The following is a 115,343-nucleotide window of genomic DNA, read 5'->3' on the forward strand; positions in this document are numbered from 1 at the left end:
AAAAGGCGCACGAGCGCCGCGCGAAGAGCCTGTTCCGGTACGGGTTAGATGGGTTGCAACAGATACTGACGACCCCCGAGCGGCAAGACGCCGCCCTCTTCCGCTGTTTGAGCCTGCTTCAACGACCAACGGCTCATCTGCCCTATGGATAATATCCTATGGGTAGGCAATCATTCGCGTTTGAAGAGACACTCAACTTTTGTCATGTACCATGCAGCACACCACCCGCAAGCGCTTTCCGTTGCACACTCTTAACACAAAAAGCCCTTTCAAATAATTGGGCGAATTATGTCTCTGCCCTGGAAGCGCTCACATTGGGCGCGGGACGTTCCTCACCCTGTAGAGACGGGCCAGTGGCACGTCTCTACAGGGTCAAAACATATCTTAGGGCGGGCCTCCATCCCCAACGGAGCATGCGAAGTGGGTATCACCCCCGCGCCTCCCACGCGGGCAAGCCGCACGCCTCGCGCACCTGATCAAGCGTGCGCATCACCGCAACCGTATCGTCCAGCGGGAGCACCGGACTCTCGGCGTGCCCGGCCCGCAGGCATTCGTGCACATGGGCCGCCTCGAAATGATAGCCATGCCCCTCAAACGGATGCGTCTCCGTCACTGGCGGCACCGCACGGCCCGTGAGCGCTACTGCTGGACTGTGCCACCACGGCGCATCCAGGCGTAGCGTGCCCTCCGGCCCGGTAGCGTGGGCCAGGCGCGTGCCCTGCTCCCGAAACGAGGTCGTCAGCACCGCCTGGCGGTTATCCGCGTAATGCAGCGTTGCCGTCACGCTCTCCTCCACGCCGGTCGTGCCGCGAATGGCGGTAGCGGCACACGATTTAGGTTCGCCCAGCACCCGATGCGCCCACCACACCGCATATACGCCCAGATCCAGCAGCACGCCGCCGCCCAAGTCCGGGTCAAAGAGCCGATGTGATGCATCAAACGCCCGAAAGGCACTCAAGTCAGCGCGCACGGTCTTAACGTCGCCAATGCGCCCGTCGGCAATGAGACGCAGGGTACGCTGCACCGCCGGAATGAATGCGGTCCACATCGCCTCCATCACGAACACGCCGGCACGGCGAGCAGCACGGCGCACGGTTTCGGCTTCGGCAGCATTCATTGTAAAGGGCTTCTCCACCAGCACCGGCACGCCCGCGTCAATGCACCGAAGCGCCTGCTCCGCATGAAACGGATGCGGTGTGGCAATATAGACGGCATCCACCGCATCCGACCGAATGAGCGCGTCGTAATCCCCAAACGCATGCGATGCGCCATGCTCGCGGGCAAACGCGTTGGCACGTGCTTCCGACCGCGATCCGACCGCGGCGCAGATCGCATCGGGGCAGTGGGTCAGGTCCTCGGCAAACAGAGTGGCAATGGAGCCAGTGCCCAGCAGGCCCCAGCGCAGTGGAGTGGGCATAGCAGTGGCGGCATGTTTAGGGGAAACATAAAGCAGCGGCGGCTTACGTGGCCATTTCGGTGCGGAGCCGCTCAGCAGTAGCGTCGGTGCGGGCCTGCAGCGCACCCGAAATGGTAACGGGGTAGGCGGGTGTCTCCTCCAAGGCGTGCAGGCGCGGCGGCAGCGCAGCGAGGGCGTCCTGGGTGCGGCTGCGGAGTGCATCGAGCGAGGGGGCGTCGTCGGTGCGGGTGCCGTTGTGCATGACGCGCTCAAGGAGTGGGGTGCCGGTGTCGGGCAGATCGTCGGCGGGCGCAATCACATCGCCCGTGGCGGTGCCCTGATCGTCGAACGTGCGCACGACCTGCTTGCGACCCACGAGATTCTTCTTGTTGGGCGCCAGCTTCATGCGGGGCGTGCCATCGTAGGCGCTGAGCTTGTACGCCGTATCCAGGTACGGCTGATCGGCGATGGTGCCCAGCTTGGTGCCCACGCCAAACCCGTCGATAGGTGCACCCTGATCAACAAGGTCGGCAATAGCATGCTCCTCCAGCCCGCCACTCACCAGAATATCCACGTCGTGCAGCCCAGCATCGTCAAGGATCGACCGCGCCTTGTGAGCCAGCGCGCCCAGATCGCCTGAATCCAGGCGGATGCCGCGCACCTGAAAGTCCTTGCCCCGCGCCTCGGCCATTTCAACCACGCGGTGCACCCCATCGAGCGTGTCGTAGGTGTCCACCAGCAGCACCGTGTCGGGGTAGCAGTCGGCAAACGCGGTGAACGCATCCATCTCAGTCGCGTGCGCCTCGATATAGCTGTGCGCCATGGTGCCGGTGACGGGCAGGCCGTAGGCTTTTCCGGCAGCCACATTCGAGGTCGCATCGATCCCAGCAATGTAGCCCGAGCGAGCGGCTTTGAGCGGGGCATCGGTGCCGTGCATGCGTCGCATCCCGAAATCGGCCACCAGGCGCTCGGTGCCATCGTGCGTGGCGGCGTGCTTTACGCGGGCTGCCTTTGAGGCGTAGGCGGTCTGGTACGAGATCTGGTTCAGCAGGAACGTCTCCACCAGCTGCGCCTCGCCGATGGGCGCAACCACTTCCAGGATCGGCTCGTCTGGAAAGACGGGCGTGCCTTCGGGCATGGCGTACACATCACCGGTGAAGCGAAAGTCCGCGAGTCCGTCTACAAAATCGTCGTCGAAGTCGTCGAGCGAGCGCAAGTAGGCGCGGTCGGATTCGCTGAAGTGCAGCTCTTCCAGATACGACAGCACCGTATCCAGTCCGCACGCCAGCAGGTAATTGCGATCGCGCAGGCGGCGGCAGAACAGCGAGAAGACCGCCGGAGCGTGCATGCCTTCGCGCTCATAGGCCTGCAGCATGGTGAGCTGGTACAGGTCGGTGTGCAGCGCAAGCGAGTTGGATGCAGAGTCGGGCATAGCGACAGAGCGATGAACAAGATTGTAACGGATAATGCTGTACCGCACGCCCGAGTACAGGTTTACACGTTCACCCGTTCGTTGCGAAGCCTGTGTGGCATTGGCCCCAGCAGAGCGTCCACGGGGAACGCAATGACCACAGATCGTTGAACTGCATCTGCCTCTTTGTCTTCGATTTACGGATGTACCCCGCTCATGCTTGTCGCTATTGTCGGACGCCCCAACGTGGGCAAGTCCACGCTCTTCAACCGCCTTACCGGACGCAAACGCGCCATTGTTGACGACCAGCCCGGCGTCACGCGCGACCGCGTGTATGGCGAAATTGAGTGGGGCGGGCGCACCATCCCCGTCGTGGATACCGGCGGCTACGTGCCGCACTCCGCCGAGCGCTTCGAATCTGCCATTCGCGAACAGGTCGATATTGCGCTGTCGGATGCGGACGTGGTGCTCTTCGTAACGGATGTAACTACCGGCATCACCGACATCGACGAGGAGATGACGCAGCGCTTTCGCCGGTCGGATACGCCGGTGCTGCTCGTAGCCAACAAGGCCGACAACGACGAGCGCCGCTGGGCCGCCAACGAGATGTACGGCCTGGGCTTCGACGAAATCTACCCGGTCAGCGCATCGAACGGCATCGGCACCGGCGAACTGCTCGACGCGCTCCTGGAGAAGCTCCCCGAGACGGAGGAGACCGCGCTCGACGAACGCACCGGCATCGCCGTCATCGGACGCCCCAACGTGGGCAAGTCCTCATTTATCAACGCGCTGCTGGGCTTCGACCGCTCCATCGTCACCGAAATCAGCGGCACCACCCGCGATGCGGTCCACTCGCAGGTCGAGTACGAGGGGCGCGAGCTCACCCTCATCGACACCGCCGGACTGCGTAAAAAGGCCAAGGTAAAAGAGAACATCGAGTTCTACAGCGCCCTGCGTAGCGAACGGGCCGTGCGCGAAGCGGATGTGTGCATCTTAATGGTGGATGCCACCGTAGGACTTGAAAACCAGGATGTGCGCGTCTTCCGACAGGCCGAGAAGCACAAAAAGGGCATGGTTCTCGCGGTAAACAAGTGGGACCTGGTCGAGAAGGATACGAAGACGGCGAAGCGGTACGAAGAGTACTTCCACCGCATTCTGGATCGGCAGTCGCACGTGCCCATCGTGTTTACCTCGGCCGTCACGCGGCAGCGCGTGTACAAGGTGCTGGATACGGCGCTGGAGGTAGCCGACGAGCGCGCCAAGCGCGTCTCGACCAGCACGCTCAACGACATGGTGCAGGCCGCTGTGGAGGCGCATCATCCGCCCACATACCGGGGCAATTACGTACGCATCAAATACGCGACCCAGGTGCGCGCCGACCCGCCGGTGTTTGCGTTCTTTTGCAACCACCCCGACGGCGTGAAGGAGTCGTACCGCCGCTACCTCGAAGGCAAGCTACGCAAGTCGTTTGGATTCGACGGCGTCCCACTTACCCTTGTGTTCAAGCAGAAGTAATGTTGTTCTATATCGCGCCTGCGTCTCAGCAGGCTGTTGCCGATGTCCACTGATTCCTCCCCACGTCTCGTTGCTCGGCGCCTCCGCGCGTACGGTGTGCATCTGCTCACCGCCAGCGGCGTGGTGCTGGCGCTGCTTAGCATCGGCGAACTGTTCAGCAGCCATCCCGATCTGCGCTGGGTGTTCGGCTACCTGGGCGCGGCCATCATCATCGACGCGGTCGACGGCTCGCTGGCGCGCGAATGGGATGTGCTCACCTACGCCGCGAGCACCGAGGGCCACACGCTCGACGACCTGGTCGACTACCTCACGTTCACGTTCATCCCGCTCGTGGTGGTGTGGCAGATGGACTGGCTCGTGGGCCCCACCACGCTCTGGATTGCCGCGGCGCTCATGGCCAGTCTGTTCGGCTTCTCGCACGCTGATGCCAAGCAAACCGAAACCGGCTTCTTCCGCGGCTTCCCGTCGTACTGGAATCTGGTCGCCTACCACATCGGACTCATCGTCACGGCGTTCCCCGAGCACGGTCCGCTACTCATGACTGGGCTGGTCATCACGCTGGCCATTCTCACGGTGGTGCCCATCCAGGTGCTCTACCCCACGCGCACGCCTCGACCGTGGCGCAGGCCCGTGCTGTGGGGCGCGGTGGTCTGGGCCCTTCTCCTGGCCGCCATGCTTCCCACCTATCCTTACATGCCCGCCTGGGGCGATCCGTGGCTGCTGCCCCTGTCGCTGCTCTACCCGCTCTTCTACGCCGTGCTGTCGTATGTGGCGGCGTATCGATAAGAGGAGGGGTTACGCTCCGCAGATCCGTTTAGTCGCGGAAGTCCTCATAGTAGAGTTTGAATTCGCCATCGGTGACATGCACCGTATCCGGGAGACGGTACAGGTGCTCAAACTCATCGCGCTCATAGTCGCGCCGGGCAAAGCTACCTTGCCAAGTGCCCTCAATTACTCCACGCTCTTCGTCGTAGCGCGTGATGGTGACTTGATTCGTGGAGTCGGGAATAGGATCGTGAAAAGAGATCGTCACATCGTGGTCGGAGCCATAGATCCGTCCTCCATATTCGCGGGAACGACCATTAGACGTTTCCCGCTCATGAGGGTTGAGCGAGTAGGTCCCCTCGCCGTCGAAGGGAATTGTGAGAGTAAACTTCTGAATATAGTGTATTTCCTCCAATACGCTTTGTGTAAACACTATGGAGAGGACATCTTCAGCCTGTCCTGATTCCACTTTTTTCTCCGCTTCAGGCGATACTGTAGGCCATTCCTCGCCGTCGATCTTAAAAGTATACTCGTTTTCGGGTTCATCTTCTTCTTTTGGTTCGTCATTTGATGAGTCAAGGAAGTTGCATCCGCCCAAAACGACCAAAAGGCATACGCCCCAAATAAGTATTGAGAGATAAAAATTTATATTCTTAATGCTAAACATATTTACTGAGCCTATTTCAATATAAATATCAAAGCAGAAAAGAGAAGGCACCTTACTCACAGTCCGAGTAAGGTGCCTCTCGTGATGTTCGATTACTTCACCACCGTTATCGTCATAGTGTCAGAGTGCTCTTTAGTACTGAGACAGGCGGCGTCAATTTCACTGACCGTTACCAAAAACATGGCAAAACGTGCTTCATGCAAAGAGTATTTGTGACAATTGAGTTAAGATGCATTATGACTTGTCGTAAGATGAATATGTAAAGCTGTGTGCTCTTTCTTGACCGTCAGCTTGTGTGCCGGATGCGGATGATCCCAATGTAGAAGATGAGCCATGCATCCTCAAACGAAACGCCCCGTCCTCACACCATGTGGGAACGGGGCTTTTTTGATGGCTGCACGAGGCCGTTCTGCTTTATGTGGTGACGCGACTCACTCGGTCTGATATTTCATCGTCAAGGTGCCACGCAAGGCGTTGCATATCTGTAGGCGTCCCTGTTGTGGCGAGGGCACACAGCGCAGGAAGTGTGCGGCCCCGCCCTGTCGTTTTACGCAGATTCTGTGTATTCTTTTATAGCAATGTAGTGTTCATCCCGAAACCGCGTTTAAATACAATAGGGCCAGGTGTGGGTGGATACGTATCTCGGAACAACATACCAGCGGATTATATATACCGGACTGCAAACTTGTAATAACAACAGGCTAACCGCCAACGACTCATGATAGAGATGCTCTCACAGACCTGGCCTTGGTACGTAGCGGGGCCGCTTATTGGACTCATTGTACCCGCGCTGCTCATTGCAGGCGGACGCATGTTTGGCATCTCGGCGAACCTCCGCCATGCCTGTGCCGCCACGATTCCGGGGCGCGTTGCGTTCTTTCAGTACGACTGGAAGAAATCCGGTCTCTGGAATATCGTATTCGCGGTTGGGATTGTACTTGGCGGGGTCATTGCCACCACGGTACTCGCGCACCCGGATCCGGAAATCGGGATCTCGGCTGGGGCCCGCGCGCAGCTTGAAGGCGTAGGCATTACCGACTTCACGGGACTGCTGCCCAGTGATCTCTTCTCGTGGAGCGGACTCGCGTCGCTGCCGGGGTTTCTTATGATTGTCGTGGGCGGCTTTCTCGTCGGCTTTGGCGCGCGCTATGCGGGCGGATGCACCTCGGGTCACGCCATCAGCGGGCTCGCTGACTTGCAGGGGCCGTCCCTCATTGCGGTGATTGGCTTTTTCATCGGCGGTCTGTTCGTGACGCACCTGATTCTGCCGCTCATTCTGTAGCCCCTGCTGTAGCTGCACTGCGCCTTTTCGCCCTTGTGTACCAACGGTCTGTGATTCATTATGTCTACTACCACCCAACAACCCGAACACGCCGAAGCTAATCTCACCGTCGGCGGCCTCTTTGGCTACATGACGCTGGGCATGCTCTTCGGTATCATTTTCGTGCAGAGCGAAGTGGTGTCCTGGTTTCGCATTCAGGAGATGTTTCGCTTTGAGTCGTTCCACATGTACGGCATCATCGGGAGCGCGGTCGTCGTGGCCATGATCGGCGTGCAAGCCATCAAGTACTTCGACATTCGCACGCTCGATGGCGAGCCCATCCGCATCAACCCGAAGCAGTGGTCGAGCTACCGCTATTGGGTCGGCGGCATCATGTTTGGACTTGGATGGGCGCTTCTGGGCGCGTGCCCGGGCCCCATCTTCGCCCTCATTGGCGGCGGTTACTCGGTGATGCTCGTGGCTCTGCTAAGCGCCATTGCCGGAACCTGGGTGTACGGCGCGCTGCGTCCGCACCTGCCGCACTAACACCCGTGCTTCCGCGACCGGCACACCGTCCCCTGTTTCAAGAGGGATGCGATGTTGCATCCTTCGTCCCATTGTTTTTCGCGAACTAACCTACGCATCCTACCATGCTATTCCGACAAGTATTCGACCCGAAACTCGCGCAGTACGCCTACCTCATTGGCTGTCAGCAGACCGGCGAGGCGCTCCTGATTGATCCGGAACGCGACATCGACCAGTACCTGGAGCTGGCCGAAGAGGAGGGCGTCGAGATTGTGGCCGTGGCCGAAACCCACATCCACGCCGACTTCCTGTCGGGGGCCCGCGAGTTCGCCGAGCGCTTCGACACCACGCTCTACCTCTCCGACGAAGGCACCGCGGACTGGAAGTACGAGTGGGTCAAGGAGCCGAAGCAGAGCGGCGGATCTTACGATGCGCAGCTCCTGAAGGATGGCGACACCTTCACCATCGGTAACATTGAGGTGGAGGCGGTGCACACGCCCGGCCATACACCCGAGCACATGTCGTTCATGGTTACCGACAAGGGCGGCGGTGCCACCGAGCCCATGGGCATTGTTACCGGCGACTTCGCCTTTGTGAACGACCTGGGCCGTCCCGACTTGCTCGAATCTGCTGCCAAAGTCGAGGGCGTGATGGAGCCCTCAGCGCGCGAACTGTACCGTTCGGTGCAGCGCTTCCTCGACATGCCCGACTATCTGCAAGTGTGGCCCGCCCACGGCGCCGGATCCACCTGCGGCAAAGCCCTGGGCGCTGTCCCACAAACCACGATTGGCTACGAGCGCAAGTACAACCCGATGGTGGGCGCTGCCCTCGACGGCGAAGACCGCTTCGTGGAGGCGATCCTCGACGGACAGCCTGAGCCGCAGCTCTACTTTGCCCGCATGAAGCGCGACAACAAGCTCGGCGCGCCCGTGCTCGGCCAGTTGCCGCAGCCGAGGAAGCTGACGGTGCAAGAACTGAAGGCCCACGCCGAAAACGACGAGTCGCTCCTTGTGGATACACGGATCGACCGCTCTGCCTTCATGGAGACCCACATTCCCGGAGCGCTCTACGCGCCGATGAACAAGTCCTTCAACACGGTCATCGGCTCACTCGTCGAAGACGAAACCACGCCGATCGTGCTGCTCATCGACGAAGATGATGTCGACGAAGCGGTGCGCGATCTGGTGCGCATCGGATACGACAACCCGGTGGCCTTCGCCTCGCTCGAAACGCTGCAGCGGTATCTGGCGGATGCAGAGACGGCCTCCATCGAAGAAATTGACTTCGCAGAATTGGAGCAGCGCCGCCACGCCGACAACACGGCGGTGGTGGACGTACGCTTCCGCTCGGAGTACGACGCGGGGCACGTTGACGGTGCGCACAACGCCTCGTACACGCGTCTGCCGGAGTACGAAGCCGACCTGCCGACCGATGAAACGCTGATTGTGCACTGCGGCAGTGGTGCGCGGGCAGCGGCGGCCTCGGCCTACCTGCAGCGCAGCGGACGCTCGGTGGTCTACGTGAATGACAACTTCTCGGACTACGAGGCGCCTGTTACCTCGGGCGATGCCGTCGCTGCGTAACCCACGCGTTTTGTGTCTTCGCCTCCGAGAGCGGTCCGCCAGTACGCGGGCCGCTCTCGCAGTATATACCCTGTTTTCCACCCGTAGGCTCTTCGTACTATGCTCGCTCGCCTTCGCGATGCCCTTCCATTGCTGGACCAGCTCACGCAATACTCTGCCGACCACCTGAAGAGCGACCTGTCGGCGGGGCTCACGGTGGGCGTCATGCTCATTCCACAGGGCATGGCGTATGCGCTCATTGCCGGGTTGCCTCCCATTTATGGGTTGTACGCCTCGCTCATTCCGCTCCTCGGATACGCGATCTTCGGCACATCGCGGCAACTGGCCGTGGGGCCGGTGGCCATTGTGTCGCTGCTGGTGGCGGCGAGCGTGGCCCCGATGGCCGAGGGCGACCCCAACCGCTACATCATGCTGGCGCTTACGCTGACCCTTATGGTCGGTGTACTGCAACTGGCCATGGGGCTGCTCCGATTTGGCTTTCTGGTCAACTTCCTGTCGCATCCCGTACTGAGCGGATTCACCTCGGCAGCGGCCCTGGTGATTGGCTTTAGCCAGCTCAAGCACCTGTTGGGCGTCGATATTGAGCGCTCCAACTACATCCACGAGATTCTGTGGGCGGCGGCGCAGCAGTGGGAGGCAATCCACCTGCCCACGGTGATGCTTGGCGTGGTGGGCATTATCATTTTGCTGATGCTAAAGCGCTGGTCGAAGGCCATTCCCGGGGCCCTCGTGGTCGTCGTGCTGGGAACCGGCGCCATCTGGCTGTTCGGCGGCAACCAGGCAGGCGTCTCCATTGTGGGCGAGGTGCCGGGCGGGCTGCCCCGCTTCGTCATCCCTGCGTTTTCGTGGGCGGATGTGCAGGCCCTGATTCCTGGTGCACTGACCATCTCGCTGATCGGATTTATGGAGTCCATTGCCGTGGCCAAGGTGTACGCCCGCCGCAATGGCTACAGCCTCGATGCCAACAAAGAGCTCGTGGGGCTGGGTGTGGCAAACATGGCCGGAGCCTTCTTCCAGTCGTATCCCACCACCGGCGGCTTTTCGCGTACGGCCGTCAATGCCGACGCCGGGGCAAAGACCAACGTGGCGGGCATCATCAGCGCCGTGGTCATCGCCCTCACACTGCTCTTCCTGACACCGCTCTTCTACTACATGCCCAATGCCATCCTGGCGTCGATTGTGATGGTGGCGGTCGCCGGGCTTGTGGACTGGGAAGAGGCGATGTACCTGTGGCGCGTAGACCGCCGCGATCTGGCGCTGATGGCGCTTACCTTCGTGGCTACGCTCACGCTGGGCATCGAAGAAGGCATCCTGGCTGGCGTCATCGTGTCGCTTGTCGCCATCATTTATCAGAGCGCCACGCCGCACACCGCCATCATGGGGCGCTTGCCGGATTCGACAACCTACCGCAATCTAAAGCGCAGCCCCAACGCCATCACCCGCGCCGATGTGATGATTGTGCGGATGGACGCGGCGCTCTACTTCGCCAACGTGTCCACGTTCAAGGATCTGGTGAGCGAGATCGACATGAACAACGATGCGCTGCGAGCTATCGTCATTGACATGTACCCGGTAAACCGCGTCGATTCGACCGCGGCCCATGCGCTGCACGAAATCATTGCGGTGTGCCACGAAAACGGCATCGACCTGTACCTGGCCGGACTCAAGGGGCCGGTGCACGATGTGCTAAGCCGTGCGGGGGTGATTCATGAACTTGGCCCGCAGCACCTCTTCCATGAGGTGCACGCGGCGGTACAAGCTGCCGAAGCAGCGCATCGCTCTGATGCCAGCGGCAATGGCACGGCGTCAGACACGGAGAGGTCAGAGACCGAACGCCCGGCGGAGGTATCGTCGTAGCTACAAAATACAGTAGGGACACGGCGCGCCGTGTCCCTACGTTAGGTGCAATTGGCAACAACCGTCACTCAACCGGTTCGAGACGGAAGATCCCGCCGCTGGCATCATCGGTGAGCAGGTAGATAAAGCCGTCGGGGCCGGTGCGCACGTCGCGGATGCGCCCCAACTCGTTAGCGAGGAGCGTTTCCTGATGCGTGACCTCGTTGCCGTCGAGCACCACGCGGCGCACCTGCTGGTACGCGAGTGCGCCCACGAACAGATTGCCCTGCCACTCGGGGAACGCGTCGCCGTCGTACACTGCCAGGCCCGAGGGCGCAATCGAAGGCGTCCACTGGATTACTGGCTCCACGAAGCGATCCGTCTGGTCCGGATCGACGCCTACCGGTTCATCTGCATCGTACTCGCGTCCATAAGTGGCTTCGGGCCAGCCGTAGTTGTTGCCTGCCTCAATCAGGTTGAGCTCATCGCCGCCGCGCGGGCCGTGCTCGTGGGCCCAGATGGTGCCGGTTTCGGGATGGCGTATTATGCCCTGTGGATTGCGGTGCCCGTACGAAAAGTGGGCATCGTTGACCGAGTCGTCATCCACAAACGGATTGTCGCTGGGGACGCTGCCGTCGGCATTCAGGCGAAGCAGCACACCGGCGTCGTCTTGTGTGTCCTGGGCCGGATCGCGCAGCCCACGGTCGCCGATGCTGGCGAGGAAGGTGCCATCCTCCAGAAAGACAATGCGCGAGCCGTAATGGCGTCCGGGCTCCTTAGGCGGATCCTGCACGTAGAGCGTCTCCATGTTGGTAAGCGCATCGCCCTCAAGCTGAGCGCGGGCAATGGTGGTGGTGGTCACCTCCTCGCCCTGCGGGTTAGAGTATGTGAAGTAGATCCAGCCCGTGTTTTCGTAGTCTGGGTGCAGCACCACATCAAGCAGCCCGCCCTGGTTCACCGAGCGGATCTCAGGCAGCCCGCTCAACGGCGTCACGCTGCCGTCGGGCGATACGCGGTTCAAGCGTCCGGGGCGCTCGGTTACAAGCATGTCGCCATCGGGCAAAAACGCGATCCCCCACGGATTCTCCAGATTATCCGCCAGTTGCACCACCTGAAAGTCGAGCTCCTCACTCTCCACAAGATCCACAACGATCTCGCCCTGGCTGGCGCTCGTATCCGAGTCCGCACTGTTATCCGCAGCCGACACATCCGACGATGCGTTGCCGCCGCATCCGGCCAGCAGCGCCGCGCCTAAAATCACCAAAACACTATGGAAACCAATGGTACGCATAAAAAGCCAAGAACCTGTAGGAAGACAAGACGAACAACTACACCGCAACGGCACGCACAGCCGGGGCATCCGTTTCCACACCCGTAGGTAATTGTGCGCACAACGTTACGGTTTCCGGTATGTAGCGTATCAATGGCTGTGTTCATTCGCAAGAGTTCATTCTATGGCTGCTCCATCTGTGTCCCCCAACCGGTTGTTGATGCATGTTGGCCCGGCGTATCCGTACCGAGGGGGCATTGCGCATTTTACTGAGCTCACCGCCCGCGCGCTGCGCAATGCCGGGCATCCGCCCCGACTTTGCACATTCACACGGCAGTATCCAGCATGGCTTTTCCCCGGACGCACGCAGACGGTGGAGCCCGGCACGCCGCCGCCCGCTGGTCTCCCCAAACCCGACCGGCGCATTGACACGCTCAATCCGCTCACCTGGCATCGAACGGCCCGGTGGATGCAGCAAGAGGCCGCTGGGGCTGTCATGCAGTACTGGATGCCTTTCATGGCACTGCCCTTTGCATACATGGCCTGGCAGATGCGCCGGGCAGGCCGCCCTGTCGTCGGAATTATTCACAACGCGCTGCCGCACGAACGGCACTGGGGGGATGCGCAGCTCAGTCGCCTCTTCCTGCATCAGCTCAGTGGTGCAGTGGCGCTCTCAGAGTCGGTGGCCGCCGATGTCCGCGCGCTGACCCCTGCGCTTCCCACCGAGCAGGTCGACCACCCCGCGTATACGCGCTTCGGAACCCGGCCCGACCAAACTGACGCACGCGCTCGCCTGGATCTGCCGACCGAGGGGCTGCTTGTGCTCTTTTTCGGGTTTGTGCGCCGCTACAAAGGACTCGATGTGCTGCTCGACGCGTGGCCCGCCGTGCAGGAGCATCGGCCCAACCCGTTTCTCTGCATTGCGGGCGAGGCCTACGACGACCCTGCGCCCTACCGCGCTCAGATGGAGGCGCTGCCCCATCCCGATCGCGTGCGGTGGGACGACCGCTACATCCCCGAAGACCAGGTGGCCGACTACTTCGCCGCTGCCGACCTCGTGGTGCAGCCGTACCGCCATGCCACGCAGAGCGGCGTGGTGCAGATTGCCGCGCATATGAACCGCCCCGTTATCGTGACCGATGTGGGCGGCCTGCCCGAAACGATCGACTCCGGACGCACCGGCTTTGTGGTGCCGCCCGAGGATCCAGATGCGTTGGCTGAGGCCATCATTCACGCATGTCAGCCCGAACAGCAACGCATATTGACGGGGCCGCAGGCCACGGGCGGATCGGCAGAGGCCCTGGCACAGGCGGTCGATCGGATGCTGAAGCACTGAACCTGTGCCTCCCACAAGCCGTACCGAAGCCGCCGCATACGTCCGTTGTTCGTCTGGTAACCTGGTAGCTATGAGCAGTACCCGTATTTCGCATGACTCGGTCGCTGGCCTGCGCGTGGGGCGCTGGCCCTTGGGGCCTACAACGCGCAGCATCTGCTACCGGGCGGGGCATACACTTATTGACACCGGGCCGCCGAACCAGTGGAAACAGGTCCGCCACTTTGTCGAAGAAGAGCATGAGGCGCACGGCATTGAGCGCGTGGTGTGCACGCATCACCACGAAGACCACGCCGGTAACGCCGCCCGCATTCAGAAATTGTTGGATGTGCCGGTGTATGCCCCGGAATCGAGTCTGGAGCGGTTGCAGGAGGGGTTTGCCATGGAGTGGTATCGCCGCGTGGTGTGGGGCACGCCGCCCGAAACCGAAGCCGAGCCGCTCCCCGAGGCGCTTCCACTTGGTCCCGGCGCCACGCTACAGGCGCACGCCGCTCCCGGCCATGCCGACGACATGGTATGCCTGCACGTACCCGAACGCCGATGGCTCTTTACCGCCGACCTGTTTCTGGCGCCGCGCATCGAGTACCTTCGTTTTGATGAGGATGTGCATGCGCTGGCCGAGTCGCTGCATGCCATGGCACAGCTCCCGGCGGATGTGTTGTTCTGCGGACATCAAGGCGTGGTCGAGACAGGGTCCGCCGCCCTTCAGGAAAAAGCGCGCTATCTCGAAGCGCTCTGCGGACAGGTGCAGCGCCGGTACTACCGCGAGCAGCAGCCGCTGCCCGACATCCAGGATGACCTGCTGGGCCGTGAGGGCACACTGCGCTGGCTCACAGGCGGCGACTTCTCCAAAAAGAATCTGATTGCGGCCTGTGTCCGCCGTACCGATGACTCGGACGACCTCCCTGACATGATCAGCGCCCCTACCCCGATGCGGTAGGACTCGAATGCGGTAGCAACGGATTGGGGAGTTGGGTGTCGTTAGTCGCTGAGCACCTCACGAAAGGCAACCGGCTCGGCCGCCAAGGTGTAGATCGTAGCGGGCAAATCTCGGGTTCGGCTGTGAAGCTCCCTGTAGTACGACGTGAAGTCGTCTACCTCGTCTGGAGCGGCCATGCCCAGGAAAATGAGATCAGCATCCTGCGACGATTCGTGGAGAATGTCGTCGAACGAGCGTCCGTTGCCGACGATGACATTGAGCTCGGCACCGATGCGGATGCGTTTGACGATGGGTTCGACGTTCTGGTGCATCTGCTCAGCTGCTTCTTCGGTGGGGGCCACCATTTTCAGCACAACCTGCGCATCCTGCCACAAGAAACTGGTGTTGAGCAGGTACGCCATCACTTTCATGAGGCCGCCATTGCCTTCAAGGCCGCCCCACCACACGTCAATGCGCTCGCGCCGATCGAAGTCGGTGTCGTTGTCATGCTGCACAATGAGCACATTCCGCTGCGAGTGGTAGAAGTTGCGGATCATGGTGCAGTAGCGTTCGGCATGGTCGGGGTTCTCCGTATCTCCCAGCACGACGGTGTTGGGCGTGAGGCGGCCCAGGCCGTAGGCTTCAACAAGGTGCTCACCCCCATCGAACGGGTTCGACGCCGATACCGAGCGCACAAGCGCTTGCACGCCACGCTCGGCCAGGTGATCTCGGATATTGGTCTCCATCTTCTGCTGGCGCTCAACGGGAAAGCCCTCTTCAGGAAAGACCGTGGCTACAGTCATGAGGGCCCGGTCGTGGGTCCACGACGAAGCCAGCTCAACCAGATGCCAGCGGCTGGTGGGAGCCCCGGTGAGCACAAGCAGGTGCGGACGCCAGTTTTTGGGAGCGGGGTTATTTTGGTGGCGCAGCAGTCCTGAGCGCACCGCGGCCATCCAGAGGCCCTGCCGCACGTCGCCCCAGGCGGCTTTCATGCCTTTGCGTTTCAACCATGCGAAAATGGCGATGATGCATGCAATAGCAATTACAGTGGCGGTCGTGTTAATCAAGAACATGACCGAGATACACCCAACGGCCCCCAGCAACGACAGCATCCAGTGCACCTTGAACGTAGGGCGAAAGGACGGACTGTCCAGCGCGGTTTCGATGCCTGCGGCTACGTTCAGTACGCAATACGTAGCCAGAAAGAACATAGTGAGGACAGGCGCAATCGCGTTCAGGTCGCCCAGCGCTACAGCGGTTAGCGCAATAACCATCGTCAACACAGTGCCGTAGCGGGGGGTATCTTCTTCACCCGAGCCGTGGCCCAGCCACCGAAGCCAGCGCGGCAGCACGCCATCACGAGCCAGCGCCTGCAGCACCCGAGGCGCGCCAAGAATGCTTCCCACCGCGCTCGACAGCGTAGCACCCCATACGCCGAGCAGAATGGCATCGCCCCAGAACGAGATGCGCCGCATCACAAGCGGGTCTTCAATCAGCGTTGCCGCATCGGCGCGGGTGGCCAGCACCATGGGGAGCGTCATGTAGATGAGGTAGCCGACGCCAATAGCCGCGAAGGTGCCCCACGGAATAGACTTGCCCGGATCCTCAAGATCGCCGGACAGGTTGACCCCGGCCATGATGCCTGTTACCGCCGGAAAGAACACGGCGAAGACAACCCAGAAGGGCTCCGAGAGCCGATCGCTGGCACCCCACATCTCGATATCGCTCTCCTCGATTGGCTTCCCAAAGTAGAGCGAGATCAGCGACACCGCGATGGCAGCCATGATCACGTATTGCGATCGGATGGCCGCTTTGGCTGATACAATGGCCAGCGCTGTAACGCCTACTGTCGTGATCAACCCCACGACCCGCTGGTTCAGCGACGGAAACACATTAACCACGCTTTCTGCAAATCCGACCGTGTATAGCGCCACCGAAAGCGCAAGAGCAAAGAACAGTGGAATCCCCACTGCTCCCCCGGTTTCAAGCCCGAGCGACCGGCTGATCATGTAGTATGCTCCGCCGATGCGTACCCGCTGGTCGGTTGCAATGGCCGAGATGGAGAATGCTGTGAGCAGCGTAATACCCGTAGACAGCGTAACGATGAGAAATGCTCCAAATAGGCCCACATTTCCAACGACCCACCCGTACCGCAGGTACATGATGACCCCGAGGATTGTCAGGATGGAGGGCGTAAAAACGCCGCCGAACGTTCCCAGCCCGCCTTCCTTTCCAGGAACGGCGGTTTGGGTTTCGCCCGGTTCGGATTTAAAGCGTTGCCAGACTGATTTAACCGAAGAAAGCATGTGATATGTATCAGGGAGAGAAAGCTTGCCCACGGAGCAAAGCTAAGAAAGAGGCGCTGCGCCGTTCGCGCACTGTAGCAGGCCATGAAAGCCTACTGGCATGAAATCTTATACCACCTGCGCCGAATCATAGTGCAGGTCATTGAAATCTGTGGATGGTGTGTTCCATTCCGTATCGCCGGGGACGCAAGCGGGCCCCGGCTATGGATCTCCGTAGCCCGGGATCAGGACTGCTGCACAACATCCGGTTTCCCGCACTGGGATTCAGTAGACACGGTGAGGGAATCCAGATACACGCTACGCGTTATGCGTTACGCAACAATGTAGCACACACCGTATCCAAAAGCACCCTGCAACTGCATGGCCATCGCTGTGTATCCAATCCCTGCAGCTTATTACAGCCCCTTCACCGCCTCGGTCGTCTCGCTGACGGCTTCTTTGGCATCCGCAAAGAGCATGCGGGTGTTATCCTGATAGAACAGGCTGTTGGGCACCCCCGAGTAACCCGGGCTCAGGCTGCGTTTGATGACGACGACCGTCTCGGCGTCGTCTACATCCAAGATAGGCATGCCCGCAATGGGACTGCCCGAAGCTTCGCGCGCAGCCGGATTCACGACATCATTCGCGCCGATGACCAGCGCCACATCGGTCGAAGAGAACGCGCTGTTGATCTCGTCCATCTCGAAGAGCTGCTCGTAGGGCACGTCGGCCTCGGCCAAAAGCACGTTCATGTGGCCCGGCATGCGTCCCGCCACGGGGTGGATGGCGTAGCGCACATCCACGCCCTTCGACTGCAGGCGGTCGGCCAGTTCGCGTACGGCGTGCTGCGCCTGCGCCACGGCGAGTCCGTAGCCCGGTACGATAATGACGCGCTCGGCATAGGTGGCCAGAATCGCCAGGTCTTGCGGGCTGGTCTCCTGCACGCTCTTGCCTTCGGGGATGTCGAGTGCGCTGCTTGTTGCGCCATCGCCCCCGAATCCGCCCAGCATAACGTTGGCGAGCGAGCGGTTCATGGCCTCGCACATCTGCATGGTGAGCATGAACCCGGCGGCGCCTACCAGCGTGCCGCTTACGATGAGCGCCGTGTTGTCGAGGATAAAACCCGTGGCCGCGGCGGCCAGTCCAGAGTAGGAGTTGAGCAGTGCCACCACCACCGGCATATCGGCACCGCCGATGGGAAACACGAGGAAGAGCCCGACGAGCGCCGCACTCGCAGCAATGCCGATACCCGCATACAGCGTGATGTCAGGGTCGGTGGTCAGTTCGGGAGCGCCCAAGGCCATCAGCACAATGCCAACCACGCCTGCAAGCAGCAGCAGACCGGTGACAAACGCCACGCCCGGAAACGTGATCGGGTTGCCCGAAAGCAATCCCTGCAGTTTGCCGAACGCCACCAGGCTGCCGGTAAATGTGATCATGCCGACCAGCAGACTTACGCCAATGACCACGGCGAGCGTAGGCGAATACGTGCTCGCATCCACCAGCCGACTGCCCTGCAGGTACTGGGCAATTTCGGCGCTGGCCACAAACGCCGAGGCGGCGCCCCCGAATCCATTAAATACCGCCACCAGCTCCGGCATCGACGTCATGGGCGTGCGCACGGCTAGAACGGTGCCAATGGCCCCACCGGTGAGCACGCCCGCAAGCAGCAGTGGCCATGACAGCACATCGTGCACAAAGAGCGTAGCCACCACGGCGGTGAACATGCCGAGCGAGGCCAACGCATTGCCGCTGCGGGCCGTGGGCGGCGTTTGCATCCGCTTTAGACCCAGCACAAACAGTACAGCCGACAGCAGGTACGCGAGTTCGATTGAGGGCGTCATGAGGAAGAGGAGTCAGAAGCAGAAGCAGAGCGTTTGCGGCCAAACATGCGCAGCATGCGGTCGGTGACGAGGAAGCCGCCCACCACGTTGATTGTGGCTACGACCAGTGCTCCAAACCCGAGCGCCTGCGCCCACCACGCATCGCTCATTCCGGCGGCAATGACGGCCCCGACCAGCGTGATGCCACTGATGGCGTTGGCCCCCGACATCAGCGGCGTGTGCAAGGTTTGCGGCACCTTGGTAAGCACTTCCGTCCCCAGAAGTGCGGCGAGCACAAAGATAATCACATTCTCAATCATGGCAGACGGAAGCCGTAGGCAGGCGGTTATGCGGACAGGTACAGGCGGACAGAACAGGCGAAGGCGCTAAGCGGCCGATGTATCGAGCAGGCTGCGCACACGCTCGTTGCGAATGGTGCCGTTGTGGACAGCGCACATCGCATCGGCCACCTCGTCGTCGAGGTCAAGGGCGAGCGTGCCGTCATCGTTGAGCAGGTAGTCGAGCAGCGCGCGTACAGTGTTGGCAAACAACTCACTCGCATGCACGGGCATCGTGGCCGGCAGATTCGTGGGGCCCATGATGTGCACGTCGTGGCGCGTGACGGTTTCGCCGGGTTCGGTGAGCGCGCAGTTGCCGCCGTTGGGCGCGGCCAGATCCACAACGACCGAGCCGGGCGCCATATCTTTGACTGCCGCCTCATTAATAACCAGCGGCGCGGGTCGTCCTGGAATGAGCGCGGTCGTAATCACCACGTCCGATTTGGCGATGTGCGGGCGCAGTAGTTCGGGCTGCCGCTCTTGCTTGGCCTGCTCCAGTTCCTTCGCATAGCCATCGTCGCCTTCCGAAAGCGAGGTGTCCAGTTCCAGCTCCACAAACGACGCGCCCAGGCTCTCGATCTCTTCGCGCGTGGCGTCGCGGATGTCATAGCCCCGCACCTTGGCGCCCAGGCGCTTGGCCGTAGCAATGGCCTGCAGCCCCGCCACGCCTGCGCCCACCACAAGCACGCTCGCTGGACGAATGGTACCGGCGGCGGTGCTCATGAGTGGGAAAAACTTGGGGAGGCGGAGGGCAGCCTCCAGCGCAGCACGGTACCCGGCCAGCGAACTCATGGCTGAGAGCACATCCATCGACTGCGCCCGCGAGATGCGCGGGACCAACTCCATAGGCAGGGCGGTGGCGCCCTGCTTGGCGATGTCGGCAAGCACCTGCGGCGCGTCAAGCGGCTGCAGAAGACCCAGCACCGCCTGCTCGTCCGAGAGCGCAGTGCGGCGCTCAGGTGGAGGCGGTGCCAGCGTAAGTACAATGTCGGCGCCCCATGCGTCGTCGTCACTGACAACCGTGGCCCCTGCCGCCTCGTAATCGTCGTCGGTATGATACGCATCAGTGCCCACGCCCGATGCTACACGGATCTCCACGCCATGCGTATCCTGCAGGCGCTCCACCACATCAGGGGTGAGGGCAGCGCGGGTTTCGTCGGTAGCAGCAGCGCGAGGAACGCCAAGCGAAGCGGGCATAGGCAGGGCACGGGCCGGGTCGAAAAGACTACGTGTCTTAAAGTGGACGAGTCACCGTGGCCATCGTTGCGCGTCATCAACATCGTTACGGACGAGGTCGACAGCGAGGCTGCGGTTGAATCTCCGAGATGTGCACCCGGCTTGTGGAGTAATTGTTGGATTCACTGTACGATCCCACCCAGATGTTGTACTGACCGCTCTGCGGACGATTGAACGCGATCATTGCGTCGAGCCCTTCGCCACCGTCATCGTTACAGAACCACTCGCCGCTGGGAGCGCGCACAGTAAGGGTCACATCCACATCCGTCTCCGTGTAGATGTACAGCGATGTGCTGCCCGCGCTATAGCTCAAGTTTAGATCAGGAGCGTTCGCCGCCACGCGTCCGCGGCAACCGGTGCCCTGAATGGGATTTTCGATGGATCCGCCTGCAACCACCTGGGTCGTGTGCGGATCGGGCATGAAGCCAGCCGAGAGCTGTGCGGTGCCATAGGTTGGCGTGGCCTGCCAGTTCAGGGTGCCCGAGGAGCGGGTGCTCGACGAGGAGCCAACGTTGCGCGTGGTGCTGGCCGAGGACGTAGAACGGCTCTGCGATCCACTAAGCTCGCTAAACACCACCGAGGCGTTGGGCGTGCCTCCGCTGCTGCTGTAGGTGCCTACCCAGATGTTGTAATTGCCGGATTGCGGCGTGTTGAACTCCAGGCGCGCGTTCGTGCCTGCGCCGCCGTCGTCATCGCAGACCCACTCGCCGTTCGGCGTGTACACCAAAAGCGTGACATCCGTGCTTGCATCGGTTTCAATGCTTAGCGGATAGCTACCGCTCTGGTAGTTGAGGTCCAGGTCCGGCGCATCCATGTGAATATAGCCGCTGCATCCCTGAAGCGGTACTTCCGTACTGCCTCCGGCGCGCACCGAGCGGCGCTGCGGATCAGGGGTAAAGCCACTGGAGAGCGAGATCGTGCCGTACGTAGGCGTGGCACGCCAGTTAGGCTGCTGCGCCTGGGCGGGAAGGGCGCTCAGTGCAAATAAAACGAGCCCCACGAGGATGAAAGAAACAGAGCGGAACGAGACAACGGGTTTTGTAAAGCAGGTAACAGTAGCCATGATGTTCTGTGGTGTTAAGTGCAACAGGTGGGCGTGTGCATTGAAGATTTAAATAAGTACATCAATGCAAAAATAAAGTTCAACCAAACACCGGCAAATCTATGCACTGCATAGTGCTCTACGTGCATGCTTTTGGCGTCGGGCGTATGCGCTTTGGGCGTATGCACGTCCAAGGCTATGCAACTTTCCATTCTGCGTGTGTCTTTTGCGTGTGCCGCCTCCTGACGTGGAAGGGCTTTCTTCAGAGCGACCTTCACACGAAGATCGCACCCATTCCGAACTTCGCGTCGTATGTTAACGCGTTACGCTATTTCTCCACCGCACTCGACTCCAGACTCATGGCTGAGGCCGACCGCTCTGCACTCATTACTACCGACACGCACGGGGTGCGCACCCATACCTGTGGCGAATTGCGCGCCGAGCACAAAGGCGAATCTGTCGTCTTAAAGGGCTGGGTGGATACACGGCGCGATCTCGGGGGCCTCGTGTTTATCGACCTGCGCGACCGCTACGGCCTTACGCAGATCGTTTTTAGCCCCCAGGCGAACGAAGACGCGTACGAAACGGCCCAGCAGCTCCGAAGCGAAGACGTCATCTCGGTGCGCGGAACGGTTGCTGCCCGTAAAGACCAAGCTGTGAATCCCGCCATGCCCACTGGCACCATCGAGGTACAGGGGGATGCGTGTGCCGTGCTCAACGTGAGCGACACACCGCCGTTTGTGGTGTCGACCCAAGACGAGAGCCGGGTGGATGCGAATGAAGACCTCCGTCTGAAATATCGGTACCTGGATCTGCGACGCCCTGCCTTGCAGCGCAACCTGGAACTGCGCCATCGCTTCTACCAGACGACGCGGCGCTTCTTCGACCAGCACGACTTTCTGGAGGTCGAAACGCCCGTGCTCATGAAATCGACGCCTGAGGGCGCGCGCGACTTCCTCGTGCCCAGCCGCCTGCATCCGGGCCATTTCTACGCGCTGCCGCAGAGTCCGCAGACGTACAAGCAGATCCTGATGGTGTCGGGGCTCGACCGCTACGTGCAGATCGTGAAGTGCTTCCGCGATGAAGACCTGCGCGCCGACCGCCAGCCCGAGTTCACGCAGGTGGATGTGGAGATGACCTTCGCCACCGAAGAGCAGGTCTACGATCTGATGGAGGGCTTGATGGCTGATCTGTGGGCCGACCTAAAGGACACCGAAATCGACACGCCCTTTCCGCGCATGACCTACGACGAGGCGATGCGCACCTACGGCTCCGACAAACCCGATGTCCGCTTCGACCTAAAACTGCAGGATGTGAGCGATGCGTTCGACGGCTGCGGATTCCGCGTCTTCCAGTCGATTATTGACGACGATGGACGCATCATGGCGCTGCCGGTGCCTGGCGAGGGCGACCGCGGACGCAGCGCGATGGACCGCCTCACCGACTACGTAACCGATACCATTGGCGCGGCGGGGCTCATCTACATCCAGCAGGGCGAAGACGATGAGGTGCCCTCGTGTAACGTGAGCACCAACGCCATTCCGCAAGAACACGTAGAGGCCGCCTTCGAACAGGCAGGCGCCGAACCCGGCGACCTGGTGCTGCTCGTGGCTGGGCCCACGCCTACGGTGTATGAGCAGGCCGGGCAGTTGCGTTTGCACATGGCTGACGACCTGGGGCTGCGTCCCGAACCCGGCGAAGGGCCTGATCGCTTTCTGTGGGTCACGGACTTCCCGCTGTTGGAGTGGGACGACGAGCACGAACGTTATGCGCCGATGCATCACCCCTTCACGGCGCCGAAGGACGAGCATCTCGACCGCCTCGACGACGATCCGGGCGCGGTGGAGGCGCGGGCGTACGACCTGGTGCTGAACGGCCACGAGATTGGCGGCGGCTCCATTCGTATCCACAACCGCGAGATGCAGGCGCGCATGTTTGATGTGCTCGGTATCGATGCCGAAGAGGCGGAGCAGCGCTTTGGATTCCTGCTGGATGCCTTCCGCTATGGCGCGCCGCCGCACGGAGGTATTGCGCTCGGCCTGGATCGCCTCATCATGCTGATTGCGGGGGCCTCGTCGCTGCGCGAAGTGATTGCCTTCCCCAAAACGCAGAGCGCCAAGGAGCCGATGGTCAACTCCCCCGACACCGTCGACGCTGAGCAGCTGGAGACGCTGCATATCGACACGGTGAGCGATGAGGAGGACGCGTAGGAGGGATTCGGACATCATTCGCCGCGAGACGCAGGAGCGTCTGGGGTCTCCATGCCCAACCGGGGACGGTTGGGCGCAGAGCATGCTATCTGTTCGTGGATCTGTCGCCGACGGTCCCCCGTCGGCACGTCCAGAGGGACGCTCCTGCGTCCCAGGGCCAAACAGCAGACGTTACGAATGAGCAGTCCGCCGGGTCTACGCAATCCGCACTGTGCAATTGGACGCACTCTCGGCTATGGCACTGCCCTTCTGCATCCACGACGAACAGGCGCCGCACTTTCTGACGTGCACCATCCTCAACGGCTGGCCCGTGCTGGCGCGTCCCGCAGCCGCTCAGGTTGTGCTGGACGCCTTGCAGCATATGCAAGAAACGGAGCGGATCCACCTGTATGCATATGTGCTGATGGCAAACCATATTCACCTGATTGCATCTGCCGATACGCTCTCGCGTGAGGTGCATGCGCTGAAGTCGTTTACGGCCCACCGTATTGTGGATGTGCTTAGCGAGCAGAAGGCTACGCACGTGCTCCACCTGTTGCAGTGGAGCCGCCGTGCGCGGCGACCGGATCGTACGTATCAGGTGTGGACGGCGGGAAGCTATCCCAAACAGCTGCAAACGGCAACGATGACGCGCCAGAAAATCGCGTACATCCATGACAATCCGGTGCGGCGCGGCTATGTGGATGAGGCCACGCACTGGCGGTACTCCAGTGCGCGCAATTATGCGGGGCAACCGGGACTGATTGATGTGACGGTGGCTGATCTTTTTTGATCAACGAGGGGACGCAGAAGCGTCTGGGGTCTCCACGCCCAACCGGGGGTACGTGTTTAGCGACCTGTAGCCCGGAACTGGGAGCGGAGCGGACGTTCTGGGCAGTGTCTAAACCAAATTAGCGGGGCAGAGAGGGGCCCGAAGGGTCATGCCGGTTGTGCTCCTGAACAGCCCGCGTCGCACGGCAGAGCCATGCGACGAGGAGGCTAAACATATCAACCAGGGACGGTTGGGCGCAGATCATTCGTTCTCTCTAAACTGCCGCCGACGGGCCCCCGTCGGCACGTCCGAGAGGGACGCTCCCGCGTCTCCCAGTTGCAGGCGCGGGTTGCGCCTTCGGGGCCGAGCGTCGTATGTTGCGCAGCGGATGCTCGCTGCCTGTCCACTACCACCTGACTGCCCGTGCCCACTGAAGAACCCGCCCTCGACCGCCGTGTGATTGGCGCGTGGTCGCTCTATGACTTTGCCAATCAGGCGTTTACGACGCTGGTCGTTACGTTTGTCTACGCGACCTTCTTTACCGAGGTCATTGCCACCGACTCAGTGACGGGCACCACGCAGTGGTCGTGGGCGGTGGCCGTTGCCGCGATCATCGTAGCTATGAGCTCGCCCTACCTGGGGGCCATGGCCGACCGCAGCGGACGTCGTAAGCTCTTTCTGGCACTGGCCACGGTGGTCTGCATTGTAGCCTCGACGGTGCTGTATCTGCCCACCAAGGGCCAGGTGCTCTTTGCGCTCGGCACGTTTGTCGTGGCCAATGTGGCGTTTGAGCTGTCGTACGTCTTCTACAACGCGTTCCTCCCCGAAATCGCCACGCCCAAAACCATGGGGCGCGTGTCGGGCATTGGGTGGTTTGTGGGATACGTGGGCGGACTGCTCAGCCTCATCATTGCACTGTTCGTATTCATCTGGCCCGAGCCGCCGCTGTTTGGACTCAACGCCGACACCGGTGCCAACATCCGCGCGACCAATCTGCTCGTGGCGGCCTGGTACGCCGTGTTCGCGCTCCCACTCTTTTGGATGGTGCCCGAGCCCCCGCGCCGCGCCATCGGGGCGGGCGACAACCGCGGACTCATCGCCGCCACCAACCAGCAACTCGCCTCTACCTTCGCGTCCATTCGGCGCTACCGGCACGCCTTCTGGCTGCTGCTGGCGCGCTTTTTCTACAACGATGGCATCGTGACGATCTTTGCATTCGGCGGCATCTACGCGGCGGGCACATTTGGTTTCGACACCGAAGGCATTATCATCTTTGGCATTGTGCTAAACGTGGCGGCGGGCCTGGGCGCGTTTGCATTCGGGTGGATCGACGACTGGATTGGTGCCAAGCCCACGATTCTGATCAGCATTGTGGGGATTTCGGTGGCGGTGCTTGGGGCGGCGCTGGCCCCCAGCGAGCCGTGGTTCTGGGCGTCGGGCATTCTGCTGGGGCTGCTCGTGGGGCCGAACCAGGCCTCCAGCCGCTCGCTCCTCGGACGCTTCACGCCCCGCGGCAAGGAAAACGAGTTCTTCGGCTTCTTTGCGTTCTCGGGTAAGCTGACCGCGTTTATGGGACCGCTCCTGCTGGGCTGGATGACCAGTCTCTTTGAGAGCCAGCGCATTGGCATTACCACCGTGCTTATCTTCTTTGTGATTGGCGGCCTCCTGCTCCTGCGCGTCGACGAAGACGAGGGTATGCGGATGGCAGAAGCCGCAAACGAAGCGGATTCGTGATGCTTACGAGATCGACGGTCGGTGCAGGCAGTGTCAGGCGGATGCTGGGCGCCTATCACTGGGAACGAAGCCCTTCGCATCCCCTTAACACCACTGTTTTATTGCATCACAGAACCGCCACGCCATATGTCGCCGTCGCTACCTCGAAGTGTTCGCAACGCGCTGGGCGAGGAGCCCGCTGAGGATTTTACGCACTGGCTCGATCTTCTTCTGAGCGAGCGCGCTGTGCCGCGTGATGAGTACCGTGCGGTGCAGTCGCGCCTCGATGGGCTTGAAAAGGAAGTGCGCCACCTGGGCACTGACATGGAAGACGGATTCGAGCAGGTGGATCGGCGCTTTGAGGAAGTTGATCGACGATTCGAACAGGTGGAACGGCGCTTTGTGCAGATCCAAGAGCAATTCGAAGTTCGCTTCGATCAACTGAACGAACGCTTTGATCGGCGTGCGGAGCAGGTTGATGAACGTTTTGAAACGATAGAACGACGTTTTGAGGCCATAGAGCGGCGCTTTGATAGCGTTGACCATCGTTTCGATAAGATAGATGAGCAATTTGCGCGGCGCGACCAGCGTTTTGATGCGATGAACGCCAACATGATGCGCATGATGCGGTGGACCGTTGGCACCATCGCGCTGTTTGGCACGTTGATTACGGTGCTCATTACTGTTGCCGAATTCTTCTGACGCCTGTATGCCTGCTCCTGTCGATGCGCTTCGCGATGCTCTGGCCCCCATCGAAGACCTCAAATCTGCCGCCGCTGTGCTGTCGTGGGATCAGGAGACGTTCATGCCCGACGGGGCCGCCGAGGCGCGGGCGCAGCAACTTTCTACGCTCAAGACCATGGCGCACGAGCGCTTCGTGACCGACGAGATCGGCGCGCTCCTCGACAAGGCCGAAACCGCTGTGGAGCAGGGCGAGGCCACAGACATGCAGGCCGACCTCGTCCGCGTGGTGCGCCGCGACTACGACCGCGCCCGCAAGCTGCCCTCCGATCTGGTGAGCGCGCTCTCGCAGGCGGCCTCGCGGGGGCAGACGGCCTGGAAGCAGGCCCGCGCAAACGATGACTTCGACCACTTTGCGCCGCACCTGGAGGAGCTGGTGGACCTCACCATCCAGAAGGCCGAGGCGCTGGGCTACGAGAACGAGCGCTACGATGCGCTGCTCGATGAGTACGAACCGGGCCTGCCCACATCGGCTGTCGTGGATACCTTTGCCGATCTGCGCGAGCAACTCGTGCCGCTCGTGGATGCGATTGCCGAGCAGCCCGCCCCGGACGACGCGATGCTGCACGGTGCGTTTCCGGTCGATAAGCAGAAAGCCTTTGGCGAGGCAGTCATCACAGACTTCGGGTATGACTTTGACTGCGGACGCCAGGATATTTCGGCGCATCCGTTTACCACCTCGTTCGATGTGACCGACGTGCGCCTCACCACGCGCTTTGATGCGCAGTTCTTGCCGTCGGGCCTCTTCTCGACGCTGCACGAGGCGGGGCATGGGCTCTACGAGCAGGGCGTTGCTCCGGACCTCGCCCGCACGCCCTTGGCCGAAGGCGCGTCGCTTGGCATCCACGAATCGCAGTCCCGCTTCTACGAGAACGTCATTGGGCGCAGCCGTCCGTTCTGGCAGCACTACTACCCGGCGCTGCAAGACACCTTTCCGGATGCGCTGCGCAACGTGGCGCTGGACGACTTCTACCGCGCCATCAACCGGTCCGAGCCGTCGCTTATTCGGGTGGAGGCAGATGAGGTGACGTACAATCTGCATGTTATGCTGCGGTTTGAGCTGGAGCGCGCGCTGGTGCAAGAAGACCTCGCCGTGCAGGATCTGCCCGCGGCGTGGAATGATCGCATGGACACATACCTCGGCATCACGCCCGATTCCGATGCCAACGGCGTGCTGCAAGATGTGCACTGGTCGTTTGGCGCCATCGGCTACTTCCCCACCTACGCGCTCGGCACGCTCATGTCGGCCCAGATCGCCAATGCCATGCGCAAAGATCTGCCTGACCTCGACGCACAGATTGCCGCAGGTGAGTTCGCCCCCGTGCTCGACTGGCTACGCACGCACATCCACCGGTACGGACGCCGCCTCGACGCGCCTGATCTCCTGGAGCAGGCCACCGGCCAATCGCTTCAGGCGGATGCATGGCTTGGGGCGATGCGCACAAAGTACGGCGCCATCTATCCAGGGCTGTAGCCCGCTGCAGCATCGGGGCTCGTAGGTGAAGCTCGTGCAGAACCCGTGCACGGGGAAACGCTACGCACGGCCCCTCGTTTTCGCATCCTTCACTTGTTGTCTACGCTTCATCCTCGTTCTATGCCCACCGATACCGCATCCTCCTGGAGTCCCTCGTCCTGGCGCACCCGCACCGCCCGCCAGCAGCCCACGTATCCCGACCCCGACGCGCTCGACGCTGCGCTCCGAAAGGTCGACCGGATGCCGCCGCTCGTGACGTCGTGGGAGGTCGACAACCTGAAGGAGGATCTGGCCCGGGCCGAAGCGGGCGAACGCTTCCTGCTGCAGGGCGGCGACTGCGCCGAGTCGTTCGACGACTGCACGGCGGATGTCATTACGAGCCGCCTCAAGATCATGCTGCAGATGAGCCTGGTGCTCACTTACGGCCTGGATGCGAAGATCGTGCGCGTAGGGCGCTTTGCCGGACAGTACGCCAAGCCGCGCTCCTCCGACACTGAAACGCGGGATGGGACCACGCTGCCCAGCTATCGCGGCGAAATTATTAACAGTCCAGAGTTTACCGAGGCATCCCGCACGCCCGATCCGCAGCGCCTCTTGAAGGCGTACACGCACTCGGGGCTCACGCTGAACCTGGTGCGGGCGCTTTCGGAAGGTGGATTCGCGGATCTGCGCCACCCTGAATACTGGAATGTGGACTTCATGGCGCACTCGCCGCTCGCAAACGAGTACCAGCGCCTGGTGGACGACATCGGCACAGCTATGCGGTTCATCGACACGGTAGCCGAGCAGGCCCTGGATGCAATGGAGCGCGTCACGTTCTACACGAGTCACGAAGCGCTCCTCTTGCCGTACGAGGAAGCCCTCACGCGCACGGTGCCACACAAGCAGGGCGTCTACAACCTGGGCACGCACCTGCCGTGGATTGGCAAGCGCACCAACGACCCCGAGGAGGCGCACATGGAGTACATGCGCGGCATCAAGAACCCGATTGGGCTGAAGGTGGGCCCCGACATGACGCCCTCGCAGCTCCGTACACTGGTACGTCACCTGGACCCCGACGACGAGCCGGGCCGCCTGACGCTTATTACGCGCTTTGGCGCCGACAAAATCGCTGACCGCCTGCCGCCGCTTATCAATACGCTGGACAACATGGGCCATTCGGTGCTCTGGTGCTGCGACCCGATGCATGGCAACACCGAGCGCACCGACGGCGGCATCAAGACGCGGCGCTTTGCGAACATCCTGGGCGAGCTGGAGCAGGCCTTTGAGATCCACGCCGCCGAAGGGTCGCGCCTGGGCGGCGTCCACTTTGAGCTCACGGGCGAAAACGTGACCGAATGCATCGGCGGCGCACGCGGGCTGGAGGCCACCGACCTGGAGCGCGCCTACAAATCGCTCGTGGACCCGCGCCTAAACTACGAGCAGTCGCTTGAGATTGCGTTCAGCGTAGTGCGCAAGTACCGTAATCTGCACGGGTGAGCGATTTTGGATTTCGGATTGGAGATTTGCGATTTTGGATTGGGGATTGGATGCGTTGGACAGATGGTAGCGATGCGTATGCGTTTCAGGCCATGCGCAGGTGCATAGCCCTGCCCTCTGGCATGTCATTCCGAGCGAAGTCGAGGAATCTCCAACGGGGATTCTTTCCTTGCATGCACTGCTTCGGGCTGGAACCGGACCCAAGAACGGAGCAGAGGAGCCCAGAGGATCATGTTTGCAGTGCTTCTGAAGAGCACCCGCCGCACGGCGGAGGGGCCGAAGGTCATGCTTTTGTGCCATGCGACGAGAGGTTTATTTTCTGCTCATGCACAACTCCGACCTTTCTCCTCCATGCTCGTCGCGAGGCTCTGCCTCGTGACGCCCATCCAGGAGGCTCTGCCTCCGCAAGCAGCCATGACGGTGGGTAAACTCATCAAAAGCCTGTGCCCGTGCGGACTGGAGCCTGCAAGCATGATTGAAGATCTAAGGTCTCTTCTGTATACTTATTTCAAGTCACTTCATAAAAACTCGTCTCAAAAATACAGAATCAGATTATGAAGAAAGCAGTGTTCGTTCTCTTGCTTGTGTTAGTCGTACCCAATGCCTTGGGGCAAGATGTATCCCACTTGCGAGATCAGATAGAATCATTGAATCAGGAGACGGAAGATTTGAGGGAAGAACGAATCGGGTTGAGAAGTGAAGTCGACAGCTTAGAATCTCTTCTTATAGAAGTTAAAGCGTCTGACTTGGTCCCCGTAGACAGTTTAGTGAGAGGTGTAAAAGTTAGAATTCGCAGAACCAGTAGTCTTACTGAATCAACAGGATTGAGATCTGAGGAAATACGACAGGTTGAGGAGGGGGAAGAAGTGAAAATCATTTCTTATGGGGAAAATAGTCATATGCGAGTTGAGATAGACGGAGAGCGTGGTTGGTTAAGAGTGCTACAAGCTTTTCGCACTACCCAGACCAGAGATCGTCTTATCGCTGACGCTATTGGAGTCGAAGAGAGTCAACTGGAGGAAGCAAAGGAAGCTGAAGACTCCCCTAACTCAGAAGCAATGCGTGTCCGAAATGAGATGAGAAGCAAGGAAAATGAGATAGAAACCATCTCAAGCCAGATTAGAAGTAATCAAAGAGAAGTGTCCAGGATTGAGTGCAGAATCAGATTTAATGATACGACGCTTGCAATTTCGGCTTGTAGAGGATCAGTTGCTATAGGAATGCGGAAAGCAATGGTGCGAGAAGCATGGGGAAGTCCACAAGACGTAAACCGAACACGCACTGCAAGCGGGACACGCGAACAATGGGTTTACGGAAGTATCAGGAATCGGAGATACGTTTACTTTGATGATGGTGTAGTAACAGGCATACAAGATTAACTTACTCTATCCTCAACCCACCACCGCTTTACTCCTGCACAATCCAAAATCACATATCGGAACGTCCGAAAGTCGATGTCCAGGCGAACGCCCCCACCTGCCGTTGTGCAGATGAGGGCGTGCAATCGGTTTGCCGATAGTTGCAAATTCGGACAGGCAGAGACCGATCATAAACGGTTCGCTTCACAAGACCGGCTCGCATCTAAAAGTCATTCCAGATGAAGACCGGTGAGCCGCTGTCTCCGCCCTGCGAGAGATAGGACGCCTCGTACTGGCACTTCATGAGCACGCGGTCGCCGTCGACGGTGATAGGGTTGCCGTTGTTGTCAACGGGACGCCCCGTCGTGCAGGTACGGTTGACGAAGCCATAGGTCCACCCGCTTGTCCGCCCGACCTTGTCGACCATATCTCCACTAACGGGATGGGCGCTGACTTCATCGAGGGACATCGCCGCGTCATGGTCGATCTGGATCGAGCCGGTACCGTTACCGGGTGCTGCCCAGTTCTGGGTGCGCATCACATCGGTGGAGACCCCAACGTCGCTGTCGAAGTCAACAAACGCAGCGTCGCTATCGCGGCACGACCGCAGTCCGAGGAATCCGCACGAGCGATAGCTGGGATCGGCACTCTCTACACCGATCTGTGATCCGCCCGCGGACTGGTTAAACGTCGTGCCCGTGACGTTCCCGCGCTGGGCCGTGCAGTGCGAGTTCGTGATGAATCCCCAGTCGCCCTGGTAGCGCCCCACGAACCCGAGCGTACAGGTCCCCGATATCTCGGCGCCCCCGCGCGGCGGCGACACATTGTTGCGTAGGCTGTGGTTGTTGGTCTGAGGCGGCTCTCGCACAGTAATCTGGACGGCTTCGCGAGGCACCTCGATTTCGGCGAGCCGTTCTTCCACCTGCGGGGCCACCTCCTCCGTCGTCACGCCGACAGTCAGCCGGTTCGCCCGTTCGTAGAGATCGATCATGACGACTTCTTCGATAGAGAAGACCTCGGGCAGGCGCTCGTACCAGGCAAGCAGATCGTCTATTGCGTATGTGCCCTCCCGAAGCTGTAGCGTCGGGTCTTCGACAGACCGCCGTGGGCTGTCGCCACGCGCCAGGATGCCGTCTCCGAACACGTCTTCAAGGGCAGCGCGCACCTCAGAGCGACGCCCCTCGGCTGGCTCAAGCACGTAGGCCACCGGCTGCCCGTCTGCGTTGAGGTAAAACCCACCAAAGTCCGCCACACGCTCCGACATCATGGAAAGCTTCCTGTGCAGGCCCGGAGGCGCGTCCTCCTCAAGGTTGATTGTGGGTCCGTCAGGATCGGGCGGAGGGTCCCCATCTCCGTTCCCGTCTCCGTTGTCCTCGACAGACGTGAGATCGCAGGCCTGGATCGCAACGAGAACAAAGAGCGCGAGTGCAATGCGCGTCCAGCGAACGACGGTGCGAAATGAATCCGTGAGCGTAGTCATGGCAGTCGATCGTGCTCTCTGAAAAGAGATAGACGAATGATTGCCTTCTATGTGTATTTGCTATGAACGAATATTGTGACGACAATTTAAAATCAATATGGAGATAGAGGGTTACGATCCTGTAATATACACAATCTTGTAATGTCTTCACAAACCTACGGCGGTGTACCTTCCCTCTACGCCCCCCCAAATCCAAAATCGCACATCCACAATCACAAATCGGGAAAATCGTCCAGCCAGCCGAGACTGAGGACGCTCCACAGCCCGATGCAGATGGCTTCGGCGGCGTCGTGGCGGAGCGAGGTGGGACGCGGAGCACCTGACCATTCGATGACGCGCCGCGCCAGGTCATCGGCGGCGGACTTGGCGTCGCCCCCCGAGCGGCGCTGACTGGGTGTGAGCAACTTGGTGCGCCACGTTTCGGCGGAGATGCACTGCGAATGCGCCCGCTGCTTTTTGGCGTGCCGCATCCATGCCTCGGCCAGATTAGAATCGCCTTCGAGCACGACCCACGACAGCTCTGGGTGCTCCTGCATCATGCGGTAGGCCCCTTGCTTTAGGCGGGCGTTCGATCCGAAGTTGGTGGAGCGATACGATTGCAGGCGCCCGGTCTCGTTGTACCACGCAAATCCAGCGCGCAGGCCCAGGTCAACGGCGAGGAGCATAGGAGGGAGGGCCGTGGGAAAAGCAAAGAGAAGGCATAGAAGACGCTGGAGCCCGACGGGGGACCGTCGGACACAGAGGTGTCTTTTATGAAAGAGCGCATCAGTTGCGGGTACGGCGTATGCCCATGACGGTGACCACGCCGCCGATGACGATCAGTGCGCCCGAGGCGACGGGTGTGATGGGCAGTGAACGCTCTTTTTCGCGCTCTACCTCTAACGGACCGATGTCGGCGACTTCTTCGGTCGTGCTGAACGACACATCGCTAATGAGAAAGCCTGCAATGCCGGCGATAATCAGAATAATGCCTATGGTGCGCATGGGTATAGAGGCGTACAATGAGAGGTCAGCGAGATACAGCGGGAAAGCGTTGCGAGAGGTTATGTTGCCGGTTCGGACTGGAGACGGCGCTCCAGTATGGGCTCCAGGTACTGCCACACGTTCTGCGCAACGATGCGTTGGCCTTCGGCGGTCGGGTGGATGCCGTCGGGCTGGTTCAGTTCGGGATTGCCCGCGACGCCTTCCAGCACAAACGGGATGAGCGTGACGGACTCGCGCTCGTCGGCAATGGTAGGATAGACGGCCCGAAAGCGCTCGGTGTAGTCCGCACCCAGGTTGGGAGGCACCTGCATTCCGGCCAAAAGCACTTCGGCCTCGGGGTTGCGGGCGCGGGTGGTGTCGACCATGGCCGTGAGGTTCTCCTGCGTGGTGCTCGGGTCGATACCGCGCAAGCCGTCGTTACCGCCCAGTTCCAGCACAAGCACATCGACCGGCGTGCGCAAGAGCCACGGCAGACGGCGGAGTCCGCCCGCGGTGGTTTCGCCGCTCAGCCCGGCATTGGTGACGTGCACGTCGTATCCGGCGCTGTCGGCTTTGGCTTGCAGATGCGCAGGGAACGCCTCCTCAGGCGAGAGTCCGTACCCGGCGGCGATGCTGTTGCCTACCACCATGACATGCAGCGCGGCGTCTTCGGCCTCGTCAGCATCCACGGCGGAGGCAGAGTCGGCCTGTGCGCGGGGTGCGGTGCTTTGTGCGGTGGTATCAGATGTTGAGGATGCGTCGGACGCTGGATTGGAACGATCCGGTCCGCATCCCCCCAGCAAAAGAACACTCAAACCGAAGAGCAGGTACAGAAGCCATGATTTCATAGTGCGGGGTCGATTGAAGCAAGATGCTGACCCGGTACGCACCTGCATTCTCCTATGGAAGTTTCATGCTATGGCGGATACACCTGTGCTGCGCGTTGACCATGTAACGCAGCGGTTTGACAGCGGATCGAAAACGTTGACCGTGCTCAACGACGTGTCGTTCGAGATTGAGGAGGGCACGTCGTGTGCCATTGTCGGCCCCTCGGGCAGCGGGAAAACGACGCTCCTGGGCCTGTGTGCGGGCTTGGATCGTCCGACCGAGGGCACGGTGGAGCTGTGTGGCATCGACCTGGGGCCGCTCGACGAGGATGAGCGCGCGGAGGTGCGCAATCAGCACGTGGGCTTTGTCTTTCAGACGTTTCGCCTGCTGCCCACCCTGACGGCGGTCGAAAACGTGATGGTGCCTGCGGAATTGCGCGGCACCTCTGGGGCGCGTCCGCGAGCGCTCGATCTGCTGGAGCGCGTGGGGCTGGCCGACCGCAGCGATCACTATCCGGCCCAGCTTTCGGGCGGCGAGCAGCAGCGGGTGGCGCTGGCGCGGGCGTTCATCAACACGCCGAGTATTTTGTTTGCGGATGAGCCCACGGGCAACCTGGACGAAGAGACCGCCGCAACCATTGAGGATCTGCTCTTCGACCTGAACGCGACCTCGGGCACCACGCTCGTGCTCGTAACCCACGATCTGGAGCTGGCCGCCCGTACGGCGCGTCCGCTGCGCCTGCAACGCGGGCAGATCGTGGAGGCGGAGGCGATGGCGGCGGGGTGAGGAAGGCACTTCTCTTGGCTTCGCACAGCAGTTGATGAGTTGGATCAAACGTCGTATGTTGTGGGGGAAACCCTGCACCAACTCGCCCTGATCTCTGCCCGTCCTCCAATTCTATGCTGCCCGGACAAATTGCAGAGCCTGTCATTCCCGAAGATGTACCCTTTCGGAATGACAAGCTCGATCGCGAACCCACCGCCGACTTCTTAACGGATCTGCTTTGCTCCGCTGAAGGGCCGTACGTCATGAGCCTGAATGCTCCGTGGGGGACGGGCAAGACCACATTTGTCAAGATGTGGAAGCAGAAGCTGATCAACGACGGCTACTCCGCGCTCTATTTCAACGCGTGGGAAAACGATTTCGCCGACGATCCGCTGATCGCCTTTATCGATGCGATTGACGTGCTGGTTGATGAGCAGAGTGGAGGTAGCAAGACTGAAGCCCTGAAAGATGCTGGAGGTAAGATTCTCAAGCAAGTTGCTCCTCTCGGCCTTCATCTTCTCACAGCAGGGGTGTTGTCGGGCAACGAGTTTGATGATGGATTCGGCGAGTTGCTCGCCGACCAGAAAGACAACATCGCAAATGCTCTGATTCAAGGCGGTGGCGACTTGGTCAAAGCCCATCAGCAAAAGAAGGGTGCCATCGAGGCCTTCCGGCACGAACTGCAAACCTTCGTCGAGGAACTGCAGGACAATGCAGGTGAAGACGAACACGCCCCACTTTTCTTCTTCGTAGACGAGTTAGACCGGTGCCGCCCCGACTTTGCAGTCGAGCTTCTGGAACGCATCAAACACCTCTTCAACGTACCGGGCATCATCTTCATCCTCGTCACGAATCCCGACCAGCTTCGCCATTCCGTAAAAGCGATGTACGGGCAGGGCATGAACGCCAAAGGCTACCTTCGTCGCTTTGTGGATTTGGATTATACGCTGCCAGATCCTGAGCCTGGCGCCTTTGCGGGATTTCTTTTTGAGAAGTATGGGTTGGGAGAGTTCTCCATCGCCACACATTGGGGGAGACGCTCAGAGTCAGCAGGTGGAGATGAAGCCAATCTACTTCTGCAGGTTGCAGGATGGTCATGTCACGTTTTCAATCTTAAGCTTCGAGAGCAAAAGCAGTATTTCGCTCGTCTTGCGTTAATCCGTAGCGTTTTGGAAAACCGCCAAAGCATTCCACTACCAGCATGGGCACTCCTTGCATTTCTTGTGGCCTTACGGAAGAAGCGCGAAGATTTGTATATGGACATACACTCCAGTAAAAGTAAACACGAGGAAGTTGATCAGGTCATTGCTAATTTTGAGTCCTGGGTTAATGGATCTGGGTGGGCGTCTTCGGACGTTCTCCCTGCTGCAATAGATATAGTTTATTGCAACGGCTTCAATGAATACAATTCCTACCTCGATACCGTAGAACGTTGGAGGCGAGAGACGCGCTCTAATTCTCAACAAGAAGTAAACTTCTATAGACTCGGTGGAAAGGATAAATCGCTCAACGAACTAAAGTCGAGAAAGGCCTACCTGGAGCATGTAGATGTATTGAAAAGACTGGTTGATAAGATTGACCAAAAGCTGATCAGCCTCATCGAACTGGCAGCACCAGTTCAGCAGTAGCCGTTCGGTCGGACGCAGTATGAGCAATAGCTCTTGCTCTGCGTAACATTGCTGTAGCGCATCTGCCCCACGCATCCGCTAAATCAAATCTCAAAGAGCCCTTTGCAAACAAGTCCCTTGCCTCGGTGGTAGAGGCGCACAAACGGATCCGTCCTTCCGTATCTTGGGGGCGGTACCTGCCCGACATGCTCTTATCTTGCTCCTGCTCCTATGCCAACATCCGATCCGTCGTACAACCTGCTGAGCGCGCGCAGTCAGCCGCTCGATGCCATCTTTTCGCCCACGAATGTGGCCGTGATCGGCGCCAGTGAGCAAGCGGGTAGCGTGGGCCGCACGCTGCTCTGGAACCTGATCAGCAACCCGTTTGGCGGCACCGTCTTTCCAGTCAACCCGAAGCGCGACAGCGTGCTGGGCATCCGCGCCTACGACAGCATTGCGGATGTGCCCGAACAGGTGGACCTGGCCGTCATTGCCACCCCGGCCTTCACCGTGCCGGGCATCATCAAGGAGTGTGGCGAGGCGGGCGTGCCGGGCGCGATTGTGATCTCGGCTGGCTTCCGCGAGGTCGGCGAAGAAGGGGCCGCGCTGGAGCAAGATATCGCGCGCCATGCTGCCGACTACAACATGCGCATCGTAGGGCCGAACTGTCTGGGTGTAATGCGCCCGAAAACCGGGCTCAATGCCACCTTTGCCGGCGCCATGGCCAACGAGGGTAACGTAGCCTTTGTGAGCCAGAGCGGCGCGCTCCTTACGTCCATTCTGGACTGGAGCTTCAGCGAGAACGTCGGCTTTAGCGCGTTCGTGTCCATCGGCTCGATGCTCGATGTGGACTGGGGCGACATCATCTACTACCTGGGCGACGACCCCGCCACCAAGAGCATCGTGCTTTACATGGAGTCCATTGGAAACGCGCGGTCCTTCATCTCTGCCGCGCGCGATGTGGCGCAGAGCAAGCCGATCATCGTCATCAAAGCCGGACGCACAGGCGCCGCAGCCGAGGCGGCGGCCTCCCACACCGGCACCCTCGCAGGCAGCGACGCGGTGCTCGACGCCGCCTTCCGCCGTACGGGCGTGCTACGCGTGAACGACATCAACGACCTGTTCTACATGGCCGAGGTGCTCTCGAAGCAGCCGCGTCCCGAGGGGCCGAACCTCAGCATCGTCACCAACGCCGGCGGACCCGGCGTGCTGGCCACCGATGCGCTCATCGGAGGCGGCGGCACCCTCGCTCCGATCTCCGACGACACAACCAAGGCGCTCGACGAACGCCTGCCCGCGGCCTGGAGCGGCAGCAATCCCATCGACATCCTGGGCGATGCGAGTCCGCAACGCTACGCCGACGCGCTCGAAATTGCTGCCGACGACGAGAACAGCGACGGACTGCTCGTGGTGCTCACGCCGCAAGCGATGACCGAGCCCACGAAGACAGCGGAGCTCTTGCGTCCCTATGCCCGCGACAACGACAAGCCGATCCTGGCCAGTTGGATGGGCGGCGATGCGGTGCGGCGTGGCGTCAACATTCTGAATCAGGCGGGCCTGCCCACCTTTGCCTACCCCGACACCGCCGCGCGCGTTTTTAACAACATGTGGCGCTACAGCTACAACCTGCGCGCCCTCTACGAAACGCCACGCCTGCCCACCGACGACGCCGAGGGGCTTGACCGCGATGCCGCCACCGCGCTCGTTGAAGAGGCCGATGCGCAGCCGGGCACCATCATGACCGAGTATGCCTCCAAGAAGCTGCTGGATGCGTACAACATTCCCACTGTCGAAACCCACGTAGCCACCGATGCCGACGCTGCTGTGGAGGCCGCCGAGGCCATCGGCTACCCCGTCGTGGTGAAGCTGCACTCCACAACCATCACCCACAAGACCGACGTGGGCGGCGTAAAGCTGAATCTGCATTCGGCCGATGCGGTGCGCAGCGCCTTCGCTGACATTGAAGATGCAGTTTCCGAAGACGGATTCGATGGCGTCACTGTGCAAGACATGGTCGATACCGACGGCTACGAGCTTATCATTGGCAGCAGTGTGGATGCGCAGCTCGGCCCGGTCTTGCTCTTCGGCACGGGCGGCTCACTCGTTGAAGTCTTCGAAGACCGCGCACTGGGCCTGCCGCCGCTGAACACGACGCTGGCCCGCCGCATGATGGAGCAGACGCGCATCTACGAAGCGCTCCAGGGCGTGCGCGGACGTGACGCCGTTGATCTGGATGCGCTGGCCTCGCTCATGGTGCGGTTCAGTCAGCTGGTCGCCGAGCAGCCGCGCATCAAAGAGATCGACATCAACCCGCTGCTGGCCGATGGCGATCGGCTGGTGGCCCTGGATGCACGCGTGGTGCTGCATCCCAGCGACACACCGGATGAGGCGCTTCCGCACCCGGCCATCCGCCCGTACCCGCACCAGTACGAAGACACCTGGACCACTGAAGAAGGGCGCGAGGTGCGCATCCGCCCGATTCGTCCGGAAGACGAACCGAATCTGGTCGACTTCCACAAGGCGCTGTCGGAGCGAAGCGTGTACCTGCGCTACGCCAGTCTCATGAAGCTGGATCAGCGTGTGGCGCACGAGCGGCTGTCGCGGCTTTGTTTCATCGACTACGACCGCGAGATGGCACTGGTAGCCGAGCGTCCGTCCGATATGGACGGGGACGACACGCCCAAGATTGTTGGCATTGGCCGCCTCACGCAGCGTCCGGGCCACAACGAAGCCGAGTTCGGGATGCTCGTCATCGATACCGTGCAGCGCGAGGGCATTGGCACGGAGCTGCTGCGCCGCCTGGTGCAGATTGGCGAAGACGAAGGACTCGACCGCATTACCGCCGATATCCTGAAGCAGAACCGCGCCATGCAGCGCGTCTGCGAGAAGCTGGGCTTCGAGATCATCTACCCACAAGACCACGCCGACGAGATGGTGAAAGCGGTGCTTGAGCTGGAGTAGCGCTGCATTTTCGGGCTGGGCATCCCCCTTTGTCGCTGCGCGACATTTCCCCCTTCGCGAAGGGGGAAACGCCCGAACAGCGTGAGGGAATGGGGGATGTCAGGACCGCGCATTCTGCCACAAGGCGGCGGCCAACAAAGGAGGAAGGAAACCTGCACATGCCGTTAGCCTAGGTTAACGGGGCAGAGCCCCCAACCGACTTGCGTCGCACGGCGGAGGGGCCGTAGGTCATGCCTGTTGTGCCATGCGACGAGAGGGCATTGTCTTTCGTAGGGACACGGCGCGCCGTGTCCCTACGTGTGGTTTGGGGCAGGCCGTTGGCGGTGTAAACCGGGAGGGGAAGGCAACCCTTTCAAGTTTAAGATTCCCCTCTCCCGCCGGGAGAGGGGCCAGGGGGGAGGAGATTCGACCTGCGAGAGCGTCTTAGATTGCTGGGTAGTGGGTAGACGCTAAGTGATAAGGCTATCGTAGAATGTAGGTTTGTCTTATTCGAACCCCCTCTCCCTTCGGGTTTCTCCCCCTTTTCCAAGGGGGAGATGTCGATAGACAGAGGGGGTTGTCTGGCTCCGATGATGTCGGCCATATGACAATCACTTACCATTGAACCGCTACCGATTGCTGGGGATGCCATTTTGGACCCTGCACCTCTACGCCGGACTCGGCAACTCCGCCTTCTTGACGTTAACGGGCTTGGCGCGCTGCGATGAACCGGATGATTCGGCGATGGTCTTTGTGGGCAAGGACGCAGCCGGCAACTGAATATCTGAGGCGTCGGGGTTGAAGTTGAGCATTACGTCTAACACGCCGTCCTTCGTATCCTCCTGCATAAGCAGGTGACGCAGCTTGCTGGCGTTCCGGAAGCCTTTGAAGTAGCCGCTGTAGTTTTTGCGCATCTCCAGGACGCCGGTGCGCTCGCCCAGCCACTCGCATTTGAGCGACAGGTGTTCGGCTACGACCTGCACGCGCTCCTCCCACGACGGACGCGGCGGCACCTCGCCGGTCTCCATGTAGACCTTCGCATCCCGAAAAATCCACGGGTTGCCGATCGCACCGCGCCCAATCATGACCGCATCCACGCCGGTTTCGTTGAACATGGCGTCGATGGCTTCGGGGTCGAGTGCATCGCCGTTTCCGATGAGCGGAATGCTGCGCACGCCCTCTTCTTTGATGCGCCGCAGCCACTCCCAGCGGGCCTCACCGCCGTACTGCTGCGAGCGCGTGCGGGCATGCACCGCGAGTCCGGCAATGCCGAGGGCCTCCAGGCGCCGGGCCACTTCGAGAATGCGAATGGAGTTGTCATCCCACCCCAGGCGCGTCTTGACGGTGACCGGGCGCGTACTCGCCTCGATGACGGCCTCGGTGATGCGCTCCATCTTGTCGAGGTCACGCAGAATGCCCGCACCGCCGTCTTTGGACACGATCTTACGCACCGGACACCCGAAGTTGATGTCGATGAGGTCGGGCTCGGCAGCGTCCACGCGCGGGGTGGCGCGGCGCACCTCATCGATCTCGCCGCCCCACACCTGAATCCCAATGGGCCGCTCTTCGGGAAAGATATCGAGCTTCTGCGTGGCGTCGTCCATGTCGCGGTTGAGCCCGGCTGTGGACACAAACTCGCTGTAGAGCATGTCTGCGCCGAGCCGCTTGCAGATCATCCGGAAGGGCGGGTCGCTCACGTCTTCCATTGGAGCCAGAAAGAGCGGGCGGTCGCCAAACGTCAACGAGCCAAGCGTCATGGTAGAACCAGGTGTTGGGGTATAAGGGGATGCGAAGGACGTACGGCGGCGGGCGGCATGCGTTCACGCATCCAGCAGGCGGATGACGGCCTTGGAGAGGGCCTCAGGCGCTTCGGCGTGCACCCAGTGTCCGGCCTCAGGAATGGTAACGAGCGTGGCGTTCGGGAAGCGTTCCTGGATGCCGGGCCAGTCGCCATTGGCAATGTAGTTGGACGCCCCCCCGCGCACAAAGAGCGTGGGCTTGGCATAGCGACCATCGGCTTCGACCGATCCTACGAGTGCGTCGTAATTGGCATCGATGGCGGCCAGGTTGGGCATCCACCGGTACGAATCGTCGGCGTAATCGAGATTCTTCAGTAGAAACTGCCGGATAGGCCACGACGGCACGTCCTCGGCCAGCACATCGTCAATATCGCTGCGGCTGTCGTAGTCCGTCGGATCGATCGACCGCAGCGCGTTGATGAGCGCCTGATGATTTGGCGTATAGGCGCGGGGCGCCATATCGACCACGATGAGCTTGTCGATGAGATCGGGATACCGCAGTGCCGCTTCCATCGCGGTTTTGCCGCCCATCGAATGGCCGAGCACCGTCACATCCGAGAGGCCGTGTGCCTCGATAAAGGCCTTCAGATCGGCAGCCATGTGCGGATAGTCGATCACATCGGCGTGCGGCGAGCGTCCGTGGTTGCGCTGATCCACCGCGTACACGGTTGCGTGGTCGCTGAACGCGTTCCGGCTTAGGGTGTGCCAGTTGCCGTGCGCGCCCAACAGTCCGTGAAGAATGATGAGCGGCGGTCCATCCGACCCATATTGCTTGTAATAAAGCTGCATACGTAGTTGCTTAAGACGAGACAGACTGCGAACATGGCTACTGTATACGACGGGCGATACCGAGCCATATCGCATCTCACCCCACGTAGGGCGCGGTGTTTCGGGCTGCGCGCTGTGCTTTCTTCTGATGACCTGCTTGTGCTTATGCGATCGTTTCTGCTTACCTTTTTAAGCCTCCTGCTTTCCAGTAGTGTGGGCTTTGCGCAGCCGGAGACCGCCCCCGATGATGCACCGACGCCTATTCAGGCCAGCGATCTGTTTCGCATCCAACAGCTCGATAACGTGGCCCTGGCGCCCGACGGACGCCATGCCGTCTACACCGCCAAGCGCATTGTGGAGGCTGACGATGGCTCGCACACCTACCGCACGCAGCTGTATCTAACGCGCCCCGACGGACGCATGACGCCGCAGCCGCTGACGCGCGTAGCCGATGCTTCGCAGCCCGCCTGGCATCCCGATAGCGACATCCTTGCTTTTGTGCGTCCGGTCGACGGCACGCCGCAGGTCTTTGTAATGCGCCTGGGCAGCGGCGAGCCCTACCAGCTTACCGACCACCCGCAGGGCGCGTCGCAGCCGCAGTGGGTCGATCGGGGCGAGCGCCTGCTGTTTGCGGCATCGGTGCCCGGCGACTCGCTCGCCGCCCAGGGCGATAGCATCCCCGACTGGTTCGAGGCCCGTCCCGGCGCATCCGCCCGCACGACCGATTACACGCCGCCGCCTGCTACGCGCATTGTGCTGCGGGATACGGTGGCTTATCGTGCCCTCGACACGCTGGCAACCGACGTGGAGCTGGCCGACCTGAACCTCGACACCGATTACTTGAACACGCTGGAGGCACCCACCCGCGCCGATTCGCTGCGCGCCCACGCCCAGACGCGCCGTGCCATTGCCGACACGATTACGGTAGAGCCGCCCGCACCCAGCCCCTCGCCCGATGGCCCGCTGCCGGTGCAGCGCCAGTGGCTCGACGACCGCGCCGACCGCCGCAACCCCGACGTGATTACGCGCCTGGACTTTCAGGGCGAGTTCGGCCTGCGCGGCCCCATCTCGTTTCAGCACTACTTTGTGGTTAATCTGCCCGAGCAGGTGTGGACCGGCACCCCCGACCGCCCCGAGGCCACCCGCGTTACGGAAGGCTTTCGCAGCTACAGCGGGGCCCAGTGGCTCAACAGCACCGGCCAGATGATTGCCAGCACCCGCCCGCTTGACGGCCGCCACCCCGACGATGTGCGCGCCCGCCACCTCGTGCTCATTGATCCTGGTACGCGGCGGGCCGAGCGCTTCCTGGCGCTGGAGCCGTATGCGCTCTCCAATCCGCGTCTTTCGCAGGATGCGACGCAGCTGGCCTTCACCGCTACCGATACCACCGACACGGGCTATGCCCAGACCGAAATCGGCCTCTTCGCGATGGATGGCCGCACCACGCCCCAGCTTATCACAACCGACTTTGACCGCTCGGTGAGCACGCCGCGCTGGTCGCCCAACGGGTGGTACCTGTACACCACCGCAGCCTCGGAGGGCGGCTTTCCGCTCTATCGCTTTGCCCCGTTCGAGCGCGACACCACCGCCACCGACGACGCCCCCGCTGGTCCACCCGAAGTGTCGGATTCCGAAACCACGTTCGAAGCCGATTCTACGATGATGCGTCCGGTAGAGGCCGAGCGCCTCACCGCCATTGACCGCGGCATCCGCTCGTTTGACGTGACCGACGCGGCTGCGGTCTACGTGGTCACCGAGGTCGAGAACCCGTACGAGGTGTACGCGGCCTCCGCCGACCTCTCGCGCGAGCGGCGGCTTTCGCGGCATAACGCGTCATGGCTGGAGGACCGGCAGATCAGCCAGCCCGAGCCGTTTTCGTTGCCCGTCACAACCGAGGCCGATACCTTCGGCATGGACGCCTGGCTGATGCGTCCGCCCAACGCACCGGATGCACCCGCCGCTAACACGCATCCGCTCATGGTGCAGATGCACGGCGGTCCCTCGGCGATGTGGGGTCCCGGCGAGGCGACCATGTGGCACGAGTTCCAGTTCATGGCGGCGCAGGGCTTTGCCGTGGTCTACAGCAATCCGCGCGGCTCGGGCGGCTACGGATACGACTTCAAGCGCGCCAACTACCGCGACTGGGGCACCGGTCCCATGCAAGACGTGCTGGACGCCGTCGATCAGGCCCTGGAAGAGAACCCCGACCTCGATGCCGACCGTCAGGTGCTTACGGGCGGCTCCTATGCGGGCTACCTTACGGCGTGGATGGTGAGCCAGACCGATCGCTTTCAGGCGGCGGTGGCGCAACGCGGCGTCTACGATCTGAGCACCTTCTTTGGCGAAGGCAATGCGTGGCGCCTGGTGCCGTCGCACTTTGGCGGCTACCCGTGGGAGGGCAATGTGCCGCCGCCCGTCAATGTCGCCAGCGATACGGTCGAAGTGTACAGCGACTCGCTGAATACAGCGCGGCGCACGCTGATCCGCAACTCGCCGCAAACCTATGTGGATCAGATTGATACGCCACTGCTCATCATGCATGCGAGCAACGACCTGCGCACGGGCGTCATTCAGAGCGAGATGCTCTATCGCAGCCTCAAGGTGCTCGGGCGACCCGTGGAGTACGTGCGCTATCCGGATGCGGGGCACGACCTCTCGCGCACCGGCAACCCCGACCAGCGCCTTGACCGCACGCTGCGCATCTACGAGTTCATGACGCGGTTTACGGAGGAAACGACGTCGTCAGAGGAGCCTGACGACGACTGACACAGTCCTCTGCGCTTACAACCCTGCGCCCAACGGTCCCCCGTTGGGCGTAGCTCGCGGACGTCTCCGGTGATGATGGATCCCGGATCAAGTCTGGGATGACGACATGTGGGCCTACCTTGCATCAACGGGCCTCTCTACAAGTATGTCCTCGTCGCGAGGCTCTGCCTCGTGATGCCCCCTGGAGGCTCTGCCTCCAAAAGACTGACGCCCGGCCAATGTGCCAATGTATCAACGCTACCCGTTCGCATCCCCCAAGCCCGCTATGCTCGACGCCATTCGCAATGCCGCCACCCGCTACGAAGCCGACGTCATTGCCTGGCGGCGGGCGCTGCACCAGCAGCCGGAGCTCTCGACCGAGGAGACGCAGACCGCCCAGTTTGTGGCCGATGCGCTGGCTCCCCTTGACCTGCCCACGCGCACCGGACTCTACAACACCGGCCTGATGGCCACCGTGCAGGGCAAGAAGCCGGGTCCCACCGTTTTTCTGCGGGCGGATATGGATGCGCTGCCCATTCAGGAGGAGACGGGACTGGACTTTGCCTCCCAAAACGACGGCGCCATGCACGCCTGCGGTCACGACGCGCACACGGCCATGCTGCTTGGGGCGGTACACATGCTCAGTGGGATGCGCGAGGAGATTCACGGAGCGATCCGGTGTTGCTTCCAGCCGAGCGAGGAGCGCCTCCCCGGCGGAGCCCCATTTCTCATCGAAGAAGGCGTGCTCGATGACGACGACCACAGCCCAGCTCCGGAGGTCGTCTACGGACAGCACGTCGCGCCCGAGATGCCTGCGGGTACGATTGGCGTGCACAGCGGCATGTACATGGCCTCGGCAGACGAGATCTACCTCACGATCCACGGCGAAGGCGGTCACGCAGCGGCGCCGCACGAGCTGTCGAGCGATGCAGTGGTGGCGGCGGCCCACGTGATTACGGCCCTGCAATCCGTGAACAGCCGCCACCGTCCGCCGGACGTACCGAGCGTGCTGTCGCTGGGCCGCGTGCAGGCCGACGGCGCAACCAACGTGCTCCCCGATGCGGTGCAGATTGAGGGCACGTTCCGCGCGATGGGTGAGGCATGGCGGCAAAAGGCGCACGGACTCATCGAGCGTATCGCCACGCAGACCGCCCGGGCCCACGGCGCCACCGCCACGGTGGACGTAAAAACCGGCTACCCGGCGCTCTACAATCACGACGCGCCCACAGCCCTGGCTCGCAACGCGGCGTTGGATTACGTGGGCGAAGACCGCACCATTGACCTGGAGAAGTGGTATGCGGGCGAAGACTTTGCCTACTACCTGCAAGAATGCCCCGGCAGCTTCTACCGGCTGGGCACCGGCAGCGCCTCCGGTCACGACACGCATGGACTCCACACGTCGCGTTTTACGATCAACGAAGACGCGCTCTCGACGGGCGCGGGCTTCATGGCGTACCTGGCGTGGCGATACGGGGCTGAGGCATCGCGTGGATGAGGCGGTGTGCTGCGCATCCCCAAACAAAAAACGCTCACCCGGACGTTATGTCGGGATGAGCGTTTGCATTTCGTACAATAAGAAGCTTGATCAGGCAGGCGAAGGGGCGTTGACGGCTTCCACGCGCTGCACCTGCGGCACGGAGCGCTTGAGCGCCTGTTCGATGCCCGCGCGCAGCGTCATGGTGCTCATGGGACAGGTGCCGCATGCGCCCAGGAGCTCCAACTCGACGACGTTGTCATCGGTCACGTTGAGCAGGCGCACCGAGCCGCCATCGGCCATGAGGTACGGGCGGATGGTGTCGAGCGCCTCCTCGATCTGGTCGCGCAGTTCGGGGTCGATGGAGGCCTCAGCATGCGAGGCAGCAGAGTCAGACATAATCAGCAAGGGGTCACAATGAGCAGTTGGGCCAGACTGTGCAGCAGCCCAGCGTTTCAGCTATACGGTGCGGATCCGGAAAAGATCACTTTGTAGCACGTATTCGGTAATACGTTGTATCCAATGGGCTTAGCGAGATTGCTCTACCGATAGAGGATCTCCACTTTCTCTGTGGGATCTTGGGTGGCGTTGCGAATCTCGACCTGCTCCACCGAGCGCTCGGCGATCTGCCGGAAGGCCTGCGACGAAAGTGAGTCGGGATTGCGAAGCACGACCGGTTCGCCTTCGTCGCCGCCCTCACGCACCGACTGTTCGATGGGAATTTCGCCGAGGAAGGGTACCTCAAGCTCGCGAGCCAGGTCCTGCGCGCCGTGCTCGCCAAACAGGTAGTACTTGCGGTCGGGCAGATCCGGCGGCGTGAAGTAGGCCATATTCTCCACGATACCGAGCACCGGCACATCCACATTGTCGAACATGGCCACGCCCTTGCGGGCATCGTCGAGCGCTACGTTTTGCGGGGTGGATACGATGATCGCGCCCGTCAGCGGAATGGTCTGCACAATGGTAAGCTGGATGTCGCCGGTGCCGGGGGGCAGGTCGAGCACCATGTAGTCGATCTCGCCCCAGTGCACATCGCCGAGGAACTGGCGGATGGCCTTTGTCACCATGGGACCGCGCCAGATGACCGCTTTGTCGGGATCCACCATGAATCCCATCGACAGCAGCTTGATGCCGTGCTTTTCGAGCGGCTCGATCTTGCGCTGGTCGTTCACGCGCGGCTTTTTGCCCTGCATTCCCATCATGGTGGGGATGGACGGGCCGTAGATGTCCGTATCCACCAGCGCGACGTTGTAGTCTTGCTCGGCGAGCGCAATCGCCAGGTTCACCGCTACCGTGCTCTTGCCCACGCCGCCCTTGCCCGAGGCGACGGCGATCGTGTTCTGCACGCCCTTGTTCTCTGGCTCCTTGTCGCCGCTCTGATCGCCGACGGCAATCTCGTCGCCAAGCGAGATCATCTCCGCATCCACCTCAACATCCACCTCCAGCGACGGGTCGACCTCGTCGTGGATGGCCTGGCGGCAGGCGCGCGCTACTTGCTTCTCGAAGGGCGTGCCGGGCTCGGGACACACCACGGTAAACGACACGCGGTTGCCATCCACCTGCAGGTTGCGCACCAGATCCAGCCGCACGATGTTCTTCTCGCGGTCGGGCTCGACCACGTGTTTGAGGGCGTTCAAAACAGCTTGGCGCGACACAGCCATATCAGCAGGAGCTTGGTAAGCGGACGGAAAACGGGCGGAGATGAGTGTGTGGTGTGCACCTTGCCTGCAAGCGCATTGTTCCTCTGGGAGCCCCTACACAGAGCGGATTCAACAGGGTGTCATGCAGCGCGACAGACACGCCTACAGCACGTAGTCCAAGTTGCGGGGTGTAACACCACCCACCACATTCTGTCAGTCTGAGGAGCGCAGCGAGGGCCGGAGGTCATGCCTGTTTGTACGGAAGGGGCCGACAGGTCATCCCTTGTGGGAATCCCCTCCACCGCACAGCCGCTATCGCGAAGCTTAGCTGCGTAGGTCTGCTCATGCAGCGCCCGTCTCGTGACTTGGTGAGTTGTGCGCTATTCGGGCGCCAGAAAAGTCCATCAGAGGAAGAGACGCCCTGAACCTGCATACAGATGTACCCTGCAACCATCTACACATGTATCCGAAATTGGATACAGATGTAGCCGAAAGAGGGAACATCTGTGTATTGTGGGAGGGAAGTGCGCCGTGTAGATTACCTGTGGTTTGTTTCCCGAGAGTGTGGTAAAAGCCGTCCCATAAGGGATCGATCGCATGCATGTATACCGAATGTTAGGTTTGTATGACCATCGGGGGGCGGTTTTACAATGGCTGGATCATTGGATATGATATGCATGCGTCTTGTCAATGTCATCGCCTCTTCATTATGTGCTGCCCTAAACGGCCCTCAACTCTTGTAGATCTTGCACCACTCCTTGCCCTCGTGCTTTTTGCATGTGTGGGGAGCGGATGCGATCTTCTGGCATCGGGAGACGATCCATCGTTACCGAACGGGTCGGTTCTCGCTGCAGCAATGGACGGCAACACCGAGGGCCTTTGGGTCTTCGACTCGGAAACCCTTGAACAGGAGGCGGTCGTCGAGGCCGTTGAGGGCCAAACGATTCAGGGAGTGGTCATGTCGTCGAAGTCGGGGCGATGGTACTTGTCCTGGAGCGAAGGCTCAACCCTGGAGGGAACGCACCGGGACGTGCTCGCAGCCCTCGACCCGTCAACTGGCCGGATTGTCGAGCGCGCGACCTTTTCGGACCGGTCGGTGGCCGGGCCGCTGGTCTATGAGCCGACCCGGAACGAGATTGTCGCCTACGGGTCGGGAAGCTTCGGCGCGCGATTCTTCGACGCCGAGACGCTGGAACTGAACCGCCAGCACCCGATCGGGCCAACCGATAGTGTGGAGGTGCTGGCGGCGGTTGTCGACACCGAAAGAGGGAAGATTTATTTCGGCGTGTCGCGGTTCGGAAAGACGCGGAAGGTACGCGTCTACGACGTTGGCGAGCAGACGGTGGTCCGGTCGTTCCGCCCCACCGCCGATCCGGCCCTTCGCGGGAGCGGCGTCACCGACTTGGCCCTCTCGCCGGGTGGGCGCTTCCTGTACACAACGACCTATTCGCTCGATACCGGCGGGGCGTTTTCGGCGGTTGACCTGGAGGCCGGAGAGGTGGTGGCCGAGCACCCCGCGGGCAGCTACGCCAACCTGGCGGTCCATCCGAACGGGCGATCCGTCTACGTTGACTGTCCGGCCGGCGGATGGCGCGGGTTGATCCCTACGAAGCGGGTCCTCCGGTACAATGTGGAGGCTCGCAAGGTGGAGGTCTTTATCGACGGAGCCGAGGGAAGGGGGGTAAAAGGCCTCGGAAGCGACGCGGCATTAGTTGCCACCCACATCACAGCACTTTCCGACGACCAGGGAATTGTTATGGTCGTGAGTGGCCCAACCCGAGACGGGGAGGACGTGCACATGGTCCGAGTGGACAGAGAGACCGGAAAGGCGCTGAGTACATACTCGCTACCTCGAGACGAACGCGGATATCTCAGGGCTACAATTACGGATCTTCAACTTTCCAGCGGTCCTGGAGGGAAGTAATAGCGAAGAGGTGCCGGCACTTCACACTTCGGATTTACCCAAGTAAAAAATGCATCAAGCTATGAAACGCCTCGTCGTTGCAACCCTCGTTTTCCTTTTCGCACTGCCCTTCACAGTCTATGCCCAGGAGGCATTCTACTACTCGGATAACCGCAAAATTCAGCTCCGTGAGGCTGAATCGTGGCGCACTGTACAGGTCCCAGAGATGGCGGTCTCGGCGCTGACGGCCGCCCTAAATCGCCACCCCGATCTGCGCCTGCGGAAGGCTCTGGACGCGGACCGCGAGCTCTATTGGATAGAGCGGACCGGTAGGCGAGCCTTGAGCGCAGATGTGATCAATCAGCTGTCCCAGCAGATCCCGATTCAGCGCACGTTTCCGGCTTTCTTCCGCGTACAGGATCGCGACACGACGCACTTCGTGATGACCGATGAGTTTCGGGTCCAGTTCAAGCCGGGCGTCTCCCGCGCCGAGATTGACTCTCTCAACGAGAAATACGGCGTCGAGCTCGCTCCGTTAGAGAGCGAAATCGACGAGCGACAGGCCCGCGACTACAACGAGTACGTGCTCCGTGTGACAGAGCAAGCCGAACGCAGTACCCTGGAGGTGGCAAATCAGTACTACCGGAGCTCGCGTACCGTCTGGGCGTTGCCGAACTTCCACGTCAACTTCCGTCGTCCTGGGACGGCTTCTACGCAGAGCGTAAACGATCCACTCTACGACCAGCAGTATCACCTAAACAATACCAGCAGCAACCTCGGTACGGCCGACGTAGATATCGACGCGCCGGAGGCTTGGGAGCTCGAAACGGGATCCCCCAACGTTACAGTGGCCGTGATTGACGATGGAGTAGAGAGCCACGAAGACTTCTACAGTGGGCAACTCGTCAACGGGTACACTGCCGTGGGAAGTGGGAATGGAGCTCCAGGATTTGGTGATAAACACGGTCAGTCTGTTGCTGGGATTGTTGCAGCCAACCACAACGGGACAGGTGTCAGGGGGGTAACCTCGAGTGTTCAGATCATGCCGGTAAAGATTTTCAACCCTGATGCATCTGCCGACGAGATTGAAGATGCTATTGATCATGCTTGGCAGAATGGCGCGGACGTGCTGAACAACAGTTGGGGAGCCAGAACAGAGGGCGTTTACGACGATGGTATTGCCTCGGCCATCTCGCGTGCGCAGAGCAACGGACGGAATGGGCAAGGAAGCGTCGTTGTCGTGTCCGCAGGAAACACCGCCAACGCCGAAAATGGAGTCGATGGATTCGTCTCGTTTCCTGCAACCGTGGACGGCGTTCTGGCGGTCGGAGCCGTCGATAGGAATGGGAATCCCTCCAACTACACCCCACGGAATGACTTGGAGGTCGACCTCGTCGCTCCGTCCAGCCGATACATTCGAGATCAATACGAGGCAGGCGACGTCACCACAATGGATCGGATGGGAAGTTCGGGATACGAGTCTGGAAACTATAATTCTCAGTTTGGTGGCACCTCGGCAGCGGCACCGCAGGTGGCGGGCACCGCAGCTTTGGTCTTATCAAGGAATCCAAATCTTACTGAGCAAGAGGTTCGGACTATTATTGAAGACAGTGCCGACGATTACGGTTCGACCAATTGGAATGGAAACGGACGCCTCAATGCGTACGGGGCTGTCTCCAGCGTGGATCTAAACGTCACCCTCTCCGGCCCAAGCATCGTAAATAGCGGGCAGGAGGGCACCTGGACCGCCGACATCGAAGGAGGTGAAGGGTCTACCAGTTACAGTTGGAGCGTACGCGAGCCCGGTGCTACCTCGTGGACGGGAATCTGCTCCGGCCAAACGTGCTCCTACACGTTCACCAACTTCAGCACCTATGTTCAGGACGTCGAGATACGCGTTACCGTCGACAAAGGCAGTGAGACCGACACCGACAGCCAATGGGTTACGGTGTCGCCGGGAGCTCCCGGCTGCGAACCGTGGATGATCGAGTGTCCATCTACCCAACTCGCGAATCTCCGCTCGTTTGAAGCCGAGCCTCAGGGCGAGTCGGCCCAGCTGGCGTGGACGACCACCGGCTCGATGGGCGAAGGCGCCTTCCGTGTGCAGCACCGCGCCGATAGTACCGCCGCGTGGAGCGACCTCCAGACCGTCGAGGTCGCGGAGAGGACGCAGGTTGACTCCACCGATGCGCCAACGTACCAGGTCGCAACCGAGGCCCTGGCGCCGGGCCCCCACCAGTTTCGGCTGCAGTGGGTGGCAGGCAGCGAGACGGTGCTCTTGTCGGATGTGGTGGAGGCAGAGATCACACTGGAGGATCCGTACCGGCTGCGGGCGTATCCGAACCCGGCGGGGGCACAGATGACCGTGGAAAGTGCGGTCAAGGAGCGTCAGCACGTGCGGATGCAGATCTACGATGTGCTCGGGCGGCGCGTTACGACCGTCTACGACGGCCCGATGGTACCGAATGAGGTGAAGCACTTTACGGTGCAGCCCGGAGCCGACGGTCTGAGCAGCGGCACGTACTTCCTGCGCATGACCGGAGAGCAGTTCCAGACCACTACGCGCATTAGTGTGGTGCGGTAGAGGTAAACGCTGGACATGTTGGGTGTAAGGTGTAGGGACGCCTCGGCAACGGCCGGGCGTCCCTACGTTTTGTGGGGCCGTTATCGGGACCCTTATTGCTCTGTAGGATTCTGGAAGCAGCCGCTGTACGTTGTGTTTTATCATCAGAGCATTTCCATAGCCGGGAATCGCTTGCATCCCCGGCGACACTGGTTGACACCTGCTTAGAAGGTACGCACCTGACGAGCTATTGTATACTCAAGAGGTTCTTTTGGGCTTGTAGCACAAGGTACCGTGTCCAACTTGGATGGGGACGTTCATTTTTGCCTTGATGCAAAAACGAACCAAAAAGATCAAGGCTGGAAGAACTGGGCCTGACTGCGCCCTTCGGTCCGCTAAAATTGATCAAACTCACTCGCAAGCTCGCTTAAACAGGATCAATTTTCGGGCGCGTCCCTCCGGGCTTCGTCCGGGCGGCCCACTTCTTCGAGGCCGAACAGCTTCATACACGGGTTCTATACCGCGGGGAGGGCCGCGGGGAGGCGTGAAGCCTGCAAACTGGACCACTCCAAACAGACTGGTTGAACTTGCATTATTTGCTATGTCCGGAGCGAAAACGGGGCAGAGCCCCTCAGCACCTGCGTCATGAGGCAGAGCCTCGCGACGAGTGTGAAGAGGGAAGTGGGGCGTTGCTGCATGAACAAAAGAGAACCCCCTCGTCGCATGGCTCCGCCGTGCGACGTGTGCCGTACAGGGGCTCTGCCCCGTCCTTGGGTACCCGCATCTGCATCAATGATGTGCGAGGGATCGAAGGGGAGGTGGGGGCTCGTATCCGTCCCCTGCGGGCGCAGGCTTTTGATGCGTGCCCCTGGTCCCCGGACACGCCTACAGCACGTAGCCCAAGTTCCTAAGATAGACCTACAAAAGTGTCTTAGCAGGTATATCCTCGTAACGAGAGGCTGCCGCCTTGCTCTGGATCCTGGATCGCGCTCGCACGCTCGCTTGTCCAGGATGACGAGTCGGGGAGAAGGCGGTGGGTTAGTGGTTGCTCTCTACGAACGCGAGAATCCCATCCTGAACATCTCTGCGTCCAACGGTCCCCCGTTGGACGGGCCTGGAGACACTCCTGCGTCCCTGGATACAAATCACGCCGCCGCACGCGTCAGGTGCACGGCCCACCACGGCAGGGAGGAGCGTTCGTTCGTCACAGCAAAGCCATGCTCACGCGCAGCCGCCCGCATGGCAGGAGCGTCGTCGAGGAGGCAGCCGGAGCAGATGCAGTGCCCGCCTTCGCGCAGCCGCTCGGCAAACTGCGGCATCAGGTCGATGAGTACGGCTCGGTGGATATTCGCAAGCACAATGTCGGCGGATGCGAGGGGCAGGTCGGCGAGGGTGCCGTGATGCACCTGCACCCGCTCGGCCACGTCGTTCTGGGCGATGTTCTCGCGGGTGTTTTCCACGGCCCACGTGTCAATGTCGATGGCATCTACGCGGGCGGCTCCGGCACGGCAGGCGGCAATAGCCAGGATGCCGGTGCCGGTACCTACGTCAAGCACGCGGGCGTCGTCGAAGGACAGATCGGCCATCAGCTCCAGCACCAGGCGCGTGGTGGCGTGGTAGCCGGTGCCAAAGCTCATCTTCGGGTCAATGACGAGCGGCGGGTATGCGTTGGGGGGAGGCGCGGCATCGGACCACGACGGGCGCACGAAGAACGGTCCGATGTGCTGCGGCTCGACGGAGGCCTCCCACTCGGCGTTCCAGTTGCGCGCTGGAATCGTGTCGATGTGGAGCGCGGCCGTGGGGGCCTGTGCATCCAGCCACTCGCGCACGGCATCGGCCTTCGCCTCCCCCCAGACCGGTGCGGCAACGTACGCCCGAAACGTATTGCCTTCGGGGTAGAAGCCGTGCGCGCCGTGCTCATTCAGGAGTGCCGTGAGCGCCTCGTGGTGGGCACCGGCACCGGTGATTGTGACCTCCACAGTAGGCGTAGCAGCGTTGTCAGGCATAGGCGTTACGCAGCGTAAGGAACGCGTCCGCGGTAGAGCGAGGCGATGCCGAAGGTGAGCGGCTCCCACAGCAGGTCGGTGTAGCCCGTGCCGTGCAGCCGGTCGAGGAAGTCGGGGCCGTCGGGAAAGGCAGCGACGGAGTCGGGCAGGTACTGGTACGCGCCGGCATCGGGACTCAAGGTGCCGCCGATGCGCGGGAGCACGTTGCGCGAGTACCAGTCGTAGAGCGGCGCCATGAGCGCGCCCCGCGGCTGGCTGAACTCCAGCACCACGAGCACGCCCCCGGGGCGCAGCGTACGGTGCATATCGCTCAGCCCTGCATCTAAGTTCTCGAAGTTGCGGACGCCAAACGCTACGAGCGCGGCATCGAACGCGTTGTCGGGAAACGGAAGATCGGCGGCATCCCCCTGAACCAGTTGGATGCGCGGGCCCAGACCGCGCCGGTCGAGCTTCTTCTGGCCGAAGCGCAGCATCTCGGCGGAGATGTCGACCCCTACGACTTGGCGCGGGTGCAGCTCCTCCTCGGCCATGATGGCGAGGTCGGCGGTGCCGGTGGCCATGTCCATAAGCCGTGTGACGCGCTCGGGGCGAAGCAGGTCAATCGCGCGGTGGCGCCAGTACTGGTCGATGCCAAGGCTCAGAATGCGGTTCAGCAGGTCGTAGCGCGGGGCAATGGCATCGAACATGGCTTCGATGTGCTCGCGCTTGCCATCGACTTCGCCAATGGGCGGATGGTTGGCAGGGGGATGCGTGGGCATAGCAGCAAGAAGCGAAAAAGTGGGGCGGGATGTACAGCATGTTGTATCCCACCCGCAGCGTAGAAGTGCCGGAGGCGGTAGGGATCCGGCAGGCTTAGCTCAAAATCTGCGTGAGCTTCAGCAAGTCGTAATCGATACTCTTTTTGCGGCCCCACACGTTGCGGAGCGGCGTGAGCTTGACCTCGCTGTTTACGAGTCCGACCATGACTTCGGAGTGCCCGTCGAGGAGCGATTCGACGGCGCCCACGCCCAGGCGGCTGGCCAGGACGCGGTCGCTGGCGGTGGGCGAGCCGCCGCGTTGGATGTGGCCCAGAATGGTCGAGCGCAGGTCGATGTCGTTGAAGTCGCTGTCGTCTAAGAGGGCCTTCTCGATGCCACGCGCTCCGCCGAGCTCATCGCCCTCGGCCACGATGACGATGGTAGAGCGCCGCTGCGCGGACATAAGCGACAGGAGGCGCTCCTTGACGACCTCCATTTCGGTGATGGTTTCGGGGATGAGCACCATCTCAGCGCCGCCGCCAATACCGCAGTTTAGGGCGATGAACCCCGCATCGCGGCCCATCACCTCAATGAGGAAGAGGCGGTTGTGTGCATCCGCGGTATCGCGCACGCGGTCGATGTTCTCGATAGCGGTGTTGAGCGCCGTATCGTAGCCGATGGTGGTATCGGTGCCGTAGAGGTCGTTGTCGATTGTGCCGGGACAGCCCACAACGGGAATGTCGTGTTCGTCGTGCAAGATGTTCGCGCCGCGCATCGTACCGTCGCCGCCGATAGCGACCAGCGCATCCACCTTATACTCCTTCAGCATGCGCATGGCACGAGCGCGGCCTTCGGGGTTCATGAATGCGGGAGAGCGGGCACTTTTGAGTACAGTCCCGCCAGTTTGCACGATATTGGAGACCGAGCGCCGGTCCATCTCCACAAAGTCGCCCTCGATCATGCCCTCGTAGCCCCGGCGAATGCCCATCACGTCGAGGTCGTTGGCTAGGGCGGTGCGCACCACCGCGCGCAGGCAGGCATTCATGCCGGGGGCATCACCTCCGCTGGTGTACACCCCAATACGCTCAATGTCTCTCATAAAACGAACCATTCGTTGTAGAAGTCAAGATGGGAAGCGTAGACGCAGTGTGGGCTGGTGCTACGGCGCTACAGGGCGCGCTACCACGATACCGATCTGATGATCGATCTGTTGGACGTACTGTTGAATATCGGGCGAAACAACAACCTCGCCGCTGAGCGAGGCATGTAGCAGGCCAAGTTGGCCGTTGTCGGCGCGAAACGCGAGCCCGGTGTGGGCAATGTCGAGCCCCTCGATGTCCGTGGCCAGCCCAATAATGTCGCCCGCCTCAATCTGGTCGGCCACCGCGCTGATGTCATCTTGGGGGATGACGTGCCATGCATGGTTTTGGGCCTGCAGATTCGCCTCCATGTCTTGAATACAGGCGTAGAGGCTGTCGTTCGTGGCAAAGCGGTCGTACGCATCGCGGTGTTCGCCCATGAAGGTAAGCGAGCGATCCACGCGGGCCCCGCCCAGGTCGGCGGTGATGTCGCGCACCACACCGCGACGTTCGTTGTCGGAAATCCACTCGCTAAAGTAGTGCAGGCGAGCGCAGTAGCTGGGTTCGGCACCGCCGCGATAGCGCTGGGCTTGCAGGCGCTCGGCATAGCCCTCAAATCCGTAGTCGCGCACGGCCACCCCGCGCCCCATCGCCAGCATGGCTTCGACGAACGTCACACAGTCGAACCCGTCAAGGCGCGTTACGAGGCGCTCGGTCGGCGTGGTGTCGAGCGTATGCTCCAGGTAGGGGGCACCCATAAACTGCTGCCCCAGCGCCTGCATGATGCGTCCGAGGGATTCGGTGTGCAGGTTCTCGGTGCGGGCGTTGCTCATGACATCGGCAAAGCGATCCTGTGTAGCTGAGTCGGGCGGAGCCGGAGGTGCTTCTTGCACGCCGGTGGGGGCGTCGTTGGGCTCGGCGGGCGGAGGCGGCGCGTCGTCGGTGCAGGCGGCAAGGGGCAGCAGAAGCAGCAGACCCACAATACGAAGCAAATGGACGGACATAGCAGAAGCAGTTACGTTCAGAACATACAATAGAGAGATGCAAAGGGCTGCGCATCCCCCTGTACCTACAAAATACATAGACCCAGCTACGACGACACTGGGCCAAAGTCGGGAACGCTGTTCATATCCGGCAGGCAGTCGAAGGGTTCGTTGGGGAGGGGCCACCACGGGCAATCTACGTCGAGGGCGGCACGCAGGATGTCGAGGTAGCGCGAGCGCGGCACCTCGCGGGCGCCAAAGCGCTCCAGGTGCTTGGTGGTGTACTGCGTATCGAGCAGTTGGTAGCCGCCCGCGCGCAGTTGTCGAACCAGGTGGGCCAGCGCCACCTTCGAGGCATACGACTCGCGAAAAAACATTGACTCACCAAAGAATGCACCGCCCAGAGCCACGCCGTAGAGTCCGCCCGCAAGTTGGTCGTCCTTCCAGCACTCTACGCTGTGCGCTACGCCCCGCTGATGCAGCTCGGTGAACACCTCCTTGATGGGCGGTGTGATCCACGTTTCGTCGCGGTCGGCACAGCCGGCGATGACCTTGGCGAATGCGGTGTCGGTGCGTACGGCAAAAGTGCCGCGCCGCACATGCCTGGCCAGGTTATGGGGCATGTGAAATGCATCGAGCGGAATGACGCCACGCGGGTCGGGCGAGTGCCACTGTATGGTCTGCGTGTAGGGCGTGCCCATCGGGAAAAGGCCCTGTGTGTAGGCCCAGGTGACTTGGTTGGCCGAGAGCGCATCGGACATGCGGAGCGGGGAAAATCAAAGGAGGCTTTGCAGAGCACAAACTGTGAATGGCGTGGCGCGTTCGTATGTTGCTTCCACAACATGGCCTACATCTGCTTGTCGCTCCCTCCCCTGGTTCTGCTCCCGCTATGTCTGATACATCGTACCGCGCCGATCTCGATAACCGCTCGTTCGACTGCACGGTGAGCGACGACGAGGGCCTTATGCTCGACGAGACTGATGCCGATGCCTCGGCCACCGATATCTCGGTGGAGCGCGTGGGACCGGGCTACCTGTCGCTTCTGGTTGATGGCACGAGCATATCGGCTGCTGTGGAGCCGCTCGATGGGAACCGCTACCGTGTCACGATCAACGGACGCATGACCGAGGTGCAGGTCAAAGACGAACGCGCCATGCTGCTGGAGTCCTTCGGGCTCGAAGCCGCTGCCGATGCGGGGGAGGCCGAGGTCCGCGCACCCATGCCAGGCCTGGTGCTCGATGTGCTTGTCTCCGAAGGCGACACGGTCGAGGCCGACGAGGGCCTGCTCGTGCTCGAAGCCATGAAGATGGAGAACGAACTGTCGGCGCCGGGGCCGGGCACCGTCGAGGCGATCCATGTGAGCGAGGGCGACGCAGTCGAAAAAGATGCGCTGCTCATCGAACTCGACCTGGAAGCATAGCCCTCTGCTTAGCGGTCCGCTTGGTCATCTCGTTGGGGAGGCGCAGGCCGCCTTCTTCTGTTTTCACTTCGCGATTCCTGCCTGCGTATGCGTATTCTCGTAACAGGAGCCACCGGACTCGTTGGCTCGGCGCTGGTGCGCCAGTTGGTAGCCCAAGACGCCACTGTGCGCATCTTTCGGCGCCCCGATTCGCCTCTGGATGCGCTCGGTGATGCCGTTGATGCCGTTGAGCACGCCACGGGCGATCTCACCAAGGCGCACACGGTGCAGCAGGCCATGGAGGGCATTACGCACGTGTACCACGCCGCGGCCCGTGTGGACCTTGGCGCCGACCTGCGTGCGCTGCGTCCGGTCAATGTACATGGCACCGCCCATGTCTTGAACGCGGCTCAGCAAGCGGGTGCAACCCGTGTGGTGCACACCTCCAGCATTGCCGCACTGGGCCGCCCCGCATCCCACAAGGGACTCATCTCAGAAGACAACGCGTGGACGGGCCGCCCTGACCGCTCGGCGTATGCCCAGACCAAGCGCGAGTCGGAGCTGGAAGTGCACCGCAGCATTGCTGAGGGACTCGATGCCGTCATCGTGAACCCAGCGCTTGTCTTTGGCACGGGGCGCCCCGATGCCAGCACGCACCGCATTGTGCAGGCGGTACGCAGCGAGCGGCTTCCGGGCGTACCGCCGGGCGGCACCTGCGTGGTTGACGCCGAAGACGTGGCCATGGGGATGCGGCGGGCTATGCTCCACGGCACCACCGGACGCCGCTACATTCTTGGCAGTCAGAACCTGCCCTGGGTGGCGATTATCAGAAAGTTGGCGGAGGCCCATGGCGTGGACGCCCCCAGTCGCATCATTTCGGAGGGCTGGCTGCGTGCCGCCGGCGGACTGGCGGAGGCCTGGGCGTGGGTTACGCGGGGCACGCCTCGCTTCTCGCGGACGATGGCGCGCTCTGCATCTCGCACCCTGCGCTACGACACCACGCGGGCCCGCACCGAACTGGAGTGCACGTTTCGCCCGTTTGCCGAAACCGCCGCCCGCATTGCCGAGACGGGGTAGCGCAGGCATGCCTGCACCGTCTGTGCCCAGATTACAAGGAGTACGTCCGACGTTCGGCTCCGGCTCTGCAGTGCTGAAGCGCCTTCTCCACAAAAATGATTAGGAGCAGCATAGATAGATCTGACAGGCCGTGCGAGACCTGTCAGATCTTCTGCTCTCAGAACCACGCGTGGCACAACACTACAGCGTTCCGTTGATGCGATAGTAGCGCAGTCCGCCGCTCTTTGTGCCGATCATCAGGGCCGGGCGGCCGTCCTCCAGCGTTACCACCGATGGGGTAGCAAGCGGAGGTGCCTCCACCGGAAGCGGGGTCGGCTCGGATGCAAAAGCAGGCGCGTCGTCGGTGCCCGTGTTGGGGTACATCACAAGCTCCTGCGCCTCCGACCCGACAATGAGGTCGGGCTGGCCGTTGCCGGTGAGATCGGCAAAGGTGGGGGCACTCCGCCGTTCGCGCTTGACATCGGCCACTGCCGGATGTTCTTCGTGCGGCGTGAACGAGACGGTGCCGTCGGTGCTTGTGTTTTCGAGCACGTAGAGGCGCCCGTCCGACGCGCCCGACACGATGTCAAGCTGGCCGTCGCCGGTTACGTCCAGTAGCGCCGGGTTGGCGTTGCCGCTGCTGGGGAGCTCAGCAGTAAAGAGCGGCTCGCTAGCAAATGAGATCGATTCGCTGGAGGACGTGTTCTCATACCCGGCAATGCGTCCGTTCCACGTGCCCACAACCAGATCGAGCTGGCCGTTGCCTGTCAGGTCAGCAAGCGCCGGGGCATAGTGATAGCTATTGGGCAAGTCGAGCGTGCCCTGCTCTTCCAGTTGTGGAGCTGTAGCGGTGCCCGTGTTTGTGTAGGCCGTAACGTGCGAGGTTTGGCGGTCCGTGGGCGCCACGCGATTGGCGATCAGCATATCGGAGGCGCCGTTGCCCGTGAGATCGCCGAACGCTGCGCTTATCTCGCTGCCGGCGTCGATGCCCGAGAGAAAGCGCTCGGTGCGCTTGGTGTAGCTGCCGTCCTCGTTCGCCTCGTAGAAGTAGAAGTTATCGGCCAGCGTCGCGTTGGGATTGTACGCGCCGCCCAGCACACCAATGAACACGTCAAGCTGCCCGTTGCCCGTCCAGTCGGTGAGGGCGGGGGCGTTGTATCCGCTTGTAGAGGCGGGCTCAGGCGGCGGAAACGGTGTGGGATCGAGAGGCAGATCGGGCCGGCTACAGGAGCCGCGATTTTCGAAATAGAGCAGGCTCGTCTCGAAAAAGTCGCCCCACAGCAGGTCGATGTGGCCGTCGTCGTTCACATCGGCAAAGGTGAGTGAGTTGGCCCCGTGCATGCTTGGGCGCGTGCCGGGCGCAAACTCCTCCACAATCTCAATGTCCTGAAACCGGTCTTCCACGTGCTGAAAGATCGGTACGCCGTCGTCGAATCCGGTGGCGCGGTAGTGCGTGATGGTGCCGTTCAGGCGTCCCAGCAGCAGGTCGGGGCGGTCATTGCAGTTCAGGTCAGCGATGTTGGGGATGTTCTGGCGATCCGAAAAGATGGCCTCGCCCTGGTCATCGCGCAGCGTATCCGCAGCCAGTTCAAACTGCGGATCGGTGGGCGAGCCTACGTTGCGGTAGTACCGAATGTAGTTGTAGGGGGATTCGGTGAGCAGGTCGTAGCCCCCGTCCTGATTTTCCACAAACCGAAACCACTCGCCCACGTCCAGGTCCTGGAACCGGTCGGTTTGCCAAGTGAGAGCCTGGTCGGTAGCGCCGCTGCCATCGTTCTCGAAATACATGAGGCGTCCACTCTGCTCCTGCACAAACAGGTCGACATCCCCGTCGCTGTCGATATCCACAAACTGGGGGCGCGGCGTGTTGAATCCGCCCAAGAACGGATGCGCAAGCGAGTCGCCCTCGGCATTCAGCACGGGGAACGGCGCAATGACGCGCTCAAAGAGTGGCGCGTCCTCGCTGGCGGCGGTCTGTTGCGAATCGACGGTCGATGTGCTGCTACACGCGCTGAGCAGGAGCACAGTCGCAGCCGTGGCGAGCAGAGCGAAAAGAGGCGAGCGGTGTTGCATAGGAACGACGGGTTGGGAACGGAGGCTTGCGAAAGAAGGCGCTACGTACGCAGCGCTATGGAGATAGCGTTACCAGCGCGCACGGGTGCCGATGCCGGTTGGGTATTCGCCGACTTCGATGACGTCGACCACCTCTAACGACTCGGTATCGATCACGCTGATGGTGCCGTTGTTGCCCGAGGGCATGGCAGCGGATGCGTCTTCGTCGCTGTGGTGAGCGTCGTGCATGGCCTCGTGATCACCGTCGTGCATCTCGCTATGGCGCGTGCTGTCGTCGTGCATGGCGTCATGATCCATCTCAGCATGGTCCATCTCGTCGTGATTCATCTCGCTGTGGTCCATGCTGTCCTCGTGCTCCATATCGCCGCCATCTGTATCGCCCATATCCATATTCATTTGGCGATGATTACTGGAGACGTAGAGGTAGCGCCCGTCAGCAGAGAGGGCCGAGCCATGGGGCTGTACCAGCGAGGGGTGCTCGATGGTTTCCACCACAGCGCGCGCTTCGGCATCCACCACGCTAATGGTGTTCGACTCTTTGTTGGGCACGTAGATGCGGCGTCCGTCGGAGCTGTACACGGGATGCCAGGGCTGGGCGCCGACCGTGACGGAGGTATCGGGCGCAAGTGCGCCGTTGTCTTCGCGGTTAAAGAAGAGGAGCTGTCCGGTCATCTGCCCGGTGCCCACTACGGTGTTGGTCGTGGGCGAGGCGGCCATCTGCACCATGACGTGCGTGGGGCCGCTCAGCGGCGTAAGCTCACCGCGCTGGGTGTCGGGATTCAGTCCCATGAGCTGGTTGGTAGCGAGGCTGCCCACGTACACCGCGTCGCCACTGCCCGGAATGGCGATGGCATGCGGGCGATCCAGAAACACGTCGACTTGCTCGATGGCCTCCAGGTTGCTGCGTGGCATCATACCGATGCGTTGCGGCGGGTTGACCGCTTTCATGGAATGGGCAGCAAAGAGATAGTCTTCAGTGGGATGCATAGCGAGGAGGCCCGGCGCCTGCATAGCGGCCTGACTCACAAGCTCGTTCTCGGCGTTGAACTTAAGCACCGTGTTCTCGCTGATGAGTGAGACGTACCAGGCCGAGCCATCGGGTTCGGCAATGGCGTGGTGCGGACTGGCGTTTTCGGAAAAGCCCAGCTCGGTGAGGTCGACCACCGTTTCAACGGTGTTGGTCTCCATGTTGATCACAGAGACGGTAGCTTCCCCCTGATTGCAGACATACAGGCGCTGTGGAACGTCGGCAGGTTGGGCGATGGCGGGCGTAGCGGCCCACCCAAGGCCTCCAACAACGAAGGCGATGAGAGCCGCACGGAAAAGGCGAGAGAAACGCATAGACGGAAGCAGATACGTGAAACGAAAACGAGGATGCAGGGCCATGCCACGGCACACCAAACCCAACGAAAAGCGGGCGGCTACTCGTATAGCAGCCGCCCGCTTTCGTTCAGATTTGCATGGACCGCATGGCGGTTAGAGCGGCTCCTGCTGCGGACGCAGCATGAAGATGCCTTCGCCAATGCTATTCACGAGTACGGTTCCGCTCTCGAAGTAGGGGTAGTTGCTCCAAGAGCCGGTGAATCCCGGTCCTTCCTGGTAGGGCGCTGTGTCGAACTGCCCCACGACAGACGGCTCCTCGCGATTGCTGATGTCCATCAGGTGCAACCCGGCTTTGTAGTTTGAGAGATACATCAGGTCGCCCTTCGTGTAGAGGTTGTGCGCACTGGAGTTTGTCTCGAAGAAGAACTCGTCGACGAGCTGTGGATCTTCGAGGTCGCTCAGATCCCAGATGAGCGTGCGCGTGTTGTCGACGAGGCCTTGCAGCACGTCGAGCTCATCGTTCATGTAGAAGTAGCGCTGATCCTCACTGAGCCAGCCCTGGTGGGTGTAGCCCGTGTTGGGATAGCTGCTTACGGAGAGGGCCTCAGGATTCTCTTTGTCGGTTACGTCGGCAATGCTGAGGGCCGTTTCGTTGGCGCCAAAGCAGAGCTCGCGGCCCTGATAGCGTTCGTCGGGGCCTTCGTAGACCACGCACTGCACGTCGTGTGAGTAGCCCGTGCCGCTGCGCCCGGTGCGTTCGTCAGCAAAGCAGCCTTCGAACTGGGGGGACGCCGGATCCTCAAGATTCACCATGTGCAGGCCGCCGCCGCAGGTTTCCCCGCCGCCGCTGGCGCCCACAACGTAGGCGTATCCGGTCTCCTCGTTGACGAACACGTTGTGCGCGCTGTTGATGCGGTCGTACACCATGTCGGGTTCGAACGTGGTGGGCGCGCTGGTGCCGTAGTGGTCGCGCAGCTGCGTGAGGTCGAACACCTGCATGCCGTGCTCGCCTGCATTGTCGGAGACGACGTACATGTGGTTCTGGTAGACCTTCATGTCGCGCCAGGAGCTGGCCCGTGCGCCTTCGGTCATCGGTAGCTGGCCGAGGTAGACCGGGTTGACGGGATCCGTCACGTCGACGAATGCGAGCGTGTTGGTAAGTCCCACGAGTGCGACTTCACGATCGGTTTCGGGGTCAGTCCAGCCCCACACGTCGTTTGCGTTTACGCCGCGCTCGCCGCCAATTTCGTGGATCGGCAGGAAGGAGAGCAGGTCAACGCTGTCGCAGGCAAACCCGCCGGCTTCGCCATCTTCGCACGAGAGCTCTTCGCCGGTCTGGGCTTGGAGGCCTGCATCGGCAGCGCCCTCAATGGTCTGAGCAGCCATCCAGGCAGAGCCGTCGGATTGCAAGACAGTGGCTTTGCCTGCGCCATTCGATCCACCAGGGAGTCCGGCAGCAGCAACGGAGGCATTGGCTGCGAGCGAGGCGCCCAAGCGGTAGCCCGACTCAATATCAGAAACGAAGACCCGTTCGGCGGTTGTCCAACGGCCATCTTCGTGGGCGTAACGGTATGCCGCGCCGCGTCGGCTGTCGGCGTTCGGGGCGCCGACCCAGGCGTTGGTGCCGTCAAAGGCAAGGGCGCTCCCGAAGCGAGCGCGGGTGCTCCCGTCGAAGGCGGTGAGCGTGCTGGTGGGGGCCCAGGTGCCAATCTCTTCGTCATACGAGAAGGCAAAGACCGCTCCAGCGCCGGTGTTGTGACGCGAGGCGCCAACGAGCATCATGCCGTCTTGTACGGCAAGGGCGCTGCCGAAGCGGGCGCCGCCTGTGAGTTCATCGTGCGTGATGCGATCGGTTTCGGTCCAGGCGTCTGCATCGGCATCATACGAAAAGGCGATGACAACGCCGCGATCGTGATTGGGTGCGCTGACGAAGAGCGTGCCGTCATGCACGGCGACTCGCGCCCCAAAGGAAGCGCCGGTGTCGAGCCCCAGCGTGTCGGAGGCCAGGCGCGCTTGCGTCCAGCTGCCGTTGTCGTCCCAGAAGACGACTGCGTCGCCGGTGCGGTTGTTGTGCGCGGGGGCGCCAACCACAACGGTGGAGGTGCTTTGGGCCACGCTGGCTCCGAAGCTGTCGAGCGTGTCGGTAGGCGTAAGCTGGCCGGTCTGCGACCAGGTGCCCTCCGCGTCTTCGAACAGATACGCGGCGCCGATAGAGTCGGCATTGGGAGCCGTAACAGCCAGGCGGCTGTCAGCAACAGAGAGCGCGGTGCCAAAGCCGTCGCCGACGGTGCCGTTTTCAGCGCGCAGGCGCGATTGCTCCACGTAGTTTCCCGAGGCATCGGGGCCGAAAATGTATACCAGGCCAGGGGTGTGCATCATATCGGGCTCGGCGGCCAAGACCTGATCGCCGTACACGCCAAGGGCGCGGCTGAAGCCGTTTACGGAAGCGTCGGTGGCGCCGTTGGCCGTGGTTTGGGCGGCGGCAGGCTGCCAGCTGGCGAGTAGCAAGAGGCTACACGCATAGAGGAGAAGTCGATTCATAACGTGTCAGTTCATCCAGGAAAAACAGGAAAACGGGGTCGTTGCAGGACCGGGCCGCCAGGTTCCAGTGGGAGTATAAGACGGGCAAACAGGGCCATGGCGGGCGACATTGAGAGCCGCTGTACGAAAGGCCTGCACGGAGTTACAGGGGTTATAGCTTCTGACGGATGAAAAGTTTACGGACTACACGTGCGAATGTCATCGGCCACGCACGTAGATCGTGAACGGGGCAATAAGAGGAACAGAGCCTTTTTAGCGCACGTTACGCCCCCGGCGCTTACTTAGCCCATAGGCCTCCTTACGCAGACGCCTGTTTGAATGAGCCACACTCAAGCTATCTTGAGATAACCGGGATGAGGAGTCCAGGGCGCAGTTTGCGTTCTGGTAGTTGTATGCGTTTAGTCATGTGCGTGCTCCCTCATGCCTGCGTCCATCGAATCTGTACTCCGTAGCTTGTTCAGCGCACCATCGGTCTGATTGAAACTGCCGATTGGGGGGCTGTTTGAGGACATGCTATTTACTCCTGTTCTGTATAGGTTAATGCAGGACATGGTGCTTCGTATTCTTTCGCTCCCTTGTTGCTACTTTATGTACCGTTCCTTTCGTGCGATGCGCTTTCTTTGGTTTGGCATTGCCGTGTGCAGCGTGCTGCTTGCGGGCTGTTCGGGTGCGCAGCGCATCAGCCACAACTCGGCTGAGCAGGCATATCAAAAAGGAATGGAGCTCTTTGAAGAGGGCGAGCACGAAACCGCAATTGAGTACTTTCGAGGCGTATTTGAGTACGGGCGAGGCAGCGAGTGGGCGCCCGAAGCGCAGTTCCAGATGGCACGAGCTCACGAGGAGCGTGGGCAATATCTGCTGGCGGCCACCGAGTATAACCGCTTTACCCAGCTCTATCGCACGCACGAGCTCCGCCCCGATGCCGAGTACCGGCGTGCGCTGATGTATTACAACGCATCGCCCAACTACAAGCTCGACCAGACCGACACCGAGCGTGCGATTTCGAACTTCCAGATCTATATCCAGCGCTATCCGAATCACGAAATGATTAGCGATGCCGAGGCCAAAGTGGCCGAGCTGCGCAATAAGCTGGCGCGCAAGCAGTTTGAGGCGGGCGAACTGTACGAACGCCGCCGCATGTACCGTGCGGCTGCATACACCTACGAAGAGGTGTTCGACCTGTATCCCGACACCGACTACGCCGACCAGGCGCTGATGGCAGCGGTGCGAACGTATGTCGAGTATGCTGACATGAGCGTACCACAGCGCCAGGCCGAACGGCTGGAGTCGGCCATCGAAAATTACAATCGTCTGGCCCAGGTCTTCCCCAACAGTCCGCATCTTGGGGCGGCTGAGCGCCACTATGAGCGGGCACAAGAGCGCCTGGAGCGTATCGAAGAGCGCGAATCCAACGACCAGCTGGCCCAAGATACACCGTAATCAGTTACCGCTGGCGCTTCTATCCCGTTGTGCTGCTTTTGCCCGTGCCGTCTCTATGCGCATTGCTCTGTTTGGCGGGTCGTTCAATCCGCCGCACATCGCTCATCTTGTCGTAGCCGAGGTGGCGCGCGACCAGTTTGGGTTTGATGCGGTCTGGTGGATTCCTAATGCAACGCCGCCGCACAAATCCGATGACCAGCTTGCTCCCGCCTCCGACCGGCTGGCTATGACACGCGCTGCGATCGAAGGACACGATGGCTTTGCCCTCTGCGATATCGAGATTGAGCGGCCGGGCGTGTCGTACACCATAGATACGGTGCGCACGCTCTGCGAGCAGCACCCGAACGCCGACTTTGCGCTGCTCATTGGCAGCGACAGTCTCGACGCCTTCCACACGTGGCGCGAACCTGATGCTATCGCTGCACTGGCCGACCTTGTGGTGTACAAGCGTCCCGGCGGACTTGGCGACGTAGCGGTACCGCGCTTTGCCAATCAGGCCCGCTATGTGGCCGCGCCCATGCTCGAAGTATCGAGTACCGAGGTGCGCCAGCGCTGCCGCGAAGGGCGCTCCATTCGATATATGGTCCCCTCGGCGGTGCAAGCATATATCCACACACACGGGCTCTATGACGCAGATGCGTAGCCCACGCGCGGCCCCTCGTGCAACTTGTCCTTTGCTCGTTGCTTTCCCATGGCTTCTCTCGATGACCTGCGTGCTCGTGCCGCTCGCCTCGTTATGGTGCGTATGGGTTCCGCATTGCCCCCCAAGCGCACTGCGACCGACGAACTCACGTCTATACAGGCGCTCTGCCAGCGCTACCCCATAGGCGGTGTGCTGCTGTTCAACGCACGCGGGTCCCAGATCGCTGACACGCTCCACGCGGTGCACGATGCCGCCCCCAAGCCGCTCCTTGTGGCCTCCGACATTGAGCACGGGGTGGGGCAACAAGTGGACGGGGCCACCTCGTTTCCGCGGGCCCTGGCCTGCGGACGCGCCGGGACGCGTTCGGTACAGATACTGGCTCGCATCACAGCACTTGAGGCAGAAGCCTGTGGAATCCACTGGGCGTTTGCCCCGGTGGCCGACCTGCGCAACGAACCGCGCAACCCCATCATCGCCACGCGGGCCTTCGGCGAGACACCCCGCATTGTGGCGCCACATGTGCACACGTACGTCGCAACCGCGCAGTCGCACGGACTTGCTACCACCGCCAAGCACGCCCCCGGACACGGACGCACCACAACCGACTCGCACGCCGATCAGCCTGTTGTTGAAGCAGACGCCGAGGCCCTTACCGACGACGCCTGGCCGTTCCGTGCCGCCATCCAGGCTGGCACCACCAGCCTCATGACAGCGCATGTGTCCTATCCGACGCTCGATCCCAGCGGAGCGCCGGCCACCGCATCGACGGCCATCCTGCAGGGGCTGCTTCGAGACAGGTGGGGATTTGAAGGCGTTATCGTATCCGACAGTCTGCTCATGGACGGCATTGACGCGCCCGGAGCACGCGCCGCCACGTTGCTGAATGCCGGCGTCGACATGCTACTCGATCCGCCCGATGCACGGGCCGTCATCGAAGGCATTGCAGAGGCGGTAGCGAAGGGCGATATTTCGGAGGAGCGTCTCAATGCGGCGGTGGCCCGCGTGCACCGCCTGATGGCCTGGGTGCATGAGCACCGCGATGCCGGACTGCGCCCCAACGCGGCGCTACAGGACATGGTGGGGCGGCCACTTCACCAGCAGGCCGCAATATCCATTGCGCGAAAGGCCACATTCGGGCGCGGGCCCGCTATCACCGAGTTGAGCAGACAGAAGGATACGGTCGTGGTTCGCTGCACGGCCCATCCTGCCGAATCAGACGATGACAGCACCCTGCGCCAGGCGCTTTCGGAGGCGTGGCCCCAGGCCGCGTATGTGGCATGCCCGGCTGAAGCGTCGTTAAGCCAGACCGCAGCGGTGGCCGCACGCATCCACCAGGCCGAACAGGTCGTGGCGGTGCTTACGCTGGAGCCAGCGGCCTGGCACGACTTCCAGTTTCCCCAGGCGCACCGGGCCGTGTTCGACGCCCTGCGGGCGCATCCGCGTGCGCTGGTGATGGCCGCGGGGAGTCCGCATGTGCTGCATGCCTTTCCCGATGCGTGGAGCGTTGGAGCCACGCACAGCGATGGGGCGGCGGCGCAACAGGCGCTCGTGCAGCGGCTCATGCAGTGGGTTGGTCATGCGGAGGCCGAGGCTGCCGACCCGCCTGCGCATCCGTAACAAATCCTGAACTGACGCGCGGCGCCGTGAACTCCACTCTCGGCGTTGGGTTGATGCAGGCAGCATACGTTTCCTTTTCTTGACTAATGTGAACCGCATATGGCTGCCGTAGAATCACACATGCTCGACCTGGGGACCGCCGCGCCTCCTTTTGACTTGCCGATTGCAAACCCGGACGTCGATGACCACTCCGGCGACCATCGCGCGCTAAGCGATTACGACGAGGCCCCGGTGCTCGTGGTCATGTTTATCTGCAATCACTGTCCATACGTGCACCACGTAGAGCCAGCGCTCGTGGAGACGGCGCGTGTGTATGGCGAACGCGGAGCCCAGTTCGTCGCGATCTGCTCCAACGATGCGGACGAGTATCCGCAGGACAGCTTCGCAAAGATGGCTGAGCGGGCCAAAGAGAAAGAGTATCCCTTTCCGTATCTGCAAGACGAAGATCAGAGCGTTGCACAGGCCTACCAGGCGGCGTGCACGCCCGACTTCTACGTGTTTGATGGCGATCGCGAACTGGTGTACCGAGGCCGCTACGACGAAACGCGCCCCAACAACGGCATGGCGCACGGCCAAGACCTGCACGCCGCGCTCGATGCCGTGCTGAACGGCGGCACGCTCCCCGACGAGCAGCACCCCTCTATGGGATGCAGCATCAAGTGGAAGCCGGGCAACGCCCCCGCGTAAGTACAGTCATCTCACCCGCCCGACCTCGGGTACCGCCCTATGTTCAACGGACGTGCCTTTCAGGCGTGGCCTCTGGCGCTGCTGGGGGCCGCGCTTATGGCGTCGCTTATCTTGCTGATCATGGTGCTCATGGAGGCCGTGATTGGAGGCCGTGCCCTGGTCACCCAAGCCGGATTCGGCCTGTCCGCCGCCGCGTTCGTAGGCTACCTGAGCGTGGTGCGCTACCTGTGGTGGCGCGATGAGAACCGACCGCCGACGTGAGTAATGAGAGAGCCAAACACAAAACGCCCCGAACCGCCGGTTGCAGGCAATTCGGGGCGTTCGTGCTGAATCTGTTATGTACCCAGGGGGGGACTCGAACCCCCACGTCCTCGCGGACAACGGATTTTGAATCCGTCGCGTCTACCAATTCCGCCACCCGGGCTGGTGCAGGGTTCTCGTAAATAAGAGAGCCCTGCACGGTTCCGTGTCTGGTGCAGGTGCACGAAGCGTTCATGCAACCGCACGCCCCAGCCCTACGCCAGTCGTTTCGCGAGCTCGGGATAGTAGTGGATGATCGTTTCGATGCCCTTGGCGTAGCGATCGAGGCCAAACTTCTCGTTGGGCGAGTGGATGGCGTCCGATTCCAGGCCAAAGCCCATGAGCACGCTGTCGAGCCCCAGACGCTGCTGAAACTCCGCCACAATCGGGATGGAGCCGCCATGCCGCACAAACACCGTCTCGCGGTCGAACGTCTGGTCCATCGCGGCGCCAGCGGCCTGCATAATCGGCTGATCGGGCTCCACGAGCACCGGCTGTCCGCCGTGCAGGCGCTTCACCGTGAGCGTCATGGTGTCGGGGACGCGCTCGCGCAGGCACTGCTCAAACGCGTCGTAGATAACCTCGGGCGTCTGGTTCGGTACCAGGCGCATGGAGACTTTCGCGTGCGCTGCGGCAGGCAGCACGGTCTTGGCGCCTTCGCCGGTGTATCCACCCCAGATGCCGTTCACGTCGAGCGTGGGGCGCACGGAAATCGCCTCCAGAATGCTGTACCCGTTTTCGGTGCGGGCGGTGTCCAGGCCGATCTCATCGAGCCAGTGGTCTTCATCGAATGGAAGACCGGCAATGGTGGTGCGCTCTTCATCGGTGAGCGGGCGCACGTCGTCGTAGAAGCCGGGGATGGTGACGCGGTGATCGTCGTCGTGCAGATCGGCCAGCATCTGGCTGAGCGCGTTGATCGGGTTCTCGACCGCACCGCCGTAGAGCCCGGAGTGCAGGTCGCGGTTGGGCCCCTGCAGGGTGACTTCCAGATAGGCGAGTCCGCGCAGCCCGTATGTGATGGTGGGCTGCCCCTCGGCCAGCATGCTGGTGTCGGAGATCAGCACGAGGTCGGCATCCAGGCGGTCGGCATACGTATCCAACACCTGCGGCAGATGGGCCGAGCCGATCTCCTCTTCGCCCTCAATCAAGAACGTGAGGTTAACGGGCGGCGTGGTATCCGACTTCAGGTAGGATTCGAGGGCCTTCACGTGCATGAACATCTGGCCCTTGTCGTCGCAGGAACCGCGGGCTACGAGGTCGCCGTTGACGTGGGTCGGCTCGAAGGGTGGGTGGTCCCACTCATCAAGCGGATCGGGCGGCTGCACATCGTAGTGGCCGTACACCAGGATGGTGGGTGCGTCGTCGTGCGGATGGTGCGTGGCGTAGACGACGGGATGGCCGTCGGTGGGCCAGACCTCGGCATCCACGCCCAGGCTGCGGAAGTGCTCGGCCAGCCACTGCGCGGCCTGCTGCACATCATGGGCGTGATCGGGATCGGTGCTGACGGAGGGGATGCGGAGCAGCGTTTCCAGTTCGCCGACGAAGGCATCGGTGTGCTGCTGGGCGTAGCGGAGAGGCGCGGTTGGAGACATAGACAGCGTTACGGGTCAAGGAAGAACAATGCGACACATAACGTAACGTCCGTTGTCGGCAATGGTTGTTGGGGATGCACCAGGACCGGGCGGATTCGGAAACGCTTCCGAATCCCTACAGCACATGTTTCGTTCGAGGCGACATCTGCATTCCGTTGATCTCCGACTTATCCCCGATTCTGCATGCCCTGGTACGACGGCTGGTTCGACAGCGACGCTTACACGCTCGTTTATGCGCATCGCGACACCGAGGAGGCGGAGCAGGCGCTCGACCTGGTGGAGGCCACGCTGCAGCCAGATCCTGAGGCCCGCGTTCTGGACGTGGGGTGTGGACGCGGGCGGCATTCGCTGCAGCTGGCGCGGCGCGGCTACCGGGTCACGGGGATTGACCTGTCGGAGCCGTCAATTCGGGAGGCCCGCCAGGCCGCAGCCGCCGAAGACCTGCCAGTTATCTTCGATGTGCGCGACATGCGCGACCCGACCTGCGAGGCGTGCTTCGAGGGCGTGGTCAACCTCTTTACCACGTTCGGGTATTTTGACGACGACGCCGAAAACCAGAAGGCGCTCCGGGCAATGCGCACTGCGCTCGTGCCGGGCGGATGGCTCGTGCAGGACTTCCTGAACGCGCCGCAGGTCCGCGCTACGCTGGTGCCCGAAGATGAGCAAACCCGCGACGGCGTGCATATCCACCAAAAGCGCTGGATCGAGGACGGGCGGATCCACAAGCGCATCACGCTGACGCCAGCGGACGGGGAGCCGGAGACCTATCGTGAGTCGGTGCGCCTCTTCACGCGTGCCGATCTGGAAGCGATGTACGAGGCGGTGGGCCTGCACCCGACCCACGCCTTTGGACACTACGATGGCCGCCCGCATACCGACGACAGCCCGCGTCTCATCCTGATGGCTGAGCGCGCGTAGCGTGCGCCTTCACGTTGGCGGGAGTCAGGTGCCGGGCCACATCCCCCTTATTCCCCCTTCAGCGAAGAGGGAGACAAGTGGAGGGGCACTGCCTCGTCTCCTACCCTTTGGAGAGCTGCCCAAGATATGGTGAGCGAAGCCCGAACCTGTTCCCCTGGAGAGGGGAGCTGTCGCACAAGTGACTGAGGTGGGGGGATGATCTTGTGCAGGCTATGGGTGCTTGCGAAGGCAGAGCCTCCTGGGTGGTGCGTCACGAGGCAGAGCCTTGCGACGAGCGTACGCAACACCTTGAAGCAACGTCATCCTCTCCCGGGTACGTGTTTAGCGACTTGTAGCCCGGGACTGGGAGCGGAGCGGACGTCCCGGGCGGTGTCTGGGCTAAGTTAGCGGGGCCCGAAGGGTCATGCTTTTTGTGCCCTTGAACAGCCTGCGTCGCACGGCGGAGGGGCCGTAGGTCATGCTGGTTGTGCCATGCGACGAGCGTGAGCGCAGGGACGGACGTGGATACCGAGATAGGAGACTAAACAACGCGCCCCATCACGCCGCCACCGCTTCGGGCTCGACCCAGCAGGCGGTGCGCCATCCGCGGACGGCGTTGCAGCAGTACAGAGTGTCGGCGGTGCGGAGGTCATCGACCGTGAGCGGCTGGATGCGAACGTCGCGCTCTTCGATGACCTTTGCACGGTAGACGCCGCCCAGGAGTCCGCTCGATCGGGGCGGCGTGTAGAGCTGTCCGTTGCGCTCGATGAACACGTTGCTGCGTGCGCCCTCGGTGATGAATCCGTCGTGCGATTGCAGCAGCGCCTCGTCGCAATCGTGCGCCCGCGCAAAGGCGGCAGCTTCGTCATACGGCGTGCGGGCGGTGGTCTTGTGATGCAGGCGCACATCGCGCGGGTCCACGTGCACCAGGCTTAGCGTAAGGCGCCACGGGCGCTCGGGCGGCGCGCTGAGCGGGCGTGTGGTGGCCTGCCACGTGCCGTTGGGGGCGAGCGTGCCGCGCACCATGTGCGGCGCGTCGGGCAATGCATTGCAGGTGGATGCGAGGGCCTGGCGAATGGCCACAGTATCGCACGGAATCCCAAAGTACTGCGCTGATGCCTCCAGCCGGTGCAGGTGCCGGTCGAGCAAGGGAATGCCCTCGCCATCCCAGCGCATCGTTTCGATGAGCGTGGGGTTGACGAGCGGAGCAGGGGCCTCGGTATCCGCCAGAAACTGCGCTTTGAGCTTGCACTCGCGGTACTCGGCGTCGGCCTCCGAATCCCACACGAGCCCGCCGCCTGTGCCCATGCGTGCGCCCTCGGGCCCGATCTCCACGGTGCGGATGGCCACGCTAAACGCTGCTTCGTCATCCGGTCCGGCCCAGCCGATGGCGCCGCAGTAGACCCCACGCGGGGCGGGTTCGAGCGAGCGGATGATCTGCATAGCCCGCAGCTTGGGCGCGCCGACCACCGATCCGCATGGAAACAGCGCCCGAAACAGCTCAGGCAAGGCTACGTCTTCACGCAACTGCCCCTCCACGGTCGAGGTCATCTGCAAAACGGTTGGGTGGCGTTCCACCGCGAACAGCTCCGGCACGTGCACCGAGCCTGGCGTGCAACAGATCGACAGATCGTTGCGCAGCAGGTCCACAATCATCAGGTTCTCGGCCTGCGTCTTGGCATCGGCACGCAAGGCGGCGATAGCGGCGTTGTCTTCCGGCGCGCTGGGCGGACGCGCGGCGGTGCCTTTCATGGGACGGGTGTGGATGCGGCGATTCGTCCACCGGATAAAGAGTTCGAGGGAGGCCGACAGCACCGTGCGCGCTCCGGTGTTGATGTACGCGCCATAGGGCACGGGCTGCCGCGCCCGCAGATGCGCATAGAGCGCAACGGGGTTGGCCGGTGTGTCCATGTCGACCGGGCCGGTGAGGTTGATCTGGTAGACATTGCCGTCGTGGATGTGCTGCTTAACCTGACGAAAGGCATGCCGGTAATCCGCTTCGGGCCAGGCGAACTGCAGATTGGTGGGCGCTTCGGGCGCTACGGTGGTCCAGGCCGCGTGGGCGTCGGCGGCGGGCCATACGTGGGGCGCATCGTAGACGCCGAGCCACACAAGCGGTCCGTCGGTCGCCGTGCGCGGGGGAGCCAGATCGTGCAGCGACGGGTCAAGGGCGTATCCGGCTTCGTAGGCCACGTACCCGGCCACGTAGTAGCCGCGATCGCGGGCGGATTGGGCGGCCTGAAGCGCGCGCGGCACCTCGGCGTAGGTGGGGGCGTTGCAGACATCGAGCGGATCGGTGAACAGCCGCGTGTGCTGGTTTTCGGCATCGGGGCGGGCGGTGTCTAACAGCACGGTGCCTGCGCGATGCAACTGCGCCGGATCAAACACGTCTGCGTGGGGCATAGAATAGGGCAGGGCCTACCTGGCGAAAGAAAACGATGCACATGTAAGCGTGTACCTTCGAAGCTGGGTTGTGCTCCCGCTTGGTGCTCTTGCCTTCGTATCCCCCTAACGTCTTTTTCGGCCTATGACGCCTCCTGACACAAACGATCTGGCGGAATCGTGGAGGGATGCGCCTGTTCACGAAGTGCTTCTCCTTCTGGGCGGGCTGGTGATGCTGCTGGCGCTCTTGTACACCATGGAGTTTCCGCAGTACGGCTCGTTTTTGAGTCCGCCGGTGGTGGCTGTGGCGGGTGGACTGCTGCTGTGGCCGGTGCATCAGAACGCGGCGGCGCGGGCGCTTGTGCTTGCGGGCGGGGTGCTGCTGCTCATTTGGGCCATTGCGCGCACAAGCACCGTGCTAATTCCGTTTGTGGCGGTATATCTGCTGGCCTATCTGCTGCACCCGATCGTAAAGCGCCTGGACCATAGCTACCGAGTGCCGCGCTGGGTCTCATCGCTGGTGGTGACGGTGCTGGTGGTGGGGCTGTTCATTACGGCGATTGTGATTATTGCGCCGAACATTGCCGAGCAGGTCGACCGGCTGTCGCGGCAGATGCTAAGCGCGCTGGAGACCCTTCGTGACTGGCTGGCGACCTCGCCCGTGGTGGCGGAGTTGGAGGGCGCGGGTGTCATCGAACGCGACACGCTCATCCGTGAGCTGACCGACTTTGTGCAGCAACAGACGCGCCGCCTGCCGAGCGCAGCCGAGCAGGTGCTGGCATCGGTCGGGTCGGTGCTGGGCGTGATTACGGTGCTGGCGCTCATCCCCGTTATCCTGTTCTACACGCTGAAGGACTACCCGTCCATTCGCGACAGCCTGGTGGGGCTCTTTCCCACGGCCAACGGGCGCCGCGACTACATTGTGGAGGCGGGCGGCATTGTGGGCAACTACCTGCGCGGACAGCTGATCATCAGCCTCATTTCGGGGGTGAATGTGGCTGTGGCGCTGGCGCTCTTCGGGGTGCCGTTCTGGCTGCTCATCGGGCTGCTGGTGGGTATTATGAACTTCGTCCCGCGCCTGGGACCCATCGTGGGCATGGTGCTGGGGGGATGCATCGGGCTCCTGTTTGGCGGCTGGATGGATGCAGTGATCGTACTTGCCGTCATTCTGGCCCAGCAGCTTCTGGAGCAGTCGGTGCTCACGCCCAAGATCCTGAGCTATCAGATGGGCCTGCACCCGGTGCTCATTGTGTTTGCGCTGCTCGCGTTTGGCACGTTCATGGGCATCTTTGGCTTGCTCATTGCCGTGCCTGCCACCGCCATTCTCGTGACCATCTACCGCGCCTGGCGCGAGGAGCTGACACTGGAGCTGAACGAGTACGGTCAGACGCAGCGGCGATGAAAGATCCCCAATAGATCTGACAGGTCTTTCGAGACCTGTCAGATCTTCGTCATCAATCGCGGACGTGTTGCTGCGCTGCATCCGACCCGGAACCGAAGCGCCGAGAGCCTTTGCCTGCGCGATACCGGAACCCGCAGCCGGGGCGCGTGCATTGCGTAGTGCGCATCCCGATAGCCACTGCGGCACGTGCCCTCTGCTTCCCTCCTAATTTAAGCTACTGTTTGTATGACGTTTACCCTTGCCCACACTGATGCCACCAGCGACGCCCGTGCGGCCTCATTCGAGACGGCCCACGGCACCGTGCGTACGCCCGCTTTCATGCCGGTGGGTACGCTGGGCAGTGTGAAGGCGGTGCCGCCGCGGGCGCTGCATGAGGATGTGCAGGCCGACATCATTCTGGGCAACACCTACCACCTCTACCTGCGTCCGGGCACCGACGTGATCGAGGCGGCAGGCGGATTGCAGCGGTTTTCGCAGTGGAACGGGCCCATCCTTACCGACTCGGGCGGATACCAGGTCTTTTCGCTGGCGGACCGGTGTACCCTCACCGAAGAGGGCGCGGAGTTCCGCAGCCACATTGACGGCTCGAAGCACCTGTTTACGCCCGAATCGGTGGTGGATACGCAGCGCGCGCTGGGCTCGGATATTATGATGGTGCTGGATGAGTGTCCGGCTGCCGACGTATCGAAGGCGTATGCGCGGGAATCGAACGAGCTGACGCTGCGCTGGGCGGAGCGGGCTCGCCTCCACTATGAGAAGACCACCTCGCCGCATGGCCATGAGCAGGCGCTGTTTGGCATTGTGCAGGGCGTGACGTATCCGGAGGTGCGCCGCGAATCGGCCCGTGCACTGGTGGATCTGGACTTCCCGGGTTATGCGATTGGCGGCCTCTCGGTGGGCGAATCGCACGAAGATATGTACGACATGGTAGAGGTGGTAACACCGCTGCTGCCCGCGCACAAGCCGCGCTACCTGATGGGCGTGGGCACGCCGGAGAATCTGCTCGAAAACGTGGCGCGCGGGGTGGATATGTTCGACTGCGTGATGCCCACGCGCAACGGGCGCAACGGCACGCTCTTTACCACGCAGGGACGGATGAACATCAAAAACGCGCAGTTTACCAACGACCATACGCCCATCGATCCAGGGCTGGAGGCCTACGTGTCGCAGACGTTCACGAAGGCGTACCTGCGTCACCTGCAGAAGTCAAACGAGATTCTGGGCCTGCAGATTGCCTCGCAGCAGAACCTGGCGTTTTACTGCTGGCTGATGCGGGAGGCGCGGCAGGCCATTCTGGACGATCGCTTCATGGCGTGGAAAGACGCGATTCTGCCGCAGATTACGCGGCGGTGGTGAGTGGGGGGCTACGCAGCGGATGTGCTATGCAGAGTAACGTACGAGATGAACTCGCAGCAGTAGACGATTTGCGTGTCGAAACGACATCGGTTATTGTGAGAAACGTAGGCTCTTTACGTCCACTCCATCTTGACGCGACTCCGCTGGAGATTGTCACGTTTCATACTCGTTGAATTATGCAGCGCCATAGCAATGAAGCGACCATTTCTTACCATCTGCTGTCTGATTTTTCTCGTCGGTTTGGCGGGCGTAGCGTGTTATGGACAAGACCGCGATTCGTCTGCTGAAAGCGCATCGTATCAAGGACACGAGCAGATCTACGTGGTCTACTATGTGGGAGCGTCGTCGTGTGAGTTCTCCTCGCGCGATGAAGTCGTTGACGCGGTTTCGGAGCTTCCCGAGGAGTTCTCGGCGGCGCACGACCGCCCTACCAAGTTTGTCTTTGCAGCGATGGACGAGAAGGTAGACGACGGGCTGGCGTTCATTCAGCGGCATGGGGCCGAACAGTGGGATGAGGTGAGCGCCGGGGGCCGCTACAATAACGAAACGCTGCTGCACAACTTTAACAGCGACGTGCAGGCACCTGGAACGCCGCATATCATCGTATTCGAAGACACGTACCGGTTCGACGAATACAACATCCCGCATCTGGAGCAGCGGGAGCAGATCCACAGCGCAATGGGCGCTGACGGCGTAGTGGATTGGATCGAGGAGGGCTACCCGCTTCCGTAGGATGGGGCCGTGCAGGCGAACCCGGCGCATTGCGCAAGACAACGTTTCGGCGACGGGAGCGTCTGCTTATGCGAGAGCAGTTTCACCAACGAGATGAGGCGGCGTATTGCATCGGGACTGGGACGCGAGCACAGGCCTCTTGCATCCCCCCAAACGAGAAAAGGGCCCTGCCGAAGCGACAGGACCCTTTTCTTGCAGAATGGAGTGCTACCACGCCATTTACCGCACGCCGTGGAGACGCTGCACGTTAACCGCGCTGAGTCCCTTCGGAGTTTCTTCGACTTCAAATTCTACCTGCTCACCATCCCGGAGGTCTTCGCCCGAGACTTCGCTGTGATGAACAAATACGTCTTCGCTTCCGTCGTGGCGCTCGATAAAGCCGTAGCCTTTTTCGCTACTGAACCACTTAACTGTTCCGTCTTGCATATAGGTGTGTTGGTTGACACACAGCCCGCCGTTGATGAGCGCAGAGCAACGCTCGGAACTCGTCAATAGGAGCCGACTGTGGCGTAGTTAAAAATGTCGTTACGATGGACTGTACAGGCATCTCGCGAAATGGTTCACGCTGCGCATGACAAAACCGTTAATCGTTCTCGGATGCGGCTGTATGGGCGATGAAGTGGGGGTAGACATCCAATGTAGTAGTGACTATGCTGTGAGCGCCTGTTTCTATGCTTATCTACCCTGCTGTTATGGACTGGAGCCTGACGCTCACCTTTGGCGGATTCGTTGTGCTGCTTGTGGCCATTGGCCTGTACTTCTACCAGACGGCGGATACGCGCACCCTCACCGACTATATGCTTGCGGGGCGCTCGGTAGAGGCCGGTCCTATGGCGCTTTCGGAGGTCGCCTCGGTCGCCAGTGGGTGGACGTTCTTTGCGTGGGTGGGGGTCGGCTTTTCGACGGGGCTACACGGCCTCTGGTTCTCAGGAGCCATGCTGCTGGTGGTGGGCGTGCTCTACTACAAGGTGGCCCCGCCGTTTCGGGCCGAATCTGAAGCGCTCGATAGCCACACGGTCGTCGACCATCTGGCGCGCCGGGTGCGCAGCTCGCATACGCGCCGCGCCATTCGCCTGGTAGGCACCTCCGCCATTCTTGTGTTCATGGGCGCGTACGTCGGCGCTCAGCTCATTGCTGTGGGCGAGGCGCTTGACACCGCCCTCACCCTGCCCTATGCCGCCTCGGTGTTAGTCGGCGGCGGGGCCGTGGCGCTGTACACCACCCTCGGCGGGTTCGACGCGTCGGTGTGGACGGATGTGGTGCAGGGCGTGCTCGTCCTTGCGGCGGTGGTGGTCCTGCCCGTTGCCGCCATCGCAGCCATTGGCGGGTGGACGGCCTTCGTGGGCGAGGTGCAGGCCATCGACCCGACGCTGCTTCAGCTTTCAGGCGGATTCGAGGGGACGGCGCTTCTCATCAGCATCCTGTCGTGGATCACGTTTGCCTTTGGCGCTATCGGGCAGCCGCACAGCCTGATGCGCTTCCAGGCCATCCGCTCTGCCGATCTGCTACCGAAAGCCGCGCTCATTGCACTGGCGTTTCAGGCGGTGCGGCTCACCGTGCCGCTGCTCATCGGGCTGGCCGGACGCGTGCTCTACAGCGCAGCCAGCGACCCGGAGTCTATTGCACTGATGGCCCTCAGCGACCTGGTGCCCGGCTGGCTGGGTGGTGTGCTTCTGGCAGGCATCATCGGCGCGATTCTGTCGACCTCAGACTCCATGATGCTCGTGGCCGCTGCCGACCTCACGCGCGGCTATGCGTCGTGGCGTCCGCAGGTGTCGCAGGCTGCGCTCATCCGGCTCAGCCGCGTCATTGTGGCGGTGCTGGCCGCTGGGGGCATCGCGCTGGCCCTGCTGCGGCCCGGCACCATCTTCGACATCATCGAGTTTGCCTTCGTCGGGCTCGGCGCCACGCTCGGCCTCCCTCTGATGATGGCCCTCCTGTGGACGGGCACGACCGACCGTGGCGTGCTGGCGGGCGTGGTCGTGGGCCTGGCCAGCACCGTGCTCAACCTTACGCTACTGCCCGATCTGTTTCCCATCCTGGTGTGGCCCGTCACGCTTGCCGCCATCGTAGGCATCAGCCACCTGGATGGGTAGCGCCAGTGTCCAACGGGTCCAGGCATATGTATTTGGAGGGATGCACAGCACAGCGCCCAGCCCTCTATTTCTTCGCGACCTCCACAGGCGATGGGCAATGCGTGCGGGCTTGCGTCTCTACCACGTAAAACTGTATACTACACGACGTTATAATCGCAATTTGCACGGAGCTGCCTCCCCCGCTGTGCCTATGCCGTATGCCTACGTATCCCCCTGGCGCTGTCTCCTTCTCACGTGTGCGCTGCTGGGACTGCTGAGTCTCAGCGCAGTCCATGCCCAGCCGATCGCGTACACGCTTACCGGACAGGTGCTCGACGACGCCACCGGCGATCCGCTGCCCGGTGCCACCGTGCAGGTAGCGGGCACCACGACCGGGGCCGCCACGGATGCCGAGGGCACCTACGAACTCACGGCCCGGCTGGAGGCGGGCACCTACACGCTGCGCTATCGCTTCGTGGGCTACCAGACCGCCGAGCGCGAGGTCACCCTGGGCGAGGAATCGACCGTGTCGCTCGATCCGGTGCGTCTGCGCGCCGATGTGCTGGGCGTGGACGAGGTCGTGGTAACCGGTACCGGCGTACCCACTGAGCGGCGCCAGTTGGGCAACGCCATCTCCACCGTCGATGGTCAAGACATGGAGCAGAGCACGGCCAGTTCGGTCGACCGGGCGCTGCAAGGCAAAATTGCGGGGGCGCAGGTACAGCAGAACTCGGGCAGCCCCTCGGGCGGCATTTCGGTGCGTCTGCGGGGGGCAAGCACGGTGCTGGGCAGTGCCGATCCGCTCTACATCGTGGATGGCGTAATCATCAACAACGACTCGCCCGAACTCATTGACCTGGGGGGGAGCGCGCAGAACCGGCTGGCCGACCTGAACCCGAACGACATCGAGCGCATCGAGGTGGTGAAGGGCGCAGCGGCGGCGGCGCTCTACGGCTCGCGTGCCAATAGCGGTGTGGTGCAGATCTTCACCAAACAAGGCGAGGTCGGGCCGCCCCGCGTCTCTTTTACCACGCGTGCTCAGACAGATGCCGTGCGCTCCACCTTGCCCGTCAACCGTGCGCAGAACGAGCGGGGCGCGTTTCTCGATAACAGCGGCGACTCGCTCCCCGATGGCCAGCGGCGGTGGGACTGGCAGGACTTCATCTTCGACCGCGCCTATGGCACCGAGCAGTCACTCTCGGTATCGGGCGGCAGCGAATCGACCCAGTACAGCATTTCGGGCGCGCATCGCTCCAACCAGGGCATCATCGAAGGCACGCACTTCCGCCGCGTAAATGGCCGCCTGCGCCTTGACCAGACGCTGACGGACTGGGCCGCGCTCTCGGGCACGGTGTCATTTGCGCGCAGCACCTCGCAGGAAGTGCCGAATGGCGGACTCAACGCCAACTACGGCGCGCTCACGGGCTTCATCTTTGGTCCCAACACCTTCGATCCGCGCGCTAACGAGCTGGGCGAGTTTCCGAACCAGGGGGCGCTTGCAAACCCGGTCGAGGTGCGCGAGCGCTTCGACTTTGCGCAGGAAACAGATCGCTTTCGCGGTAACACGTCGCTCTCGCTGACTCCGCTCGACGGCCTCAACATCGACTACCTGCTCGGAATCGACACCTACACGCAGCGTGCTACCGCCTTCATTCCGCGTGGCACCTCGGCCCCCGGACTTGGCAGTGGATTTGCGCGGCGGGCCACCCAGAACCAACTGCAAACCAACAGCGATCTGAACATCCGCTACCGGAGCTTCCTGCGGCCCCGCCTCGACACTGATTGGCGGCTCGCTACAGTACGAAAGCGGCGTCGAATTCGAAGCACAGTCCGAAAACCTGGTGCCGGTGTCCGAGGTGGTGCAGAGCGGCACCGTCACGGAAGGTGCGAATGAGTTTCGGCTTCCGTTCACGATCTATGGACTGTTCGCGCAGGAAACGCTCGGATGGAACGACCGCCTCTTCCTCACCGGTGCCATCCGGCTGGATGCGTCGTCCTCGTTTGGCGAAGGCGAGCGCTGGCAGTTTTACCCAAAGACCAGTCTGTCGTACGTCGTTTCTGAGCTGGATGCGTGGCAACGTGCCGGGCTCGACCGCTGGATGCCGCGCCTGAAGCTGCGTGGCTCGGTGGGCGTGTCGGGCGGGCTCACCTCCATCGGGCCGTTCGACCGCTTCACCAACTACACCCCCGAGTCGTACGAAGGGCGCCCCGCCCTGCAGCCATCCTCGCAGTTGGGCGCGCTGGATGCCCGTCCCGAGCGGCAACGCGAAATCGAACTCGGGGCCGACTTCGGCCTATTCAACGACCGCCTGGCTGTTGAAGCGACCTACTACACGCAGCGCACGACCGACCTGCTTCTGAACCGCTCGCTGGCGCCGACCTCCGGCTTCCTGAGCCGCCTGCAGAACGTGGGCACGCTCACGAACCAGGGCTTTGAGCTGCTGATGCGCGGCCTGATTCTGGACCGACCTGGGCAGCAATGGACTTCCACCCTTACCTTTAGCCGGAACCGCAACGAAGTCAACGGACTCGAAGAAGACGTGCTCATCTTTCCCGATTCGTTTGGTCTGGTGGGCGCCATCAACGGCGAGCCGCTCGGCATCTACTACGGCTCCTCGTTTGCGCGCAACGACAACGGCGAGGTGATCGACCAAAACGGCAACGTGCTGGTCGAAGATGACAACGATCTTTGGCGGATGCGCGACGGCTCGCCCACTGAGCCGGGCGATGGCGTGCCCGCAGCCTCAGGCGAAGATCGCATCATTGGCGACCCCAACCCCGACTTTGTGGCTTCGTGGACGAATAATGTGCGCATTAACGCATTCGAGTTTCGCATGCAGTGGGATGCGGTCGTTGGCCAGGATGTGTTCAACTTTACGCGTCGCCTGGCCGCGCTCAGCGCCTTCGGTACACTCGACGACTACGAACGCGAACTGGAGGGCGATCTGCCCAGCGGATACACGGGCAGCGCCTTCGGCATCTTCGAGCACTGGGTCGAAGACGGCTCCTTCCTGAAGCTGCGCGAGATCAGCCTCGCCTACACGCTCGACGCGCCCGTTCCGCAGGTCGACCGTATGCGGCTCTCGCTGAGCGGACGCAACCTGCTCTCCATCGACGGCTACAGCGGTTACGACCCCGAGGTAAACGTGGCCGGACAGCGCACCGGAGTGCGCAATTTCGACTTTGTGGAGGTGCCCATCCCGCGCTCCTTCACGGTTAGCGCCACCATCACACTGTAACAGCTGGAGGCGCCGTGCCCCGCTCGTCCGATCTGTTTGCTCTGACTGCCTCAATGCCATGCTTGCCCGCCTGTTTTCGTGCCGTTTCCCCCTTGCTGCTGCTGTCGTCGCCGGTCTGCTCCTGCTACAGAGCGGTTGCGACCTCAACATCACCAACCCCAATGCGCCCTCTGAAGAACAGGTGCTCACAACCACCGAGGGCGTAGAAGCCCTGGCGGTTGGGATGCAAGAGTACTACGCGACTACCACACTGGAGTCGGTTCTGCTGGTGTCGGGCACGACCAGCCGTGAGGTGGCGGTCAACAACACACTGGCGAACCTCGTGAATCTGGAAGACGGCGGGACCGATCTGCCGCCCAGCAATGCGGATGTGCTCCGCATCTGGTCGCGCAACTACCGCGTGGTGGAGATGGCCGAAGAAGTGCGGGCCGCTACGCCCGATCTGCCGTTTGAAGCGGGCACCGAAAGCGGCCTCCTTACGCTGGCCGACCTGTTTCAGGCGATGGCGCTGGGCAACATTGCGCAGCACTTTGAGCAGGGAGCGCTCACCACGAATCGGACCGAACCGGTGCCGTTTGTCTCGCGCAACGAGCTGTTCACAGAAGCCCTGCGCCTGCTCGACCGTGCCGGCACCCGTCTCAACGATACGCCGCCCTCCGACCCCTTCATCAACAACATTCGCGGCTCCGGACTCGACCTGCGCAACACCATCAACGCGTACCGGGCGCGCTACCACCTCTTTGCAGGCAACTGGTCCGAGGCCGAAACCGCCGCCGCTGCGGTAGACCTTGAGGCCACGTCTACGTTTGGATACGACGACGAGAGCCCGAATCCGGTGTGGAACGGCATCGTACGTGCCGACGATTTTGCCCCGCGCGATGCGTTCGGATCCGCCGCCACCAACCCCGACGACGCCCGCCTCGACTTTTTCCTTGCGCCCACCGATCTCGCAAGCACCCCCAACGAACTGCCTATTGAGGACATTGCTGGATTCTTCAATACGGCGAATGCTCGGATGCCACTCTACGTGCCCGGCGAAATGACGCTCATTCGTGCTGAAGCGCTTGTGCGTCAGGGCGAACTGGGCGAGGCCGAATCCGCCTTCAACGAAGTGCGCACCAAAACTGCAGCCGAGGACCCGCTCGGCCTCGGCGCAAATCTTGATCCATACGACGGCCCACAGACCGCCGATGCGCTGCTCGATGCCATCCACCAGGAACGGCGCGCCGAACTGTTCTTGCAGGGCGTCGCGCTCGAAGACATGCGCCGCCTGGGCCCCGAACAGCCCGACCCGGACGATCCGTTTGCGCGCAGCCGCAACTTCTATCCGTATCCACAGCAAGAGCGCCAGAACAACCCGAATACGCCAGAGAATCCGGATATTTAGGGCAACAAAGCGGGGGGCAGCGTCTTCGTTGTGTACATCCAACGGGGTCTGATGGCAAATAGGCACCCACCTGCACCAAAGCCCCCCAATCCCCAATCCCAAATCCCCAATCCAAAATGGAATGTTGCCCGCTCGTCGCGAGGCTCTGCCTCGTGACATCCCGATGGGGGCTCTGCCTCCGCAAGCATGCAAGCCAAGGGCGTACGCTGTCGCTCCCCACTCCCCTGAGGGAACGGCCCGTCGAGCAGGAGATCCCTCGGCTGCGCTCGGGATGACCGCCGGGAGGGAGGCGCGCACCCAATCCCAAATCCCCAATCCAAAATCTACAATGGAATGTTGCCGTGCTTCTTGCTCGGGGGATTCGCGACCTTGTTCTCAAGCATATCGAATCCGCGGATGAGGCGGGCGCGCGTTTCATGCGGTTTGATCACATCGTCGATATAGCCGTGTTCGGCAGCCACGTACGGATGCGCGAACCGCTCGCGGTACTTCTCGATGAACGCATCCTTGGCGGCCTCGGGATCGTCGGCTGCGGCGATCTGGCGGCGGTAGATGATTTCGACCGCGCCCTTCGGGCCCATCACGGCGATTTCGGCGGTGGGCCACGCAAAGTTGAGATCGCCGCCGATGTGCTTCGAGTTCATCACGTCGTAGGCGCCGCCATAGGCTTTGCGGGTAATGACGGTGACCTTGGGCACGGAGGCTTCGCAGAGCGCATAGAGCAGCTTGGCTCCATGCTTGATGATGCCGTTCCACTCCTGATCGGTGCCCGGAAGGAAACCCGGTACATCCTCAAATACCAGCAGCGGGATGTTGAACGCGTCGCAGAAGCGCACAAACCGCGCGCCCTTTACGGAGGCATCGATGTTGAGCACACCTGCCAAGACCGCCGGCTGGTTCGCCACGATGCCCACTGAGCGTCCACCCACGCGGGCAAAGCCGACGATCAGGTTCTCGGCATAATCGGGCTGGACCTCAAAGAAGTCGCCGCCGTCGGCAATGTGAGCAATCACGTCGTGCATGTCGTACGGCTTGTTGGGCGCGTCGGGCACGAGCGTGTCGAGCGCCTCAGGATCCTTGCTGTTGCTGGCATCGGCGCGCTTGGGCGGATCCTCCTCGCAGTTCTGCGGCAGGTAGCTCATGAGCTCGCGGATGCGGAGCAGGCAGTCCACATCGTTGCTGCACGTCACGTGCGACACGCCGCTCTTGGTGGCATGCGTACGCGCACCGCCCAGCTCCTCGCTGGTCACCTCCTCTTGCGTCACGGTCTTGACCACGTTGGGGCCGGTCACAAACATGTAGCTTGTGCCCTCCACCATAAACGTGAAGTCGGTAATGGCGGGACTGTAGACCGCGCCGCCCGCGCATGGACCCATCACCGCCGAGATCTGCGGGACGACGCCCGAAAGGTCTGTGTTGAGCTTGAAGATGTCGGCGTATCCGCCCAGCGACACCACGCCCTCCTGAATGCGTGCGCCGCCCGAGTCGTTGAGTCCGATGAGCGGGGCGCCGTTCTCCAGCGCCAGCTCCATGATGCGCACAATCTTGTCGGCATGAGCGCGCCCAAGCGATCCCCCGTACACCGTAAAGTCCTGACTGAAGACGTAGACGAGCCGCCCTTCAATCGTGCCATAGCCGGTTACGACGCCGTCACCGTAGGGGCGCTTTTCATCGAGTCCGAAAGCGGTGGACTGATGGCGCACGAAGGTGCCCATCTCCTCGAACGAGTCATCGTCGAGCAGGATGTCGATGCGTTCGCGGGCGGTGAGCTTGTCTTTGTCGTGCTGGCGCTGAATGCGCTCGGGGCCGCCGCCTTGCTGGGCCTCCTCGCGGCGCTGGTCGAGGTCGGAAAAGCGCGAATCAGAATCGGACATAAGCAGAGGGTGGAGGTTCAACAGAAAGATAGCGAAGCAAGCAGGCCGATGCCGGGCCGGAAGCGGTTACACATGCGGAGCCAAGCAGCTCGAATCAGGGAAGCTGGGCCGTTCTATGCCGCTGCCGGGCGCTGGCGTTGGTACATGGCTTCCACAATAAGCATGTGCGGCAACGTAAGCACACTAATCAGAATGAAAAGCAGCGCAATCATCTCGGTTTGTGCGCCCACGGCTTCGTTAACGACGTAGAGTCCGCCCAGTCCCACAAACGAGATCAGCGTAAAGAGGGCGGCTTTCCGGTAGAAGTGGCCCAGCGTAGCCTGGCGTCCGTGCCGCTGAAAGAAGCGCAGAATCTCCAGGATGTGCCCCAGCGAGTGCCACAGCCCAAAGTACACGGCAAACCCCACAAGCGGGTGGGTGGTGATGAGTAGCACCGCCAGCACCCCCGTGTTGAAAAGCTCGCGCCCCACATCGCTCCACTGCGGCGTGCCCCACCGTTGCATAAGCAGGAGCACCACTGCGTGCTGCGCGACCAGAGCAGTGAGCAGGGCCGTGGGAGCGCTCGCAACGCCGGGCCAGGCGCTCACCTGCACATCTGCAATAGCCACAAATATCGGATCGACCAGGTCGGGGAATGCGACAATCGGGAGCCCCATGAGCATGACACCGCGTGAGGCATAGAGCAACAGGTGGCCAGGAGACGGCACCTCCCAGTACGCAAGGTCGGCCTGTCCGAAGTGATACACCGTGAGTCCCAGAAAGAGGGTCAGGCTCATCACCGGACTCACCCACCAGAGCACGCCGTATGCAGCCATCAGCGCCAGGTACACGCCGTAGAACTTGGCCTGATCGCTCCACGATGACGAGAGGCCGTACAGATCGGCAGCGACCACGTGGTCGACAGCGCCGTGGGGGATTCCGGTGAGCGCTACGCCTCCCATAAGCACGATAAAGGCGACTGAGCCCAGGCTCAGGACACCGGTGAGCGAGAGCCCAGCGGTGAGAAGTGTAGCCCCCACTACAACGCCGTACACGCGAGGGCTACGAAGGGAAAGCGGGACTTCAGACATACCGGCGTATCCACTGTAATGCAGAACATGAACACATGTATCATACGAAACGTGGGGCAGTAGCGCGTAGCTGGGCATTTGACGATTCGGGAAAAGCGTTCTCCTGCGTTCAAACCGTAGCTGAACAGACGCTTCCATGTGGCGTTGATAACACTTCGATAGTCTTGCTCACAAATCCCCTCGACCACTGTGGCTACGGCACAACCAGGAGATACGGTAGAAATTGACTTTGTTGGACGGTTCGAGGACGGCGAGGTGTTCGACTCCTCGGAGGAGCGCGGTCCGATCACCTTCACCATTGGCGGCGAGGCCGTCATTGAAGGCCTGCAGAACATTGTGAAAGGGATGGAGCCCGGCGAAACAAAAGCCGAGGAGGTTCCCCCCGAACACGCCTATGGACATCGCCGCTCTGACATGGTGAAAGAGATTGAGCGAGCGCATCTGCCCGATGACATGGATCCAGAGGTGGGCGTGGCGCTCCGGCTGCGCTTGGACAACGGGCGCCGTGTGAAGGCATTTGTCTCGAAAATGACGGAAGACACGGTTACTATTGATGCCAACCATCCGCTGGCCGGGCAAACGTTGACCTTCGAGGTGACACTGAATGCGATATTGGACGAAGAACCTGTCGGCGAGGCGGAGTAACCCCCTGATTTAGCCCTAACATACAGTCCGCGTGTGTGTCTTTACTGGCTCCTGGGCCTACGTCGTGTAGGCCAGGAGCTTTCGCATTTGGGGGGGCGTGTTGCATAACAACTCCTACCAAATCCGCATGCTTTGTTGTAGTGTAGGGCCGTGGCTATGTGTGAGGAATCAAGTTGCCTACGGCAGGCATGGATCACTGCGTGAACTCACTTCGCTCGTTTACTTCGTGCGTACCACAGGCATGACCTTCGGCCCTCGCTTCGCTCGGCTCCGGATCAGCGGTGCCAAAGGCACCTTGTCCGGGATGACAACCGGTAGGGGATGCGGAAACCATCCATACCTCCATCCTAACACGAGCTGCCCCGATTTAACAACTTGGTTAAACTATTTGGTTGACACAACAAGCTGTGTGCTGTACGCTACATGGTGTGTGCACACAAACCAGTGACCTCACGTGGCCCCTTCCTCAACCGAGCAAGACATTTTTGATGCCGCTCTGACCGTGTTTGCTCGACACGGAAAAAAAGGCGCCCGTATGCAGCAGATCGCTGATGCAGCCGACATCAACAAGTCGATGCTGCACTACTACTTTCGTAGCAAGTCTGATCTGTACGAAGCCGTGTTCGGGCATGCCGTGGAGCGCTTCATGGCCTCGTTCGACCACGACGCGCTGCGCGATGCCGACTCGTTTGCTGAACTGCTCCGTCGCTTCATTGACGGATACGTGGCGTTCTGCCAGGCGCATACCGATATCATGCAGCTCATCGTCAGCGAAAACCTGCGCGGCGGACCGCTCCTGGGGGAGCACTTGCAACGGCTGGAGAAAACGGGCGAAAAAGCCCCTCCCCACATATTTCGGAGCGCAATCGAATCGGCTATCGAAACCGGCGAAATCCGCCCTGTCGATCCTGATCAGACACTGCTCACGATCATTGCCACCTGTATCTTTCCATTTGTAGCGCGGCCAACGGCGCAGATCATGCTCTCGCCCACAGCCTCCGACTGGGACGCCTTCCTACAGGCACGCAAAGAGCACATTTTCGACGTGGTGTACCACGGTCTCAAGCATCCTGCTGTCTCGTCTCCCCCACCCGCATGACCCATTCGCCTGTTGCTTTTTGGACCGCGCTCGTTGCAGCGATGCTCCTGGTGGGATCCGGATGTGCGCTCACCCCGCAGATGGATCCGCCCGACGCCGAGGCCCAGCTCCCCGATGCGTACGACACGCCGCTCGTGGAGGGCGGCCCGCTCTACGCCGAAGACGACTCAACGCGCTTCAACCCCGTCAACTGGTGGACGGCCTTCGACGCCCCGGCACTAAATGCGCTCATCGACACGGCCCTGGTGCGTAACCTGGACCTGGAGCGCACCCGCGCGGTGGTCGACGAAATCGCCAGTCAGTTTCGTATTGCACGGGCCCCGCTCTTCCCGCAGGCCACCGCGAACGGCAACTACAACCGTCAGTCGCAGCCTGCAAACACCGGCATTGGTGGAGCACTGGGCGGCGGGGGCGGTTCGGGGGCCGTACCCGATCGCTTCACGTTTGATACGTACAGCCTGTCGCTCTCGCTGTCGTACGAACTCGACTTCTGGGGCCGCCTGCGTAACCAGCGGGGGGCGGCCCTGGAGCGGTTCATGGGTTCGGTGGATGCAGTGCAGACCGCCCGCCAGCAGGTCATTGCGCAGACGATAAGCACGTACTTCGAGGTGGCTGCGCTGGAGCGCCAGATTGCGCTGGGCGAGGAGACCATCCGCGTGCTGCAGCAGCGTGTGGATCTGGCCGAAGACCGCTACGACCGCGGACTGGTGCGCTCGTTTGAGGTGTATGCCCTGCGTCAGGAGCTGCAAGCGGCGCAGGCCGAGCAGCCCCAGCGCGAGAGCCAGCTTGCTGATGCACGAGGCCGCCTCTCGGTGATCCTTGGGCAGTTCGTTGGCAACGTCGACGAGGCCGTGATGCAGGCCGCCCGCTCCGCGCCCCGCGACGCCGTGCTGGCCGACCTGCAGCCCGTGCCGCCGGGCCTGCCCTCCGACCTGCTCATGGCCCGCCCCGATGTCCGCGCTGATGCCCGCGAACTCAATGCAGCCCAGCGCGAGATCGGCGTGGCACGCGCCAACCGGCTGCCCAGCTTCTCGCTCACCGGCGAGGGCGGCGTCCAGAACAGCACGCTCGACGACCTGCTGAACATCGATCAGCGCTTCACCACGCTCATTGCATCGGTGGCGGCGCCGGTGTTTCAGGCGGGGCGCCTGCGCGCGGAGCAGGATGCGGCTGAGGCGCGCTACACCCAGGCGCGGGCCACCTACGAACAGACGCTGCTTACCGCGCTCCAGGAAGTGCACGCGGCGCTCACCGCATACGAGAAACAGCAGGAGCAGTACGCGCTGGTTCGCGACCAACTCGAACAAGCCGAGGCCAGCGCCTACAACCAGATGCGTCGGTACGAACGCGGTATCGGCGACTATGCTACGGCCCTCGACGCCGAACGCACGCGCCTGCAGGCTGAGCAGCGCCTGACGGCCGCCGAAGAAGCCCTGGTCGGAAGCCGCATTGCACTGCACCGGGCCCTGGGCGGAGCCTGGGTTGCCCCGCCCGAGTCCGACGACCCCCGCCTGTTTCGCGGCACCTACCGCCCGGATGGAGCGGCTGACACCGCCAACTGACCGGCACCCTCACCCTTGTTTCTCCACTTAGGCGGCTACGTGGTAGCCGCGTTCTCCTTACGTCATGCACGAATATAAATCGTACCTCCTCGGTGGCGGATTCATTGTGGGCAGCCTTCTTTTGGCCGTGCTGCTGGTGGCACTGCGTAGCGCTCCGCCAGAGGATCCGCCCTCCAACGAAGCGCCGCTCGTGGCCACCACACCCATTGAATTGCGCTCCGGCGCCCTACACGTGCGTGGCACCGGCACTGTGCGTCCCCCGCGCGAAATCGACCTGACCGCCGAAGTGGGCGGGCGCATCGTGTCGGTGAGCGATGCATTTGTGAGTGGCGGCACCTTCCGCACCGGCGACACGCTCGCCCGCATCGACCCGTCTGATTACCAGAGCCGGGTGCGTCAGGCGCAGGCCGCGGTCACGCAGCGCCAGTTCGAGGTGCTACAGGCACGCGAGGAAGTTGGCGTCGCCAAAGAAGAGTACGAGCGGATGCGTCAGCGGGCAGCGGATGCCCCGGAGCCCGACAGCACCGAACTGGGGCGGCTGCTCTTCCGCGAACCCCAGCTTCGGGCGGCAGAGGCCAACCTCGAAAGCGCCCGGGCCCAGCTCGAAACCGCCCAGACCAACCTGGAGCGCACCGCCCTCGTGGCGCCGTTCGACGGACGCATCCGCACCACCCAGGCCAATCTGGGCGCATACATAGCGCCGGGCACACCCATCGCTCGGCTCTTTAGCACCGAGCAAGCCGAGGTCGTGGTCCCGCTCGAATCAGGGCGGGCTGCGCTTATCGACGGGCTGTGGCAGACCAGCGCTCGCCAGACCGATCAGCCGCGCACCGCGACCGTCACGCTGAACTACGGCGGCAATTCCTACACGTGGGAGGGCTACGTGGACCGTGTAGAAGGGGCGCTCGACGCACAGACCCGCACGGTGAACGTAGCGGTGCGTGTGGATGCACCCTATGACACGCGTCCAGATACCGAAGCCGACAACAGTCCGCCGCTTGCGGTCGGGTCGTACGTTACCGTTGACATCGAAGGGCGCTCGCTCGACCGCTACTACGTGGTGCCGCGCCGCGCTGTGCGCAATGACGGCACCGTCTGGACGATCGAATCCGACACCATGCTTGTGATGCGCGATGTAGAAGTGGTGCAGCACGTCGACGATCAGGCGTTCGTGACCGGCGACCTGACTGAGGGCCGCCCCGTCATTACCGACGACCTGCCCGTGGTCAGCGACAGCATGACCGTCCGCCGAGCCACGGAATAGCGCGCCGTAGCACCGATCCTTTGCCTCCCCCACTGTTCTTCCTGCACGCCCATGACCCGTATGATTGACTGGATGGCCCGGAACGGGGTGGCCTCCAACTTGCTGTTTATTCTGATCTTCCTGATCGGCGGCATCAGTGCGTTTTCGGTAGTGCAAGAGGTTTTCCCCGAGTTCAGCCTGGATGCGGTGCAGGTGCGCGTGGAGTATCCCGGCAGCACGCCCGAAGAGATCGAAGAGTCGATTGTGCAGCGCATTGAAGATCGGATTCAGGGCGTGGAGGGCATCGACCGGGTGCTGGCCACCGCCTCCGAAAACTTCGGCGTGGTGACCGCCGAACTGCAGCGCAGCGCCGATGCAGCACAGGTGCGCGACGAGATCAAGCAGGAGGTCGACCGCATCACGGCGTTCCCCGAAGAAGCCGAGCAGCCCACCGTCACCGAGCTCTCGAACCGGCGGCAAGTCTTGCAGGTGGCCATCTATGGACGCGCCAGCGAGGCGGCCCTCAAAGAAGCCGCCAAGCAGCTCGACCGCCAGCTTACGCAGTATCCCGAGATCTCGCTCATCGAGCGCGCCGGAATTCGCGACTACGAGATCTCGATCGAACTCGACCGCCAGACCCTGCGCACCTACGGACTCACGCTGCCGCAGGTGGCTGCGCTTGTGCGTGAGGGCAGCCTGGACCTGCCCGGCGGCGAAATCGAAACCGACAGCGAGCAGATCCTCATCCGCACGCAGGGACAGAACTACACGAAGCAGGACTTCGAGGACATCGTGCTCATTAGCCGCGACAACGGCACGCAGCTTCGCCTCGGCGATGTGGCCACGGTCGTCGACGGATTTGAGGATGCGGATCTCATCACCCGGTTCAACGGCGAGCGCGCCGCGTTTCTGCAGGTCTTTCGCACCGGCAACGAACAGGTGCTGCGCAACGTGGAGGTCGTGAAGAATCACCTCGACACCGAGTTTCGCCCGTCGCTGCCCGACGGCATTCAGGTTGGCATCTGGCAGAACGAAGCCGAAAACCTGCAGAGTCGCCTGAACCTGCTCATCGAAAACGGCATCCTGGGGCTGCTGCTGGTCATTGCCACGCTCATGCTGTTCCTGAATCCGCGCCTGGCATTCTGGACCTCGGTCGGGATCTCGCTGGCGTTCGTGGGCACGTTTGGCGTGATGTACCTGACGGGCACCTCCATCAACCTGATCTCGCTCTTTGGCTTCATCCTCTCCATTGGGATTGTGGTGGATGATGCGATTGTGGTGGGCGAGAACGTCTTTGCCGAGCAAGAAAAGGGCGCCGACCCCACCGACGCGGCAGTCATTGGCACCTCGCGTGTGTCGGGCCCGGTGATCTTCGCGGTGCTCACCACTGTCGCCGCCTTCATGCCGCTGCTCTTCATTGAAGGCATCTTGGGCAAGTTCTTGGGCGACATCCCGTTCATTGTCATTGTGGTGCTCTTGCTCTCGCTGGTTGAGGTGCTCTTCATCCTGCCGTACCACCTGTCGAACGTCAAGAAGACGCCTGCCGAAGATGAAAGCGCCCTCATCCGCCGCCTAAAACGGGTGCAACAGCGCTTTGCCGATGGGCTCAACCGCTTCATTAACGGGCCCTTGAAGCGGGCGCTGCAATACAGCACGAAGCACTACGGGGTCGCGCTGTGCGCCGGATTCGCCACGCTCATTCTTGTGGGTGGATTCATTGCGGGGGGATACGTACGCTTTTCGTTCCTCCCAAGCATTGAGGGCAAGCTTGTAACGGCACAGCTGGAGCTTCCGGTAGGCACCACCGCCGCGCAGACGCAGCGCATTACCGATCGGTTGGAAGCCGTAGGTCGCGAAACCGCTGCCGACCTGCAGGCCGACCTTCCCGACGCGCATCCGCAGATTGTGCGTAACGTGTTCACCAGCATCGGGCAGCAGCCGCAGGCCAACGCCGGCCCTGCCGATGGCGGCTCGAACCTCATTGATCCACGTCTGGCCGAAGTCTCGTTCGAACTGATCGATCCCGAAGAGCGCGACGTGTCCGCGAGCGCCTTCGAGCAGGCATGGCGCGAGCGGTTCACCCAGCCGGCAGGCATCCGCTCGCTCACCTTCTCTGCCGACGTCGTAAACCTGGGCGATCCGGTGGCTGTGGAGCTTGCCGCAGGCGATGCCGCCACGCTCGACGACGCGGTGGCCGCGCTGCAAGACTCGCTGCGTCAGTTCGGGGGCGTGTTCGACGTGGAAAGCAATCAGCAAGCCGGAAAGCGCGAGGTGCAGCTCAATCTGCGTCCCCAGGCACGCACGCTCGGCCTCACCCTGAGCGACCTGGCGCAGCAGGTGCGTGCGGGCTTCTTTGGGGCCGAAGCCTACCGCCTGCAGCGTGGCGAGGACGAGGTGCAGGTGTTTGTGCGTCTGCCCGAGAACGAGCGGCAGGCCATCACCGATCTCGAAGCCTACCGCATCCGCACCCCCGACGGCGCCTTCGTTCCGCTGGGCGACGTAGCCACCGCCGAAATCGGATTCGGGCCGTCGCAGATCAACCGTCGAGGCGGACGCCGCGTCATCACCGTCACCGCCGACGTGAACGAGGAAATCGTGACCGGGCAAGAGGTCAACGGGGTGTTGGAGGCACGGGTGCTCCCGGCCATGCAGGGCGCGTTCGACGGACTCGACTTCAGCTTCGAGGGCGAGCAGCGCGAACAGCAGCAGGCTATCGGCTCGCTGCTCGTGGGCTTTGCGATTGCGCTGTTTGCGATCTATGCGCTGCTGGCAATTCCCTTTCGGTCGTACATCCAGCCGCTTGTCATCATGAGCGTCATCCCGTTTGGCTGGGCCGGGGCCATCATTGGGCACCTCTTGCTGGATATTCCCATCGGCCTGCTCAGTATCTTCGGATTCGTGGGGCTCAGCGGCGTGGTGGTGAACAACTCACTGGTCTACATTGACTTTGCCAACGAAGAGTTTGCCAGTGGGAAGTCATGGCCCGAGGCGCTGATTGCAGCAGGACAGTCGCGGTTTCGGCCTATTCTGCTCACCTCCATTACCACCTTCCTGGGCGTCTTCCCCATTATCATCGAAACGAGCGTGCAGGCGCAGTTTCTGGTGCCGCTGGCCGTGAGCCTGGGCCTCGGGATTCTGCTTACGCTTCCCGTGGTGATGCTGCTCATCCCGGCCTTTGCGATGCTGCAGTACCGCCTCACCGCATACCTGTACACGAACATTCTGGACCGCCCGCTCCCCGACACCTTTGGCGGCCACACACCGGCAGCTGATGCAGCGTGATTGCATACGCCCCGGTTCCGGTAGAGACGGGACACGGGCGCGTCCCTACCCTGCCGGATCACCCCACCCCGCCTGCGGTAGAGCGGAATCCGCGGGTTTGTGGATTCGGAGCGCTTCCTCATGATCAACAGCTACTTTACACTGCGCGCGCTGGTGCGCCGCTGGCACGACGACCTGGTTGGATGCCAGGTGCATGACGCCTTCTCGCAAGTCAAAAATGAGTTCTCGCTGGCCCTGGCCGGCCCCGAATCCGCCTACATGCTGCGCGCCTCGGTGCAGCGTCCGCTGCTGTTTCTGTTTCGCACCGACGGCATCAGCAAGAAAAAGAGCAACGTAGCCACGCTCTTCCAGGCATCGCAGGGCCTAACGGTCACCGATCTGCGCATCGCCCACCTCGACCGCATGGTGATGTGCGACCTCAGCGACGGCTCGCGCTTCGTCTGGCAGCTCTTTGGCGCCCGCGCCAACGTATTCTGGGTGGATGCAGAGACCGGTACCATTCGCGATGCCTTTCGCAACGCCAACGCCCTGCGCGGCACCGACGCCCCCACGCCGCGTGCTGCACCCATGCCCGACACGCTCGACGACTTCCTCGGGCGCTGGCGCACCAACCGCAACAAAACGCGGCAGGCCATCCAGTCCGCCGTGCCGCTCTTCGGACAGCTCCTGGCCCGCGAAACGGTCCACCGTGCTGGACTCGACCCAACTGCCGATCCTGAAACCGTATCCTCCGCTGAAAAAGAACAGCTCTTTGCCTCCGCCCAGCAGATTCTGCGCGAACTGGAGACGCCCACCCCGCGCCTCTACGGCACCGGCCCGTTCCCCGACGCTTTCGCGCTCATCCCGCTTCAGCACCGCACCGACCGTCGCGAAGCGTTCGACGACGTCGACACCGCTGTACGCGTGGCCGTGCGTCGCATGCTGGCGAAGCAGCACTTTGAGCGCCTCTACGATCCGCTCGACGACGCCCTGGCGCGGGCCGCCGACCGCGCCCAGCGCACCACCGAGCAGATGATGCAGGAACTCGCCAACGAGAGCCGCGCCGCCGAATACGAGCAGTGGGCGCATCTGCTCATGACGCAGCCCGACGTGTCACCCGGTGCGGAAGAAGTGACGCTCCCGAACCTGTTCAGCGAGGACGAGGAAGCCATCACGATTCCGCTCGACCCCGCCAAGTCGGTAGTCAAGAACGCCGAGCACTACTACGACCGGGCCCGCCGCACCCGGCGCTCGCGTCAGGAGGCCGAGGCGCGCCTCGACGACGCCATCGCTCGCGCCGAATCCGCCCAGCAATTGCTTGACGATCTGCGCGCCATCGACACACTTAGCGGCATCAAACGCTTTCGGAAAGAGCGCGCCGACGAGATCGCCCCGTTCATGGATCGCGGCTCCTCCGATGTAGACACCTTTCCGTTTCGGCGCTTCGACCTGGGCGGCGGCTTTGAGGTGTGGGTCGGCAAAAACGCCCGCCAAAACGACGAACTCACGTTCCACACCGCGCAGAAGTACGACCTCTGGATGCACGCGCGCCAGGTGCCCGGCTCGCACACCGTGCTGCACCTGCCCAACCGCGACGCCGAGCCGGGGCGTCGTCGCATTGTGCAGGCTGCCCAGATCGCCGCCTACTACAGCAAAGCCCGCGGCAGCGGCGCCGTGCCCGTCATGTACACGCGCCGCAAATACGTGCGCAGCCCCAAAGGCAGTCCGCCCGGCGCCGTAACGGTACAGCACGAAGACGTGGTCATGGTCGAGCCTGGACTGCCGGATGCGTAGACGGTGCAGATTCAATGGACGCCGCCTCGCACTGGAATCTACATTGCGTACGTGGTGCATACGGAATGAGGTGGTCAACTTTTGGTATGCCTTTGCCCCCTTCTCTACAATGTCATTCCGAGCGAAGTCGAGGAATCTCCTGCACCCCCGAGATGCTCTGTGAGACGCTCTGAACCGCGACCCAGCGTTGCGTGTCGGAGCCCGCATTGACGTTATGCGCTGCTGGTCGTATGTTGAAAGCTGCCGGTTTGCCACGATGTCCCACAGTCCCCCACGAATGGCTACGTCTTCTGCTTTCGCCTTTGTGCCCGATGCATGGGACGCCTTGCGAGACGAGGCCATGCGGGCCGAAGCCACCGTCGCCGTGCATCCTGATGTGGCACGCTGGCGGGCCTACCGGGCGCTCGACATGGTGCTGGCCACCATTGAAGCCTACGAAGGATTCCCGCCCCAGCACCGGCCCCTGGCCGAGCGGCTCACCCACGGCGCCTTCAACACGTGGCTGAAATCGCATCCGGCCCCCGTAAAAATGTGGATGCACCGCATCCGCCAGGCCGGAATGGTGGGCGCGCACGTAGACAGCGAGTGGGCGCGCTCGGTCGAAGATGCCCAGCGCGTCGTCGAAACGCTCCACAAGCTGCTGTGGTGGCTGGTGGATACGTACGACACCGTGCCCGCCGATGAGCGTCCGCCCATTACGTGGAGCGCGCTCGACACGCCCAGTTCGTCTGAGGGAGAACACACAGGCGCTGCATCCCCCAACGAACCGGATGCAGCTTCAGAGGCCCCCGCCGCCCCTACAGCATCGGCCTCCGCCCCCACAGATACTGCCTCCCCCACCAACGTACGCAACGACGAGGTGCGCCAGTGGATCGCCGCCCTGCGCCAGGTTGCGCCCCACACGCCCACCGCCCAGCGCGCCGCCCAGCGCGTGCTGAAGCACATCCACACCGCCAACACCGCCCTCCTGACGCCCTTCTCGACTGATGCCTGACGACGTGCCGCCCTCGGGCGCTGACGCCTCCAACACGGATGAACCCCTCGACTTTGCCGAGGCTGCTGAAACGCTGGTGGCCCTGCAAGAGCAATTGGGGCGCTTCGAGCACCTTACGCGCACCCTGGGCGATGTCGCGGACTCAGGGGCCGAACTCGCCAACGCCTCCGAAGCCCTGGCCGAGGCCCAGCAGCGCCTGGCCGAGCAGACGCAAGAGCCGTCCGATATCAACGCCAGCGTGGCACAGTCAGTGGCAGCGCTGCACGAGTCGGTGCGCTCGCTCAATGCGGGCATGCAAGACATTATGGAGGAGGTAGGTACGCAAGGTGGCACCAACGGCACGCCTCGGCGCCGCACAGGGGGACACGACCCGTGGAATGCCGCTACTTTCAGCATCCTAACTGGGATTGCACTGGTGCTTATCGTCGTGATTGTGCAATGGCAGATGCTGGACCTCTCAACGCTTGAGGGAGCGCCGCCTTCGTCGGGCGAAGCCCCCGAGTCTGAGCCCCAGACGATTGTGGAGCAGACGCTGTATCCGCACCAGGAGCCCATCATCCAGATTGAAGACCTGCGTGTGCAGGTGCTGAACGGCGTAGGGCAAGCGGGGCTGGCCTCGCAGTTTCAAGAGCGGGTGGAGGCGACCGGCGCCCAGGTGCCCGAAATTGGCAACCTGCCCACCGGCACCGCGCCTGAAACAACGATCTACCTGCACCGCAACGCCTTCGACATGGCCGAGATCATCGCCGATGCCTTGGGCCTGGACCGCCGCCGCATCGTACCCGGTCCGCCCGCCAGCGAAGCCGCTGTGGATCTTACGCTCGTCGTCGGGCGCGACTACCAGACGCTGGAGTAGCGCGGGCGAGAGGCGCCGGGTCTGCATGTGCACCTGCCTCCCACCATGCGTCATCCTGACGCCCGACAGCGGTCGGTCGGAAGGATCTCAGCGGCACCCTTATGCGCTCGGCACGCCCCCTGCCCATGCCAGGCGCAGCTCCACTGCAGGCGCGGCGGCACCGCTTCCCGACGACACCTGCTTGAGATGCTTCACGGCGTTCAGCATGACTGTGGAGGGGGGACGTTTCGTAAGCTAAGCATGTGCCCCCCACCCCGCGTCACCCTGATGCCCGACTGCCATCGGGAGGACCCCGAACGCCTCGCACGTTTGATTTCTTATTCTGGGCTTCCAGGCTCCTAAAGAGCGATCGCAAAATCCATATACTGTGTTATCCAAATTAGGAAGCTGGCATATACTCGTTGACTAATACCAGCTATGAGGTCAGGGGCATTTACACGTGCAGCTTCTGGATGTGAAGAAATAATATGTTGCTCATTTTGTGCGGTTTGACCTACAGATCGAGATAAAATACGCATCCTCCAGCGGTACATATGTTTGACATCCTTGTCGCCACACAGTAATTTACTGGTCCGTTAAGTAGTTAAGAAGCACGGACTCAGTCCTCCTTATCGTCCGGCCCGCGTTTCTCATCTGCAGTATCCAGTCCCTCCTTTCCTCTTCTTATGGCCCGCCGTCGCTCCTCCTCGACCGTCAACGTATGGCCGGTATTCACCGACGCAATGCTGGCCTTTGCGCTCGTTATGGTGCTCATGGTCACTTATCAGGTGGCTCGTTTTATCGAGTTGGACGACGATGAGCACGGGCCCTGGATCGAGCTGCGTGAGGAGGAACAGGCTCAGATCGATAGTCGAGTCGAAGAACTCCGAGCCCAGGGATACGACATTGAGGTGACGCAGGACGGTATCATCCAGAACCTGCAGTTTGGGTCGGATGTGACCTTCAAAAGCGGAGATGACGTCCTGAGCGATTTCGGAGCCAATCTGATGAGCGAGATCGCCCGGGCAATAAGTGGGCAGTCGAGCGGCGAACAACTCGAAACGCTCGTTGAGGTGCAGGTGCAGGGGCATACCGACAACGTACCCATCACCGGCGGCGAGTTTCGGTCGAACTGGGAACTGAGCACGGCACGCGCCACCCGCGTCATGGAGTCTCTCATCGAAGGCGGGCTTGACCCGACCAAGTTAGACATGTCAGCGTCGGGGTACGGCGAGTTTCGTCCGCGCAACTGCCCATCAGGAGAAGACATTGAGGCATGTAACGAAACAGCGTCCGACCGTGCTGAGAACCGCCGGTTAGAAATGCGCCTCGTCTTTACAGATACGCCTCCCCCCGGATGGGTGCCTGACTACTAACCTCTGCGTGGATTTTCTACTACCACCAATACTCCTTATAGCCTCATGGCCTATGGTGTGCTCTGAACATACACGTATCCGATCGCGGATGTGCTGGACTGGACTGCTTGCCCTGCTGATTGTGCTGAGCGGATGTGGAGAACCTCTTTCAAACGAGGAGGCTCCACTGCTTGTGGAGGAAGTCAACCGACAGATCGAATCGGTGGGTGATATGACGCCTCCGCCTGAACAAGATGTCGGCGATCTGCAGGTGTATGTTGACCGATCTGTGGGTATGCGGCCTTACACATTGGGCGGAGCGTCAGTGTACTTTGATCTCCTGGAGACGCTTGACGGACAGTTAGCCGGGCAAGTTGATTTTCATGGATTCGGATATCCATCGCAAGAACAGGGACAAGTCGTTGAACCCGTTGATGCGCTCTTTATGGAAGATCCCGCCGCCTATACGTGGGTGAACAACGACTACGAGTCGCTCTTTGCTGACCTCGATCCGGATCAGCCGCACCTGATTATTAGCGATGGGGTACAGTCGGAGCCTGAAGAAGGAGCCCGATTTGGGGGAATTGTAAACTCCATTGGAGCCTGGCTTGAAACAGGCGGGGTGTTTACGCTGCTCGCGTACCGGGGGCCATACGAGGGCACGTACTACCATGAAGTGCCCGATACCGGAGCCATCTCCTACAGCTGCAGTGATCGCCCCTTTTACGGGTTCGGATTCTTCCCATCGGTTGCTGCTAAGCAGGAGTATATCGAGATTCTGGAGGCCAACGGCGTAGAAACCGTTCATCAGATCACAATTGGCACCTCAAGCGCCTCGGTTGTACCACGCGAACATTCACATCCTGCCAACGAGGATCAGCGGCGCGGGGAACGCCTCTTTCGTTCGCTTACAGATCACCGCAACACGCATCCTGACGTTGGACACGTCTTCTCGGGCCAGGTAGCCAATCCAGATGCAAGTGCCGGGTCTCCGCTGCAGTTTGATGTCTCCGTAGATAGCACGACGCTTCCCTGGCGCACCCTGTCGGGCACCGACCGCGAGCGTGTCATGAATGCGCTGGAGCCCACATTTCAGCATTGGCGCATCGACACGCTTTCGGTAGGAAACCGCCAGGTCGCACTGACCGAGACAAATGCTCCGCGCACCTTTGACACGAGAGCCACGGTCCGCGACACATGGCACGCACACGTTGATGCGTTGCTGTCACACAGCCCCCAGCAGCGCAAGGAGCGCATTGCCTCGGTGGTGCAAATCGGTCTTGGCCCGACTGGTGCCAACCGGCTGATTCCCAATGACCTGAGTGTCCGACGCGACGCAGCCGCAAGTGCCTGCAGCCAGACGCTCAACATTCAACCAACCATGGGAGCCGTAATTCGCGAGCATTATGTGCTTGGGGAGGCTCTCCTGGTCACAGAATGGCGATAACACAGCGCCCGCTCCGCACACAGGTACACGTTTTCTTTTCGCACTCAAGTCAGAACGCACACGCATGGTACTTACCGTTATTTTTCTTGGCACGCTCCTCATCTTTTTTGGCAGCATCACGATCATGGCACGAGGCGACATTAAGTCAATGGGACGACAGGGCCCTGCGCGTGTCGCCGAACATCTGCAGAGCCGTAATCGCGTTGTGATTGGAGTCGTAGCCGCTATCCTGGTTGGCATTGCGCTGCTGGAAGTGCTGATTCCTGTTGTACATCAGGGCCTTGCTGATTTGCAGTACGAGGTTGGGTACTTCCTCAACGCATCGCCCACCGCAGTAATTACGCTCGGATCGGGCGGCGGCATTTCGTGGGGGCTCTACCTCACAATTCTGCTGGCTACAGTGCTCGGGGTGCTTGGCGGAAGCATCTGGGCATGCAAATCCTACGGGGCTACTCAGGGCATTGAAAGTGGCCAACTGGTATAATTTCTGGTGCCTGGCGCATGCACCATCTATTCTCTTTTGAAATCTTCTGTATTGTATGTCTGATCATGTATTTATCATCACCGGGGGCGGTACCGGTGCGAAAGTCGCTGAGTCGTTCATTCACCTGTGTGCAACGGGGCGTGGACCCAAAAACGTGCACATTCTCATGGTGGATACCGATGCCTCCAATGGCAATGTGATGCGCACGCGCAAGACAGCGGATGCGTACAACGAAATGCAGCAATACGACTGGAACGTAAAGACGACGGCCTCCAGTAGCAGTTGGAACCCGCTGGCCAGCAGCGAGGATGTAGAAGCCGGGCTCTTTGGTACTGACATCACGCTGTATCGCCTCACCGAGCCGCTCGATACAGTCATTAGTGGCGGACTCAACACCGCATCCACCACCGACGATAAGACGCGCCAGGTGCTGGAGCTGCTCTACGACGAAAGCGAGCGCGAGGCCACCTGCGAAGACGGCTTCCGCGCCCGTCCGAATCTGGGATGCTTGCACCTCTCGGAGCACTTGAACAACGTGCTGGTGCACAACGAGAATGCGAAGAACTTCCTGAGTGCGCTGGCTAACGCGGCCACTGGGTCGTCTACGAACGTGCCGGTAATGGTAACGGCCTCCGTGTTCGGTGGCACCGGAGCCTCCCTGATTCCGGTGGTGCGCGAATGCGTGGAGCGGGCGCTCGACCGCACGCAGGGTACGATGGTCAATAAAGAGGGGCTGCAGTGGAACGCCATCAAGATTTTGCCGCACTACCAGCCGCGCGAGCGTAAAGCGAGCGTTGATCCGGATCGCTTCTTGCTCGACACGGCCAGCGCTCTTCAGTTCTACAGCAAGGTCTACCGGACCAGCGATGCGATGTACGATGGCGTCTACGTCATCGGCTCCGACAATCCAGGACGCAATCAGGTAGAGGCCCACCTGGGGAGCACCGCCCAGTCGAATCCGGCCTACTTCGAAGAGTTTATGGCCGGACTTGCCATGCTCGATGCCATAGGGCAGCCCAGCGGCAGCGAACAGACGCAAGTGCGTGTATTTGTGCCAGATGGCAACCAGGCGCAGTTGCAGTGGCAGCACTTGCCTTATGCAAACACTGGGGTGTTGCGCGAGCAATTTGCCTACCTGCTTCACCTGGCCGCTTTCCATCTGCGCCAGGGCGGGCAAGAGGACTTCTCGAAGGGGCTGGACCGCATGATTGCCAGTATGTCGCCTGGGCATCTGAAGCAGCTGGGGTGGTATAGCAGCGTGATCGACCGCTGGGCGAACAACCATTTCCCCCAGTACCAGCAAGCCGGAAAGCGCGATCGACCGGCCTTGGTACAAGATGGGGCTGGAGCAGGCGAATGGACGTTTGGCGCCAAGCGTACCGAGGTTGCCGAGTACTTTGCCCGCCTCTTGCTCTGGGCCGAAACCACGTTGAAAGGAGGCGAGGTAGATCTGCTCGCCAACACAAAGTCCGACTACTCGGCCATCCATCAGGCCATGGCGAATGTGGGCGAAAACGATGTGGACGTTGACCAGGAAGAGTCGGACACTGCCATGGTGCGGACCCTTCGCGCTGCACTCGCCGCCATGGCGCGCCTGCATCACAACGATGTGCGCTTGGAAGTCGATGTAGACGTCTTCCAGTTGATCGACTCCGACGGATGCATCCCACTGGGCATTACCACCCCTGAAGTGCATCAGGCGCTGCGTCTGAACCGGCGCAACGGCATCCCCGACGAATACACACGCACGCAGGTCGCATGACGGCCGTGTGTCTGTTTGCGTGGCCGTCAGCCCCGACGGCGGCTGGAGTTCTCCTCATCTGTTAAAAGCACCTAATCCAACTAACGATGTCGCAATCCCCCTTTCTCCCCGACGCCGCATCAGACTACCCTATTGCAGATCCGAATCCAAAAGGGTTCACTAAAGGATCCTCGACTTTACTTCAGCACATTGGAGACAACATGGAGGTGCGCCGTGCCGCCACGCAGGGACGCATTCCCTCGCCGGTGTCGCGCGCGTACATGTTCTATGCGAATCTCTTCCAGCATTCCTTGGGCGAGTCGACCAATGGTGCTGCGTCTGAGGACACAGCAGGGATGGCGGCCTCAGAAGGACGTGAGGCCTTGCAGCACGAGGCGCGCCGCACGCTACGCGGATTGCTTGCTGCCTTCGCACTGCGGAATGTGATGGGAATAGACATCCGTTCCAAGAAGGTAGAGCTTCGCGAAGACGACCCAAGCGACGTTAGCTCGGTGCTGGTGCCTACGCTGGCAGCTACGCCTGGGGGCAAAGACCTGTGGAATCCGGTGCAATTCTATACGGTGGTCAGTGAGCAAGGGGATGAAGAGGTACTGGCGGGCCGGTCGCCGCTTACCGGCATCTACCCGGCAGCCACCGCTCCGAAGACGCTCACCGGACTATACTGGTATGACTCGGAAAACGGGACGTGGTACGACCCCACGAGCCGTACGCTTGACGAGAAGAACCAGATGCGCGTTTCCGACGAAACACGCAACAGGGTGCGAGGCCTCATAAAAATCTGGGTCGACCATGCGCTGCGTAACATCAACACGAAAGACTTGCAGAAAGAAGGCATCGAGATGGAAGATCGCGATGCCAGCGACTTTATCAATGAGTTGGAACAGTGGAGTGCAGAACTCGGCAATGTCGAAGCGCCCGATGATGTAGATGTTGCCGTAGATAAACTTACGGAACAGGTGGGGCGCATCCCCTTGCCCTTCTTGAACTTCGCTGTGGAAGCACGTCCCGACTACATCTGGGGCGATCTGCCATTGCACGAAGGCCGCCTGGTGGTGACACAAGAGCAGTTGCTTTCGAACAACACGCGGCTGTACGGGCGTGTATTTGGGAGCAACGACTTTGCTGATGCGGTGGAGCACCTGGACCGGGAGGGGGATAATCTGGGCCAGGCATTGAACCTGGGGGAGGAAGCGATTCCCATGCCGTACCTCTTCGTCGATCGGCTGTTTATGCCGTACCTCACCCTCGTTACCAGCTACGACACGCAGAAAGAGAACCATGGTGGATTCTCCGACGAATGGAGCGGTCTGGAGGTCGATTTTGAGGGCACGACCGAATACTACTTCATTCCGATGGATCCAGACATCCTGGAGATGATGGATGCCGAGGAGCTCCGCGATGCCCTCAGCGCGCACCTCTCCAGTGATGGCCAGAACTATGTGGTGACTCTCAACTTTGGCGGGGTGCAGATCACAAAGCTCTACAGCACAGTAGGCAAGGGCCGTCACCGCCTGGATGAGCAGGTAGGACGTGATGAGTTTGATCTGCGTCTCTTCCCTAACTACGATCTGGATGCTGTGCGGCATCTGATTGCCGACGGCGAAGACACCACCACGCACGCCGACGACACCTACTACGCCCGAGTGCGTCTGTCGCCAACATGGGAGTTCGCCCGCGTCGATCCGTTTGCCGTGCAAGCCGGTCGCGTCACGAAGAGCGTCCACGACGATGTGGTAGTAATGGGCGACGAAACCAGCCGGAGTGGGTCGGTGCCGAGCCCCGGTAAGGCGGCTTTCTACACCATATCCAACAAGCCCGATGGCTTCTTCGTGCCTGAACGAGGCTTCTGCCTGCTGAACTTGCAAGACCCACGCGGTGCCGGGCAAAACCCGAGCGAGTGGAGCGTGAGCATTGACTTTGGGACGTCGAATACATGTATCGCACACAAAGAAGCTGAAGATACACCGCCCAAGCCGCTCTCGCTACCGGTGCTTACCACGACCCTGCTGGAGAACCCAAACTACAAAGCTACCTTTGGAGACGTCTGCGAAGGAGGCAGCGCTGCGCTTGACTTTCCCTACACGTTTGGAGTCCGCGACAACGATCTGATGTCGCAGCTCTACTTCCCCACGCAACTGCTTACGCAGCAGCAGAAGGTGGAAGAAGACGATAACTTCGCCATTGAAAACGGACTCATCTACTTCGACAACGTAGGACTGGCCGATCCTACACTGCTGAGCCTGATTAAGGGTTTTCCACAGATTCAGAACGTAGCGCAGCGCTTTTCGCTAAAACAAGACATCAAGTGGACGCGCACCGATTGGCTACGGGTGTTCATGCATCACCTGCGGAAGCAGATCGTGCTTACCGCAGCAGCAGCAAACGCTTCGATTAACGCGCTTTACTTCTCGTATCCAAAGTCGTTTAACTACGATCGCCGTCAGCGCTTTGAAGCGGATATGGATATGGTCTGGGGGGATACGGTAACCTCCAATATCCACCTGGCCAGTGAGAGCGAAGCCGCCCGCGACGACGTGGTCGACGATCACAACCAGCACGTCATCTTTGACGTGGGAGGCGGCACTACCGATATCATTGCCTTCGACCGCCAGGAGCCGGTCTTCCAGACGTCCTTCAAGTTGGCGGCGGGGCAGATCAACGACTTTATTCAGGATGCGCCCGCCTTCCGCGCCCAGTTCGTGGAAGCCATCGAGCAGCGAGCCAAGCGCAAGGTGCTCGGCATGTCTTCCGGGGGCGAGAGCGAATATGCGGACATCGATCCGTCGCTCGTCGAGGGATTCAAAAGTCGCTCGTCTAACTCGCGCGATGGGGATATGACGCTGCAGATGTGGCTCGGTCTGTTGCAGCAGATTACCGATGTGGACAGCTCAAACGATGCCCAACTGCTCATTCGCATCCTGAACTACCTGCGCACGGAAGCCAGCGAGGGCGATGCCATTCAGGGCTTTTTTCTGAGCAACCTGCTGCTCATGGGCGGGCTCGCGTACTTCGCCGGGCAGCTTATGAAAATGGCCTCCGAAGGGAAGCTGGAAGGGGAAGCCTTCCCGCTGTCGAAGGTGACGATCACGCTCACCGGCAACGGCAGCCGCCTGTACAATATGCTCACCGATACCAAGTACGAGTTCTCCAACATCATGGAGGAGCTCTTCCGGGTGGGCGCTGCGGTCGAGAATGACGACCTGCCCATCAAATTCGATGGACTGCACCGCTACAACAACGTGATTGCTCCGAAAGTCTCGGTTGCACTCGGCCTTCTCAAGAGCAGTGACAAAGGCGAACTGCGTGACGTGCCGGTGGCCAACATCACGGGTGAGGAAGGCTACCCGAGCGTACACGACACCGAAACCACATTTAGCAGCTCGCTGGTCGAGTACTACCAGGCCATCCACAAGAATGAGGTCCGTATGGATCCGCCGGTGGAGGTGCCCGAGAACCTGGAGCGTTTCCTGGATACGCTGGAAGAGGCGCTGCCCTACGGCATGCACCGGGAGTTTAAGGTGATTCCTGCTGCCCACAAGGAGTGGGCCGACAAGCTGAAGAGTAGCGTGTACCGGCAGGCCGTGCCCAGCATCAAAGACCGAGGCTACGAAAATGCAAAACTTGCCGATGGCATTGAGAGCATCTCGAAGAAAGACCGCCCTGCGCTGGAGCCGCTCTTTGTAGCCCAGATTGCGGGCTTGATTGACGCGGTCCGTGAGCAGTACGCTCAGTAACCACGACCTCGTTCAGTCTGCTCTTGCCCATCTATCCAACCGCTGCTATGCCTCGCCTGCTTCGGTCTTTCCGTATACCAAACGTATCCTTCTCGCACTGCACCGCGTGGTGCATCCTCGTGCTTGTGTGCATGCTGGCCGCTCCGGCTGTCGTGCACGCGCAAGAGGCCGTGCCGCTTACACTGGAGTACCACCGAGGCTTGGAAAAGGAAGGTATCCTGCCGGACAGCACCGAAGTGCTGGTGTATCATGAAGCGGGCGGGTCCTCGGTCATGCTGAGCGACTGGGGCGGTCACCAGAAAATGAGGGATGTGCTGGTGGAGCGGGCCGACTCGTCATTCAGCGAGACCTACGACCGACTGAACGCCGAGGCCACGACGCGTTCAATCCAAGTGCCTACTGACCCACGACACCGCGCGTACATTTTGGCCCGTCTGCCAGAGAGCGAAGGCACGCCCCGGTTCTACGAGACACAGGTCGGTAGCAACGCCGCAACATCGCCGCCCGAATTGGAAATCGTCGAATCCGGAAATATGAATATGACGCCTGTTGACGACGCAGCGTGGGCCGAATCTACCTTCGAGCGCGCGCTGGAACACCGATCGACTCGGCTCACGCTGCAGTCTGACGAGGTCTCCTTTAATGAGGACGCGTTAGTAAGGGTGTGGACCCGACCGGCAGACGAGGGCACGGCACTCAGTCGAGATGAACTCAGCCGAGGAGATACTACGGATACCGCTTTAACTGCCGATGGCACAACCCAGTCCCGCTTTGATCGCACGGCATACAGCGGCGAAGCGGTCTATGTGATCGTTCGTACGACCAACACCGAGGGCGAGCCGGTGCTTTATGAGAGCGTGGGGGACGACGATGCAGCGGTTTTCGTGCCCGTGACGGATGGCAATGTACAAATGCAACGGGTGCCAGACCAACATCGAACAGCCATGGCTGCATTCTTTCCAGAACAGGAAAGCGGTGGGGGCGGCATCTCCTGGATGTTCTACGGACTGGTAGGTGGACTGCTGTTTGTTATAGTGCTTATCCTTGGACGGGGACTCACGAAAAAGAAGGAGAAGAAAAACCGGCGTCGTCAGAAAAGTATGCGTGAGCGCGTTTTGAATGCTGTCGTTCCTTCAGCAGGAGACGGCTCGGAGTCTGCTGAGGAGGGGCCCGGGCAGGAGCTTGCAGAAGGCAAGGTAGATGCATCGGCGGCTTCGGAGAAATCAAACGAGACGGCTGAGCTACAGGAGGAAAACGCTGAGCTACAGGAGGAAAACGCTGAGCTACGGGAGGAAAACAAAGCTCAGGAAGAAAAAATCGCAACGCTAAAGAAGAAGCTGCGGAGCAAAAACCAGGAAATCCAGGAGCTTAAGAAGCAGAGCAACGGAGCGGCGCGCCCACAGTCGCAGCCTGAACCCCGGCGTCCGTCTACCGGTGAGAAGGTCGGGAAGGCATTCAAGAAGTGGTGCACCGAGGGCAGTCCGGCCATGGTCGACCGGTATCAGCTGTTTGGGCGCCAGATCGAGAGCGAGATCTCTTCCGCCTCATTCCGTCGCATCATGCGTGAGAATAACGCCGCCGGTCTGGTGTTCGACGACAACGCCCAAGACCCAGTGGAGTACTGGCTGGTTGAGGCAAAGGGCACCGCCTATCTTCTCCCGCAACCCACGCGCAACGGCTTTCGCGAACTGGGCGAATGCTTCGACGGCAGCAATCGGTCTCCGTCGCAAGTCCGCACCGTCGAGCCTGCGAAACTCAAAAAACGAAGCAGCGGCTTTATCCTGGAAGAAAAAGGCCGCATCGAGTAGACGCGTTTCTGTGGCGCGCATCTGCATGAACACATTGAGCACGTCGCCCCTCATCCCCCAGAACCGACCAATCTATGTTTGGCATTGACGGCTATCTCGTTCCCATCATTGGGTATCTAATCCTCTACGCGGTGTTTTACTTTGCGCCGCTGATCTACAGGGTTGCTACGGGCTCTGTAAAACAGGATACGAACGAGCTCAAGCGGCGTATTGATATTGAAGTGACCAAAGAGCGTCGACGCCATACCAGCGGTGGAACGAGCGCTGATGATGCAGACGCTGAGGCACCGGAGGACGCGCAAGACGCGGAGGAAGCAGACGCATCTACTGAATCCGACAACGAGGAGCCGGACACGCTGCGCTCGCGCACGCTGGAGAGCAGCTTTTCGAGTCCGATGGTGTCGCAGGCAGTACAGCAACTCAAGACGCGGTTTCCAGATGGGGACTACCGCACGTTTGATATTGAACAGCTGCCTGCATACGGAGGCTACATTGAGCGGCTATCGAGCGCACGGTCAATGGCGGGAATCTTCGTGCTGATGGGGCTGCTGGGTACACTCTGGAAGCTCAATGAGGTGGTCCAAGACATTGGGGAAGCCGCGGGAACTGATACGATGGAAGCAACGGCTTTTCTTGATCAGATGGGCCTCATCATGACCAATATTGGCGGGGCGTTCTTGAGTACGATTTGGGGGCTTGTGCTCATGGTCTCATTTCTGATTGTAACGGGGCTGCTGGACCGGTGGCGTCAGCGTCATATCGACTACCTGGACGAGACGATGCAGACGAACGTGGTGCCGGGTCTGGTGGAGCTCCAGCGTATCCGTGCGCCCAACCTGTCGATGGGCGATCTGATCGAAGAAACCAGCGGGCTGCTCACCGAACTCAACACATCGGTCGAAGGGTTGACAACCGGTATGAAAGATTCGCTCGCCGATCTGAGTGGCGAGATCAACACGATGATGCAGGACTTCGGGTCGTTTCAGCGTCAGTATGCGAAGCTGGATGAGATGGCGCTGAGCATCAAGAAGTTTGTGGATCAGGTGGAGGAGGTGGCCGACGCCATTAAAGGCGCGGGGCACACGCTGGCCAACCCGATCAGCGAGATGAACCGCGATCTGAATCACACCATCCGTGAGCACATGGCTATGGTGGGCGATGCGATTGACGCGAGCCAGGCCGACCGTGATGCGCTTGCGTCGTCGTTCAAGGATGTGGAGCGCAACCTGCAACGCACCACGGCCCAACTCCGCGACGTGGCCCGCGACAGCCTGGAGGATGCCGAGGCGCACCGTCAGCGCATCGAAGGACTGCTCGAAGGACAGCAAGAAGAGTTTCACGATACGATTCGGGCCCGGCAAGAAGAAGAGCATGAGCTTCTGCGAAGTCAGCAGAGCCAGCACACCGAGGAGTTGGAGCGCATTCGAGGGCTGGTGAGCGACCAGCAAGACCATATCTCCGAGACCATTCAGACGCATCAGCAACGTGAGCTTCAGTTTCTGGAGAAGCAGCAGGAGCGACATGCGCAAATCCTTGAGGAGGAAATGGACCGCATCGTGGCGATGAGCACGACGATGCAAGACCAACTACAGGCTGTTGCGGAAGCCCTTGAGTCTGCCAATAACGTGGAACTGTCGCGTCTCCTTGAGACGCTGGATCGCCAGCTAAGTCGCACCACCAGCACGCTCGATGAGAGCGCCACGACGCTGGCCGGAAGCGCAGAGGACCTCCGCAAGGCGGCCCGGCGCATGAAGCGTCACAAGGGCCCGGTAACGCTCTTCGATGCGACGCGGCGCAGTGTGTACAGAGCCCGCGACTACCTGCAGAAGAATGGCGGGTCGTGAGCGGGCTGTGCTGTCAAATAGCTGACGGGTTGCTGTTCATTCCCCGCAGCCTCGCCAGTGAGCAACTCTTCTCAACTCGCACGTGTCCCTGACATGCAGCGTTTATCTCTCCCATTGCGGCTTTGTGGCATCTGCACATGCGTGCTCCTGCTTGCATGTATGCTGGCCGCTCCGGCTGCTGTGCACGCGCAAGAGGCCGTGCCGCTTACACTGGAGTACCACCGAGGCTTGGAAAAGGAAGGCGCCTTGCCGGAAGGAACGGAGGTGCTGGTGTACGACGAAGCGGGCGGGTCCTCGGTTATGCTGAGCGGATGGGGCAGTCCTCAGGAAATGAGGGATGTGCTGGTGGAGCGGGCCGACGCGTCATTCAGCGAGACCTACGACCGACTGAACGCCAGTGGAGCGACACGATCGATCCGGGTGCCCATCGCTTCTCGCCATCGGGCGTACGTCTTGGCCCGCGTACCAGCAGGCGCTTCCGGTCCCCGATTCTACGAGACACAGATTGGACGCAACGATGTAACATCGCCGCCTGATCTGGAAATCATCGTCTCAGGCAATATGAAAATGAGCCCTATAAGCGAACAGGATACCGCTTGGGCTGCGGAAACTTTCGAGCGCGTACTGGACAACCAATCGATCCCGCTCACGCTGCAGTCCAGCGAGGCCTCCTTTAATGAGGACGCATTAGTACGGGTGTGGCCCCGACCGGCAGATGAGGGCACAGCGCTCAGTCGAGATGAACTCAGCCGAGACGATGCGACGGCGTCTGCTCTAACTGCTGATGAGACAATTGAGGACCGGTTCGATCGAACCGCGTACAGCGGCAACGCGGTCTACGTACTCGTTCGTACGACCAGCGCCGAGGGCGAGCCGGTGCTATATGAGAGCGTAGGAGACGACGGGGCGGCTGGCTTTGGGGCCGTGACGGATGGCACCATTTCAATGCAACCGGTGCCGGAAGAGCATCGAGCGACCATGGCTGCATTCTTTCCAGAACAAGAAAGCGGTGGAAGCGGCATCTCTTGGATGTTCTACGGACTGGTAGGTGGGCTGCTGCTTGTTGTAGTGTTTATCGTTGGGCGGGGACTCGCGAAAAAGAAGCAGAAGAAAAACCGGCGTCGTCAGAAAAGTATGCGTGAGCGGTTTTGGGTTGCAGCAGCGTCTTCAGCGGCAAGCGGGTCAAATCCTGCCGAAGAGACATCGGGGCAAGAGCTTGTAGAAGCAGGGACAGGTGAAAGAGAGAAGGGGGCGGCGGTATCAAGTCGAACCAGTGAGCCGGGGGGACGCCCCAAACGACTGAGTCGCCAGATGACGGCGTGCTGGGCTCCGAAAAGTCTGAGGCAAAGATCAACGCTCAGCAGAAAGAAATTAATGTGCTGCGTGCAAAGGTCAATACCAAAGACGAAACGATCGCATCGCTCAAAAAGAAGCTACAACGCAAAGACCAGGAGTTGGAGCGCAAGTCCCAGAAGCTGTATGACAAAATCCAAACCATTCAGAACCTGAAAGAAAAGCGCAAACCAGAAGAAGAAACAGAATCAGCGCTGAAGCAGCAGGTTGAGGAGTTGAACGCGGAGAACGAGGAATTGAGCGAAGAAGTGGACCGGTTGTCGGCTACAGTCGCCGAAAAGAACGAGGCGCTCCAATCCGCCCAATCAGAAGAGCCTCCAGCGCGCGATGATGAGGAGACGGCCAAGTACATCGAGGAGCTTGAAGATGAAAACGAGTGGCTGGAGCAGACCGTGGAAGCCCTGCGTCGGCGGCTGTCCGACGCACCTGTTGAGGACGAAGGACGCGAGTCGATAGGGGCGCTGTATGTGGCGGAACTGCGCACCAAAAACGAGCAACTGGAAGCGACTGTCGGCGACCTGGAGTCCAAGCTAACTGAAACGACGAACGCCCTTGAAGCTGCCCAGGCAGAGGCTAAGGCAACCGACGCTGCATCATCCAACCACGATGCCACCAACGAACAGGTCGCCGAGTTGGAGGAGGCCCGCGACCACCTGGAGCGTCGATTGCGCAAAGACAGGCAGACGCTCAAGAACGCACAGGAGACAGTCGAGCAACTACGAAGCGAGAAGCAGGATCTCGAAGCGAAAGCCCAGCAGCTCCGTCAGGCCGAAGCAGAAAACGAAGAGCTCAAAGGACAAATTGAGAACCTCCGTGCCAAGATCGAGGACTTGGAAGCCGATCGCGCTGCCGCCTCTGCTGATGCGGAGCCGAGCGAACCGGATGATGCGAATGCCGATGCAGCGTATGCCGAGATCCAGCAGAAACTCGGTGACGCGTTCCAGTCGTGGTGCCAGCAGGGGCGCGTGATGGTGGGGCGCTACTACATGTTCGAGCGAGCGGTGCAGGACACGTATCCTGATGCGACCGTCTCGCCCATCTACTACACGCCCGAGGCCGCCATTCCATTTCAGTTTGAGGATCGCCGGGCGGTGGCCACGTTTTGGCTGGTAGAGATTCGAGGCACATCGTTTCTGCTTCCGGTACCGCGCCGCGACGGGACGTTTGAGGCGCTTGAGCCAGCCGTTCCCGCAAGCAGCGATGCAACCCCGGCAGAATTGGCGCACGCCATACCGGCCTGCGTGGTAGCTTCGGACAGCGGATACGAGATTGACGAAGCCGGTCAGCTTAACTTTGAGACGTCCTCATTATCATGAACATAGCTGACGCAGTGTGCAAGTTTTTCGATAGTCCTTTCGGGTTGGGCATCCCCCTTTGTCGCTGCGCGACATTTCCCCCTTCGCGAAGGGGGAAAGGCCCGAACAGCGTGAGGAAATGGGGGATGTCAGGACCGCGCATTCTGCCACAAGGCGGCGATCAACAAAGGAGGAAGGAAACCTGCACATGCCGTTAGCTGTGCGCATCTCTACCTGACTGCACTTCGTTATGCCCGAATCCAACTTCGACTTCTTAGCCGATACCGACCCGGGTCTGCATGACATAGCCACGTCGGCGGAAGACCTTTTGCACACCGATCCGGTGGCGTGCCTGGGGCGGCTTCGCGGGTTTGCAGAGCAGTGCACCAAGACATACGTTCGCGAGCAGTCTGTGCCTACGCATTGGGCAGAGCTAACACAGTTTGATCGATTGGAGCGGCTGGAAGCGACCAACGAGCTGTCGCGCACCATCTTGAATCCGCTGCACAAGATACGCCGCACCGGAAATGCT

General features: G+C 61.4%; 84 protein-coding genes and 1 tRNA gene (1 of these 85 running past the window's edge). 54 read left to right on the forward strand and 31 right to left on the reverse strand.

What is annotated here, in order from left to right; translation table 11 throughout:
- Positions 1 to 427 precede the first annotated feature (427 nt).
- Entirely contained in the window at positions 428 to 1,417 is a 990-nt protein-coding gene (locus CRI93_RS05285; protein WP_098061583.1) for a Gfo/Idh/MocA family protein, read from the reverse strand.
- A 43-nt stretch (positions 1,418 to 1,460) separates the two neighbouring features.
- Complete coding sequence (locus CRI93_RS05290; protein ID WP_098061584.1) at positions 1,461 to 2,828, reverse strand: nicotinate phosphoribosyltransferase; 1,368 nt, start codon at positions 2,826 to 2,828, stop codon at positions 1,461 to 1,463.
- Between the two features lie 195 nt (positions 2,829 to 3,023).
- Between CRI93_RS05290 and der the strand changes: the two genes are divergently transcribed.
- Together der and CRI93_RS05300 are read left to right on the forward strand one after the other, a co-directional pair.
- Complete coding sequence (gene der / locus CRI93_RS05295) at positions 3,024 to 4,322, forward strand: ribosome biogenesis GTPase Der (protein ID WP_098061585.1); 1,299 nt, start codon at positions 3,024 to 3,026, stop codon at positions 4,320 to 4,322.
- Between the two features lie 42 nt (positions 4,323 to 4,364).
- On the forward strand, positions 4,365 to 5,108 hold the full coding sequence (locus tag CRI93_RS05300; protein WP_098061586.1) for a CDP-alcohol phosphatidyltransferase family protein: 744 nt from the start codon (positions 4,365 to 4,367) through the stop codon (positions 5,106 to 5,108).
- Between the two features lie 28 nt (positions 5,109 to 5,136).
- Here CRI93_RS05300 and CRI93_RS05305 read toward each other — a convergent pair whose 3' ends face one another.
- Positions 5,137 to 5,814: a hypothetical protein gene (locus tag CRI93_RS05305; RefSeq protein ID WP_141491572.1), complete on the reverse strand. Its 678-nt coding sequence runs from the start codon at positions 5,812 to 5,814 to the stop codon at positions 5,137 to 5,139.
- Positions 5,815 to 6,472: 658 nt separating this feature from the next.
- On the opposite strand from CRI93_RS05305, the gene CRI93_RS05310 reads away from it, so the two are divergent.
- From CRI93_RS05310 to CRI93_RS05325, 4 genes are all read left to right on the forward strand, one after another.
- Complete coding sequence (locus CRI93_RS05310) at positions 6,473 to 7,036, forward strand: YeeE/YedE family protein (protein WP_098061588.1); 564 nt, start codon at positions 6,473 to 6,475, stop codon at positions 7,034 to 7,036.
- A 129-nt stretch (positions 7,037 to 7,165) separates the two neighbouring features.
- Positions 7,166 to 7,561 carry a DUF6691 family protein gene (locus CRI93_RS05315; protein WP_342752076.1) on the forward strand — a complete coding sequence of 132 codons (396 nt, stop codon included), beginning with the start codon at positions 7,166 to 7,168 and terminating at the stop codon, positions 7,559 to 7,561.
- Between the two features lie 104 nt (positions 7,562 to 7,665).
- On the forward strand, positions 7,666 to 9,123 hold the full coding sequence (locus CRI93_RS05320; RefSeq protein ID WP_098061590.1) for an MBL fold metallo-hydrolase: 1,458 nt from the start codon (positions 7,666 to 7,668) through the stop codon (positions 9,121 to 9,123).
- Between the two features lie 99 nt (positions 9,124 to 9,222).
- Positions 9,223 to 10,980 (forward strand): SulP family inorganic anion transporter, encoded by a 1,758-nt coding sequence (locus tag CRI93_RS05325; protein WP_098061591.1) that lies wholly within the window; start codon positions 9,223 to 9,225, stop codon positions 10,978 to 10,980.
- Between the two features lie 64 nt (positions 10,981 to 11,044).
- On the opposite strand, the gene CRI93_RS05330 is transcribed toward CRI93_RS05325, so the two are convergent.
- Positions 11,045 to 12,220, reverse strand: coding sequence for a PQQ-dependent sugar dehydrogenase (locus tag CRI93_RS05330; protein ID WP_245850362.1), 1,176 nt, complete (start codon positions 12,218 to 12,220; stop codon positions 11,045 to 11,047).
- A 193-nt stretch (positions 12,221 to 12,413) separates the two neighbouring features.
- Between CRI93_RS05330 and CRI93_RS05335 the strand changes: the two genes are divergently transcribed.
- Positions 12,414 to 13,565, forward strand: coding sequence for a glycosyltransferase (locus tag CRI93_RS05335; protein ID WP_098061593.1), 1,152 nt, complete (start codon positions 12,414 to 12,416; stop codon positions 13,563 to 13,565).
- A 70-nt stretch (positions 13,566 to 13,635) separates the two neighbouring features.
- Positions 13,636 to 14,502, forward strand: a complete 867-nt coding sequence (locus tag CRI93_RS05340; protein ID WP_098061594.1) for an MBL fold metallo-hydrolase — start codon at positions 13,636 to 13,638, stop codon at positions 14,500 to 14,502.
- A 41-nt stretch (positions 14,503 to 14,543) separates the two neighbouring features.
- Here CRI93_RS05340 and CRI93_RS05345 read toward each other — a convergent pair whose 3' ends face one another.
- The 5 genes from CRI93_RS05345 to CRI93_RS15340 all read right to left on the reverse strand — a co-directional run bounded on the left by CRI93_RS05345 (position 14,544) and on the right by CRI93_RS15340 (position 21,226).
- Positions 14,544 to 16,787 carry an APC family permease gene (locus tag CRI93_RS05345; protein ID WP_098061595.1) on the reverse strand — a complete coding sequence of 748 codons (2,244 nt, stop codon included), beginning with the start codon at positions 16,785 to 16,787 and terminating at the stop codon, positions 14,544 to 14,546.
- A gap of 395 nt (positions 16,788 to 17,182) precedes the next feature.
- A complete protein-coding gene (locus CRI93_RS05350; RefSeq protein WP_098061596.1) occupies positions 17,183 to 18,610 on the reverse strand; it encodes an NAD(P)(+) transhydrogenase (Re/Si-specific) subunit beta in 1,428 nt (475 codons plus the stop codon).
- The gene (locus CRI93_RS05355; protein WP_098061597.1) at positions 18,607 to 18,909 is read right to left on the reverse strand and encodes an NAD(P) transhydrogenase subunit alpha part 2; all 303 of its coding nucleotides are present in this window, start codon (positions 18,907 to 18,909) and stop codon (positions 18,607 to 18,609) included. Before CRI93_RS05355 ends, CRI93_RS05350 begins: the two co-directional genes overlap by 4 nt.
- A gap of 66 nt (positions 18,910 to 18,975) precedes the next feature.
- A complete protein-coding gene (locus CRI93_RS05360) occupies positions 18,976 to 20,124 on the reverse strand; it encodes a Re/Si-specific NAD(P)(+) transhydrogenase subunit alpha (RefSeq protein ID WP_098061598.1) in 1,149 nt (382 codons plus the stop codon).
- A gap of 85 nt (positions 20,125 to 20,209) precedes the next feature.
- Complete coding sequence (locus CRI93_RS15340; RefSeq protein WP_176521714.1) at positions 20,210 to 21,226, reverse strand: hypothetical protein; 1,017 nt, start codon at positions 21,224 to 21,226, stop codon at positions 20,210 to 20,212.
- A 338-nt stretch (positions 21,227 to 21,564) separates the two neighbouring features.
- Between CRI93_RS15340 and aspS the strand changes: the two genes are divergently transcribed.
- The 7 genes from aspS (at position 21,565) to CRI93_RS15085 (ending at position 30,952) form a co-directional block, all read left to right on the forward strand.
- Complete coding sequence (gene aspS, locus CRI93_RS05370) at positions 21,565 to 23,415, forward strand: aspartate--tRNA ligase (RefSeq protein WP_098061771.1); 1,851 nt, start codon at positions 21,565 to 21,567, stop codon at positions 23,413 to 23,415.
- Between the two features lie 235 nt (positions 23,416 to 23,650).
- On the forward strand, positions 23,651 to 24,187 hold the full coding sequence (locus CRI93_RS05375; protein ID WP_098061599.1) for an REP-associated tyrosine transposase: 537 nt from the start codon (positions 23,651 to 23,653) through the stop codon (positions 24,185 to 24,187).
- A gap of 402 nt (positions 24,188 to 24,589) precedes the next feature.
- Positions 24,590 to 25,900 (forward strand): MFS transporter, encoded by a 1,311-nt coding sequence (locus CRI93_RS05380; protein ID WP_098061600.1) that lies wholly within the window; start codon positions 24,590 to 24,592, stop codon positions 25,898 to 25,900.
- A 126-nt stretch (positions 25,901 to 26,026) separates the two neighbouring features.
- Positions 26,027 to 26,581 carry a hypothetical protein gene (locus CRI93_RS05385; RefSeq protein ID WP_098061601.1) on the forward strand — a complete coding sequence of 185 codons (555 nt, stop codon included), beginning with the start codon at positions 26,027 to 26,029 and terminating at the stop codon, positions 26,579 to 26,581.
- A gap of 7 nt (positions 26,582 to 26,588) precedes the next feature.
- Complete coding sequence (locus tag CRI93_RS05390; protein WP_098061602.1) at positions 26,589 to 28,094, forward strand: carboxypeptidase M32; 1,506 nt, start codon at positions 26,589 to 26,591, stop codon at positions 28,092 to 28,094.
- Between the two features lie 120 nt (positions 28,095 to 28,214).
- The gene (locus CRI93_RS05395) at positions 28,215 to 29,573 is read left to right on the forward strand and encodes a class II 3-deoxy-7-phosphoheptulonate synthase (protein ID WP_098061603.1); all 1,359 of its coding nucleotides are present in this window, start codon (positions 28,215 to 28,217) and stop codon (positions 29,571 to 29,573) included.
- Positions 29,574 to 30,127: 554 nt separating this feature from the next.
- Positions 30,128 to 30,952: a hypothetical protein gene (locus tag CRI93_RS15085; protein WP_141491573.1), complete on the forward strand. Its 825-nt coding sequence runs from the start codon at positions 30,128 to 30,130 to the stop codon at positions 30,950 to 30,952.
- Between the two features lie 202 nt (positions 30,953 to 31,154).
- Here CRI93_RS15085 and CRI93_RS05405 read toward each other — a convergent pair whose 3' ends face one another.
- The 4 genes from CRI93_RS05405 to CRI93_RS05420 form a co-directional block, all read right to left on the reverse strand.
- Positions 31,155 to 32,411, reverse strand: coding sequence for a chymotrypsin family serine protease (locus CRI93_RS05405; protein WP_098061605.1), 1,257 nt, complete (start codon positions 32,409 to 32,411; stop codon positions 31,155 to 31,157).
- 212 nt (positions 32,412 to 32,623) lie between these two features.
- Positions 32,624 to 33,076, reverse strand: a complete 453-nt coding sequence (locus CRI93_RS05410; protein WP_098061606.1) for a hypothetical protein — start codon at positions 33,074 to 33,076, stop codon at positions 32,624 to 32,626.
- Between the two features lie 100 nt (positions 33,077 to 33,176).
- Complete coding sequence (locus CRI93_RS05415; protein ID WP_098061607.1) at positions 33,177 to 33,395, reverse strand: DUF3185 domain-containing protein; 219 nt, start codon at positions 33,393 to 33,395, stop codon at positions 33,177 to 33,179.
- Between the two features lie 59 nt (positions 33,396 to 33,454).
- Positions 33,455 to 34,222, reverse strand: a complete 768-nt coding sequence (locus tag CRI93_RS05420) for an arylesterase (protein ID WP_098061608.1) — start codon at positions 34,220 to 34,222, stop codon at positions 33,455 to 33,457.
- Positions 34,223 to 34,292: 70 nt separating this feature from the next.
- Between CRI93_RS05420 and CRI93_RS05425 the strand changes: the two genes are divergently transcribed.
- From CRI93_RS05425 to CRI93_RS05435, 3 genes are all read left to right on the forward strand, one after another.
- Entirely contained in the window at positions 34,293 to 34,988 is a 696-nt protein-coding gene (locus CRI93_RS05425) for an ABC transporter ATP-binding protein (protein ID WP_176521715.1), read from the forward strand.
- Between the two features lie 113 nt (positions 34,989 to 35,101).
- Positions 35,102 to 36,595, forward strand: coding sequence for a KAP family P-loop NTPase fold protein (locus CRI93_RS05430; RefSeq protein ID WP_098061609.1), 1,494 nt, complete (start codon positions 35,102 to 35,104; stop codon positions 36,593 to 36,595).
- A gap of 210 nt (positions 36,596 to 36,805) precedes the next feature.
- On the forward strand, positions 36,806 to 39,535 hold the full coding sequence (locus CRI93_RS05435) for a bifunctional acetate--CoA ligase family protein/GNAT family N-acetyltransferase (RefSeq protein WP_098061610.1): 2,730 nt from the start codon (positions 36,806 to 36,808) through the stop codon (positions 39,533 to 39,535).
- A gap of 647 nt (positions 39,536 to 40,182) precedes the next feature.
- On the opposite strand, the gene dusB is transcribed toward CRI93_RS05435, so the two are convergent.
- Positions 40,183 to 41,271, reverse strand: a complete 1,089-nt coding sequence (gene dusB / locus CRI93_RS05440) for a tRNA dihydrouridine synthase DusB (protein WP_098061611.1) — start codon at positions 41,269 to 41,271, stop codon at positions 40,183 to 40,185.
- A 63-nt stretch (positions 41,272 to 41,334) separates the two neighbouring features.
- A complete protein-coding gene (locus tag CRI93_RS05445; RefSeq protein WP_098061612.1) occupies positions 41,335 to 42,102 on the reverse strand; it encodes an alpha/beta fold hydrolase in 768 nt (255 codons plus the stop codon).
- 144 nt (positions 42,103 to 42,246) lie between these two features.
- Between CRI93_RS05445 and CRI93_RS05450 the strand changes: the two genes are divergently transcribed.
- Positions 42,247 to 44,847, forward strand: a complete 2,601-nt coding sequence (locus CRI93_RS05450; protein WP_176521716.1) for a S9 family peptidase — start codon at positions 42,247 to 42,249, stop codon at positions 44,845 to 44,847.
- A gap of 265 nt (positions 44,848 to 45,112) precedes the next feature.
- Positions 45,113 to 46,321 (forward strand): M20 metallopeptidase family protein, encoded by a 1,209-nt coding sequence (locus CRI93_RS05455; RefSeq protein ID WP_098061614.1) that lies wholly within the window; start codon positions 45,113 to 45,115, stop codon positions 46,319 to 46,321.
- Between the two features lie 90 nt (positions 46,322 to 46,411).
- Here the strand turns inward: CRI93_RS05455 and CRI93_RS05460 are convergent, their stop codons facing one another.
- Positions 46,412 to 46,699: a NifU family protein gene (locus CRI93_RS05460; RefSeq protein ID WP_098061615.1), complete on the reverse strand. Its 288-nt coding sequence runs from the start codon at positions 46,697 to 46,699 to the stop codon at positions 46,412 to 46,414.
- Between the two features lie 143 nt (positions 46,700 to 46,842).
- Entirely contained in the window at positions 46,843 to 47,961 is a 1,119-nt protein-coding gene (locus CRI93_RS05465) for an Mrp/NBP35 family ATP-binding protein (RefSeq protein ID WP_098061616.1), read from the reverse strand.
- A gap of 835 nt (positions 47,962 to 48,796) precedes the next feature.
- On the opposite strand from CRI93_RS05465, the gene CRI93_RS05470 reads away from it, so the two are divergent.
- Both CRI93_RS05470 and CRI93_RS05475 read left to right on the forward strand, forming a co-directional pair.
- Entirely contained in the window at positions 48,797 to 49,864 is a 1,068-nt protein-coding gene (locus CRI93_RS05470; protein WP_098061617.1) for a YncE family protein, read from the forward strand.
- A gap of 61 nt (positions 49,865 to 49,925) precedes the next feature.
- A complete protein-coding gene (locus CRI93_RS05475) occupies positions 49,926 to 52,427 on the forward strand; it encodes a S8 family serine peptidase (RefSeq protein ID WP_176521717.1) in 2,502 nt (833 codons plus the stop codon).
- 1,124 nt (positions 52,428 to 53,551) lie between these two features.
- Here the strand turns inward: CRI93_RS05475 and prmA are convergent.
- The 5 genes from prmA to aat all read right to left on the reverse strand — a co-directional run bounded on the left by prmA (position 53,552) and on the right by aat (position 57,972).
- Entirely contained in the window at positions 53,552 to 54,412 is an 861-nt protein-coding gene (prmA, locus tag CRI93_RS05480) for a 50S ribosomal protein L11 methyltransferase (RefSeq protein ID WP_098061619.1), read from the reverse strand.
- A gap of 5 nt (positions 54,413 to 54,417) precedes the next feature.
- Entirely contained in the window at positions 54,418 to 55,170 is a 753-nt protein-coding gene (ubiE, locus tag CRI93_RS05485) for a bifunctional demethylmenaquinone methyltransferase/2-methoxy-6-polyprenyl-1,4-benzoquinol methylase UbiE (protein WP_098061620.1), read from the reverse strand.
- A 94-nt stretch (positions 55,171 to 55,264) separates the two neighbouring features.
- Positions 55,265 to 56,248 carry a 6-phosphofructokinase gene (gene pfkA, locus CRI93_RS05490; RefSeq protein WP_098061621.1) on the reverse strand — a complete coding sequence of 328 codons (984 nt, stop codon included), beginning with the start codon at positions 56,246 to 56,248 and terminating at the stop codon, positions 55,265 to 55,267.
- 60 nt (positions 56,249 to 56,308) lie between these two features.
- A complete protein-coding gene (locus CRI93_RS05495; RefSeq protein ID WP_098061622.1) occupies positions 56,309 to 57,232 on the reverse strand; it encodes an N-acetylmuramoyl-L-alanine amidase-like domain-containing protein in 924 nt (307 codons plus the stop codon).
- A gap of 86 nt (positions 57,233 to 57,318) precedes the next feature.
- A complete protein-coding gene (aat, locus tag CRI93_RS05500; protein WP_098061623.1) occupies positions 57,319 to 57,972 on the reverse strand; it encodes a leucyl/phenylalanyl-tRNA--protein transferase in 654 nt (217 codons plus the stop codon).
- A gap of 128 nt (positions 57,973 to 58,100) precedes the next feature.
- Between aat and CRI93_RS05505 the strand changes: the two genes are divergently transcribed.
- Both CRI93_RS05505 and CRI93_RS05510 read left to right on the forward strand, forming a co-directional pair.
- A complete protein-coding gene (locus CRI93_RS05505) occupies positions 58,101 to 58,631 on the forward strand; it encodes an acyl-CoA carboxylase biotin carboxyl carrier protein subunit (protein ID WP_217992504.1) in 531 nt (176 codons plus the stop codon).
- An 87-nt stretch (positions 58,632 to 58,718) separates the two neighbouring features.
- Entirely contained in the window at positions 58,719 to 59,687 is a 969-nt protein-coding gene (locus CRI93_RS05510; RefSeq protein WP_098061624.1) for an NAD-dependent epimerase/dehydratase family protein, read from the forward strand.
- 180 nt (positions 59,688 to 59,867) lie between these two features.
- On the opposite strand, the gene CRI93_RS05515 is transcribed toward CRI93_RS05510, so the two are convergent.
- The 3 genes from CRI93_RS05515 to CRI93_RS05525 all read right to left on the reverse strand — a co-directional run bounded on the left by CRI93_RS05515 (position 59,868) and on the right by CRI93_RS05525 (position 65,603).
- Entirely contained in the window at positions 59,868 to 61,739 is a 1,872-nt protein-coding gene (locus tag CRI93_RS05515) for an FG-GAP repeat domain-containing protein (protein WP_098061625.1), read from the reverse strand.
- Positions 61,740 to 61,808: 69 nt separating this feature from the next.
- Entirely contained in the window at positions 61,809 to 63,080 is a 1,272-nt protein-coding gene (locus tag CRI93_RS05520; protein WP_098061626.1) for a YncE family protein, read from the reverse strand.
- 135 nt (positions 63,081 to 63,215) lie between these two features.
- A complete protein-coding gene (locus CRI93_RS05525) occupies positions 63,216 to 65,603 on the reverse strand; it encodes a choice-of-anchor B family protein (protein WP_098061627.1) in 2,388 nt (795 codons plus the stop codon).
- 609 nt (positions 65,604 to 66,212) lie between these two features.
- Here CRI93_RS05525 and CRI93_RS05530 point away from each other — a divergent pair.
- From CRI93_RS05530 to CRI93_RS05550, 5 genes are all read left to right on the forward strand, one after another.
- The gene (locus CRI93_RS05530) at positions 66,213 to 67,043 is read left to right on the forward strand and encodes an outer membrane protein assembly factor BamD (protein ID WP_245850351.1); all 831 of its coding nucleotides are present in this window, start codon (positions 66,213 to 66,215) and stop codon (positions 67,041 to 67,043) included.
- Positions 67,044 to 67,098: 55 nt separating this feature from the next.
- Positions 67,099 to 67,686, forward strand: coding sequence for a nicotinate (nicotinamide) nucleotide adenylyltransferase (gene nadD / locus CRI93_RS05535; RefSeq protein ID WP_098061629.1), 588 nt, complete (start codon positions 67,099 to 67,101; stop codon positions 67,684 to 67,686).
- Positions 67,687 to 67,734: 48 nt separating this feature from the next.
- Positions 67,735 to 69,303: a glycoside hydrolase family 3 protein gene (locus CRI93_RS05540; RefSeq protein WP_098061630.1), complete on the forward strand. Its 1,569-nt coding sequence runs from the start codon at positions 67,735 to 67,737 to the stop codon at positions 69,301 to 69,303.
- A 99-nt stretch (positions 69,304 to 69,402) separates the two neighbouring features.
- A complete protein-coding gene (locus CRI93_RS05545; protein WP_098061631.1) occupies positions 69,403 to 69,990 on the forward strand; it encodes a thioredoxin family protein in 588 nt (195 codons plus the stop codon).
- A 39-nt stretch (positions 69,991 to 70,029) separates the two neighbouring features.
- Entirely contained in the window at positions 70,030 to 70,251 is a 222-nt protein-coding gene (locus CRI93_RS05550) for a hypothetical protein (RefSeq protein WP_098061632.1), read from the forward strand.
- Positions 70,252 to 70,330: 79 nt separating this feature from the next.
- Here CRI93_RS05550 and CRI93_RS05555 read toward each other — a convergent pair.
- Both CRI93_RS05555 and CRI93_RS05560 read right to left on the reverse strand, forming a co-directional pair.
- Positions 70,331 to 70,414, reverse strand: a tRNA-Leu gene (locus tag CRI93_RS05555).
- A gap of 91 nt (positions 70,415 to 70,505) precedes the next feature.
- Entirely contained in the window at positions 70,506 to 71,882 is a 1,377-nt protein-coding gene (locus CRI93_RS05560; RefSeq protein ID WP_098061633.1) for a dipeptidase, read from the reverse strand.
- Positions 71,883 to 72,065: 183 nt separating this feature from the next.
- Between CRI93_RS05560 and CRI93_RS05565 the strand changes: the two genes are divergently transcribed.
- Positions 72,066 to 72,800: an SAM-dependent methyltransferase gene (locus CRI93_RS05565; protein ID WP_098061634.1), complete on the forward strand. Its 735-nt coding sequence runs from the start codon at positions 72,066 to 72,068 to the stop codon at positions 72,798 to 72,800.
- A gap of 537 nt (positions 72,801 to 73,337) precedes the next feature.
- Here CRI93_RS05565 and pabB read toward each other — a convergent pair.
- The gene (pabB, locus tag CRI93_RS05570; RefSeq protein ID WP_098061635.1) at positions 73,338 to 75,182 is read right to left on the reverse strand and encodes an aminodeoxychorismate synthase component I; all 1,845 of its coding nucleotides are present in this window, start codon (positions 75,180 to 75,182) and stop codon (positions 73,338 to 73,340) included.
- A 124-nt stretch (positions 75,183 to 75,306) separates the two neighbouring features.
- On the opposite strand from pabB, the gene CRI93_RS05575 reads away from it, so the two are divergent.
- From CRI93_RS05575 to CRI93_RS05585, 3 genes are all read left to right on the forward strand, one after another.
- Positions 75,307 to 76,563, forward strand: a complete 1,257-nt coding sequence (locus CRI93_RS05575; protein WP_098061636.1) for an AI-2E family transporter — start codon at positions 75,307 to 75,309, stop codon at positions 76,561 to 76,563.
- Between the two features lie 225 nt (positions 76,564 to 76,788).
- Positions 76,789 to 77,919 (forward strand): tRNA guanosine(34) transglycosylase Tgt, encoded by a 1,131-nt coding sequence (tgt, locus tag CRI93_RS05580; protein WP_098061637.1) that lies wholly within the window; start codon positions 76,789 to 76,791, stop codon positions 77,917 to 77,919.
- A gap of 192 nt (positions 77,920 to 78,111) precedes the next feature.
- Entirely contained in the window at positions 78,112 to 78,651 is a 540-nt protein-coding gene (locus tag CRI93_RS05585; protein WP_141491575.1) for a hypothetical protein, read from the forward strand.
- 219 nt (positions 78,652 to 78,870) lie between these two features.
- Here CRI93_RS05585 and CRI93_RS05590 read toward each other — a convergent pair whose 3' ends face one another.
- Positions 78,871 to 79,077, reverse strand: a complete 207-nt coding sequence (locus CRI93_RS05590) for a cold-shock protein (RefSeq protein ID WP_098061639.1) — start codon at positions 79,075 to 79,077, stop codon at positions 78,871 to 78,873.
- A gap of 266 nt (positions 79,078 to 79,343) precedes the next feature.
- On the opposite strand from CRI93_RS05590, the gene CRI93_RS05595 reads away from it, so the two are divergent.
- The 4 genes from CRI93_RS05595 to CRI93_RS05610 all read left to right on the forward strand — a co-directional run bounded on the left by CRI93_RS05595 (position 79,344) and on the right by CRI93_RS05610 (position 85,352).
- Positions 79,344 to 80,747 carry a sodium/proline symporter gene (locus tag CRI93_RS05595; RefSeq protein ID WP_098061640.1) on the forward strand — a complete coding sequence of 468 codons (1,404 nt, stop codon included), beginning with the start codon at positions 79,344 to 79,346 and terminating at the stop codon, positions 80,745 to 80,747.
- Between the two features lie 190 nt (positions 80,748 to 80,937).
- Positions 80,938 to 82,620, forward strand: coding sequence for a carboxypeptidase-like regulatory domain-containing protein (locus CRI93_RS05600; RefSeq protein ID WP_176521718.1), 1,683 nt, complete (start codon positions 80,938 to 80,940; stop codon positions 82,618 to 82,620).
- Entirely contained in the window at positions 82,568 to 83,965 is a 1,398-nt protein-coding gene (locus CRI93_RS05605; RefSeq protein ID WP_176521719.1) for a TonB-dependent receptor domain-containing protein, read from the forward strand. Before CRI93_RS05600 ends, CRI93_RS05605 begins: the two co-directional genes overlap by 53 nt.
- 58 nt (positions 83,966 to 84,023) lie before the next feature.
- Positions 84,024 to 85,352 (forward strand): RagB/SusD family nutrient uptake outer membrane protein, encoded by a 1,329-nt coding sequence (locus tag CRI93_RS05610; protein ID WP_098061643.1) that lies wholly within the window; start codon positions 84,024 to 84,026, stop codon positions 85,350 to 85,352.
- A 323-nt stretch (positions 85,353 to 85,675) separates the two neighbouring features.
- On the opposite strand, the gene CRI93_RS05615 is transcribed toward CRI93_RS05610, so the two are convergent.
- Together CRI93_RS05615 and CRI93_RS05620 are read right to left on the reverse strand one after the other, a co-directional pair.
- Positions 85,676 to 87,226 carry an acyl-CoA carboxylase subunit beta gene (locus CRI93_RS05615; RefSeq protein WP_098061644.1) on the reverse strand — a complete coding sequence of 517 codons (1,551 nt, stop codon included), beginning with the start codon at positions 87,224 to 87,226 and terminating at the stop codon, positions 85,676 to 85,678.
- A gap of 113 nt (positions 87,227 to 87,339) precedes the next feature.
- Complete coding sequence (locus tag CRI93_RS05620) at positions 87,340 to 88,296, reverse strand: Brp/Blh family beta-carotene 15,15'-dioxygenase (RefSeq protein WP_098061645.1); 957 nt, start codon at positions 88,294 to 88,296, stop codon at positions 87,340 to 87,342.
- A 189-nt stretch (positions 88,297 to 88,485) separates the two neighbouring features.
- Between CRI93_RS05620 and CRI93_RS05625 the strand changes: the two genes are divergently transcribed.
- The 17 genes from CRI93_RS05625 to CRI93_RS05710 form a co-directional block, all read left to right on the forward strand.
- Positions 88,486 to 88,941: an FKBP-type peptidyl-prolyl cis-trans isomerase gene (locus CRI93_RS05625; RefSeq protein ID WP_176521720.1), complete on the forward strand. Its 456-nt coding sequence runs from the start codon at positions 88,486 to 88,488 to the stop codon at positions 88,939 to 88,941.
- Between the two features lie 454 nt (positions 88,942 to 89,395).
- Entirely contained in the window at positions 89,396 to 90,040 is a 645-nt protein-coding gene (locus tag CRI93_RS05630) for a TetR/AcrR family transcriptional regulator (protein WP_098061647.1), read from the forward strand.
- The gene (locus CRI93_RS05635; RefSeq protein WP_245850352.1) at positions 90,037 to 91,602 is read left to right on the forward strand and encodes an efflux transporter outer membrane subunit; all 1,566 of its coding nucleotides are present in this window, start codon (positions 90,037 to 90,039) and stop codon (positions 91,600 to 91,602) included. The genes CRI93_RS05630 and CRI93_RS05635 overlap by 4 nt, the downstream gene beginning before the upstream one ends.
- Positions 91,603 to 91,666: 64 nt before the next feature.
- Positions 91,667 to 92,866, forward strand: coding sequence for an efflux RND transporter periplasmic adaptor subunit (locus tag CRI93_RS05640; RefSeq protein WP_098061649.1), 1,200 nt, complete (start codon positions 91,667 to 91,669; stop codon positions 92,864 to 92,866).
- Between the two features lie 51 nt (positions 92,867 to 92,917).
- A complete protein-coding gene (locus CRI93_RS05645; RefSeq protein WP_098061650.1) occupies positions 92,918 to 96,127 on the forward strand; it encodes an efflux RND transporter permease subunit in 3,210 nt (1,069 codons plus the stop codon).
- A gap of 120 nt (positions 96,128 to 96,247) precedes the next feature.
- Entirely contained in the window at positions 96,248 to 97,900 is a 1,653-nt protein-coding gene (locus CRI93_RS05650) for an Rqc2 family fibronectin-binding protein (RefSeq protein ID WP_098061651.1), read from the forward strand.
- Between the two features lie 277 nt (positions 97,901 to 98,177).
- Complete coding sequence (locus CRI93_RS05655; RefSeq protein WP_098061652.1) at positions 98,178 to 98,894, forward strand: hypothetical protein; 717 nt, start codon at positions 98,178 to 98,180, stop codon at positions 98,892 to 98,894.
- The gene (locus CRI93_RS05660; RefSeq protein WP_098061653.1) at positions 98,887 to 99,750 is read left to right on the forward strand and encodes a LytR C-terminal domain-containing protein; all 864 of its coding nucleotides are present in this window, start codon (positions 98,887 to 98,889) and stop codon (positions 99,748 to 99,750) included. The genes CRI93_RS05655 and CRI93_RS05660 overlap by 8 nt, the downstream gene beginning before the upstream one ends.
- Positions 99,751 to 100,415: 665 nt before the next feature.
- Positions 100,416 to 101,105 carry an OmpA/MotB family protein gene (locus CRI93_RS05665; RefSeq protein WP_098061654.1) on the forward strand — a complete coding sequence of 230 codons (690 nt, stop codon included), beginning with the start codon at positions 100,416 to 100,418 and terminating at the stop codon, positions 101,103 to 101,105.
- 88 nt (positions 101,106 to 101,193) lie between these two features.
- On the forward strand, positions 101,194 to 102,531 hold the full coding sequence (locus CRI93_RS05670) for a hypothetical protein (protein WP_098061655.1): 1,338 nt from the start codon (positions 101,194 to 101,196) through the stop codon (positions 102,529 to 102,531).
- 64 nt (positions 102,532 to 102,595) lie between these two features.
- Positions 102,596 to 103,015 (forward strand): hypothetical protein, encoded by a 420-nt coding sequence (locus tag CRI93_RS05675; RefSeq protein WP_098061656.1) that lies wholly within the window; start codon positions 102,596 to 102,598, stop codon positions 103,013 to 103,015.
- A gap of 55 nt (positions 103,016 to 103,070) precedes the next feature.
- Entirely contained in the window at positions 103,071 to 104,777 is a 1,707-nt protein-coding gene (locus CRI93_RS05680) for a hypothetical protein (RefSeq protein ID WP_098061657.1), read from the forward strand.
- A gap of 86 nt (positions 104,778 to 104,863) precedes the next feature.
- Entirely contained in the window at positions 104,864 to 108,511 is a 3,648-nt protein-coding gene (locus CRI93_RS05685; protein ID WP_141491576.1) for an acetate and sugar kinases/Hsc70/actin family protein, read from the forward strand.
- Positions 108,512 to 108,558: 47 nt separating this feature from the next.
- Positions 108,559 to 110,319 carry a TMF family protein gene (locus CRI93_RS05690; protein WP_141491577.1) on the forward strand — a complete coding sequence of 587 codons (1,761 nt, stop codon included), beginning with the start codon at positions 108,559 to 108,561 and terminating at the stop codon, positions 110,317 to 110,319.
- 74 nt (positions 110,320 to 110,393) lie between these two features.
- Positions 110,394 to 112,163, forward strand: a complete 1,770-nt coding sequence (locus CRI93_RS05695; protein WP_098061660.1) for a MotA/TolQ/ExbB proton channel family protein — start codon at positions 110,394 to 110,396, stop codon at positions 112,161 to 112,163.
- A 1,319-nt stretch (positions 112,164 to 113,482) separates the two neighbouring features.
- Positions 113,483 to 114,832 carry a coiled-coil domain-containing protein gene (locus CRI93_RS05705; RefSeq protein WP_141491578.1) on the forward strand — a complete coding sequence of 450 codons (1,350 nt, stop codon included), beginning with the start codon at positions 113,483 to 113,485 and terminating at the stop codon, positions 114,830 to 114,832.
- 229 nt (positions 114,833 to 115,061) lie between these two features.
- Positions 115,062 to 115,343, forward strand: partial view of a DUF4145 domain-containing protein gene (locus CRI93_RS05710; protein ID WP_098061663.1) — the 5' end (the start) only. It continues 855 nt past the right edge of the window; the window shows 282 of its 1,137 coding nt (coding positions 1-282); the start codon lies at positions 115,062 to 115,064; its stop codon lies beyond the right edge, outside the window.

The sequence above is a fragment of the Longimonas halophila genome (assembly GCF_002554705.1).
GTDB classification, from domain to species: Bacteria; Bacteroidota; Rhodothermia; order Rhodothermales; family Salinibacteraceae; genus Longimonas; species Longimonas halophila.

Coding starts and splice junctions, on each gene's coding strand:
- pfkA (WP_098061621.1), bottom strand. CDS start 56,248: ATGAGAGACATTGAGCGTATTGGGGTGTACACCAGCGGAGGTGATGCC.
- CRI93_RS05685 (WP_141491576.1), top strand. CDS start 104,864: ATGTCGCAATCCCCCTTTCTCCCCGACGCCGCATCAGACTACCCTATT.
- CRI93_RS05315 (WP_342752076.1), top strand. CDS start 7,166: ATGACGCTGGGCATGCTCTTCGGTATCATTTTCGTGCAGAGCGAAGTG.
- CRI93_RS05395 (WP_098061603.1), top strand. CDS start 28,215: ATGCCCACCGATACCGCATCCTCCTGGAGTCCCTCGTCCTGGCGCACC.
- CRI93_RS05525 (WP_098061627.1), bottom strand. CDS start 65,603: ATGAATCGACTTCTCCTCTATGCGTGTAGCCTCTTGCTACTCGCCAGC.
- CRI93_RS05520 (WP_098061626.1), bottom strand. CDS start 63,080: ATGCGTTTCTCTCGCCTTTTCCGTGCGGCTCTCATCGCCTTCGTTGTT.
- CRI93_RS05355 (WP_098061597.1), bottom strand. CDS start 18,909: ATGATTGAGAATGTGATTATCTTTGTGCTCGCCGCACTTCTGGGGACG.
- CRI93_RS05585 (WP_141491575.1), top strand. CDS start 78,112: ATGAAGCGACCATTTCTTACCATCTGCTGTCTGATTTTTCTCGTCGGT.
- CRI93_RS05360 (WP_098061598.1), bottom strand. CDS start 20,124: ATGCCCGCTTCGCTTGGCGTTCCTCGCGCTGCTGCTACCGACGAAACC.
- CRI93_RS05670 (WP_098061655.1), top strand. CDS start 101,194: ATGTGCTGGACTGGACTGCTTGCCCTGCTGATTGTGCTGAGCGGATGT.
- CRI93_RS05620 (WP_098061645.1), bottom strand. CDS start 88,296: ATGTCTGAAGTCCCGCTTTCCCTTCGTAGCCCTCGCGTGTACGGCGTT.
- CRI93_RS05445 (WP_098061612.1), bottom strand. CDS start 42,102: ATGCAGCTTTATTACAAGCAATATGGGTCGGATGGACCGCCGCTCATC.
- CRI93_RS05345 (WP_098061595.1), bottom strand. CDS start 16,787: ATGCTTTCTTCGGTTAAATCAGTCTGGCAACGCTTTAAATCCGAACCG.
- CRI93_RS05390 (WP_098061602.1), top strand. CDS start 26,589: ATGCCTGCTCCTGTCGATGCGCTTCGCGATGCTCTGGCCCCCATCGAA.
- CRI93_RS05410 (WP_098061606.1), bottom strand. CDS start 33,076: ATGCTCCTCGCCGTTGACCTGGGCCTGCGCGCTGGATTTGCGTGGTAC.
- CRI93_RS05560 (WP_098061633.1), bottom strand. CDS start 71,882: ATGTCTCCAACCGCGCCTCTCCGCTACGCCCAGCAGCACACCGATGCC.
- tgt (WP_098061637.1), top strand. CDS start 76,789: ATGACGTTTACCCTTGCCCACACTGATGCCACCAGCGACGCCCGTGCG.
- dusB (WP_098061611.1), bottom strand. CDS start 41,271: ATGACGCTTGGCTCGTTGACGTTTGGCGACCGCCCGCTCTTTCTGGCT.
- aspS (WP_098061771.1), top strand. CDS start 21,565: ATGGCTGAGGCCGACCGCTCTGCACTCATTACTACCGACACGCACGGG.
- CRI93_RS05465 (WP_098061616.1), bottom strand. CDS start 47,961: ATGGCTGTGTCGCGCCAAGCTGTTTTGAACGCCCTCAAACACGTGGTC.
- CRI93_RS05285 (WP_098061583.1), bottom strand. CDS start 1,417: ATGCCCACTCCACTGCGCTGGGGCCTGCTGGGCACTGGCTCCATTGCC.
- CRI93_RS05455 (WP_098061614.1), top strand. CDS start 45,113: ATGCTCGACGCCATTCGCAATGCCGCCACCCGCTACGAAGCCGACGTC.
- CRI93_RS05550 (WP_098061632.1), top strand. CDS start 70,030: ATGTTCAACGGACGTGCCTTTCAGGCGTGGCCTCTGGCGCTGCTGGGG.
- nadD (WP_098061629.1), top strand. CDS start 67,099: ATGCGCATTGCTCTGTTTGGCGGGTCGTTCAATCCGCCGCACATCGCT.
- CRI93_RS05450 (WP_176521716.1), top strand. CDS start 42,247: ATGCGATCGTTTCTGCTTACCTTTTTAAGCCTCCTGCTTTCCAGTAGT.
- CRI93_RS05655 (WP_098061652.1), top strand. CDS start 98,178: ATGGCTACGTCTTCTGCTTTCGCCTTTGTGCCCGATGCATGGGACGCC.
- CRI93_RS05505 (WP_217992504.1), top strand. CDS start 58,101: ATGTCTGATACATCGTACCGCGCCGATCTCGATAACCGCTCGTTCGAC.
- CRI93_RS05310 (WP_098061588.1), top strand. CDS start 6,473: ATGATAGAGATGCTCTCACAGACCTGGCCTTGGTACGTAGCGGGGCCG.
- CRI93_RS05610 (WP_098061643.1), top strand. CDS start 84,024: ATGCTTGCCCGCCTGTTTTCGTGCCGTTTCCCCCTTGCTGCTGCTGTC.
- der (WP_098061585.1), top strand. CDS start 3,024: ATGCTTGTCGCTATTGTCGGACGCCCCAACGTGGGCAAGTCCACGCTC.
- CRI93_RS05615 (WP_098061644.1), bottom strand. CDS start 87,226: ATGTCCGATTCTGATTCGCGCTTTTCCGACCTCGACCAGCGCCGCGAG.
- ubiE (WP_098061620.1), bottom strand. CDS start 55,170: ATGCCCACGCATCCCCCTGCCAACCATCCGCCCATTGGCGAAGTCGAT.
- CRI93_RS05675 (WP_098061656.1), top strand. CDS start 102,596: ATGGTACTTACCGTTATTTTTCTTGGCACGCTCCTCATCTTTTTTGGC.
- CRI93_RS05645 (WP_098061650.1), top strand. CDS start 92,918: ATGACCCGTATGATTGACTGGATGGCCCGGAACGGGGTGGCCTCCAAC.
- CRI93_RS05435 (WP_098061610.1), top strand. CDS start 36,806: ATGCCAACATCCGATCCGTCGTACAACCTGCTGAGCGCGCGCAGTCAG.
- CRI93_RS05470 (WP_098061617.1), top strand. CDS start 48,797: ATGGACGGCAACACCGAGGGCCTTTGGGTCTTCGACTCGGAAACCCTT.
- CRI93_RS05650 (WP_098061651.1), top strand. CDS start 96,248: ATGATCAACAGCTACTTTACACTGCGCGCGCTGGTGCGCCGCTGGCAC.
- CRI93_RS05460 (WP_098061615.1), bottom strand. CDS start 46,699: ATGTCTGACTCTGCTGCCTCGCATGCTGAGGCCTCCATCGACCCCGAA.
- CRI93_RS05565 (WP_098061634.1), top strand. CDS start 72,066: ATGCCCTGGTACGACGGCTGGTTCGACAGCGACGCTTACACGCTCGTT.
- CRI93_RS05405 (WP_098061605.1), bottom strand. CDS start 32,411: ATGACTACGCTCACGGATTCATTTCGCACCGTCGTTCGCTGGACGCGC.
- CRI93_RS05540 (WP_098061630.1), top strand. CDS start 67,735: ATGGCTTCTCTCGATGACCTGCGTGCTCGTGCCGCTCGCCTCGTTATG.
- CRI93_RS05640 (WP_098061649.1), top strand. CDS start 91,667: ATGCACGAATATAAATCGTACCTCCTCGGTGGCGGATTCATTGTGGGC.
- CRI93_RS15340 (WP_176521714.1), bottom strand. CDS start 21,226: ATGGCTACTGTTACCTGCTTTACAAAACCCGTTGTCTCGTTCCGCTCT.
- CRI93_RS05325 (WP_098061591.1), top strand. CDS start 9,223: ATGCTCGCTCGCCTTCGCGATGCCCTTCCATTGCTGGACCAGCTCACG.
- CRI93_RS05475 (WP_176521717.1), top strand. CDS start 49,926: ATGAAACGCCTCGTCGTTGCAACCCTCGTTTTCCTTTTCGCACTGCCC.
- CRI93_RS05340 (WP_098061594.1), top strand. CDS start 13,636: ATGAGCAGTACCCGTATTTCGCATGACTCGGTCGCTGGCCTGCGCGTG.
- prmA (WP_098061619.1), bottom strand. CDS start 54,412: ATGCCTGACAACGCTGCTACGCCTACTGTGGAGGTCACAATCACCGGT.
- CRI93_RS05665 (WP_098061654.1), top strand. CDS start 100,416: ATGGCCCGCCGTCGCTCCTCCTCGACCGTCAACGTATGGCCGGTATTC.
- CRI93_RS05575 (WP_098061636.1), top strand. CDS start 75,307: ATGACGCCTCCTGACACAAACGATCTGGCGGAATCGTGGAGGGATGCG.
- CRI93_RS05430 (WP_098061609.1), top strand. CDS start 35,102: ATGCTGCCCGGACAAATTGCAGAGCCTGTCATTCCCGAAGATGTACCC.
- CRI93_RS05510 (WP_098061624.1), top strand. CDS start 58,719: ATGCGTATTCTCGTAACAGGAGCCACCGGACTCGTTGGCTCGGCGCTG.
- CRI93_RS05595 (WP_098061640.1), top strand. CDS start 79,344: ATGGACTGGAGCCTGACGCTCACCTTTGGCGGATTCGTTGTGCTGCTT.
- CRI93_RS05290 (WP_098061584.1), bottom strand. CDS start 2,828: ATGCCCGACTCTGCATCCAACTCGCTTGCGCTGCACACCGACCTGTAC.
- CRI93_RS05375 (WP_098061599.1), top strand. CDS start 23,651: ATGGCACTGCCCTTCTGCATCCACGACGAACAGGCGCCGCACTTTCTG.
- CRI93_RS05300 (WP_098061586.1), top strand. CDS start 4,365: ATGTCCACTGATTCCTCCCCACGTCTCGTTGCTCGGCGCCTCCGCGCG.
- CRI93_RS05320 (WP_098061590.1), top strand. CDS start 7,666: ATGCTATTCCGACAAGTATTCGACCCGAAACTCGCGCAGTACGCCTAC.
- CRI93_RS05530 (WP_245850351.1), top strand. CDS start 66,213: ATGCGCTTTCTTTGGTTTGGCATTGCCGTGTGCAGCGTGCTGCTTGCG.
- CRI93_RS05495 (WP_098061622.1), bottom strand. CDS start 57,232: ATGTCCGTCCATTTGCTTCGTATTGTGGGTCTGCTGCTTCTGCTGCCC.
- CRI93_RS05420 (WP_098061608.1), bottom strand. CDS start 34,222: ATGAAATCATGGCTTCTGTACCTGCTCTTCGGTTTGAGTGTTCTTTTG.
- CRI93_RS05600 (WP_176521718.1), top strand. CDS start 80,938: ATGCCGTATGCCTACGTATCCCCCTGGCGCTGTCTCCTTCTCACGTGT.
- CRI93_RS05690 (WP_141491577.1), top strand. CDS start 108,559: ATGCCTCGCCTGCTTCGGTCTTTCCGTATACCAAACGTATCCTTCTCG.
- CRI93_RS15085 (WP_141491573.1), top strand. CDS start 30,128: ATGAAGAAAGCAGTGTTCGTTCTCTTGCTTGTGTTAGTCGTACCCAAT.
- CRI93_RS05515 (WP_098061625.1), bottom strand. CDS start 61,739: ATGCAACACCGCTCGCCTCTTTTCGCTCTGCTCGCCACGGCTGCGACT.
- CRI93_RS05350 (WP_098061596.1), bottom strand. CDS start 18,610: ATGACGCCCTCAATCGAACTCGCGTACCTGCTGTCGGCTGTACTGTTT.
- CRI93_RS05415 (WP_098061607.1), bottom strand. CDS start 33,395: ATGCGCACCATAGGCATTATTCTGATTATCGCCGGCATTGCAGGCTTT.
- pabB (WP_098061635.1), bottom strand. CDS start 75,182: ATGCCCCACGCAGACGTGTTTGATCCGGCGCAGTTGCATCGCGCAGGC.
- CRI93_RS05590 (WP_098061639.1), bottom strand. CDS start 79,077: ATGCAAGACGGAACAGTTAAGTGGTTCAGTAGCGAAAAAGGCTACGGC.
- CRI93_RS05385 (WP_098061601.1), top strand. CDS start 26,027: ATGTCGCCGTCGCTACCTCGAAGTGTTCGCAACGCGCTGGGCGAGGAG.
- CRI93_RS05335 (WP_098061593.1), top strand. CDS start 12,414: ATGGCTGCTCCATCTGTGTCCCCCAACCGGTTGTTGATGCATGTTGGC.
- CRI93_RS05680 (WP_098061657.1), top strand. CDS start 103,071: ATGTCTGATCATGTATTTATCATCACCGGGGGCGGTACCGGTGCGAAA.
- CRI93_RS05545 (WP_098061631.1), top strand. CDS start 69,403: ATGGCTGCCGTAGAATCACACATGCTCGACCTGGGGACCGCCGCGCCT.
- CRI93_RS05635 (WP_245850352.1), top strand. CDS start 90,037: ATGACCCATTCGCCTGTTGCTTTTTGGACCGCGCTCGTTGCAGCGATG.
- CRI93_RS05695 (WP_098061660.1), top strand. CDS start 110,394: ATGTTTGGCATTGACGGCTATCTCGTTCCCATCATTGGGTATCTAATC.
- CRI93_RS05660 (WP_098061653.1), top strand. CDS start 98,887: ATGCCTGACGACGTGCCGCCCTCGGGCGCTGACGCCTCCAACACGGAT.
- CRI93_RS05425 (WP_176521715.1), top strand. CDS start 34,293: ATGGCGGATACACCTGTGCTGCGCGTTGACCATGTAACGCAGCGGTTT.
- aat (WP_098061623.1), bottom strand. CDS start 57,972: ATGTCCGATGCGCTCTCGGCCAACCAAGTCACCTGGGCCTACACACAG.